Origin of the sequence: Campylobacter concisus, from assembly GCF_003048675.2 — a bacterium.
GTDB classification, from domain to species: Bacteria; Campylobacterota; Campylobacteria; order Campylobacterales; family Campylobacteraceae; genus Campylobacter_A; species Campylobacter_A concisus_F.
In genome coordinates this window covers 1499461-1614803 of sequence record NZ_CP060707.1, presented here as the reverse complement: position 1 = coordinate 1614803, position 115343 = coordinate 1499461, and the positions used below count along the sequence as shown (strand labels likewise).

Annotated in this window: 117 protein-coding genes, 1 tRNA gene and 1 pseudogene (2 of these 119 only partly in view); 81 read left to right on the top strand and 38 right to left on the bottom strand. The window is 39.8% G+C overall.

The genetic code is table 11. From position 1 onward, the window contains the following. A protein-coding gene (gene pyk / locus CVT00_RS08095) for a pyruvate kinase (RefSeq protein WP_103558886.1) crosses the window boundary here: on the top strand, positions 1 to 1201 show its 3' portion. 251 nt of this gene lie to the left of the window's left edge; only the last 1201 of its 1452 coding nucleotides appear in the window; its start codon lies off the left edge, out of view; its stop codon occupies positions 1199 to 1201. Between the two features lie 707 nt (positions 1202 to 1908). Here the strand turns inward: pyk and dnaJ are convergent. After that, positions 1909 to 3051, bottom strand: a complete 1143-nt coding sequence (dnaJ, locus tag CVT00_RS08090; protein ID WP_107914714.1) for a molecular chaperone DnaJ — start codon at positions 3049 to 3051, stop codon at positions 1909 to 1911. A gap of 123 nt (positions 3052 to 3174) precedes the next feature. Here dnaJ and CVT00_RS08085 point away from each other — a divergent pair, with 123 nt between their 5' ends. From CVT00_RS08085 to CVT00_RS08040, 10 genes are all read left to right on the top strand, one after another. After that, a complete protein-coding gene (locus CVT00_RS08085; protein ID WP_009294394.1) occupies positions 3175 to 3846 on the top strand; it encodes a response regulator transcription factor in 672 nt (223 codons plus the stop codon). Next, complete coding sequence (locus CVT00_RS08080) at positions 3843 to 5099, top strand: ArsS family sensor histidine kinase (protein WP_107914712.1); 1257 nt, start codon at positions 3843 to 3845, stop codon at positions 5097 to 5099. Before CVT00_RS08085 ends, CVT00_RS08080 begins: the two co-directional genes overlap by 4 nt. Beyond that, positions 5096 to 5668 (top strand): recombination mediator RecR, encoded by a 573-nt coding sequence (gene recR, locus CVT00_RS08075; RefSeq protein ID WP_103590436.1) that lies wholly within the window; start codon positions 5096 to 5098, stop codon positions 5666 to 5668. Before CVT00_RS08080 ends, recR begins: the two co-directional genes overlap by 4 nt. A gap of 83 nt (positions 5669 to 5751) precedes the next feature. Beyond that, complete coding sequence (gene trpD, locus CVT00_RS08070; protein WP_107914710.1) at positions 5752 to 7356, top strand: anthranilate phosphoribosyltransferase; 1605 nt, start codon at positions 5752 to 5754, stop codon at positions 7354 to 7356. Beyond that, complete coding sequence (locus tag CVT00_RS08065) at positions 7356 to 7970, top strand: phosphoribosylanthranilate isomerase (RefSeq protein WP_107914708.1); 615 nt, start codon at positions 7356 to 7358, stop codon at positions 7968 to 7970. Before trpD ends, CVT00_RS08065 begins: the two co-directional genes overlap by 1 nt. After that, positions 7960 to 9141 carry a tryptophan synthase subunit beta gene (gene trpB, locus CVT00_RS08060; protein ID WP_107914706.1) on the top strand — a complete coding sequence of 394 codons (1182 nt, stop codon included), beginning with the start codon at positions 7960 to 7962 and terminating at the stop codon, positions 9139 to 9141. Before CVT00_RS08065 ends, trpB begins: the two co-directional genes overlap by 11 nt. Beyond that, positions 9134 to 9883 (top strand): tryptophan synthase subunit alpha, encoded by a 750-nt coding sequence (gene trpA / locus CVT00_RS08055; RefSeq protein ID WP_107914704.1) that lies wholly within the window; start codon positions 9134 to 9136, stop codon positions 9881 to 9883. Before trpB ends, trpA begins: the two co-directional genes overlap by 8 nt. A 77-nt stretch (positions 9884 to 9960) precedes the next feature. Beyond that, positions 9961 to 10380, top strand: coding sequence for a chemotaxis protein CheX (locus CVT00_RS08050; RefSeq protein ID WP_002942548.1), 420 nt, complete (start codon positions 9961 to 9963; stop codon positions 10378 to 10380). Then, complete coding sequence (gene fliN / locus CVT00_RS08045; protein WP_002942551.1) at positions 10377 to 10694, top strand: flagellar motor switch protein FliN; 318 nt, start codon at positions 10377 to 10379, stop codon at positions 10692 to 10694. The genes CVT00_RS08050 and fliN overlap by 4 nt, the downstream gene beginning before the upstream one ends. Next, positions 10691 to 11569 carry an excinuclease ABC subunit A gene (locus tag CVT00_RS08040; protein ID WP_103558877.1) on the top strand — a complete coding sequence of 293 codons (879 nt, stop codon included), beginning with the start codon at positions 10691 to 10693 and terminating at the stop codon, positions 11567 to 11569. Before fliN ends, CVT00_RS08040 begins: the two co-directional genes overlap by 4 nt. A 356-nt stretch (positions 11570 to 11925) precedes the next feature. On the opposite strand, the gene CVT00_RS08035 is transcribed toward CVT00_RS08040, so the two are convergent. The 14 genes from CVT00_RS08035 to CVT00_RS07970 form a co-directional block, all read right to left on the bottom strand. Beyond that, the gene (locus CVT00_RS08035; protein WP_107914702.1) at positions 11926 to 13374 is read right to left on the bottom strand and encodes a Ppx/GppA phosphatase family protein; all 1449 of its coding nucleotides are present in this window, start codon (positions 13372 to 13374) and stop codon (positions 11926 to 11928) included. 3 nt (positions 13375 to 13377) lie between these two features. Continuing rightward, the gene (locus tag CVT00_RS08030) at positions 13378 to 14595 is read right to left on the bottom strand and encodes a sensor histidine kinase (RefSeq protein WP_196376902.1); all 1218 of its coding nucleotides are present in this window, start codon (positions 14593 to 14595) and stop codon (positions 13378 to 13380) included. A 38-nt stretch (positions 14596 to 14633) separates the two neighbouring features. Then, positions 14634 to 15305, bottom strand: a complete 672-nt coding sequence (gene hsrA, locus CVT00_RS08025; protein ID WP_002942555.1) for a homeostatic response regulator transcription factor HsrA — start codon at positions 15303 to 15305, stop codon at positions 14634 to 14636. A gap of 76 nt (positions 15306 to 15381) precedes the next feature. Further along, positions 15382 to 15708, bottom strand: coding sequence for a dihydroneopterin aldolase (locus tag CVT00_RS08020; protein ID WP_012001302.1), 327 nt, complete (start codon positions 15706 to 15708; stop codon positions 15382 to 15384). After that, complete coding sequence (plsY, locus tag CVT00_RS08015) at positions 15705 to 16316, bottom strand: glycerol-3-phosphate 1-O-acyltransferase PlsY (protein ID WP_087584083.1); 612 nt, start codon at positions 16314 to 16316, stop codon at positions 15705 to 15707. Before plsY ends, CVT00_RS08020 begins: the two co-directional genes overlap by 4 nt. A gap of 59 nt (positions 16317 to 16375) precedes the next feature. Then, positions 16376 to 18664: an ATP-binding protein gene (locus CVT00_RS08010; protein WP_103558875.1), complete on the bottom strand. Its 2289-nt coding sequence runs from the start codon at positions 18662 to 18664 to the stop codon at positions 16376 to 16378. A gap of 8 nt (positions 18665 to 18672) precedes the next feature. Beyond that, positions 18673 to 19755 (bottom strand): PilZ domain-containing protein, encoded by a 1083-nt coding sequence (locus tag CVT00_RS08005; RefSeq protein WP_103558874.1) that lies wholly within the window; start codon positions 19753 to 19755, stop codon positions 18673 to 18675. Positions 19756 to 19877: 122 nt separating this feature from the next. Then, positions 19878 to 20477, bottom strand: coding sequence for a peroxiredoxin (locus tag CVT00_RS08000; protein ID WP_002942572.1), 600 nt, complete (start codon positions 20475 to 20477; stop codon positions 19878 to 19880). A gap of 197 nt (positions 20478 to 20674) precedes the next feature. Next, positions 20675 to 21679, bottom strand: a complete 1005-nt coding sequence (locus CVT00_RS07995; protein ID WP_103558873.1) for a beta-ketoacyl-ACP synthase III — start codon at positions 21677 to 21679, stop codon at positions 20675 to 20677. Between the two features lie 3 nt (positions 21680 to 21682). Then, the gene (gene plsX / locus CVT00_RS07990; RefSeq protein WP_021084931.1) at positions 21683 to 22672 is read right to left on the bottom strand and encodes a phosphate acyltransferase PlsX; all 990 of its coding nucleotides are present in this window, start codon (positions 22670 to 22672) and stop codon (positions 21683 to 21685) included. A gap of 3 nt (positions 22673 to 22675) precedes the next feature. Beyond that, positions 22676 to 22822, bottom strand: coding sequence for a 50S ribosomal protein L32 (rpmF, locus tag CVT00_RS07985; protein ID WP_002942540.1), 147 nt, complete (start codon positions 22820 to 22822; stop codon positions 22676 to 22678). 11 nt (positions 22823 to 22833) lie between these two features. After that, on the bottom strand, positions 22834 to 23193 hold the full coding sequence (locus CVT00_RS07980; protein WP_002942543.1) for a hypothetical protein: 360 nt from the start codon (positions 23191 to 23193) through the stop codon (positions 22834 to 22836). A gap of 14 nt (positions 23194 to 23207) precedes the next feature. Continuing rightward, positions 23208 to 23621 carry a nucleoside-diphosphate kinase gene (gene ndk, locus CVT00_RS07975; RefSeq protein WP_002942517.1) on the bottom strand — a complete coding sequence of 138 codons (414 nt, stop codon included), beginning with the start codon at positions 23619 to 23621 and terminating at the stop codon, positions 23208 to 23210. A 102-nt stretch (positions 23622 to 23723) separates the two neighbouring features. Next, a complete protein-coding gene (locus CVT00_RS07970) occupies positions 23724 to 24008 on the bottom strand; it encodes an NADH-quinone oxidoreductase subunit I (protein WP_002942606.1) in 285 nt (94 codons plus the stop codon). A 174-nt stretch (positions 24009 to 24182) separates the two neighbouring features. On the opposite strand from CVT00_RS07970, the gene uvrA reads away from it, so the two are divergent. The 4 genes from uvrA to CVT00_RS07950 are packed head-to-tail and all read left to right on the top strand — an operon-like array spanning position 24183 to position 30520. Then, the gene (uvrA, locus tag CVT00_RS07965; protein WP_107914700.1) at positions 24183 to 27011 is read left to right on the top strand and encodes an excinuclease ABC subunit UvrA; all 2829 of its coding nucleotides are present in this window, start codon (positions 24183 to 24185) and stop codon (positions 27009 to 27011) included. Positions 27012 to 27056: 45 nt separating this feature from the next. Continuing rightward, positions 27057 to 28139 (top strand): glycosyltransferase family 4 protein, encoded by a 1083-nt coding sequence (locus CVT00_RS07960; RefSeq protein WP_107914698.1) that lies wholly within the window; start codon positions 27057 to 27059, stop codon positions 28137 to 28139. Then, entirely contained in the window at positions 28136 to 29410 is a 1275-nt protein-coding gene (locus CVT00_RS07955) for an O-antigen ligase family protein (RefSeq protein WP_103558870.1), read from the top strand. Before CVT00_RS07960 ends, CVT00_RS07955 begins: the two co-directional genes overlap by 4 nt. A gap of 3 nt (positions 29411 to 29413) precedes the next feature. After that, on the top strand, positions 29414 to 30520 hold the full coding sequence (locus CVT00_RS07950; RefSeq protein ID WP_103558869.1) for a glycosyltransferase: 1107 nt from the start codon (positions 29414 to 29416) through the stop codon (positions 30518 to 30520). Between the two features lie 46 nt (positions 30521 to 30566). Here the strand turns inward: CVT00_RS07950 and rpmA are convergent, their stop codons facing one another. From rpmA to CVT00_RS07935, 3 genes are all read right to left on the bottom strand, one after another. Further along, a complete protein-coding gene (rpmA, locus tag CVT00_RS07945) occupies positions 30567 to 30824 on the bottom strand; it encodes a 50S ribosomal protein L27 (protein WP_002942569.1) in 258 nt (85 codons plus the stop codon). 11 nt (positions 30825 to 30835) lie between these two features. Next, positions 30836 to 31150 carry a 50S ribosomal protein L21 gene (gene rplU, locus CVT00_RS07940; protein WP_002942523.1) on the bottom strand — a complete coding sequence of 105 codons (315 nt, stop codon included), beginning with the start codon at positions 31148 to 31150 and terminating at the stop codon, positions 30836 to 30838. Positions 31151 to 31255: 105 nt separating this feature from the next. After that, the gene (locus CVT00_RS07935; protein ID WP_103558868.1) at positions 31256 to 32218 is read right to left on the bottom strand and encodes a hypothetical protein; all 963 of its coding nucleotides are present in this window, start codon (positions 32216 to 32218) and stop codon (positions 31256 to 31258) included. Positions 32219 to 32362: 144 nt separating this feature from the next. Between CVT00_RS07935 and flhB the strand changes: the two genes are divergently transcribed. Continuing rightward, a complete protein-coding gene (gene flhB, locus CVT00_RS07930; protein WP_002942594.1) occupies positions 32363 to 33436 on the top strand; it encodes a flagellar biosynthesis protein FlhB in 1074 nt (357 codons plus the stop codon). A gap of 44 nt (positions 33437 to 33480) precedes the next feature. Here the strand turns inward: flhB and CVT00_RS07925 are convergent, their stop codons facing one another. Beyond that, the gene (locus CVT00_RS07925) at positions 33481 to 35148 is read right to left on the bottom strand and encodes an anaerobic C4-dicarboxylate transporter (RefSeq protein WP_103558867.1); all 1668 of its coding nucleotides are present in this window, start codon (positions 35146 to 35148) and stop codon (positions 33481 to 33483) included. 334 nt (positions 35149 to 35482) lie between these two features. Between CVT00_RS07925 and CVT00_RS07920 the strand changes: the two genes are divergently transcribed. Continuing rightward, entirely contained in the window at positions 35483 to 35917 is a 435-nt protein-coding gene (locus CVT00_RS07920) for a DUF2809 domain-containing protein (protein ID WP_230853740.1), read from the top strand. 88 nt (positions 35918 to 36005) lie between these two features. Here the strand turns inward: CVT00_RS07920 and polA are convergent, their stop codons facing one another. Continuing rightward, on the bottom strand, positions 36006 to 38642 hold the full coding sequence (polA, locus tag CVT00_RS07915) for a DNA polymerase I (protein WP_107914696.1): 2637 nt from the start codon (positions 38640 to 38642) through the stop codon (positions 36006 to 36008). 175 nt (positions 38643 to 38817) lie between these two features. Here polA and obgE point away from each other — a divergent pair, with 175 nt between their 5' ends. The 26 genes from obgE (at position 38818) to CVT00_RS07785 (ending at position 58370) form a co-directional block, all read left to right on the top strand. Then, positions 38818 to 39876 carry a GTPase ObgE gene (gene obgE, locus CVT00_RS07910; RefSeq protein ID WP_107914694.1) on the top strand — a complete coding sequence of 353 codons (1059 nt, stop codon included), beginning with the start codon at positions 38818 to 38820 and terminating at the stop codon, positions 39874 to 39876. 46 nt (positions 39877 to 39922) lie between these two features. Next, positions 39923 to 40252 (top strand): GDP-mannose dehydrogenase, encoded by a 330-nt coding sequence (locus CVT00_RS07905; RefSeq protein ID WP_107914691.1) that lies wholly within the window; start codon positions 39923 to 39925, stop codon positions 40250 to 40252. Positions 40253 to 40268: 16 nt separating this feature from the next. Beyond that, on the top strand, positions 40269 to 41174 hold the full coding sequence (fmt, locus tag CVT00_RS07900; protein WP_107914689.1) for a methionyl-tRNA formyltransferase: 906 nt from the start codon (positions 40269 to 40271) through the stop codon (positions 41172 to 41174). A 16-nt stretch (positions 41175 to 41190) separates the two neighbouring features. After that, positions 41191 to 41979, top strand: a complete 789-nt coding sequence (gene thiD / locus CVT00_RS07895) for a bifunctional hydroxymethylpyrimidine kinase/phosphomethylpyrimidine kinase (protein WP_103614763.1) — start codon at positions 41191 to 41193, stop codon at positions 41977 to 41979. Between the two features lies 1 nt (position 41980). Then, entirely contained in the window at positions 41981 to 42616 is a 636-nt protein-coding gene (locus tag CVT00_RS07890; RefSeq protein ID WP_107914687.1) for a biotin--[acetyl-CoA-carboxylase] ligase, read from the top strand. Then, a complete protein-coding gene (locus tag CVT00_RS07885; RefSeq protein WP_103558861.1) occupies positions 42613 to 43395 on the top strand; it encodes a ParA family protein in 783 nt (260 codons plus the stop codon). Before CVT00_RS07890 ends, CVT00_RS07885 begins: the two co-directional genes overlap by 4 nt. 15 nt (positions 43396 to 43410) lie before the next feature. Beyond that, positions 43411 to 44271, top strand: coding sequence for a ParB/RepB/Spo0J family partition protein (locus tag CVT00_RS07880; protein ID WP_103558860.1), 861 nt, complete (start codon positions 43411 to 43413; stop codon positions 44269 to 44271). Positions 44272 to 44366: 95 nt separating this feature from the next. Beyond that, positions 44367 to 44789: a FoF1 ATP synthase subunit B' gene (locus CVT00_RS07875; RefSeq protein WP_002939425.1), complete on the top strand. Its 423-nt coding sequence runs from the start codon at positions 44367 to 44369 to the stop codon at positions 44787 to 44789. 9 nt (positions 44790 to 44798) lie between these two features. Further along, on the top strand, positions 44799 to 45311 hold the full coding sequence (locus CVT00_RS07870) for a F0F1 ATP synthase subunit B (RefSeq protein ID WP_103558859.1): 513 nt from the start codon (positions 44799 to 44801) through the stop codon (positions 45309 to 45311). Beyond that, entirely contained in the window at positions 45311 to 45841 is a 531-nt protein-coding gene (locus CVT00_RS07865; protein ID WP_087582694.1) for a F0F1 ATP synthase subunit delta, read from the top strand. The genes CVT00_RS07870 and CVT00_RS07865 overlap by 1 nt, the downstream gene beginning before the upstream one ends. A gap of 14 nt (positions 45842 to 45855) precedes the next feature. Next, positions 45856 to 47373, top strand: a complete 1518-nt coding sequence (gene atpA / locus CVT00_RS07860) for a F0F1 ATP synthase subunit alpha (protein ID WP_002939385.1) — start codon at positions 45856 to 45858, stop codon at positions 47371 to 47373. A 9-nt stretch (positions 47374 to 47382) separates the two neighbouring features. Then, positions 47383 to 48270: an ATP synthase F1 subunit gamma gene (atpG, locus tag CVT00_RS07855; protein ID WP_103558858.1), complete on the top strand. Its 888-nt coding sequence runs from the start codon at positions 47383 to 47385 to the stop codon at positions 48268 to 48270. Between the two features lie 11 nt (positions 48271 to 48281). Next, the gene (atpD, locus tag CVT00_RS07850) at positions 48282 to 49679 is read left to right on the top strand and encodes a F0F1 ATP synthase subunit beta (protein WP_103558857.1); all 1398 of its coding nucleotides are present in this window, start codon (positions 48282 to 48284) and stop codon (positions 49677 to 49679) included. Positions 49680 to 49697: 18 nt separating this feature from the next. Next, positions 49698 to 50087: an ATP synthase F1 subunit epsilon gene (gene atpC, locus CVT00_RS07845; RefSeq protein ID WP_002939398.1), complete on the top strand. Its 390-nt coding sequence runs from the start codon at positions 49698 to 49700 to the stop codon at positions 50085 to 50087. Further along, entirely contained in the window at positions 50088 to 50672 is a 585-nt protein-coding gene (locus CVT00_RS07840) for a MotA/TolQ/ExbB proton channel family protein (RefSeq protein WP_103558856.1), read from the top strand. Beyond that, positions 50673 to 51071: a biopolymer transporter ExbD gene (locus CVT00_RS07835; protein WP_002939405.1), complete on the top strand. Its 399-nt coding sequence runs from the start codon at positions 50673 to 50675 to the stop codon at positions 51069 to 51071. A gap of 1 nt (position 51072) precedes the next feature. Further along, a complete protein-coding gene (locus tag CVT00_RS07830) occupies positions 51073 to 52020 on the top strand; it encodes a TonB C-terminal domain-containing protein (RefSeq protein ID WP_103558855.1) in 948 nt (315 codons plus the stop codon). Positions 52021 to 52044: 24 nt separating this feature from the next. After that, positions 52045 to 53301, top strand: a complete 1257-nt coding sequence (tolB, locus tag CVT00_RS07825; RefSeq protein ID WP_103558854.1) for a Tol-Pal system protein TolB — start codon at positions 52045 to 52047, stop codon at positions 53299 to 53301. A 63-nt stretch (positions 53302 to 53364) separates the two neighbouring features. After that, entirely contained in the window at positions 53365 to 53871 is a 507-nt protein-coding gene (locus CVT00_RS07820) for an OmpA family protein (RefSeq protein WP_002939415.1), read from the top strand. Between the two features lie 13 nt (positions 53872 to 53884). Beyond that, entirely contained in the window at positions 53885 to 54727 is an 843-nt protein-coding gene (locus CVT00_RS07815; RefSeq protein ID WP_009294338.1) for a tetratricopeptide repeat protein, read from the top strand. Between the two features lie 55 nt (positions 54728 to 54782). Continuing rightward, positions 54783 to 55367, top strand: a complete 585-nt coding sequence (locus tag CVT00_RS07810) for an FKBP-type peptidyl-prolyl cis-trans isomerase (protein WP_223154902.1) — start codon at positions 54783 to 54785, stop codon at positions 55365 to 55367. Positions 55368 to 55376: 9 nt separating this feature from the next. Next, positions 55377 to 56306 (top strand): ACP S-malonyltransferase, encoded by a 930-nt coding sequence (gene fabD / locus CVT00_RS07805; protein WP_103558852.1) that lies wholly within the window; start codon positions 55377 to 55379, stop codon positions 56304 to 56306. Further along, positions 56303 to 56986, top strand: coding sequence for a 5'-methylthioadenosine/adenosylhomocysteine nucleosidase (locus tag CVT00_RS07800; RefSeq protein ID WP_103558851.1), 684 nt, complete (start codon positions 56303 to 56305; stop codon positions 56984 to 56986). Before fabD ends, CVT00_RS07800 begins: the two co-directional genes overlap by 4 nt. Next, on the top strand, positions 56983 to 57741 hold the full coding sequence (locus CVT00_RS07795; protein ID WP_103558850.1) for a tRNA 2-thiocytidine biosynthesis TtcA family protein: 759 nt from the start codon (positions 56983 to 56985) through the stop codon (positions 57739 to 57741). The genes CVT00_RS07800 and CVT00_RS07795 overlap by 4 nt, the downstream gene beginning before the upstream one ends. Positions 57742 to 57877: 136 nt before the next feature. Further along, entirely contained in the window at positions 57878 to 58126 is a 249-nt protein-coding gene (locus tag CVT00_RS07790) for a hypothetical protein (RefSeq protein WP_181000516.1), read from the top strand. Beyond that, the gene (locus CVT00_RS07785; RefSeq protein ID WP_230853739.1) at positions 58095 to 58370 is read left to right on the top strand and encodes a hypothetical protein; all 276 of its coding nucleotides are present in this window, start codon (positions 58095 to 58097) and stop codon (positions 58368 to 58370) included. The genes CVT00_RS07790 and CVT00_RS07785 overlap by 32 nt, the downstream gene beginning before the upstream one ends. Here the strand turns inward: CVT00_RS07785 and recO are convergent. The 7 genes from recO to bamA form a co-directional block, all read right to left on the bottom strand. Further along, positions 58367 to 58981 carry a recombination protein RecO gene (gene recO / locus CVT00_RS07780; RefSeq protein ID WP_021085792.1) on the bottom strand — a complete coding sequence of 205 codons (615 nt, stop codon included), beginning with the start codon at positions 58979 to 58981 and terminating at the stop codon, positions 58367 to 58369. The two genes, CVT00_RS07785 and recO, sit on opposite strands and share 4 nt — an antisense overlap. Further along, positions 58982 to 59905 carry a tRNA dihydrouridine synthase gene (locus tag CVT00_RS07775; protein ID WP_103558849.1) on the bottom strand — a complete coding sequence of 308 codons (924 nt, stop codon included), beginning with the start codon at positions 59903 to 59905 and terminating at the stop codon, positions 58982 to 58984. It abuts the gene before it with no gap. Beyond that, positions 59902 to 60900, bottom strand: coding sequence for a uroporphyrinogen III synthase HEM4 (locus CVT00_RS07770; RefSeq protein WP_103558848.1), 999 nt, complete (start codon positions 60898 to 60900; stop codon positions 59902 to 59904). The genes CVT00_RS07775 and CVT00_RS07770 overlap by 4 nt, the downstream gene beginning before the upstream one ends. A gap of 9 nt (positions 60901 to 60909) precedes the next feature. Beyond that, positions 60910 to 61266 carry an RNA polymerase-binding protein DksA gene (dksA, locus tag CVT00_RS07765; protein ID WP_021085778.1) on the bottom strand — a complete coding sequence of 119 codons (357 nt, stop codon included), beginning with the start codon at positions 61264 to 61266 and terminating at the stop codon, positions 60910 to 60912. Positions 61267 to 61277: 11 nt separating this feature from the next. Beyond that, positions 61278 to 61733: a 23S rRNA (pseudouridine(1915)-N(3))-methyltransferase RlmH gene (locus CVT00_RS07760; RefSeq protein WP_107914685.1), complete on the bottom strand. Its 456-nt coding sequence runs from the start codon at positions 61731 to 61733 to the stop codon at positions 61278 to 61280. Between the two features lie 2 nt (positions 61734 to 61735). Then, entirely contained in the window at positions 61736 to 62653 is a 918-nt protein-coding gene (gene accD, locus CVT00_RS07755) for an acetyl-CoA carboxylase, carboxyltransferase subunit beta (RefSeq protein ID WP_107914858.1), read from the bottom strand. Between the two features lie 129 nt (positions 62654 to 62782). Continuing rightward, positions 62783 to 65038, bottom strand: coding sequence for an outer membrane protein assembly factor BamA (gene bamA / locus CVT00_RS07750; RefSeq protein WP_103558847.1), 2256 nt, complete (start codon positions 65036 to 65038; stop codon positions 62783 to 62785). Between the two features lie 89 nt (positions 65039 to 65127). Between bamA and CVT00_RS07745 the strand changes: the two genes are divergently transcribed. The 11 genes from CVT00_RS07745 (at position 65128) to ribD (ending at position 76122) form a co-directional block, all read left to right on the top strand. After that, positions 65128 to 65958, top strand: coding sequence for a prephenate dehydrogenase (locus CVT00_RS07745; protein WP_009294324.1), 831 nt, complete (start codon positions 65128 to 65130; stop codon positions 65956 to 65958). Positions 65959 to 66019: 61 nt separating this feature from the next. Beyond that, positions 66020 to 67390: a M23 family metallopeptidase gene (locus CVT00_RS07740; RefSeq protein ID WP_103558846.1), complete on the top strand. Its 1371-nt coding sequence runs from the start codon at positions 66020 to 66022 to the stop codon at positions 67388 to 67390. A 60-nt stretch (positions 67391 to 67450) separates the two neighbouring features. Beyond that, complete coding sequence (gene lpxC / locus CVT00_RS07735) at positions 67451 to 68335, top strand: UDP-3-O-acyl-N-acetylglucosamine deacetylase (RefSeq protein WP_103558845.1); 885 nt, start codon at positions 67451 to 67453, stop codon at positions 68333 to 68335. Between the two features lie 110 nt (positions 68336 to 68445). Continuing rightward, positions 68446 to 68778 carry a glycoprotease gene (locus tag CVT00_RS07730; protein ID WP_430516363.1) on the top strand — a complete coding sequence of 111 codons (333 nt, stop codon included), beginning with the start codon at positions 68446 to 68448 and terminating at the stop codon, positions 68776 to 68778. A gap of 8 nt (positions 68779 to 68786) precedes the next feature. After that, positions 68787 to 69671 (top strand): homoserine kinase, encoded by an 885-nt coding sequence (gene thrB, locus CVT00_RS07725; protein ID WP_107914681.1) that lies wholly within the window; start codon positions 68787 to 68789, stop codon positions 69669 to 69671. A gap of 21 nt (positions 69672 to 69692) precedes the next feature. Then, entirely contained in the window at positions 69693 to 69947 is a 255-nt protein-coding gene (locus CVT00_RS07720) for a hypothetical protein (RefSeq protein ID WP_021085774.1), read from the top strand. Next, positions 69934 to 72591, top strand: a complete 2658-nt coding sequence (gene infB, locus CVT00_RS07715; RefSeq protein WP_107914679.1) for a translation initiation factor IF-2 — start codon at positions 69934 to 69936, stop codon at positions 72589 to 72591. Before CVT00_RS07720 ends, infB begins: the two co-directional genes overlap by 14 nt. After that, positions 72588 to 72953: a 30S ribosome-binding factor RbfA gene (gene rbfA, locus CVT00_RS07710; RefSeq protein ID WP_004317240.1), complete on the top strand. Its 366-nt coding sequence runs from the start codon at positions 72588 to 72590 to the stop codon at positions 72951 to 72953. Before infB ends, rbfA begins: the two co-directional genes overlap by 4 nt. Then, complete coding sequence (gene rimP / locus CVT00_RS07705; RefSeq protein ID WP_103558841.1) at positions 72946 to 73362, top strand: ribosome maturation factor RimP; 417 nt, start codon at positions 72946 to 72948, stop codon at positions 73360 to 73362. The genes rbfA and rimP overlap by 8 nt, the downstream gene beginning before the upstream one ends. A gap of 1 nt (position 73363) precedes the next feature. Further along, positions 73364 to 75013, top strand: a complete 1650-nt coding sequence (locus tag CVT00_RS07700; RefSeq protein WP_107914677.1) for a formate--tetrahydrofolate ligase — start codon at positions 73364 to 73366, stop codon at positions 75011 to 75013. 53 nt (positions 75014 to 75066) lie between these two features. Next, positions 75067 to 76122: a bifunctional diaminohydroxyphosphoribosylaminopyrimidine deaminase/5-amino-6-(5-phosphoribosylamino)uracil reductase RibD gene (gene ribD, locus CVT00_RS07695; RefSeq protein WP_107914675.1), complete on the top strand. Its 1056-nt coding sequence runs from the start codon at positions 75067 to 75069 to the stop codon at positions 76120 to 76122. A gap of 1 nt (position 76123) precedes the next feature. On the opposite strand, the gene CVT00_RS07690 is transcribed toward ribD, so the two are convergent. The 3 genes from CVT00_RS07690 to CVT00_RS07680 all read right to left on the bottom strand — a co-directional run bounded on the left by CVT00_RS07690 (position 76124) and on the right by CVT00_RS07680 (position 77482). After that, positions 76124 to 76987 (bottom strand): VIT1/CCC1 transporter family protein, encoded by an 864-nt coding sequence (locus CVT00_RS07690; RefSeq protein WP_107914673.1) that lies wholly within the window; start codon positions 76985 to 76987, stop codon positions 76124 to 76126. 60 nt (positions 76988 to 77047) lie between these two features. Beyond that, a tRNA-Leu gene (locus CVT00_RS07685) sits at positions 77048 to 77132 on the bottom strand. Between the two features lie 47 nt (positions 77133 to 77179). Beyond that, complete coding sequence (locus CVT00_RS07680; RefSeq protein ID WP_004317263.1) at positions 77180 to 77482, bottom strand: F0F1 ATP synthase subunit C; 303 nt, start codon at positions 77480 to 77482, stop codon at positions 77180 to 77182. 206 nt (positions 77483 to 77688) lie between these two features. Here CVT00_RS07680 and CVT00_RS07675 point away from each other — a divergent pair, with 206 nt between their 5' ends. From CVT00_RS07675 to pckA, 7 genes are all read left to right on the top strand, one after another. Then, a complete protein-coding gene (locus CVT00_RS07675; protein WP_107914671.1) occupies positions 77689 to 79035 on the top strand; it encodes a sodium-dependent transporter in 1347 nt (448 codons plus the stop codon). Continuing rightward, positions 79035 to 80366 carry a sodium-dependent transporter gene (locus tag CVT00_RS07670; RefSeq protein WP_103558836.1) on the top strand — a complete coding sequence of 444 codons (1332 nt, stop codon included), beginning with the start codon at positions 79035 to 79037 and terminating at the stop codon, positions 80364 to 80366. The genes CVT00_RS07675 and CVT00_RS07670 overlap by 1 nt, the downstream gene beginning before the upstream one ends. A 1-nt stretch (position 80367) precedes the next feature. Further along, the gene (locus CVT00_RS07665) at positions 80368 to 81720 is read left to right on the top strand and encodes a sodium-dependent transporter (protein ID WP_103558835.1); all 1353 of its coding nucleotides are present in this window, start codon (positions 80368 to 80370) and stop codon (positions 81718 to 81720) included. Further along, the gene (locus CVT00_RS07660) at positions 81713 to 82234 is read left to right on the top strand and encodes a TRAP transporter small permease subunit (protein ID WP_103558834.1); all 522 of its coding nucleotides are present in this window, start codon (positions 81713 to 81715) and stop codon (positions 82232 to 82234) included. Before CVT00_RS07665 ends, CVT00_RS07660 begins: the two co-directional genes overlap by 8 nt. Then, positions 82222 to 83610 carry a TRAP transporter large permease gene (locus tag CVT00_RS07655; protein WP_103558833.1) on the top strand — a complete coding sequence of 463 codons (1389 nt, stop codon included), beginning with the start codon at positions 82222 to 82224 and terminating at the stop codon, positions 83608 to 83610. Before CVT00_RS07660 ends, CVT00_RS07655 begins: the two co-directional genes overlap by 13 nt. Positions 83611 to 83732: 122 nt before the next feature. Then, entirely contained in the window at positions 83733 to 85535 is a 1803-nt protein-coding gene (locus CVT00_RS07650) for a biotin/lipoyl-containing protein (RefSeq protein ID WP_107914669.1), read from the top strand. A 103-nt stretch (positions 85536 to 85638) separates the two neighbouring features. Then, complete coding sequence (pckA, locus tag CVT00_RS07645; protein ID WP_196376901.1) at positions 85639 to 87213, top strand: phosphoenolpyruvate carboxykinase (ATP); 1575 nt, start codon at positions 85639 to 85641, stop codon at positions 87211 to 87213. Positions 87214 to 87743: 530 nt separating this feature from the next. Here the strand turns inward: pckA and CVT00_RS07640 are convergent. The 4 genes from CVT00_RS07640 to CVT00_RS07625 form a co-directional block, all read right to left on the bottom strand. Beyond that, positions 87744 to 88436 carry an aspartate/glutamate racemase family protein gene (locus tag CVT00_RS07640; RefSeq protein WP_103621149.1) on the bottom strand — a complete coding sequence of 231 codons (693 nt, stop codon included), beginning with the start codon at positions 88434 to 88436 and terminating at the stop codon, positions 87744 to 87746. Positions 88437 to 88599: 163 nt separating this feature from the next. Then, positions 88600 to 89955 (bottom strand): cation:dicarboxylate symporter family transporter, encoded by a 1356-nt coding sequence (locus tag CVT00_RS07635; RefSeq protein WP_107914665.1) that lies wholly within the window; start codon positions 89953 to 89955, stop codon positions 88600 to 88602. Between the two features lie 11 nt (positions 89956 to 89966). Further along, positions 89967 to 90461: a peptidylprolyl isomerase gene (locus tag CVT00_RS07630; protein WP_103558829.1), complete on the bottom strand. Its 495-nt coding sequence runs from the start codon at positions 90459 to 90461 to the stop codon at positions 89967 to 89969. Positions 90462 to 90472: 11 nt separating this feature from the next. Next, positions 90473 to 91180: a YebC/PmpR family DNA-binding transcriptional regulator gene (locus tag CVT00_RS07625; protein ID WP_107914663.1), complete on the bottom strand. Its 708-nt coding sequence runs from the start codon at positions 91178 to 91180 to the stop codon at positions 90473 to 90475. Positions 91181 to 91331: 151 nt separating this feature from the next. Between CVT00_RS07625 and CVT00_RS07620 the strand changes: the two genes are divergently transcribed. From CVT00_RS07620 to CVT00_RS07605, 4 genes are read left to right on the top strand one after another with little or no spacing between them, the layout of a single operon-like run. Beyond that, positions 91332 to 91886: a GNAT family N-acetyltransferase gene (locus tag CVT00_RS07620; protein WP_103558827.1), complete on the top strand. Its 555-nt coding sequence runs from the start codon at positions 91332 to 91334 to the stop codon at positions 91884 to 91886. Beyond that, positions 91883 to 92086: a heavy-metal-associated domain-containing protein gene (locus tag CVT00_RS07615; protein WP_004317198.1), complete on the top strand. Its 204-nt coding sequence runs from the start codon at positions 91883 to 91885 to the stop codon at positions 92084 to 92086. The genes CVT00_RS07620 and CVT00_RS07615 overlap by 4 nt, the downstream gene beginning before the upstream one ends. A 1-nt stretch (position 92087) precedes the next feature. Further along, the gene (locus CVT00_RS07610) at positions 92088 to 94265 is read left to right on the top strand and encodes a heavy metal translocating P-type ATPase (RefSeq protein WP_107914661.1); all 2178 of its coding nucleotides are present in this window, start codon (positions 92088 to 92090) and stop codon (positions 94263 to 94265) included. 2 nt (positions 94266 to 94267) lie between these two features. Then, positions 94268 to 94807: an oxidoreductase gene (locus tag CVT00_RS07605; protein ID WP_103558825.1), complete on the top strand. Its 540-nt coding sequence runs from the start codon at positions 94268 to 94270 to the stop codon at positions 94805 to 94807. A 2-nt stretch (positions 94808 to 94809) separates the two neighbouring features. Here CVT00_RS07605 and CVT00_RS07600 read toward each other — a convergent pair whose 3' ends face one another. Continuing rightward, positions 94810 to 95199: a hypothetical protein gene (locus tag CVT00_RS07600; RefSeq protein ID WP_103558824.1), complete on the bottom strand. Its 390-nt coding sequence runs from the start codon at positions 95197 to 95199 to the stop codon at positions 94810 to 94812. Positions 95200 to 95467: 268 nt separating this feature from the next. On the opposite strand from CVT00_RS07600, the gene argH reads away from it, so the two are divergent. The 3 genes and pseudogenes from argH to CVT00_RS10505 all read left to right on the top strand — a co-directional run bounded on the left by argH (position 95468) and on the right by CVT00_RS10505 (position 97997). Beyond that, positions 95468 to 96868 carry an argininosuccinate lyase gene (gene argH, locus CVT00_RS07595; RefSeq protein ID WP_103558823.1) on the top strand — a complete coding sequence of 467 codons (1401 nt, stop codon included), beginning with the start codon at positions 95468 to 95470 and terminating at the stop codon, positions 96866 to 96868. A gap of 457 nt (positions 96869 to 97325) precedes the next feature. Continuing rightward, a pseudogene (locus CVT00_RS10510) lies at positions 97326 to 97634 on the top strand (methyl-accepting chemotaxis protein); the annotation flags it as partial. 54 nt (positions 97635 to 97688) lie between these two features. Further along, positions 97689 to 97997 carry a CZB domain-containing protein gene (locus CVT00_RS10505; RefSeq protein WP_430516362.1) on the top strand — a complete coding sequence of 103 codons (309 nt, stop codon included), beginning with the start codon at positions 97689 to 97691 and terminating at the stop codon, positions 97995 to 97997. Positions 97998 to 98069: 72 nt separating this feature from the next. Here the strand turns inward: CVT00_RS10505 and CVT00_RS07585 are convergent, their stop codons facing one another. Further along, positions 98070 to 98423: a histidine triad nucleotide-binding protein gene (locus CVT00_RS07585; RefSeq protein WP_004317216.1), complete on the bottom strand. Its 354-nt coding sequence runs from the start codon at positions 98421 to 98423 to the stop codon at positions 98070 to 98072. Between the two features lie 118 nt (positions 98424 to 98541). Between CVT00_RS07585 and pheS the strand changes: the two genes are divergently transcribed. From pheS to CVT00_RS07540, 9 genes are all read left to right on the top strand, one after another. Beyond that, positions 98542 to 99537 (top strand): phenylalanine--tRNA ligase subunit alpha, encoded by a 996-nt coding sequence (gene pheS / locus CVT00_RS07580; RefSeq protein ID WP_103558821.1) that lies wholly within the window; start codon positions 98542 to 98544, stop codon positions 99535 to 99537. Further along, complete coding sequence (pheT, locus tag CVT00_RS07575) at positions 99534 to 101870, top strand: phenylalanine--tRNA ligase subunit beta (RefSeq protein ID WP_107914657.1); 2337 nt, start codon at positions 99534 to 99536, stop codon at positions 101868 to 101870. Before pheS ends, pheT begins: the two co-directional genes overlap by 4 nt. Then, positions 101867 to 103153, top strand: coding sequence for a 3-phosphoshikimate 1-carboxyvinyltransferase (aroA, locus tag CVT00_RS07570; protein ID WP_103558819.1), 1287 nt, complete (start codon positions 101867 to 101869; stop codon positions 103151 to 103153). The genes pheT and aroA overlap by 4 nt, the downstream gene beginning before the upstream one ends. Beyond that, complete coding sequence (locus tag CVT00_RS07565; RefSeq protein ID WP_103558818.1) at positions 103134 to 103958, top strand: 4-hydroxy-3-methylbut-2-enyl diphosphate reductase; 825 nt, start codon at positions 103134 to 103136, stop codon at positions 103956 to 103958. Before aroA ends, CVT00_RS07565 begins: the two co-directional genes overlap by 20 nt. An 80-nt stretch (positions 103959 to 104038) precedes the next feature. Next, positions 104039 to 105715: a 30S ribosomal protein S1 gene (locus CVT00_RS07560; RefSeq protein ID WP_107914655.1), complete on the top strand. Its 1677-nt coding sequence runs from the start codon at positions 104039 to 104041 to the stop codon at positions 105713 to 105715. A 47-nt stretch (positions 105716 to 105762) separates the two neighbouring features. Then, positions 105763 to 106203, top strand: a complete 441-nt coding sequence (locus CVT00_RS07555) for a hypothetical protein (protein WP_230853738.1) — start codon at positions 105763 to 105765, stop codon at positions 106201 to 106203. Then, a complete protein-coding gene (gene serA, locus CVT00_RS07550) occupies positions 106197 to 107777 on the top strand; it encodes a phosphoglycerate dehydrogenase (protein ID WP_230853812.1) in 1581 nt (526 codons plus the stop codon). The genes CVT00_RS07555 and serA overlap by 7 nt, the downstream gene beginning before the upstream one ends. A gap of 21 nt (positions 107778 to 107798) precedes the next feature. Beyond that, positions 107799 to 108365, top strand: coding sequence for an elongation factor P (gene efp / locus CVT00_RS07545; protein ID WP_004317246.1), 567 nt, complete (start codon positions 107799 to 107801; stop codon positions 108363 to 108365). 24 nt (positions 108366 to 108389) lie between these two features. Continuing rightward, positions 108390 to 109001: a DUF4304 domain-containing protein gene (locus CVT00_RS07540; RefSeq protein WP_103558814.1), complete on the top strand. Its 612-nt coding sequence runs from the start codon at positions 108390 to 108392 to the stop codon at positions 108999 to 109001. Positions 109002 to 109045: 44 nt separating this feature from the next. Here the strand turns inward: CVT00_RS07540 and CVT00_RS07535 are convergent, their stop codons facing one another. Then, positions 109046 to 109303, bottom strand: coding sequence for a SelT/SelW/SelH family (seleno)protein (locus CVT00_RS07535; protein ID WP_258033520.1), 258 nt, complete (start codon positions 109301 to 109303; stop codon positions 109046 to 109048). Positions 109304 to 109384: 81 nt separating this feature from the next. Between CVT00_RS07535 and CVT00_RS07530 the strand changes: the two genes are divergently transcribed. The 3 genes from CVT00_RS07530 to CVT00_RS07520 all read left to right on the top strand — a co-directional run bounded on the left by CVT00_RS07530 (position 109385) and on the right by CVT00_RS07520 (position 111274). Continuing rightward, positions 109385 to 109936 carry a DJ-1 family glyoxalase III gene (locus CVT00_RS07530; protein ID WP_103558812.1) on the top strand — a complete coding sequence of 184 codons (552 nt, stop codon included), beginning with the start codon at positions 109385 to 109387 and terminating at the stop codon, positions 109934 to 109936. Positions 109937 to 110160: 224 nt separating this feature from the next. Beyond that, complete coding sequence (locus CVT00_RS07525) at positions 110161 to 110406, top strand: RNA recognition motif domain-containing protein (protein ID WP_009294719.1); 246 nt, start codon at positions 110161 to 110163, stop codon at positions 110404 to 110406. Beyond that, positions 110384 to 111274: a glutamate--tRNA ligase family protein gene (locus CVT00_RS07520; protein ID WP_103558811.1), complete on the top strand. Its 891-nt coding sequence runs from the start codon at positions 110384 to 110386 to the stop codon at positions 111272 to 111274. The genes CVT00_RS07525 and CVT00_RS07520 overlap by 23 nt, the downstream gene beginning before the upstream one ends. A 375-nt stretch (positions 111275 to 111649) precedes the next feature. Here CVT00_RS07520 and CVT00_RS10365 read toward each other — a convergent pair whose 3' ends face one another. Then, on the bottom strand, positions 111650 to 111772 hold the full coding sequence (locus tag CVT00_RS10365; protein WP_002939925.1) for a hypothetical protein: 123 nt from the start codon (positions 111770 to 111772) through the stop codon (positions 111650 to 111652). Between the two features lie 82 nt (positions 111773 to 111854). On the opposite strand from CVT00_RS10365, the gene dnaE reads away from it, so the two are divergent. Continuing rightward, positions 111855 to 115343 carry the 5' portion of a DNA polymerase III subunit alpha gene (dnaE, locus tag CVT00_RS07515; RefSeq protein WP_107914649.1) on the top strand. Its footprint extends 123 nt past the window's final position, so 3489 of the gene's 3612 nt are visible here — the first part of the coding sequence; it begins with the start codon at positions 111855 to 111857; the stop codon falls past the right edge of the window.

Here is a 115343-nt window from a genome sequence, read left to right as displayed (position 1 = left end):
AAAAGCTGGCGACGAGCTTAGCATCTACGCAGAGGATATCGTGGGCGAAAAGATCGAAAAGGGCGTTTATAGAGTGAGCCTAAATCAGCCTCAAATTTTACCTATGCTAAAGGCTGGCGAGTACGTCTATCTCTACGATGGCTCGATCAGAGCAAGAGTTATAGGCGAGGGCAAAGATGTGGTAAAAACGATCATCGAAAATGACGGGATTTTAAACTCAAACAAAGGGGTAAATTTCCCAAATACCGCCCTTGGCATCGACATCATCACGCCAAAAGATAAAGAAGATATGGAATTTGGCGCAAAGCAAGGCGTAAATTTCGTTGCCATTAGCTTTGTGCAAGACGCAAATGACGTGATAAAAGCAAGAAATATCTTAAAAGAATTTGGCTCCAAAGCGGCTATCTTATCTAAGATCGAGAAATTTGACGCAGTCGAAAACATAGACGACATCATCGCAAAGAGTGATGGCGTCATGGTAGCTCGTGGCGATCTTGGCATAGAGGTGCCATTTTACAGGGTGCCAACGATACAAAAGCTCATCATCAAAAAGGCAAATGCAGCCAGCAAGCCAGTCATCACAGCAACTCAGATGATGCTAAGCATGGCAGAGCATGAAACTGCTACAAGAGCGGAGATTAGCGACGTGGCAAACGCCGTGCTAGACGGCACTGACGCAGTTATGCTAAGCGAGGAGAGCGCGATCGGCAAAAACCCAGTCGCAGTCGTAGAGGCGATGAGCAAAACAATCATCCAGACGCAAAGCATCTATCCATATAATAAATTTGACGAATTTGACTTTTTTGACGAGACTGACATGGTCGCAAATAGCGCAGCTTCGCTAGCTGTTCGCATCAAGGCAAATGCGATACTCTCTATCACAGGCTCAGGTAAATCAGCCATAAAACTAGCTAGAAACCGCACAAATATCGATATCATCGCTATCGCGCACGACGAGCAGACAGCTCACATGCTTACCCTTGCTTGGGGCGTGACGCCAGCGCTCGTGCTTGAAAAGACAAAGCTAAACGTGCTTCTTGCAAATGTCATCAAAAAGGCTTACGACGCTGGATACGTCGAGCATGACAAGACCTATCTCGTCACAGCTGGCCACCCAACAGGAGTAGAGGGCAGCACAAACCTCATACGTATCATCAGACGCGACCAGCTTGATTATTACTTAGACCTTGCAACCGAGTAAATTTATGGATTTAGTGCCTGATATTTCGGGCACTAAAATTTCTTTTAAATTTATGCGCTTTTATGCACTCGCCTTGAAAATCTACCAAATTTAAATTCTTCATTTTGCCACTAAATTTAGAGCCGTGATATGCTTGATAATAAATTTTAAAATTTGCTTGAACCTTTTTTGTAAAAATTAAATTTTTAGTTGTAGCAACAAATTTCAAAATTCCATTCGCTCGCAAGAATTGACTACTGATTTTAGGTTTCGCAAAGCTCTCCACTAAAATCAGAGCCGAAATTACTCGTTCATGAAATTTTAAAATTTGCGAAAACTTACTTGATAGCAAAACGAATGCGGCACGATAGTGCTATCGCATGCACTTCTAACGTGCGAGGGGTTTGGGGGATTTAAAAAGGGGGATAAGGGGACGGCTTCGTAATTCAAGTCCCCTTGTCTCTCTTTTGGATAAAAGAGTTTTTAAATTTAAAGTCCATTTTTTAAAAAAAAGAGAAACATGCTTTCACGCAAATTTTTAAAATTCCATTCACTCGCAAGAATTGACTACTAAAATTTGGCTTCGCTCATCGCTTAGCTCAAATTTTAGAGCCGAAATTACTCGTTCATGAAATTTTAAAATTTGTGTGAAATTTACTTGTAAAATTAGGATATAAAATTTATTTTAAAGATTTTGTGACACCAAATTTAGCGTCACAAATTTAAATTTATTTTTTCTTTTTGCCTTTTGGCTCGTCGCCTTTAAACCAGCTTTTTATCTTGTCAAAGACGCTCTCATCGGTGCTTGACTTGCCTGAAACTATGCCAAAGCTAGCTTGAAGCTTGTTTAAAAGCTCTTTTTGCTCGTCGCTTAGCTTATCAGGTGTTTGGATAGAAATTTGAGCTACAAGTCTGCCTTTTTTGCGTGAATTTACACCCTTGATACCCTCATTTTCAAAGATAAATTGCTGTTTATCTTTCGCGCCAACTGGTAGTTTTAGCTCGGCTTCACCGCGAAGTGTTGGGATTTTTATACTCTCACCAAGAACAGCTTGGGTAAAAAAGACTGGAATTTCTATATAAACGTCGTCGTTGTGGCGGATGAAATGCTTGTCCTCTTTTACATTTATACTCACGTAAAGATCGCCTTGAACTCCGTTTGCACCGATGTTACCTTTGCCAGCGACCCTCATCCTCATACCACTATCAACGCCCTCTGGGATCGTGATCTTGACGCTTTGTTGCTGGATTTTATAGGCTTTTGCGTTGCAGTCAGGACATGGCTCGCTTATCACTTCGCCAGATCCGTGGCAGTATGGGCACTCTTGAACGATATTCATAAAGCCATTTCCGCGCGTGATCCTGCCGCTTCCGCCGCAGTGCTGGCAAGTTTTGTTTTTGCCATCTTTGCTGCCTGTTGCGTTGCATGTTGGGCAAGGCACTTTTTGATCAAATTTGATCTCTTTTTCGCAGCCAAAAACAGCTTCGTTAAACTCTAAATTTATAGGAATTTCAAGGTCGGCTGAGTACTTTTCAGTTCGTCTTTTTCTCTGCCTAGAACCACCGCCAAAACCGCCTCCAAAAAACGAGTCAAAAATGTCTGAGAGGTCAAAATCAGCGCTAAAGCCACCGCCACTGCCAAATCTACCCTCAAGCCCTTCTTTGCCGTATCTGTCATATATTGAGCGCTTTTGCTCATCGCTTAAGACCTGATAGGCTTCGTTTATCTGTTTAAATTTCTGCTCAGCCTCTTTATCACCAGCGTTTCTGTCTGGGTGGTATTTTAAAGCGAGCTTTCTAAAGGCTTTTTTTATCTCGTCGCCACTTGCATTTCTTGAAATTTCAAGGATCTCGTAATAATCAAACTCCACATTTTTCCTTGTTTATTAAGCTTATTTTAAATGTGAGATTTTATCCAAAAAAGTTTAAATTTAAAAAAGAATTTACATTTTTGCCGTATAATCTCTACTATTTTTCAATGAAAAGGATGATTTATGATTAACGTTTTAATGATAGAAGATGATCCAGAATTTGCACAAATTTTATCTGAATATCTTGATAGTTTTAATATAAAAGTGACTAACTTTGAAGACCCATATCTAGGGCTAAGTGCCGGCATAAAAAACTATGACCTACTCATACTTGACCTTACATTACCTGGCATTGACGGTCTTGAAGTTTGTAAAGAAATTCGCCAAAAATACGACATCCCTATCATCATAAGCTCAGCTCGCAGTGACATCAGTGACAAGGTCGTTGGACTTCAGCTTGGAGCGGATGATTACTTGCCAAAACCATACGATCCAAAAGAGATGTATGCTCGTATCACAAGTCTTATCAGAAGATATAAAAAGACAAACGAAGTGCAAGAAGAGGTCGTTGATAGCGCATTTAGGATAGACGACAAGCGCCATGAAATTTACTTTAATAATGAAGCTCTTGCTCTAACACCTGCTGAGTATGAAATTTTAACCTATCTCATCAAACAGCACAGCTTTTCAGTATCTCGCGAGCAGCTAGTTTATAACTGCAAGAGCCTAAAAGACAAGGACTCAAAGAGCCTAGATGTCATCATCGGACGCCTTAGAACAAAGATCGGCGATAGCTCAAAAGCGCCAAAACATATATTTTCAGTTAGAGGCATAGGATATAAGCTTATCGGATGAAATACTCCATAACCACCAAAATAACTATCATCTTTGCCATCGCTTTCTCGCTGATGTGCTTGCTTTTTGTGACATTTGCAAACATTCAGCAAGAAAGTGCGCTTGAGAAGCTAAAAGATAAGCAAATAAGCGCCATGAACTATCTTGTGGCGCTTTACGAGCGTGGCAATCCCCCAAGAGATTTAGAGCACTACTTTAAAAATTTCAACTTAGAATACGTCGGCAACAAAAATTTAGCCACCTCAGTTACCTCAAGCGGAAACGCCATTTTTACGCAGCACACGCCCCTTGGCATGATGCAGTCGGTTAATTACAAAGGCGATTTGTATCTGCTTATCAAAAATCCATCTTTCATGCTGCTACTTGAGAGTAACGACGCAAGACACGTAAATGACCCACTTTGGGTGGCATTTTTGATCATCTCGGCTCTGCTTATCTCGCTTTATGTCTCGGTGCTTAGAAGCCTTTTGCCGCTTAGAAGACTTAGCAAAGATATCAGAAAATTTGCCAGCGGAAACATGGAGATGGCGATGACTGCTAGGCTAAATGAAAACGAGCAAGACGAGATCGGGCAGGTCGCAGTTGAATTTGACAACGCCGTTTGCAAGATCAGAGAGTTAATTCGCTCAAGGCAGCTATTTTTACGTGCGATCATGCATGAGCTAAAGACGCCTATAGGCAAGGGCAGGATCGTCTCTGAGATGGTGGCAAATGACACTCAAAAGATGAGGCTCATAAACGTTTTTGAGCGCCTTGAGATGCTTATAAATGAATTTAGCAAGGTCGAGCAGCTCCTTTCAAAAAGCTACGCGCTAAACTACCAAGAGTGCCATTTCTCGCTTATTTTAGAGCAGGTGCAAGATATGCTTATGCTTGATAAATTTGAAGAGCGTGTGAGCTGTGACATCAGAGATGACGTCTTATTAAGAGTTGATTTTCAGCTTTTTAGTTTGGCGATTAAAAATTTGATAGATAATGCCCTAAAATACGCGGAGGATAAGAAAGCCATCTTGATCTGCGATAGCGAATTTATAGCGGTTAAAAATTTAGGTAAAAAGCTAAATCACCCGATTGATTACTACAAACAAGCCTTTGTTAGAGGCGACAAGGTGAGTGCGGGAAGTGGCATGGGGCTAGGACTTTACATCATCGAGCAAATTTGCCAGATGCAAAAATTTGAGCTTGTTTATGACTATGAAGACGGCTATCACGTCTTTAAAATTTTACTTCGAGCAAAGGCAAAACGCGCATGAAAAGGGGCTTAGAGAAATTTAATGAGCTAACTGAGTCATTTGCCAAGCTACCAGGTGTCGGTAAAAAATCAGCCGCGAGATTTGCCTACTTTGTCTGCATGCAAGATAGCTTTGCAGGGCTAAGGCTCGCGCAAAATATCGAAGACGCGGTGAGGTTTATCAAGCGCTGTGAGCGTTGCGGTGGGCTAAGCGAAAATGAAATTTGCGACATTTGCAGCGACGAGAGCAGAGACAGCGAGGTCATCTTGTTAGTTGAGAGCCCAAAAGATATCTTGGTTTTTGAGCAAAATGGCATCTACAACGGCCTTTACTTCGTGCTTGACGAGATCGACGAGGACGCCATAGAGAGGCTGCGAAGTGCTATTAGGCAAAATGGCTCAAAAGAGGTCGTCTTTGCCTTTACGCCTGGGCTAAATTCAGACGCGCTCATGCTTTACGTCGAGGATAAGCTTGGCATGAGTGAAATTTCATTTAGCAAGATCGCTCAGGGCGTACCAACTGGGGTAAATTTAGAAAACGTCGATATGCTCTCACTCCTAAAAGCCTACGAGAGCCGCACAAAAGCCTAATTAAAATTTCTTTTAGTTATAATCTCACCTAAATTTATAATATTTAGTCCGCGCAGCCGCCGCTAAATTTAAAAGGATAGAGATTGATTTTACTTATAGATAACTACGATAGTTTTGTCTTCAATGTCGAGCAGTACGTAAAAGAGCTCACAAACGAAGAGGTTAGATGCGTTAGAAACGATAAGATAACGCTTGAAGAGATCAAAAAACTAAACCCAAGTAAGATCATCCTAAGCCCAGGGCCAAAGCACCCAAAAGATAGCGGAGTTTGCCTAGAAATTTTAGAGGCCAACCTTGGCGTGCCGGTGCTTGGAATTTGCCTTGGACACCAAGCCATAGGGCTTAGTTTTGGTGCAAAGATAAAAAGACTAGATGACCCACTTCACGGCAAGACCTCGTTTATCGACGTGAAAAACAAAGAGCCACTCTTTGCAGGGCTGCCTGAGCGCTTTGAAGTTATGCGCTACCATTCGCTCTATGTCGATGAGCTCCCAGCTAGCTTAAGCGCTGATGCAGTGAGCGATGATGGCGTAGTTATGGCACTTAGCGTTAAAGATAAGCCGATCTTTGGCATCCAGTTTCACCCTGAGAGCTACTTCACGCAATACGGCAAAAAGATCGTTGAAAATTTTGTAAATTACAAGGCAAAAGAAGAGGTAAAAGAGCCAAAAATTCGCTCACTTAAGCCATATCTTATCAAGCTTCAAGAAAATATCCCACTTGATGATAGCGACTTTGAGCAAATTTGCGAGATAATAGCCAGCAAAGAGTACGAGATCGTGCAGCTTTCAGCCCTTTTGGTGCTAATTAGCGAAAAGAGCCTCTATCCAAAAAGCCTCGCTGCGCTTGCAAAAAATATCCTAAAATACTCGCAAACTTACCGCGATGATACGCCTATGATCGATCTTTGCGGCACTGGTGGAGATGGCTTTAAGACGATAAATATCTCAACCACGGTTGCTTTTATCCTTGCAAGCCTTGGCATAAAGGTCGCAAAACACGGCAACAAGGCAGTTTCAAGTAAGTCAGGTAGCTCTGATGTGCTTGAAATTTTAGGCGTAAAAAGTGAAAAATCACTGGCAAAACAGCGTGAAAATTTAGCTAGTAAAAATTTAGCCTTTTTCCACGCGCCATTTTTCCATCCGCTAGTTGGTGAGGTGAGAGAAGTGCGCCAAAGACTTGGCATAAGAACCGTATTTAACGTGCTTGGACCGCTTTTAAATCCAAATTTAAACCTTACAAATCAGCTAGTTGGCGTCTATCACAAGCCTGTTCTAAAGCTCTACGCCCAGACGCTTAAAATCCTTGGCAGAAAGCACGCTTTGGTCGTCCGCGGCGATGACGGACTGGACGAGATCACGCTTTGTAGCGAAACAAGCGTTGTGGAGCTAAAAAATGGCGAAATTTTTGAATACAGCATCACGCCAGAGCAGTTTGGCTTTAAAAGAGCGCTTCACAGCGACATCGAGGGCGGCACACCTGAAGAAAATGCCAAAACCTTGATCCGCACGCTAAAAGGCGAGGAGCAGGGGGCAAAATTTGACATCGTAGTCTTTAACGCGATGTTTGCACTTTACGCGGCTGATGGCGCAAAGAGCCCAGACGAGGCTAAAAAAATGGTTTTAGAGGCTATAAATTCTGGTAAGGCGTATAAATTTTATGAAGAGTTTATAAAGGCGCAGGCGTAATGGCGCTAGTTAAAATTTGTGGCATCAAAACGCTAGATGAGGCAAGTGCGGTTTGCGCTTTGGATGTTGATTTTATAGGGCTGATATTTGCTAAAAGCAAAAGAAGGGTTGAGCTAAATTTAGCTAGGCAGATAGCGAAATTTGCTCACAGCAAGGGCAAAAAAGTAGTTGGCGTTTTTGCGGAGCAAAGTGATTGCGAGATAATGGAAATTTGCCAGTTTGCTGGTCTTGACGTGGCTCAGGTGCATGGAGTGGTGAGCGAAAATTTAGGTGCAAATTTAAAAGATATGGGGCTTGAGATTTGGCAGGTTTTTAGCGTGAAAGATAGCTTGCCAGAGGTTGATTTTAAGCACTTTGACATGGCGCTTTTTGACTGCAAGGGCGAAAATGCCGGAGGAAATGGCACCAGCTTTGAGTGGGAAATTTTAAAAGAGGTTAAATTTAAATTTGGCATGGCTGGGGGCATAGGCGAGCACAACATAAAAGAGGCGCTCAAATTTAAGCCATATCTAGTCGATATCAACTCCAAAGTCGAGGACGAAAACGGCATAAAAGATGCACAAAAGATAGAGAGAACTTTAAAGATCATAGGTGAGGTAGAAGATGAATACTAAAGCATATTTTGGAAAATTTGGCGGGCAGTTCGTGCCTGAGACGGTGATGTTTGCCCTTGATGAGCTAGAAAATGCTTATGAGAGCATCGCAAAGACAAAAGAGTTTAAAGACGAGCTTGATGATCTTTTGAAAAACTACGTTGGCAGGCCTAGTCCGCTCTTTTTTGCAAAGCGCCTAAGTGAGCACTACGGACATGAAATTTACCTCAAGCGTGAGGATCTAAACCACACGGGCGCGCATAAGATAAATAACGCTCTTGCTCAAGCTCTGCTTGCTAAAAAGATGGGTAAAAAGAAAATTTTAGCTGAGACTGGAGCTGGCCAGCACGGTGTGGCAACAGCTACTGCAGCGGCACTTCTTGGCTTAGAGTGTGACGTCTATATGGGTGCAACTGACGTGGCTAGACAGCAGCTAAATGCCTTTCGCATGCAGCTTCTTGGCGCAAAGGTGGTGAGCGTAGAAGACGGGCTAAAAACGCTAAAAGAGGCGACTACAGCGGCCATACAAGCGTGGGTAAATGAGATAGAAAGTGCATTTTACGTCATCGGCTCAGCCGTTGGCCCACACCCATATCCAAAGATCGTGCGTGACTTCCAAAGCGTGATTGGCACAGAGGCGAAAGCTCAGCTTGCAGACTACGGCAAAAAGGCCGACTATGTCATCGCCTGCGTTGGCGGCGGTAGTAATGCCATTGGCATTTTTAGTGCGTTTTTAGAGGACGAGAGCGTAAATTTAGTAGGTATAGAAGCTGGCGGCCTTGGCATAGATACGCCTTATCACGCAGCTACGCTTAGCAAAGGCAAAACCGGCATCATCCACGGCATGAAAACGACGGTCTTACAAGATGAATACGGCATGATCTCGCCAGTGCATAGCATCTCAGCAGGCCTTGACTACCCAGGCATCGGCCCAGAGCACGCCCGTCTAAACGACATCAAAAGGGTAAAATACGAAGCCGTGACCGACGATGAGTGCATAAATGCCTTGTATTTTTTAAGTAAGATGGAGGGCATCATCCCAGCTATCGAGAGTGCGCATGCGGTGGCGTATCTGGAGAAGCTTTGCCCAAAACTTGATGAAAAAAGCGTCATCGTCGTAAATATCTCAGGCAGGGGCGATAAGGATATAAATACAGTCATCGGCTACGAAAAAGGAAAAATTTATGGATAAGGTTAGAAGCGCATTTAACGGCAAAAAGGCAAACATTGGCTATATCGTGGCTGGATATCCAAGCTTAGAAAAAACTAAAGAATTTTTAGAAAATTTGGATGAGAGCACGCTTGATCTGCTTGAGATCGGTATCCCTTACTCTGACCCGCTAGCTGATGGCAAACTCATCGCGCAAGCTAGCTTTGAGACAGCTCAAAGTGGCGTAAATACCGACGTTGTCTTTGACATGCTTGAAGGCTGCAAGGCAAAAGTGACAAAGCCACTTGTTTTTCTAGTTTATTACAACATCATCTTTGCTTATGGCGTTGATAAATTTCTAAAAAGATCACGCGAGGCCGGAGTGAGCGGCTTTATCGTGCCAGATCTGCCTTGTGAGGAGTGCGAGGAATTTGCTCTAAAGTGCAAGGAGCTAAATTTATGCCTTGTGCCACTTATCAGCGTCACTTCTGGGGGCAGAGCGGATGAGATATTAAAATTTGGCTCAGGATTTATCTACGTGCTAGGTGCTATCGGCGTTAGCGGTTCAAAAAGAGCTGATGAAGATAGGATAAAAAATTTAGTCTTAGAGCTTAAGAAAAAGAGCGATCTACCAGTGGCTGTGGGTTTTGGCATCAAAAACAAAGATGATGTTAGCGAAGTGAAAAAATATGCTGACGCTGCGATCATAGGCACGCAAATAGTCAAACTTTGCGCCAAATTTAGTGGAAAAGAGCTAGTTAAAGAGGTCGATAAACTCTTTTAAAATGCTTAATAAATTTATAGCTAATTTAGTAAAGCCAAAGTATAATTAACGCGCATTTCAAGTCTTAAGGAAGAGATATGAGAAAAGTTATAGATGAAGCCACAAGCTATCTTTGCAAGGATACTTTGGGGTTGGATTTAGAGTTTGGCAAGAGCCTTGGTAAAGGATTTTACGGGGCTAGCATACCAGTTTATAAGGGCAAAAGCGAGTATCAGTTTTATCTATTTTTTAAAAAAGATACTTTAAAAATTTTCATGAATGCCTTTTTTGGTCACGAAGATGTTGATGGTGGCGATCTGGACGATCTTTGCAAAGAGATAGCCAATCAGATCATCGGCAAGGCTAAAAATCTGCTAAATGAAAAAGAGCCAAATGCTTATAAACTCGGAACGCCTGAATTTTTGGGCGAGGTTGAGAATTTTGGCATAAAGCTAAAAGAGAAATTTATATATAAGATAAAAAATAGAACATTTCAAATAGGCTACAAGATACAATGAACGACGAAGGTGCGATAGAGACACTAGAACAGCTAGGGCTTTTTAAGAGCTATGATGAGCTTATGGATATAAGCGTTGATTTTATAGCTGAGCTAGGAACTACCACAGTTAGCATAAATGAGCTTTTGAAATTTGAAGCTGGCTCGGTCATAGACCTCGAAAAACCAGCTGGCGAGAGCGTGGAGCTATATATAAATAATAGAATTTTTGGAAAAGGCGAAGTAATGGTTTATGAGAAAAATTTAGCCATCAGGATAAATGAAATTTTGGACTCAAAGTCAGTTATTCAGTACTTCAAAAAAGAACTTTTATGAAATTTATACTATTTTTTGTGCTTTTTGCTACGCAGATATTTGCCTCAAACTTGCTAACATACAATATCTATGAGCGCACCGATAGGGTCGATATCATGCTTAGCTTTGATGCGCCTTACGAGGGCAATATCTTTCAAAAGCGTGAAAAAGACACAACCTCTTTGATACTAAATTCTCTAAGCTACGATCAAAGCGCGAGCAAGGATATAAACTCAAAGATCATTCAAGAGCTAGATATTGAGCCAAAACAAAACTCTTTAGTTTTAAATTTACGCTCAAATGACGCTATCATCGTAAATGCATCAAAGACAACTGATAGCTTCGGGCTTCGCATCCGCGTAACACTAAAAAACACAAAAACGCAGGTGCAAAATATGCCACAAGCTAGCGCAAAGATAGAAACTGCTAGCACGCCAAAGGCAGAAAATGAACCTATGGTTAATATTGATTCGAGATACTTCATCGTCCTAAGTGTGCTCATCGCGCTTCTTATATTTTTGTATGTTTTTAAAAGATATATCACTTCAAAAAGTAGTGATTTTAGCGGATTTAAAACGCCACAAAATCAGCCACAAAACGACACAAAGTCGATGAACTGGCTGCTTAAAAATCAAAGTAGTGGCGTCAATATCATCTATGAAAAATATCTTGACCGCACAAACAAGCTAATGCTTCTAAGCTACGAAAATAGGCGCTATCTAGTGATAGTTGGCAGCTCAAATGTCATGCTTGATAGCTTTGGCGAAGAGAAGATACAAAATGAGCAGGACTTTGCTGTTTTCTTTGAAGAAAATAAGAAAAAACTTGGCTCATTTTTACAAGAGCGCCAAAATAGCCTAAATAACTACAAAGATAAAATGAGCGGGGAATTTTAGTCCCACTTCGCTACTAAATTTAAAAATTTAGAAGAGCATTTTCGCAAATTTTAAAATTTGCAATAAATTATCTCATATAAGACTCATGCAGTGTGAAGTACTGAAGCATGCTACCTCTAACGAGCGAGGGGATTGGAGGATTAAAAAGGGGGACAAGGGGACGGATTTCTCGTGTCTGCCACGTAGTTGCGAGCCTACAAATTTTAAAATTCCATTCACTCACAAGAATTGACTACTAAAATTTGGCTTCGCTTACCGCTTAGCTCAAATTTTAGAGCCGAAATTACTCGTTCATGAAATTTTAAAATTTGCCCAAATACACTAGCGTTTTTTTAAAATTGTCAGCTACTTTTGACCTATACAAACGAAATGGCAAAAATTTCAGGTTTTGCGATCTTTTTTATCTCTTCTTTTGCCATGGCAAATTCTTTTGCGCCCTCTATTTTTAGTGTGTGGCCGCTAAACTCAAAGCTTAAATTTAGCTTCTCACAGGTTATATCAAGTGCCTTGGCTAGCGCAAGGATGAAGCTTAGCCACCTTACACACTCAGCCTTTGGTAATAAATTTTTATACCTTTCAAACTCATAAATATTTTTCTTGCCATTTGTGCCGATGACTGCGGCTATTAGTGCCTTTTGCTCGTGTGAGAAGCCGTAGTTTAGGGCATTTAGTATGATATAGGCTGAGTTTTTGTGATCGCCGTAAAAGCCTATCTCTTGACCGACGTTGTGGAGCTTTGCAGCAATTAGCAGCGTCTCAAGATAGCCCTCATTTAGCCCATGAAGCTTTTTAAGCGCCACAAAGATATCCTTTGCATATCTTGCCACGGCTTTGTTGCAAGAGAGGATGAAGCGATCTTGTAGGCTTTTAACGCTTGGGTTAAAATTTTCTGGAAATTTAAGGCTTGGACGCAAAAAGTCTTTTAAAAAGACGCCCTCTCTTACGCCAACGCCACTTGTGATGACGTTTTTGGCATTTAGCGCCTTGGTAAGGGCTAAAAATATATGTGCGCCTTCTCTGATGGTGTCATATCTATCTTTTTTTATAGGGAATTTATTTAGTTCAAGCACGCTAATGTTTGCGATGCTCTCGATGTAGGCTTGCTCGTCGCTAAGCTTGTAGCAAAAGCCATGCAGTGATGAGAGCGGATATAAATTTTTGCTCATTATGGCCGATGATATCGCTCTTAAAGATCCACCAATCGCTATTAAATTTGGGCACTTAAATCGCTCATCTATCTGCGCCGTGATCTGCGCCAGAAATTTTGGTAGTTTGTTTAAATTTTTCTTATCAAAAAATAGCTCTTTTAGCCTCACTGTGCCTATATCAAGCGAGAGGACATCGACTATCTTGCCGTTGCTTATCCTAGCAAGTTCGGTCGAGCCTCCGCCGATGTCGATAGTGACGCACTCGGCTAGATTGTGAAGCAAATTTTTAGCCGCTATCGCTCCAAAAGTAGCCTCTTCTTTGCCGTCAATCACTTTTAAATTTATGCCAAGTTTTTTTCTTAAAAGAGAGATCAAAACGCCTGAGTTTGGAGCATCTCTAAGCGCTGAAGTGCCGACACATAGGACTTTGGAGCATTTGTAGCTTTTTATGATGTTATCAAATTCGCCAAAAGCTTTGATCGCTTTTTGCATTGAAGCTTCTGAAATTTCGTTGTTTGAGCCGTATCCGCCTTCGCCTAGTCGCACTTTGGTTTTGTATTCAGCTAGTATAAAAAATGCTAAGCGTGACGTGCGCTCAAATATCGCCATACGCATAGAATTTGAGCCAAGATCGATCACTGCGGTTCTCTTTGCCATTTTTTATCCTTTTAAATTTAAAACGAGGCTTGCAACTGCTCCGTTTGTGTTCTCTCTATTCTTGATAGATATCTCAGCGCCAAGTGCCTGTGCTGTGCCCTTTGCGAGAAATAGTCCAAGTCCAGCACCACCTTTGTCGCCGTATCTTTTAAATGGAGCAAACAAGTCCTTGCTCTCGTCTATACCCACTCCCTCGTCGGTTACTTCAATGATAAATTTGCTCTTTTCAACCCTTGAGCTAATCGTAATCGTGCTATTTTTTGGAGAAAATTTGATAGCATTTTGGACGAAATTTTGCACGATGTGAGTTAGTAGGCTAGTTTGGATATTTAGGTTAAAAATTTCAGGTTTTAGATTGAGTGCGAGATTTTTTTCTTCACCTTTTGCGAGCACCTCGTAGTTTTTGCCTAGTTTTTTCAAAAATGCGATCACGTCGGTATTTACCGGCTCTTCAAACTGCGCGCCCTCTTGACGACCTATCTCAAGGACCGAGCCTATCATAGCGTTCATGCCGTTGATCGCTTCGTTGTTTGATTTTAGCGCTTCTATGTATTTTTCACTCTCGCGTGGTTTTAAAAGTGTCACTTCGTTTTTGGTTTTCATGACGGCAAGTGGAGTTTTTAGCTCGTGTGCAACGCCTACAAAGAGCTCTTTTTGGTATAAGACAAAAGTTTGTATGCGAGTAATTAGCCTATTTATGCTATTACCAAGTGGTAAAAACTCGTCTGGCAAGCTTTTGATATCGATCTCTTTTAGAAATTTCTCATCTAAATTTGTAAGCTTGTGACTTAAAATTTTTATAGGTATTAAAAGCATTCTTGATAAAAATAGTGCATAAAATAGCACCAAAAGTATCGCTGTGACGTTTACGATTATAATATCTATAAAAATTTCTTCGACTATCTGGCTTTGAAGTGAGGTATCCTTTTCGAGGACTAAGTAGCTGCTTTCATCTAGCCTTGTTGTTAGAGTGGTTATGCTCTTATCTTTTATCTTTTGCATCACAAGGTAGGGCTTCTCACCTTTAAGCTCTCCTGCTTTTACGGTGGCTAGAGTTTTGTTTGGGATTTCTATAGTGAAAGTTTTTAGATTGTTAGGATTGAAATTTTGTGGATTGTTTTTGTAGTCTGCTGCTTGCTGATTTAGTTCATTAACTACGCTTTGAAAAACGGTAACTCTTATGTAGTGATAGAGCATCACCGAAACAACGGCAATTAGCATCATCGCACCAGATGCTAATTGCAGTATAAATCTATTTCTTAAGCTTTTTTGGGAAAGCAAAATCTATATCCGCGTCTTCTAACAGTTTCTATTGTCGAAATATTTAGCGGTTTGTCCATTTTTTGGCGGATTTGGTTGATAGCAACCTCGATAACGTTTGGAGTTACGAGCTCTGGCTCTTCCCAGATAGCGTCAAGTAGTTGCTCTTTAGATACGATTTGATCTGAGTGTCTTGCAAGGTGAGTAAGTACCTCAAATGGCTTGCCTTTTAGCTCGATGTCGCGGCCAAGATATGTGATCTTCTCTTCGTCAGGGTTGATGATAAGCTCGTCTATCTTGATGATATTTGTGCCGCCAAAGCGTAGTCTAGCCTCTAGTCTAGCCACTAAAATGTCAAAATCAAATGGTTTTTTGATGTAGTCATCAGCGCCAGCTCTAAGTGCTTTTATCTCGCTCTCTTTGTCGTCTTTTGCAGAAAGAACTACAACTGAAGTGCGTGGAGATTTATGTTTTATAATGTTTATAAGATCAACGCCGTCACCATCTTGAAGCATCCAGTCAGTTAAAACTAAGTCATAGTTTCTGATGCCGATGTAGTACTCAGCGTCTTTGAAATTTTCAGAGCTATCTGTCTGATAACCAAACTCTTGCAACCCCTCTGCAATCGTCTTATTTAGCGTTACTTCGTCTTCTACTATTAAAATACGCATTTCTTTTCCTTAAACTAAAATTTATGGTCGATTGTATCATAAATTAAGAAATATTTCAAGATACTTTAATAAATTTTTAAAAAATAGTGCTGATTTTTGCACCGACAATTGCATTTGGTAAAATCTCGGTTTTTAAAATCTCCATATCCAAGCTAGTAAGCGAGCTAAACCTCTCTTTTAGCGCTTTGCAGGTTGCTTCCAGTGACTCTTCTACGCTTTGAAATTTCATTTCATTGTAAAATTCTTTTATAAAATCAGCCACCAAAACATAATCAATCAAACTAGTCGAGCGAAATTCTAAGCTTACTTTTACTTCTTGCTTTGCAACTCGCTCAAAGTCAAACATCCCGATGACGGTTTGAAATTTATAATCCTTAATAATCGTTGTTATTTCACTTTTCATACGACTTTTTGCTCCTTGCCTGAAAGCAGGCGAACGATGTTTGGTATGTGCTTATAAACTACCAAAAATGCAATGATAAGGATCGGCGCGTGAGTGTAAATTTCATCAAGCTCTGGGTGGATGATGAAGCTTGATGCGATGAGAGCTATCAGCGCGCATAGCGATGCTAGAGAGCTTATCTTTAAAAATTTACCGACTAAAAACCAAACGACAAGAGCGATTATTATCTCAACTGGTAAGAAAAATGCGAGTACGCCAGCTCCGGTTGCCACGCCTTTGCCGCCTTGAAAGCCTAAAAATATAGAAAAACAATGCCCTGCCACACTTAAAACTGCCATCGTCCAAAGCACGCTTTGGCTAGCTCCAAGAGAAGAGGCTACGATGAGTGGCAAAACGCCCTTTAACACGTCACAAACTACGGTTAAAATGGCTAGCTTTTTGGCGAGTTTTGGGTTAGTTTGCTTTAAAACTCTTAAAACATTTGTCGCACCTATGCTTTTGCTGCCCTCTTTTTTTATATCAACATGTCCGAAAATTTTTGCTAGTATGAGCCCAGATGGGATGCTGCCAAGCAGGTAGCTAATGGCATAAAGTATTAAATTTTGCATATTTTACCTTTTAAATTTAAAGAGAAATGATATTAAAAAAATACTAATTTTTTTATAAATCATCTCCACAAAAGCACGACTTTTTCGTCGTAGATGTCGCTTTTCTTTGGCGAAATTTGCGTTTCATTTATCGTGATGTTTTTAATATCATTTGCCTCTTTTAGTGCATCGCACTCTTGTGCAAATTTCTCTTCAAGCTCGCTTATGGCTAAATTTATATCATTTACGCTTTGCTCGCTAAGCTTGACGTCGCTTCGCTCTTTTAAGACCTTGTTTGCGCTTCTAGCACTTGATGCGATCTTGCCGGCGTTTTGGCGAGATAAGAGCTTGTTGCCAAATATCGCTCCAAATATGCTTGCGCCTATATTTATAGCTGCGTCAAGGCCGCTTGTGGTCATATCTTTTTGCTCTTTATCAAGCTTTGCAAGGGCTTTATTTAGCTTATCTTGCAAGCTCTTTTGCTCTTTTTCAAATTTAGCCGTGAGCTTTGCGGTTTGCTCCTCTAAAATTTCGTTGCACTTATCCTGAAGCCTTATGAAAAACTCCTCTTTTGACTCGTTTTCTTTTGAGTAAATTCCCATCGCCTCAAAGGTGTTAAATTTGAAATTTCTATATAAAAACTCTTTAAATTCTTTTTCTAAAGCGTTAAAATTCTTAGCGCTCATTACGAAATTTGGCACAGCAGCAAAGCTTGCACCGCTTGGCTCATTTTCGCTCGCATCAACGCGCATGCCTTCGCTAGCCTCGCTCCAGTTTGGCTCTTTGTCACTTTCACTAAGCTCGTAAAGATAGCTTACCTCACAAACGCTGTCTATGCCCTTTTTAGCATCATAAATTCTCACCTTTGCGCTTGCTAGTAAATTTGGTGTGAGGCTTTTTGAGTTGGTGTAGAGCTGTGTGATATCGCTTGAAATGATAGGTTTTGCGCTAAATTTCATCTCACTTTTATCTACATTTTGGCTGCTTAAATTTTCTTTTTTATCTTTCATCAAATTTGAAATTTGCTCGCGGCTGAGCGGACCTTTTAGATAGCTAAGTGCCCAGCGTGTGGAGATGACGTTTAAGCCGTCCTCGTTTATATTTTTAAGCAAGAAATTTCTTTTGGCTAAATTTGATATGAGATTTTCAAGCGAGGCTTTGTCCAAGCTTGAGCCTGCGATGCCGCTTAGCCCGTCGATCACGCGGGCTTTGTCCTGCGCTGTTTGGAGGCGGCCGATGAACCAAGTGCCGATGTTGCTTAGGCCTTTGTAGTCAAGATCGACTGGGTTTTGTGTGCTTAAAACGCAGCCTAAACCAAACGCACGGGCTTGTTTTAAGAGCGTGAGCATAGGCGTTTTTGACGGCGGATTTGCGTTTGGCGGAAAAAAGCCAAAAATTTCATCCATATATAGGATCGCTCTAAGTGAGCTAGTGCCCTCTGTGCCGCGCATCCATGCGATGATCTCGTTTAGTAAAAGTGTGACAAAAAACATCCTCTCAGCGTCATTTAGGTGCGAGATCGTAAAGATATTGCACTTTGCTTTGCCGTTTTCATCAAAAAGCATCTTTGAAATTTCTAGTCTAACGCCCTGCGTCCAGCCCTTAAAGCTTGGGCTTGCGATGAGTGCGTTTATCTTCATGGCAAGCTTTAGGCGCTCACTGCTTGGATAGAAGGTATCCACATCAAAAACGCCTATCTTTTTAAACGGCGGATTTGCTATGAAATTTATGAGTTCTTCGATGCTGACGTCTTTTTGCTCTTTAAATTTGCTCTCAAATATAGTGGAGATAAGCAGCTGCTCTTTTGAGCTCATATCCTCTGAACTCATGCCAATAAGCGATAGCACCGACGCTGCGAGTGAGTTTATATAGTTGCTAAAAATTTCTTCGTCACTAATATTTGGGCAGGCAAAGTCGCTAAGTAGCGCCACACCTATGCCAGCTGAGCTTTTTGGCGTGTAGATATTAAAGCTAGCGCTATCTTTTAAAATTTTTACGCGCTCAAGGTCTTGAAAGCTCGACTCTATGCCGTTTCTCCAAAGCTCGGCCTGAGCGGCAGCAAATTCCTCTACGCTTTGACCTTTATTTGCCGCTTCTGCTTCATCGACATAAGGTAAAAAATCCTCCACTCTCATCTGCGGAAAGGTGAGGGCTAAATTTGTGATATCGCCCTTTGGATCGATGATGATAGAGGGGATGTTGTCTATGCAGGCCTCTTCTAAAAGCGTGATACCAAGGCCTGTTTTGCCACTACCTGTCATACCGATAATTGCCGCGTGGGTGGTTAGGTCTTTGTTTTTGTAAAAAAATGGCTCTTTATCTTTTAGTCCGATGTAAAAAAGTTTTAAATTTTCTTGTATGGTTTTCACTAATTGCCTTATTCGTATAAATTTATGCGTGAGCGAAGCTCGTCAAGTGTCTCTTTGACGCGCTTTTGTGTGAAGTCTTTTATCGTTTTGTCATCATCAACTAGCTGCATGCAGTATCTGATGTAGCCCTTGTATGCTAGCTCGGTGACTAGCCTTAGTTTCAAAGAGACGTTTTTTACTTCATCTGGTGAGAGCATGATGTCAAAATTTGCCTCCAACTCTTCGCCGTCTTTAAAATTTGTAGCTTGTGAGCTTAGTATGCTCATGCCACCCTCTGAGATGTCATAAAGGCTACCAACAAGCTCGCCTTGCTCTCCTTTTAGAGAAATTTTGGTAAAGCGGTTTGGCAAGACACGCTGGAATTTTCTCTTGTTTGCATGCATGGTCGCTGTGCGTGAGAAATTTGAAAGGGTGACGCTTTTATCGGCGATATTGTAGTCGATGATGTCGGCGCGAAGTTGCTTTGAGAAGAAGCTGTTTGGCAGGATAAAGCCCTTGCCATCTTGCTTCATGGCTAAAATTTGCATCATATCTACGCGAAAAACGACACTATCTTCTTTAACCTCTAAAATTTCGGCTTCGTATTTTATATTTAGTCCGTCATATAAATTTAAAAACTCAGGGCGGACTTTGGCATTTTTCATGCGTGTAAATGTGTTGATCGGATCTTCATAAAAAAATGAGCCAGTATCGATCATCGTTTTTACCGTGGCTTCTTGGTGATCCTGCGTGTTATATAAAATTTCTTTCATCCTTGAGACGGCATTTACAAAATAGCCCACATATACTGCATCGTCGCAGGTGTGACTAAAATTTAGTGTCAAATTTAAGAGTAAGAAATTTACTAGCTCGTCTTTTGCGTTTAGTTTTGGTATTAGGCTGTTTAAGTCGTCGCGAATTTGTGTGGCATTTGGCTTTTGGATGAGTAGCGCATCAAAGATACTCTCAAGGCAAATTTTCATCTGCTCGTGTGGCACTACAAGGGTTAGTTGTCTGCAAAATTTGATGCCCTCATCTATAAATTTAGCTCTTAAACCAAGTATGCAATCCTCGCAATTTTCGACAAGTTCTTGCCTGCCCTTAAACTCCATGGGGTCTCCAAAAAAGGTTATTTATTAAAACATCGCTATCATATATAAAGTTATATTAAAAAAATATTTAAATTTGTGTAGAGAGGAAATTTCTAGGCAAAACTGCCTAGAAATTTGAATAATTATAGTTTGCTTTCGTTGTGTGAAAGGTAGTCAGCAACACCTTCGGTGCTTGGTTTCATACCAGCGTCACCTTTGTGCCAGCCAGCTGGGCAAACTTCGCCGTGCTCGTTTGTAAATAGCATAGTATCTACCATTCTGATCATCTCGTCAATGTTTCTACCAAGTGGTAGGTCGTTTATAACTGCGTGGCGAACTGTGCCATCTTTGTCAAGCAAGAATGATCCGCGAAGTGCTACGCCAGCGTCTTCTAGAAGTACATCAAAGCCACGAGCGATTGATTTTGTCATGTCAGCTACGATCGGGAAGCGAACTTTGCCGATACCGCCTTTATTTACTGGAGTCTCTTTCCATGCAAAGTGTGAGAACTGGTTGTCGCAAGAAACCGCGATAACTTCGATACCGCGTGACTTGAACTCGTCATATCTTTTATCAAATGCGATGATCTCGCTTGGGCAAACGAATGTAAAGTCCATTGGGTAGAAGAAGACAACAGCGCCCTTTTCGCCGATGTTTTTGTAAAGGTTGAAATCATTTACGATTTGATTGTTTCCTAAAACTGCTGCAGCTGTAAAGTCAGGTGCTTTTTTTGTTACTAACATATTTTCTCCTTAATAATAAATTTTATTGATTGCGAAATTATATCCATAAAAATTTAAATTCTAATTAAATAGATCTGGAAATTTAAAACATTGTAATTTTAATATGCATTTGAAAATGAATGGAAATTTTTAAAAATTTATAGAAGATGTTGTAGAAATTTTATTAAATTTAGAGTTTTGGATGTAGAAGCGGTTAATTATAGATCGCTAAAATTTCTACCGCCAAATTTTAGTATCGCTGAACCCCAAGTAAAGCCACCGCCAAATGCATCAAGAAGCAAAACAGAGCCATTTTTGATGCGCCCATCCTCGTAAGCATCATTTATCGCCATTGGGATCGAAGCAGAGCTTGTGTTGCCATATTTTGCAACCGTCAAAACGCACTGCTCGTCAGTGAAATTTAGCCTATTTTTTACGGCGTCTATTATCCTGATATTTGCTTGATGAGGTATGAAAAAGTCGATATCTTCACTTTGCATTTTGTTTGCGTGTAAAATTTCTATCACGCTTTTGCTAAGCGTTTGAACCGCTATCTTAAAGACCTCATTTCCGCTCATGTGGATGAAATTTAGCCTATTTTTTAGCGTCTCATCGCTAGCTGGAAATGCACTACCACATCCTGGAGTTATCAAAAGCTCAGCCTGTCTGCCATCGCTTGCAGTGTGGATGTCGATGATCTCATTTTCTTCGCTAGCGCTTATCACAGCAGCACCAGCTCCGTCGCCAAAAAGTATGCATGTGCTTCTATCTGTGTAGTCGATTATCGAGCTTAGTTTTTCAGCTCCTATGATCAAGACATTTTTTTTAGCACCACTTACGATAAGAGAATTTGCAAGCTCCAAAAGATAGATAAATCCTGTGCAAGCTGCACTTATATCAAAAGCTGTAATGCCAAAATTTAAGCCTAAATTTGAAGCTATCTTACAAGCAGTTGAAGGCATACAAAGATGATCTGGAGATATCGTAGCGCAGATTACCGCATCGATTTGTGATTTTTCAAGCCCTGAGCGTTTTAAAGCTAGCTCGGCAGCTTTTGTACCAAGATCGCTTGTTATCTCAGTCGTTGCGATATGTCTTTGCTCTATACCGGTTCGCTTCACTATCCACTCATCGCTCGTGTCGACCATTTTTTCAAAATCAAAATTTGTTAAAATTTTTTCTGGGACATATGACGCAATGGAGATCAATGAAGCTTTTGGCATATTTTACCTTGCAAAGTGTGAAAGTTCTTCTTCTATAACTTTATTTATATTCGAGTTAGCAAATTTAATTGCTTGAAAGATTGCATTTTTTATAGCTTTTGAGTTGCTTTTGCCGTGGCTTATGATGACGCAACCATTTACGCCAAGAAGCGGAGCACCGCCGTACTCATCGTAGCTGACCTGTTTTTTTAGAGTTTTAAAGACTTTTCTCATAAGCACTGATCCAGCCATGGCAAGAGGTGATTTTTTGACTTGCTTTTTGATGATCTTGCCTATGGCATCAGCAACGCCTTCGCTCGTTTTTAGTAGGATATTTCCCATAAAACCGTCGCAAACCATGACATCAATGCTGCCATCAAAAATTTGATTGCCCTCTGCATTGCCAACGAAGCTATCAAGTCTAGAAACTAGTTTAAAAGCCTCTTTGCTGACTTCATTGCCTTTACTCTCTTCTTCGCCATTTGACAAAAGACCTACTTTTGGCTCTTTTCTGCCTAAAATTTCTTTTGCATAGGCTTCGCCCATTATGGCAAATTGAAATAAGTGTTCGCTTCTGCAATCAACATTTGCACCAACGTCCAAAACCAAAGTAGCTGTCTCTTTTGAATTAGGCATAAGTGTTGCGATTGCTGGACGAGATACATTTTTTAATCTACCAACTCTTAACGTAGCTAGGCTCATAGTCGCACCGCTGTGACCAGCGGAAACGACAGCATCGACATTTTTATCTTTTAAAAGCTCAACAGCTTTGTAGATCGTGCTATCTTTTCTTTTAAGTGCGTCTGTCGCTCCGTCTGACATCGAGATTACTTCGGTAGCTTCTATAAATTCTATATTTTTTAAATAGGGTTGTGGAATGAGTGGTTTTATGGCATTGCTATCGCCAACTAATACAGCTTTAAATTCTGCCTCTTTCAGTGCTTCGATAACGCCAGATATTATAGGCTCTGCACCAAAATCACCACCCATAGCATCAATAGCAATGCGAATCATATTTTAGTATTCACCTGTTGTTTTGTTTATGCGGTGAGGCATTTTCCAAGAACCATCTTTGTCTTTTACAGGTACTGGAAGTGTAACTTTGTAATGTGTTCTACGTTTTGCTGCACGAGAATGACTCACTCTACGCTTTGGTACTGCCATTTTACTCTCCTTTATAAATTTTTACATTTTTCACAATAAAAATAATCGCTCTTAAAAGCTTCTAACTCACTTTCAAAAACTTCTTTTAAATCAATATTGCCATCAAAAAATTCAACCGTATCGCTAAGCTCATTTTCTCTGTCTTTATAGACACCATCACTTAAATTTAGCTCTACGTCTTGATCGATAGGTAGCATAAATTCATCACCACATCGATCACAAATATATTTTATCTCACCCTTTATAGTGCCTTGGCATTTTACCAAAAAAGGGTCTTTTCTTTTTAAAATTCCACTAAAAACTAGATCATTGTTTCTTACTAGCTCAAAGTTTATCTCTTTGTTTGCTATTTTAGAAAACGGAATAATCAAATTTTAGTCCAAAATTAGCAAATTTCTCTTGAAGCAAAGAAGAAATTTATCTCATTTACAGCGTTTTCTAGGCTGTCGCTTCCGTGAACTGCATTTGCGTCAATGCTATCAGCAAAATCAGCTCTAATAGTGCCAGGAGCTGCTTCTTTTGGGTTAGTTGCGCCCATTAGCTCGCGGTTTTTAGCAACTGCATTTTCGCCTTCTAAAACCATAACTACGACTGGTCCGCTTACCATAAAATCAACTAGATCGTTGAAGAAAGGTCTATCTTTATGAACTGCATAAAATGCTTTTGCATCGCATTTGCTAAGTTTAATTTTCTTTGCAGCTGCGATTCTTAAGCCGTTGCTTTCAAATCTATCTATAATCTTTCCAACAACATTTTTCTTAACAGCGTCAGGCTTAATAATAGAAAGTGTTCTTTGCATAAATTTTCCTTAAAATTTAGGTTATTTAAATGAAGTTGGCAATTATATCAAATAAAGCTTAAAAATAAAATAGGCTCAAATTTGAGCCTAAATTTTGTAAATTTATTGGATAACTGGAGTGCTGCCAGTACGAGCGTCAGCACCGATTTGATCACGTGAAGGTTGTCCTGCTACTACAGCATCCCAAACGATGCAGCCATCAGTTGGACAGGCAGATGCACAGGCTGGCTCATCGTTGTAGCCTACGCACTCAACGCATTTGTTTGAATAAACATAGTATGTATCTGCTCCAGTTGGGTTGTCGCTATCATCTACAATAGCTGAAACTGGGCACTCATCGATGCATGAACCACAGCTTATGCATATATCGGTTATTTTTACAGACATTTTTTCTCCTTAAATAAAATTTTGGCGTAGAATATCAAAAAAAACTGAAAATGATATAAATATACTCTTAAATTTTCATAGCACGCTTAATTTCTCTAAACTACTTTATAAAGTTTTTATCACTTTTAGACTAAATTTACAGATTAAAATTTTAAAAAAGGTCGTATAAATTTAATGAATGATACTATAAAAATAACTGGTGCAAGAGAGCACAATCTTAAAAATTTAAACCTTGAAATTCCTAAGAATAAATTAGTAGTTTTTACCGGTCTTAGCGGCAGTGGCAAGAGCACACTAGCCTTTGACACGCTCTATGCCGAGGGGCAAAGAAGGTACATGGAGAGTCTTAGCAGCTACGCTAGGCAGTTTTTAGACCGCGTGGGCAAGCCTGACGTCGATAAGATCGAGGGTTTAACGCCTGCTATCGCGATCGATCAAAAGACAACCTCTAAAAACCCTCGCTCAACGGTAGGCACGATCACTGAAATTTATGATTATCTAAGGCTTTTATATGCAAGAGTGGGCGTGCAGCACTGCCATAAATGCGGCAAACCTATCTCAAAAATGAGTGCGAGCGACATCATAAATGAAATTTCAAAGCTCCCGCTTGGCGCAAAAGTGATCATCTATGCACCGCTAGTTCGTGAGAAAAAGGGCACATGGGCAGACTTGATCGAAAATTTACGCCAAAAAGGCTTTGTAAGAGCGCAGATAGATGGCGTGGTGGTGAGGCTTGATGAGGAGATCGAGCTTGCAAAAACGAAAAAACATACGATAAAGGTCATCGTTGATAGGATCGCTATCGATGAGCAAAATCACGAACGCCTTGCAAGCGACGTGGAAAAGGCACTAAATGAGAGCTTTGGTGAGGTTGAGATAGAGATCGCAAATGCTGACGAGCTTGGCTTAAAAGAGAGTTTTATACATTACAGCGAGCATATGGCTTGTTTTGACTGCAAAATTTCATTTACTCCGCTTGAGCCGCTAAGCTTTAGCTTTAACTCGCCAAAGGGCGCTTGCGAGCACTGCGACGGACTTGGCATAAGATATAGCCTAGATATGAGTAAGATCATCGATGAGGAAAAGTCGATAGAAAATGGCGCTATCAAACTGCTTTACGGCTACAATATGAGCTATTACTATAAATTTTTACTTGCGTTTTGTGAGCAAAATGAGATCGATATCAAAAAGCCATATTATGAGCTTAGCGAAGATGAAAAAAGGCTCGTTTTATATGGTAACGTCAAGGATGTTGAGTTCTTTTGGAAGCGAAATAAACTACTTAGAAAATTTGATGGTGTGGTTAAAATTTCACACGGGCTTTTGAAGGATTACAAAGACTTTGACGAGTATATGAGTGAGAAAATTTGTGACGCTTGTAACGGCCACAGACTAAAGCCTCAAAGCTTAGCGGTCAAGGTCGCTGGCCTTGGGCTTGGTGAAATTTTAGATATGAGCATAGAAAACTGCACCGCTTTTTTCTCAAACGAGAAAAATTTTACCTATCTTAGCGACTACGACAAGGCGATCGCAAAGCCTATCTTAAAAGAGATCAACGAAAGGCTTTTCTTTTTATATGACGTGGGGCTTGGCTACTTGTCGCTTGGGCGTGATGCTAGGACGATCAGCGGTGGCGAGGCACAGCGTATAAGGATCGCGAGTCAGATAGGAAGTGGGCTAAGTGGCGTCATGTACGTGCTTGATGAGCCAAGTATTGGCCTGCACGAGCGAGATACGATAAAGCTCATAAAAACGCTTAGAAATTTGCAAGCTAAAGGCAACTCCGTGATCGTCGTCGAGCATGATAAAAAGACGATAGAGGAGGCTGACTATATCGTAGATATCGGCCCTGGAGCTGGTAAATTTGGCGGTAGCGTGGTCTTTGCAGGCACGGCAAAAGAGCTTTTAAGCTCAGACACTCAGACTGCACAATACATAAATGGTAAGAAAAAGATCGACTATCAAAAAAATAGAAAAGCTGAGAAGTGGCTTGAAATTTCAAATGTAAATATCAACAATATCTCAAATTTAACCGCTAAATTTCCGCTTAGAAATTTAGTTGGCATCACCGGCGTTTCAGGATCTGGTAAGAGCTCGCTAGTGCTTCAGACCTTGCTACCAGAGGCGCAGGAGCAGCTAAATAGAGCCAAAAAAGTGAAAAAGATAGCTGGGGTAAATTTAAGCGGACTTGAGAATTTGGACAAGGTTATATACCTCGATCAAAGCCCGATCGGTCGCACCCCACGCTCAAATCCAGCGACTTATACTGGCGTAATGGATGAGATAAGAAATTTATTTGCGCAGACCAAGGAAGCAAAGCTTAGAGGCTATAAAATAGGGCGCTTTAGCTTCAACGTCAAAGGTGGGCGCTGCGAGAAGTGTCAAGGCGAGGGCGAGATCACAATCGAGATGCACTTTTTGCCTGATATAAACGTGGTTTGTGACGTTTGTAATGGCGCTAGGTATAACGCTCAGACTTTGGAAATTTTATACAAAGGCAAAAATATCGCCGAGGTGCTAAATATGAGCATAGATGAGGCGGTTGAGTTTTTTAAGGCTGTGCCAAAGATCGCTTCAAAGCTCACCACGCTGCAAGACGTGGGGCTTGGCTACATCACGCTTGGACAAAATGCAGTCACACTTAGCGGCGGTGAGGCGCAGCGCGTAAAGCTAGCAAAAGAGCTTAGTAGAAGTGACACTGGAAATACGCTTTATATCCTTGATGAGCCAACGACGGGACTTCATTTTGCAGATGTTGATAGGCTGGTAAAGGTGCTAAATCACCTAGTTGATCTTGGAAATTCTGTTTTTGTGATCGAGCATAATATGGATGTCATCAAAAACTGCGACTACATCGTTGATATGGGGCCAGAAGGCGGCGCAAAAGGCGGTAAAGTGATAGCGTGCGGCAGCGTCAAAGAGGTAGCTAAAAACTACAAAAAAAGTGGCAGCTACACAGGGGAATTTCTAGCGCAAGAGCTTGAAGAGATGAAGAAAAAATAAGACCAGCTTTTATGCTAATATTATGAAAAAATTAAGGGATAAATTTTGAAAATATTGCTTTATAACGTGACAACTGCGCTAAAAATTGGCGGTGTTGAGACATTTTACTACTCAGTTGCAAAAGAGCTTATTAAAGAACACGAGGTGATCATTTGTACTGGTAGAGGTAAATTTATACCAGCATTTTTAAAAGACAGTAGCATTAACCTAAAGATGTTTGGCTTTTGCCCTAGGGAAAAAGTCATAAAAATAGGCAATAGATTTAGAAAATTTATTGAAAGAGTTAGTTTTTATTTTAATGCCAGAAAATTTTTAGAGTCTGAAAAATTTGATATTTTAGTTGTGCATAAACCATTTGATTTTTTTGTTGCATGGGCTTTAAAGAGGCATGATAAGAATTTAAAAGCAGTCTTTGTAAGCGGTGGCGAGGATTTTTATTTTTTTGATAAATTTTTTATCAAATTTATAGATAAGATCATTAGTGTTAGCGACGCAAATGCAGAGATTTTAAGAGAAAGATATGGTAGAGAGGTTAAAGTCGTTTATAATGGCGTAGATAAAGAGAAGTTTTATCCAGATGCATCACTAAAAGAGAAGACAAGAGAGAAATTTGGTGTAAAAAGTGATGAAATTTTGATAGGAAGCGTTGGTAGAGTAGTTGGCTGGAAAGGCTTTGGCATGATGGTAAAAAATATAGATAAGATCAAAAACGCTAAATTTATGCTGGTTGGCGATGGTGAAAATTTACAAAGTCTAAAAGAGCTAGCAGCTAAGCTTAACTTGGAGCAAAAGGTCATTTTTGTTGGCGCTATCGGGCATGATGAGCTAAATGAGTACTATAACGCTTGTGATGTTTATTTGCAACCAAGTATAGGGCATGAGGCTTTTGGCATAACTGTCATTGAGGCGTTAGCAGCCAATAAACCTTGTGTAGTTAGCATAAATGGCGGCATGAAAGAGATCATAAAAGACGGAGTAAATGGGTATAAATTTAAAATTTCTGATGAAAGTGACATGATAGAAAAGATAAATTTAACGCTAGAAAATATAGAAAATTTAAGACCAAGAGAGAGTATAAAAGGCATGTATGAGTGGTCAAAATTTGCACAGGAGCTAGTTGAGGTATGAAAGGATTTTTCCAAGAAAAGTTAAAAGCTACCAGATATTTAAATATAGCAATTTTAGTTTTTTTATCTTTGTTTCTAATAGGCCAGTATAACGAACACATAACCGCCATTAAAAATTTAGGCATATATTTAGCTCTATTTTTAACATTGATCCTTTTTACAGTTGATACTAAAAATGTTATGCAAAATATAAAGAACAATGCAAAGAACAATAAAGCTATTTTATTGCTATTTTTGCTTTTAAATTTATATGTTTTTGGCATATCATTTTTTCCTTATGATGCTACGCAAAACGCAGCACTTTCAGCGTTTAATGAATTTAAAAGAGCGTTTATATTTATTTTTATCGTTCTTCTTTGGCATGATGGTAGCTATAAAAACTCAAAATGGTTATTTTTTGCCATGGTTGCAGCACTTAGTATAGATAATATACATTTTTTTATAAAAGGGATAGAAGATGGCACTCTTTTAAATTTAAAAAATGAAAAAGACCAATGGGTGCAGCCTATAGATAGGTTTTATGCAGGCTTTTTTGATAGTTTATTTATTTTTTCTTTGGTCTCAATATTTTTTATCAAAAATAATTTTTACAAATTTTTTATCATAGTTTTTAACATTATTGTTAGTTTAATTTTTATTTTGCTTACAGGTGCTAGGGGCTCATGGCTTGCACTTACCCTAAGTTTGATGGTTCTGTTGGCTCTAACTTTTAAAAATGAAAAAATTAATCTTATAAATAAAAAATCCATGATATTCTGCCTATTTTTACTTGCCGCCTCTGTTTGCGTCTACTATAACTCTACGCTTTTACAATTAAAAGTTGCGCAAGGATTTTATACTTCTGGTAGAGGAGATATTTTAACAAAGAGGTTGCCGCTTCTTTTTGACTCTGATAGAGCTTATATAGGTATCGGCTTTGGCGGTAAACAATATGCTAAATTTTTAAATGACAAAAATGTTAACAATGATGACCTTGGTCCAACTGGTGTAGGCGCTGATGGAACTAAGTACCCGCATCATGACGAGCCAGTATTTATCGGTCAGTATTATCATTACGGTGTAGTAGGTACTGCTTTTTTTGTTGCACTTGTTTTTTATATGCTTTTTGTCTCATTTAAAAGGTATTTGTCAAACAACAAATTTTATATAGCAATATTTGGAAGCATACTTTGCTCTTATATATTTAGGGGGCTATTTGAGACCATGTACTTTACTCATCTTTATGTAATGCTTGGTCTTTTTATAGTGTTTTTGTACAAAAACAAGGAGTGATTTATGAAACTATTTTACATATATCCAGAACCAATTCCGCAAGGTAATGCAAGAGAGATAGCAATACTAAATACATTTTTTGAGTTTAGTAATATGTGTGATGCTAAGCTAGTCTTACCGCAGTCTCCTTTAAATTTAAATGAGGTAAATGAGAAATTTGCTTTAAAGCTAAAAGCTAGTGACATATTGTTTGTAAGAAAAAAGATCTTGTTTTTAAAAAGTAATAAAATTTTTAATTTTTTTCTAAAAAAGATAATAAATAACTACTTAAATAAAGATGCAATATTTTATACAAGACATTTGAAGATAGCTAAATTTTTACTAGAAAATAAAATGCCTGATCAAAAGGTTATATTTGAAGCGCATGAGTGTTTTACCTTGGGTAACAAAGCACTTTATGATATAGAAAAAGAGATACTACAAAATGCTGATTTTATCTTTTCGCACAATAGCAGTACGCTAAATGAACTTAGAAAATTTTTTGGCTTACAAATAGCAAATTCAGCGGTTGTTTATAATGGTTGCAAGCAAGATTATGATTTTAAGAAGAAAGATTTTGATTTTTCGAGTATAAACTATTATGGCTCATTCTTGTTATGGAAAGGTCTTGATTTGATGCTAGATTTTGCTTTAAAAACTGACATAAAGCTCGAACTTTATGGTAAAAATAGTGGAAATAGTTTTATAACTTTAAAAAACACTCTTAAAGAAAGAGAGATTGAAAATTTGGTATGTTTTAAAGGACTGTTGCCTCAAAATGAAGTTGTAAAAAGTCTTATTGAAAACAATACTATTTTGATAATACCTAGTGTAAAAAGTGATTATTCGCTTTATAGCACTCCATTAAAGCTTTTTGAATATATGGCAAATTCAAATGTCGTCTTAGCTCCAAATTTCCCACCAGTTGCTGAAATAGTAAAAGATGGCGAAAACGGTTTTTTGTATGAAGCAGGGGATGAAAAAAGTTTAGAAGAAAAATTTAACTACATAAAGACTTTAAGTAATGAAGAGCTAAACAAAATTTCAAAAAATGCCTATGAAAGTATGAGTGAAAATACTTGGAAAAATAGAGCTATAAAAATAATCAAAGAATTAGAAAAGATAAATTAAATTTTTGAGTAGATTTAAAAATAAAAAGGGGCGAACGCCCCTGGGATTATGCAGCTGGATAAACAGATACTTTTTTTCTGTTTTTATCAAGTCTTTCAAATTTTACAAAGCCATCGACTAATGCAAAAATAGTGTGATCTTTACCAAGACCTACGTTGTTTCCAGCGTGAGTTGCTGTTCCTCTTTGGCGGATGATTATATTGCCAGCACGAACAAACTCGCCACCAAATTTCTTAACACCTAATCGGCGTCCGATACTATCACGGTTATTTTGGGTTGAACCTTGACCTTTTTTGTGTGCCATATCTTATCTCCTTAAGCTGCGATACTTACGACTTTTACACGTGTAAATTGTCTTCTAAAGCCGCGTTTTAGTTTTGAGTCTTTACGTCTGCGTTTTTTGTAGATAACTACTTTTTTGTCTTTGCCTTCATTGACGACCTCAAGAACAACTTTTGCACCCTTAACAAATGGCGCACCTACCTTTACTTCGCCGTCGTTTACAGCTAAAACTTCTGTAATCTCAACGGTTGATTTAGCTTCAGCACTAAAGTGATCTAGCTTAAGGAACTCGCCCTCGCTAACACGATATTGCTTACCACCATGCTTAAATATAGCGTATTTTGACATACTCTACCTTTCTAAATTTGGTAAGACCAAAAAGCACTTTTTGCAAAAGATTTATGGAGCTTTGTTGGTTGTAAGGTGTGAATATTAGCTAAAAGTTTATAAATTCTACTTTAATGTCCCTGATCTTATGATCTCGTCGGCTAAATTTCTTATCATAGAGCTATGATCTAAGAAAAATGTTTTGTCGCTTGGCAAATGTGGCTGATATACCAGCGTTTTGGCTACTGGTGCACTTAAGATCACATTTATCAGTTCAAGCTCAGGCGGAAAAGTAAAATAGAGTTTTGGCTTAGGAATTTCATTTTGAAAGAGCCTTTGTGCGTAAAATTTACTGAAATTTTCATTTTTTGGTAGCTTTATCTCTTTAAAGAGTTCAAGCGGTAAAAAGTAGCGCGCTAGTGCGTGAAGTCCATGCGCAAAAATGTAGAGGCGTTTTTCAAATTTAGGCGCATCTGTCCTGCCAAAAGTGGAGCAAAATTTCTGCAAATGCTCGCTCATAGCGGCCGTATCTTTTTCGTGTATGGCAAGCACAAATTTAACAGCCTCTCTTTCGTTTGCTGGCTTTTTGGACTCTGCAAAGGCGTGAGCCTTTTCTAGAGCAGGATCAAGTAAATTTTCATCCTGCCAAAGCATCGCCGTGAGCAGATCATGCATAACGCATAGAAATTTATAGCCGTTTTTGCTAGGTGGCAAGCCTTTTGGAAATATCCTTGCCATACTATCTGTGTCGCCACAAGCGATAGCAAAAAATGCTGGGATTAGCTTCTCACACTGGTCATATCCGCCGCTACATCCTGGGAGTAAATTTAGCTTAGCGTATTGAAAGATGAGATCGTTTAGTGCCTCAGCGTCGCCCTCAGCTAGGCACTTATCAAGGCAAAAGTCGTAGCGTCTAGCTCTTGAAAAAGAGAGTAATCGTATGAGCTCACACAAAAAGTCGTAATCGTTTAAATTTTTCTCTTTTATCTCGGCGTAAATGCTTGCGTACTCGTCTAAAAGTAGCTCTTCATTGCTTTTTGGTGGTTTTTTGGCTTTAAAAATGTTAAATAATCCATCTAAAAATGACATTTTACCTCTCCTTATTTTTGCTAATTTTAGCCAAAAACGCCTAAAATGGCTTAGTTTTTTGGCTCACAAAAAGTTAAATTTAGCGGATATTTTAACCGCATTTTGGCTATAATCGCCCCAAATTTAAGCAACTCTAGGACAAAGATGGCAGGCGAAGATCAGGAAAAAACCGAAGAAGCGACCCCCAAAAAGATAGAAGACGCCAAAAAGGACGGCAACGTCCCCAAAAGTCAGGATCTATCTGGCTTTGTAACCCTAGTCATCGCCATTGGTGTGCTGCTTGCGATGCTAAATTTCATGAAAGATCAGGTCATCTCGCTTTACATCTACTACTCTAAATTTATCGGTCAGCCACTGACATTGCCAACGGTAAAAATGATCGTTGTAAATACCTTTGGCAGGGCTCTTTTGATGATCCTGCCAGTTTGCATCTGTGTCGCGGTTGCCGGCATAATCGCAAATGTAATGCAGTTTGGTTTTATATTTACCACAAAGCCTATAACGCCAAATTTTGGCAAGATAAATCCACTAAAAGGGCTAAAAAATTTATTTTCTATGAAAAAGGCGATCGAGAGCGTCAAAATCGTCGTTAAAGTAAGCATTGTCTTTGGTGTTGGATTTTACTTTTTCTTGCAGTTTATCAAAGAGCTTCCACACACGCTCTTTTTCTCTATGTTTGACCAGCTTGCGTGGCTAAAAGAGAAGCTCATCATTCTAGTTAGCGTCATGCTTTTTATACTTTTTGTGATCGGCCTTGCTGACCTGCTTATCGTGCGTTTTCAGTATTTTAAGGATCTTCGCATGAGCAAGCAAGAGATCAAGGACGAGTATAAGCAGATGGAGGGTGACCCACAGGTAAAAGGCAGGATCCGCCAAGCGCAAATGCGTGCAGCCAAACGACGAATGATGCAAAACATTCCACAAGCTGATGTCGTCATAACAAACCCAACTCACTATGCCGTGGCGATCAGATATGACAAAAGCCGTGACGAAGCGCCGATAATACTTGCTAAAGGGGTTGATTTCTTAGCGCTTCAGATAAAAAAGGTAGCGGTTGAAAACGGAGTGCAAATTTATGAAAATCCACCTCTTGCAAGGGAGCTTTATAGAGTTTGTGAGGTCGATGACACGATACCAGCACACCTTTTTAGGGCTGTGGCTGAAGTGCTAAGCTTTGTTTATATGAGTAATAAGCAGAAATTTCAAGATAAACTTTGATGAAGAAATTTCTTGCCACCAAAGGGCGGCAAGAAATTTATCTATTATAGATAGCCAAACGCAGTAGCGAAGATATAGCCAAATATACAAGAGACTATAACTCCGATAAGGCCTGGGAAGATGAAGCTGTGGTTGATAACAAATTTACCAATATGCGTTGTGCCACTTCTGTCAAACTGAATAGCCGCAAGGTCGCTTGGGTATGTTGGTAGGATGTAGTATCCATAGCAAGCTGGCGCAAAGGCTAGGATTACAGCAGGGTTAACGTCGATGTTTAGTGCTAATGGCACGAACGCAACCAAGGCTGCAGCTTGAGAGTTAACAAATTTAGAGATGATAAGTAGCATAACCGCATAGGTCCAAGGGTGCTCTTTTACGATGCCACCAAGGGCTTCTTTCATCATCGGAGTATGTACTGCAAACATAGTCTCAGCCATCCAAGAGATACCAAATACCGCAACAAGCGCGATCATGCCTGATCTAAAAATCTCGTTTTTACCGATCTTGCTAGCATCTGTTGGAGTAAATATCAAGATGATGGCACCTGTTAAAAGCATGAAAATTTGGATAACATGAACCATGCTTAGGCTCTTTGAAGAGGCTAGTTTGTTGCTTATGTTGATATAAGCGCCTTGAAATTCCTCTTTTGCACCTTTTTCATTTATATATGTTACTGCACCATCAGCTGTGCGAGTAAGAGTTTGATTTGCATCTTTGCCGATGATTTTAACTGATTGAGCTTTTTGGTTTGCATTTAGTTTGTCGTTTGAAACTTTTAACTCAGCAGCTTCTGTTTGGATGCTTGCGTCTTTTATCTTTAAGGTTTTTAAGACTTTTTGCTCAGTTGGAAGGTTTGCTACTATTTGAACGACTGTTGCGTCTTTGTAAGTAGTCCAGCTTGGGCGAAGATCTTTAAAGTATCCAAGAAGTGCGACTACAAGGATAGAGCCTAAAAATATCCACATTGCAGCCCATTGGTGCATTGGAAGTTTTTTGCCTAGAAGTGTTGCGCTATCGCCATAAACGTATTTTTTAAACTCAGGGTCTTGAAGTTTTGCTTGAAAGACTTCGTCTTTATCAAGGTCTTTGCCTCTAAACCAGCTAAAAATTCCTATCGCCAAAACGCCACAAAATGTCGATGGGATAGTGATCTTTAAAAGGTCTAAGTATCCATCAAAGCCAGCTAAGTGAGTTTTAGCGTTGATAAGAAAGCTAGTAAGGGTTACAACAGCAACTGAAACTGGGCTAGCGATGATACCCATTTGTGAAGCTATCGAGCTTGCAGCCATAGGACGCTCTGGGCGGATGCCGTTTTTGATAGCGATGTCATAAACGATAGGAAGCACGGTATAAACAACGTGTCCAGTTCCGCATAGAATAGTAAGTGTACATGTTACAAATGGAGCTAGGATACTTACATATTTTGGATTTTTTCTAAGTATGGTTTCTGCTATTTGAAGCATGACGTCAAGACCGCCACTAGCTTGAAGTGTAGCACTTGCCACAACGACAGCAAGGATGGTTAGCATAACATCGATAGCAGGCTTACCAGGCTCGATGTTAAATCCAAAAACTAGAACTATAAGACCGATACCGCCTAGCATACCAAGCGCTATACCGCCTTTTTTAGCTCCGTAAAACAAACAGATAAGGACGATGAGAAGCTGGATAGCAAACTGCACGCCTTCACTTAAATTCATGAGAAAATCCATGAAACCTCCTAAGTTAAATGTAAATTTAATGTTGATTATATCTCTTATGAATTGAGATTAAACTTATATTTTAAGATTAATTTGACAAAAGTGAGAGTTTTGCATTAGTTGAAAGCTTGTTGATGGGTCATCTTGGTCTAAATTTTTGTATCATCGCCACTCTTTCTAAATTTATAAATTTTACTTTGTATAAACTATAAAATCTAAATTTTTCATTCTTTGTTTTTAAAAATTATTAATATAAAAATTTAAGTTTTATTTTATATACTTGTAAAAAGTTGCGGGGCGCTATCATCTGTGTTAAAATCTACGAGATAAATTTAAAGGGATAAATTTGAGAGAAAAAACAAAAGAAGCGATACCTTTATCTATAAACAAAAGCAAATTTAGCCAAAATAAAAGAGTAATCTGGTCGGTGATAGGCATTATTATTTTGGCGATGGAAATTTATATTGCGATTTTTATTAAAGGTGGTTTTATAAGACATTATATTGGCGATGTGCTAGCTACTGCGATGCTTTATGCGTTTGGGCGAGTTATATTTAGGGTGGCTCCTATAAATTTAGCCATTTGCATCTTTGTCGTTTCGCTTTTTATAGAAGCCGCGCAATACCTCAAAATTCTTGAAATTTTAGGTGTGAAAAGCTCTACATTGCGGATAATTTTTGGTGGGACATTTGACTGGACGGACATTATTTGCTACTTAGCTGGCTGCATTTTAGCTTATTTGTTTGAAAATTTATCTATGCAAAAAAGCAAAGCTTGGTAAATTTATACCTATTTATATATGCCGCTTAAATTACAATAGAAAAATGGACTAGCTCATTTAAATTTAGATAGGCTAGCCAAAATTTGCTCTATTTTAGCTCGCCCCAGTTTTTGGCGATATTTAGCGATGTTTTAAGTGGCACATTTAACGTGTAAATTTCCTCCATCGTCTTTTGCGTCGCTCTGCCAAATTCCTGCGCAAACTCGTCTTTTACTTCAAAGATCAGCTCGTCATGTATCTGAAGCAACATTTTTGCGTTCTCATCTAAATTTGCTCTAACTTTTACCATCGCCATCTTGACAAGGTCTGCTGCGGAGCCTTGAAAGACCGTATTTACCGCTTCGCGCTCAAACATAGCTATTTGCATAGGTGTGGCACTTTTAAAGTCAAAGTAGCGCTTTCTACCAAGTAGTGTCTGCACAAAGCCGTCGTTTTTGGCTGAAATTTTTATGCTCTCTAAAAATTCTTTGATCGTCGCAAATGCCTTAAAATATCGCTCTATATACTCTTTTGCCTCGGCTCTTGTGATATTTACTTGATTTGCCAGCTTGCTTGAGCCCATGCCGTAAATGAGGCCAAAATTTATACTCTTTGCCACGGCTCTATTTTGTCCGTCGCTGCTACCAAATATGCTAATAGCCGTCCTTGCGTGGATATCATCGTCATTTTTAAACGCCTCAAGAAGCGCAGGATCACGGCTAAAGTGAGCTAGCAGTCTAAGCTCGATCTGGCTGTAGTCAAGCGCCACAAAGCTATATCCCTCGCGCGCCTCAAAGCACTCTCTGACATCCTTTGCGAGGCTGCCACGAGCTGGGATATTTTGTAAATTTGGATTTTTACTTGAAAGCCTGCCTGTGCTCGTGCCAGTTTGCAAAAAGCTCGTGTAAATTCGCGAGCCCTCGTCCTTTTTCGCAAGCGCTAAAAGTGGCTCGCAGTAGGTGCTTTGCAGTTTATATAGCTCTCTGTAAGCTAAAATTTTTTCTATCACTGGATGAGCGTCCGTAAGCTCAGCTAGCACGCTCTCATCGGTGCTATATCCTGTTTTTGTCTTCTTTTTGGTTGGAAGTTTTAGATGCTCAAAAAGTATAACACCAAGCTGTTTTACTGAGTTTATATTAAAATTTTCGCCGCTTAGCTCGTAAATTTCACTTGTTAGTGCCTTTAGTTTGGTGTCGTTTTCAAGGATGAGCTTTTGCATCTTAGCTTCGTTTATCTTGATGCCGTTTTGCTCCATGTCAAAGAGCGTAAGGATAAAAGGAAACTCGTGTGCGTCGGCAAGGGCTAGTAAATTTTTATCAAGCGTGTTTAAAAAAGTTTTATAAAATTTAAGCGTTATCCAAGCATCTTCGCTTGCGTATTTAGCGGCATTTTCTAGTGGCACATCGCCAAAAGTCTGCCCCTTTTTGACCACATCTTCAAATTTGATCGTGTCATAGTCATATAGCCTCTTTGCCAGCGCGTCCATGCCAACGCTCGAGTTTGGATCGCTAAGCCACGCAAGTATCATCGTGTCTTTGAAATTTGCGGGCGGGTTTAGCCCAAGGTTGTTTTTAACGATCTCAAAGTCATATTTTAAATTTTGTCCGATCACGCAGCCTTTATAAATTTGTCCTACCGCCCAAGTGGCAAATTTTAGGTCTATTTGCTTTGGCGCGCCAAGATAGTTGTGAGCTACTGGCACGTAGTAGGCGTCCTCGTCGTTAAAGCAAAAGCTAAAACCAACGATCTTTGCGCTCTTGCTATCAACGCCCGTGGTCTCAGTGTCAAAGGCGACGATGGTCTCTGGCGTGACGCTAGAGAGCAGTTTTTCGATGCTTGCCTCATCAAGTAGTAAATTTGCTCTAAAACCAAGCTTAAATTCAGCATTTTCTTCTTTTTGCAAGCTCTTAAGAAGCCTGTTTAGATCGTATTCTTTTAAAATTTCTGAGATATTTATCAAAGGATTTTGCTCTGGAAATTTGGACTGCTCTAGATCAAGCGAAGTGACCGCGTCATCAAAGAGCGTGGCTAGTTTTTTACTCAAAAACGCCTCGTCTCTTGCGGCTGCTAGCATATTTTTGGTGCGCTCGTTTCTAAGAAGGGCTAAATTTTCATAAATTCCCTCTAAGCTACCATACTCAGCCAAAAGCTTCTTAGCCCCCACTGCGCCGATGCCTTTGACGCCTGGGATGTTGTCTGAGCTATCTCCTGCGATGGCTAAAAAGTCCCTTACCTGAGCTGGATAAACTCCATACTTTTCAAAGCAGCTAGCGCTATCGTGGTCGATCTTGCTTTGCGGGCTGTAGATGCTCACTTTGCCGTCTTCTATGAGCTGGTAAAGGTCCTTATCATGCGTGACTATTCGCACAAATATATCTTTATCTTTGCAAATTTTAACCGCACTTGCGATGATATCATCGGCCTCGTAGCCCTCGCGGCTAAGGCTGTAAAGTCCCATTTTGTCTATCATATCTATACAAACTGGTAGCTGCTCTTTTAGCTGTGCTGGCGGCTCGCTTCTGTTTGCCTTGTATTCGCCCAAAATTTCGTGGCGCAGGGTCTTGCCCTTGCTATCAAGTGCGAAGATGAGGTAGTCGCTTTGGTACTCATCTTTTAGGCTCGCTATGAAATTTGCAAAGCCACTTATCATGCCACTTGGTTTGCCATCTCTGTTTTTAAGCCCGCTCATAGCGTAATAAAGCCTAAAAAAGAAGCCAAAAGTATCAATAATCGTAAGTGTTTTCATTCTCTATCCTTTTGCGCCATTTTATGAAATTTAGGCAAAAATTTGGCTGATTTTCTAAAATTATAAGATGCTAAAAACAAAGTGAAATTTTAAACGCAAAACAAATTTTAATCATTTAAAAGATATAATCTCGCCTAAAATTCAAACTAAATAATAGATAAATTTAAGGTAAAAAATGTTTATAGATAGCGTGAAATTAACCCTAAGCTCAGGCCATGGCGGTGCTGGTGCAGTAAGTTTTCGCCGCGAAAAGCACGTCATTTTAGGCGGCCCAGACGGCGGAGATGGCGGTGACGGCGGAGATGTCTATTTTGTCTGCGATAACAACACCCACACACTGGCAAACTACAAGGGCAAAAGGGCGATGAGAGCAAGCGACGGCGAGGCTGGCATGGGCAGACGCATGACTGGCAAAAAAGGGGAGAGCTTGGAGCTCATCGTGCCACCAGGAACGGCGGTCTATGACGCGCAGACAAATGAGCTTCTTTGCGACATGGTAAATGAGGGGCAAAGGACGCTATTTTTAAAAGGCGGCAAGGGCGGACTTGGAAATTTCCACTTTAAAAACTCTATCAACCAAGCCCCAGAGTACGCTCAAAAGGGCATGCCAGAAGAGAGCGTGGAGGTCAGACTCGAGCTAAAGCTGATAGCTGACGTAGGCCTTGTTGGCTTTCCAAATGTTGGCAAATCAACCCTCATTTCAGCCGTCTCAAACGCCAAACCACAGATCGCAAACTACGAATTTACCACCCTTACGCCAAAGCTCGGACTTGTCGAGGTAGATGAGTTTAGCGGCTTTGTTATGGCTGATATCCCTGGCATCATCGAGGGAGCGAGCGACGGACGCGGTCTTGGCGTGCAGTTTTTAAAGCACATCGAGAGAAATAAAATCTTGCTTTTTATGATAGATAGTGCGAACTACAGAAGCATGAGCGAGCAGTTTAGCGTGCTAAAAGAAGAGGTGGCTAAATTTTCAAGTGTGCTTGCTAGCAGGGACTATGCTATCGCGATCACCAGAGTCGATGCGGCTGAAAATTTAGATGAAAATATAAGAGAATTTATGAAAAGCATAAATTTAGAGCCAAATCAAGTTGGTAAATTTGTCTATAAGCAAGATATTTACAGCTTTGACGCGAAAAAACCATACTTTGTTTTGCCAATCTCATCAGCGACAAATGAGAACATCGATGAGCTTAAATTTGCACTGCTTGAGCTACTAAAAAAGGAGCTTTGAGTTGCGAATTTTTGGCAATTTGAGCATAGAAATTTAAGAATATAAAATGAAGAAAATTTTTTGCATTATGCTATTTTGTCTTGGTGCATATAGCTGCGAGCCGGCCGATCCAGCATATATGTTTTTAGATTTTAATGACATAGATCGTGACGGCACGCTAAATTTAGATGAGTGGAAGGCATGTAAAACGCCCGAGATGCTAAAAATAGCACCAGATCTATGCACTAGTGAGGAATTTAAGAGGCTTAGTCACAACGGCAAAATTAGCATTGATGAGCTAAGAGGGTTAGTCTTTCAAAAGATTAGTTGGCAAAAATATCCATGCGCCTCTTGGCCGCCAAGCAGGCAAAAGGCAGATCAAAATAAAAGTCGTTGAAATTTAAAGGAAAGTGATGAATGTAGTTTTTATGGGGACGCCTGATTATGCTGTTAGGATACTTAGGCACCTAAAAGAAGCTGGCTTTAATATAAAAGCGGTCTTTACCCAGCCTGATAAGCCAGTTGGCAGAAAGCAAATTTTAACCCCAAGCGAGGTCAAAATTTACGCGCAAAATGAGCTAGTAGGCGTGCCAGTCTTTACACCAAATACGCTAAAAGATGAGGCGGTGGTTAGTGAGCTAAAGGCATTTGAGCCTAAATTTATAGTAGTGGCAGCGTATGGTAAAATTTTACCCCAAAGCGTTTTAGATGTGGCAACTTGTATAAATTTACACGCCTCGATCTTGCCAAAATATAGAGGTGCAAGCCCCATTCAAAGCGCGATCCTAGCAGGCGAGAAGCAAACCGGCGTCACAGCTATGCTAATGGACGCTGGGCTTGACACTGGTGATATGCTAGACTTCATCTACACGCCTTGCGAGAGTAAGATGTCAAGCGAGCTTTTTAGTGAGCTAGGTGAGCTTGGCGGTGAGCTAATCGTAAAAGTGCTTAAGAATTTTGAAAATTTAAAGCCACAAAAGCAAGACGAGAGCAAGGCCACGCACTGCAAAAAGATAAGCAAGAGCGACGGACTTTTTAGCTTTGATGAAGAGGCGGGACAAATTTATAATAAATTTCGTGCGCTCACACCTTGGCCAGGGCTTTATCTGGCAAGCGGGCTAAAAATTTTATCGCTTGAGCTAAGCGAAAGAAGTGGCAAAAACGGAGAAATTTTAAGCGTAGAAAAAGACCACGTTGTGGTTGCTTGCAAGGGTGGGGCGGTCAAAATTTACGAGCTACAAGAGCCAAGCAAAAAGCCAACAAACGCAAAAGCATATATAAATGGTAGGCGCCTTAGCGTTGGCGATGAATTAAAATAAATTTAAAGGAGCGGTTATGAAAAATGCGCTAAGTATAGCAGGAGTTGATCCAAGTGGCGGAGCTGGAGTTTTAGCTGATATAAAGGTCTTTATAGCACACGGTGTATATGCGATGGGAGCGATCACAGCGGTCACTGCTCAAAATACAAAGGGCATATTTGGCATGCAGCTAGTTGAGCCAAAGCTCATCGAGGATCAGATAAGAGCGATATTTGATGATATAAGAGTTGATGTGATAAAAATAGGCGTTGTCCCAAGCGTTGAGATCATCAAAAGCGTCGCAAAAACGCTAAGAGAGATCAAAAAATTACCGCCAGTCGTGCTTGACCCAGTCATGAGCTGTAAAAATGGCGACATCTGGCTAGAGGGCACTGCAAAAGACGCGATCGTGGAGGAGCTTTTTCCACTTGCAAGCGTGATCACGCCAAATATCTTTGAAGCGCGCGAAATTTTAAAGCGTGAGCTAAAGGGCGAGAGTGAGCTTAAAGAGGCTTGCAAGGAGCTTTTGAAATTTGGCACAAAGAGCGTCTATCTAAAGTGTGGCGAGATAGAAGGCAAGTCGCTTGATATATTTTATGATGGCAAAGAGTATGAAATTTTTAGCGATGAGCGCATAAAGACGACTGCGACACACGGCTCAGGCTGCTCGCTATCAAGCGCGATCGCTTCAAATTTAGCAAATGGCCATAGTTTAAAAGAAAGCGTGAAAAACGCACATGATTATATCTTTAACGCTATCAAAAACGCGGTCATCATTGGCGGCGGACAAAATCCAGTAAATCACTTCTATAAATTTAAGGTGTGATTTGCAAGTAGAGTTTTTTCAAAGTCTGCCTTCGACGCAGGAATTTTTGATAGACGCTATAAAAAACGGCGAGATAAAGCCCCCGCACATGGTCGTAGCGCACAATCAAACCAAGGGGGTCGGCAGCCGTGGCAACAGCTGGGAGGGACTTGGTGGAAATTTATTTATGTCATTTTGCGTAAGCGAAGATGAGCTTCCAAGCGACATACCTCCGCCCTCGATCTCGATATATTTTTCTATGCTGATGCGTGAAGTCTTGAGCGAACTTGGCTCAAAGTGCTGGCTAAAATGGCCAAATGATTTTTACGTAGATGATCGCAAGATAGGCGGCACTTTGACAAATAAAGTGGATGAAATTTACATTTGCGGCATGGGGATAAATTTAGCTAGCGCGCCCGAAAATGCGGGCATTTTAGACATAAAAGCTAGTGTAGATGAGCTAGTTTGGGGCTTTGTTAGCATGCTTGATAAAAAGATTTTATGGAAGCCAATTTTTAGCAAATTTAGGATAGACTTTTGCAAGTCAAAAAGTTTTATTACGCATATTGCAAATAGAGCTGTTTCGCTTCAGGATGCTGAAATTTGCGAGGATGGAGCGATATTATTAAATGGGGAAAAGGTATATTCTTTAAGATGAGCGAGATAATAACAATAGCTAACCAAAAAGGCGGCGTTGGCAAGACCACAACGGCCGTAAATTTAGCCGCATCACTGGCGGTTGCTGAGAAAAAAGTATTATTAATAGACATCGATCCACAGGCAAATGCGACGACAGGACTTGGTTTTAGCAGAAGCGACTACGAGTTTAACATCTATCATGTCTTAACAGATAGAAAAAAGCTCTCACAAATCGTACTAAAAACTGAGATCCCAACGCTTTTTTTAGCTCCGTCAAACATCGGACTTGTCGGCATCGAGCAAGAATTTAACGACCAAAGCAAGGACTATAAACTAATCCTTAAAAACAAAATTTCAGAAGTTGTGGGCGACTATGATTTTATCATCATCGATAGTCCTCCAGCACTTGGCAGCATCACGATAAATGCTCTTAGTGCAAGCGATAGTGTGATCATCCCGATCCAGTGCGAATTTTACGCACTTGAGGGTTTGGCGCAGATTCTAAACACTGTAAAGATCATCAAAAAAACGATAAATCCAAAGCTAAATATAAAGGGCTTTTTGCCAACTATGTTTAGCTCGCAAAACAATCTCTCAAAAGAGACCATTGCAAATTTAAAGCAGCATTTTGAAAATAAGCTCTTCAAGAGCAAGGACGGCAAAGAGGAATTTGTAGTCGTTCCAAGAAACGTAAAACTTGCTGAAAGCCCAAGTTTTGGCAAGCCGGTGATACTTTATGATATAAAATCACCAGGCTCGATCGCGTATCAAAATTTGGCATATTGTATTTTAAACTAAAAAATAAGGAAAAAAATGGCGAAAAAAGGTGGATTGGGGCGCGGACTTAGTGCGATACTTGAAGATGTAGAGCAGGCCTACAGCAAAGAGATCGCAAATTTAAACGACTCTGAGATAGTCGAAGAGATAAATATAGATGAAATTTTACCAAACCCATACCAACCAAGAACGCATTTTGACGAAGAGGCCTTAAAAGAGCTAAGTGCTAGCATCAAAAGGCACGGACTAATACAACCAATAATCGTCATCAAAAAAGATGACGGCTATATGTTAATAGCTGGTGAGCGAAGATACCGCGCTACAAAGATGCTTGGAGCAAGTAAGATAAAGGCGATCATTGCTGATATCAAGTCGCAAAATTTAAGAGAGCTTGCGCTTATCGAAAACATACAACGTGAAAATTTAAATCCAATCGAACTTGCAAAGTCATATAAAGAGCTCATAAACGAGTATAAGATCACACAAGACGGCTTAGCAAATATCATCCACAAGAGCAGAACTCAGATAACAAATACGATGAGACTTTTGCTACTTAGCGACTACACGCAAAAACTTTTGCAAGAAGATAAGCTCACGCAAGGCCACGCTAAAGTCATCGTAGGACTTAGTAGCGAAGAAGAAAGAATGGTTGTTGATACGATCATCGGGCAAAAACTAAGTGTTAGAGATACAGAAATTTTAGTAAAAAAGATAAAAAATAAAGAAGAAGTAAAAGAGCCAAAGCCTCAAATTTCAGAAGAAATGAGCAAAAAGTTATCAAATTTACAAGAAATTTTTAAAAATTTAAAGATAAAGACGAAGGTAAAATCTAAAAATTTAATATTAGAATTTAGCGATATTTCGCAGGTAGAAGAATTTATCGCTAAGCTAAAATAGAATTACAAATTTATTTTTATTTTTAGTATTTTATTGTAAAATCAGACTTTGATTTGAATATTAAATAAAACTTAATAACAAAATAAGGAGAGTGGATGTTAGAAATAGATGTGCCATTGATGCTTTTAACGGCTATCGTTTTCTTTGTCTTGATCGCCATTTTAAATCCTTTGCTATATAAGCCAATGCTTAAATTTATAGATGACAGAAATGCCTCTATAAAAAATGACGAAGAGAGCACTAGCAAAAATGCAAGCGACTTAAGCGTTCATGAAAAAGAGATCGAAGAGATCATACAAAATGCAAGATCTGAGGCTAACAAAATAAGACAAGAGGCCTTAAATTTGGCAAAAGAAGAGTCTTTAAAAGAGATAAATGCGGTAAAAAGTAGTTTAGAGGCTGATTATAATGAGTTTTTAAACGCTTTAAGCTCTCAAAAAGATAGCCTAAAGGCAGATCTATCAGCTAAACTACCTGAGCTTAGAGCAGCTTTAAACGCTAAGCTCTCTAAAATTTAAAGGAAATTTATGAAGATAAAAATTTTATTTTTTCTAGCACTTCCATTTCTAGCATACGCTAGCGAGCATGGTGGAACAAACTACGACATAGTCGAGAGAACACTAAACTTCTTACTTTTTTTTGCTATTTTGGTATATTTTGCTGCTAAGCCACTAAAAGCTCTTTATCAAAGCAGGATAGATAGGATCGCAAATAAGCTTGAGAGCATCCAAGAGAAGCTTCGCGACTCTAAAGCTAAAAAAGATGACGTTCTAAAGCGTGTAGAAGAGGCTAAGCAAAATGCAAATGCTCTAATAGAAACTGCGAAAAAAGAAGCTGTAAATTTAGCTGCAAAAGTTAAAAAAGAGGCTCAAAACGATATCGCAAATATCGAAAAAGGTTACAAAGAGCAAAAAGAATTTGAAGAGCGCAAGATGACAAAAGGCGTTGTAAATGAAATTTTGAGTGACATTTTCTCAAGCGATAGCCTAAAAGTCGATCAAAAAGAGCTTGTAAATATCATACTTAAAAAGGTTAGCTAATGAATGAAGTAGTAGCTAAAAAATACGTAAAGGCGATCTTAAGCGACGTAAAATCCAATGAACTTAATGCATTTGTTGAAAATTTATCAGAGCTAGCTGCTGCTTTTGCTAGCGATAAATTTAAAAGCATTATAAGTTTGCCAACACTAAAGGCTTCACAAAAGGTTGAATTTGTACTATCTTTGGTTAAAAATCAAGATATTAAATTTGCAAATTTTATAAAGCTTCTTGGTGCGAACAAAAGACTAGAGCTTATACCTGCGATACTAGATGAGATGAAGATAGAGCAATCTTTGCTTGAAAATACATATCGCGGCGAGGTTGTTGGAAATTTTGATCTAAGCGCTGAGCAGCTAAAAGCTTTGGAAGAGAATTTCTCCAAGAAATTTAACTCTAAGATCAAGCTTGATGGCTCAAAGAGCGATTACAACGGTGTAAAAGTTGAGTTAGACGATTTAGGTGTCGAGGTAAATTTCTCTATCGACAGACTAAAAAGTCAAATGAGTGAATATATATTAAAAGCAATTTAAAAAGGAGTGAAAGCGTGAGTGCAAAAATTAAAGCTGACGAAATTAGCACGATAATCAAAGAGCGTATTGAAAATTTTGATTTAAGTGTTGATGTAGAAGAGACCGGTAAAGTCATCTCAGTCGCTGATGGCGTTGCTAACGTTTATGGTTTGAAAAACGTTATGGCTGGCGAGATGGTTGAATTTGAAAGCGGCGAAAAAGGTATGGCTCTTAACCTTGAAGAGAGCAGTGTTGGTATAGTTATCCTTGGAAAAACTAGCGGTATCACAGAAGGCAGCTCTGTAAAAAGACTTAAAAAACTTCTACGCGTTCCAGTTGGCGACGCATTGATCGGCCGTGTTGTAAATTCACTCGGTGAGCCAATCGACGCAAAAGGGCCAATCGAAGCTACTGAATCTCGCTTCGTTGAAGAAAAAGCAAAAGGTATCATGGCAAGAAAAAGCGTTCATGAGCCACTTCAAACAGGTATCAAAGCTATCGATGCACTTGTGCCAATTGGTAGAGGTCAAAGAGAGCTAATCATCGGTGACCGCCAAACTGGTAAAACAACAGTTGCTATCGATACTATTATCAACCAAAAAGGTCAAGATGTCATTTGTATCTATGTAGCTATCGGTCAAAAACAATCAACCGTTGCTCAAGTCGTTAAAAAACTTGAAGAGTACGGCGCTATGGACTACACTATAGTTGTAAATGCTGGTGCTAGTGACGCAGCTGCGCTTCAATACCTTGCTCCGTACGCTGGTGTAACAATGGGTGAATACTTTAGAGATAACTCTCGCCACGCGCTAATCATCTATGATGACTTGTCAAAACACGCGGTTGCTTATCGTGAGATGTCTTTGATCCTAAGAAGACCACCGGGTCGTGAAGCTTATCCAGGCGACGTTTTCTACCTTCACTCAAGACTTCTAGAAAGAGCAAGTAAGCTAAATGACGCGCTAGGTGCTGGATCTTTAACAGCTCTACCTATTATCGAGACTCAAGCGGGCGACGTTTCAGCTTATATTCCAACAAACGTTATTTCAATTACAGATGGTCAAATTTTCCTTGAGAGCGACCTATTTAACTCAGGTATCCGCCCAGCGATCAACGTTGGCCTTTCTGTTTCTCGTGTCGGTGGTGCAGCTCAGATCAAAGCTATCAAACAAGTTTCTGGTACGCTAAGACTAGACCTTGCTCAGTACCGCGAACTACAAGCATTTGCTCAGTTTGCAAGTGATCTTGACGAGAGCTCAAGAAAACAACTAGAGCGCGGTCAAAAAATGGTTGAAGTACTAAAACAACCTCCATATTCTCCGCTTCCAGTTGAGAATCAAGTAGTTATCATATTTGCTGGTGCTAAGGGCTATTTAGATGACGTTGCAACTACAAATGTAACAAAATTTGAAGCTGAGCTATATCCATATATCGAGGCAAAATACCCTGAAATTTTTGAGCAGATCAGAACTAAAAAGGTTCTTGATAAAGAAGTAGAAGAAATTTTACATAAAGCGTTGAAAGATTTTAAAGCGACTTTTGCCGCTAACTAGGGCTAAGATATGTCAAATTTAAAAGATATAAAACGAAAGATCAAGAGCGTCCAGAATACTCAAAAGACAACGCGTGCGATGAAGCTTGTCTCTACAGCAAAGCTTCGCAAAGCTGAAGAGGCTGCACGCTACTCTAGAGTTTATGCACTTAAGATCAATGAGGTTTTATCGGAGATAGCTTATAAGATCAATCAATACGCTTCAGTTATGACTGAGAGTAAATTTTTTAACACAACAAAGAGTGTAGAAAAGGTTGATATTATATTTGTTACCGCTGATAAAGGGCTTTGCGGTGGCTTTAATGTCCAGACTATAAAGACAGTTAGGCGCATGATCGATGAGCTAAAAGCCAAAAAGATCAAAGTTAGACTAAGAGCTGTTGGTAAAAAAGGTATAGAATTTTTCAATTTCCAAGGCGTTGAACTACTTGAGACTTATGTCGGAGCTAGCTCTTCTCCTACTTATGAAAAAGCTCAAAAGATCATAAAAGATGCCATTGATGACTTTACAAACGGCATAACAGATAAGGTCGTGCTAATACACAATGGCTATAAAAATATGATTTCTCAAGAGATTAGAGTAAATGATATTGTGCCTATTGAGCCGTCTAAGATAGTTGCGGTTGAGACAAATTCTTTGATGGAATTTGAGCCAGAGGACAACTATATTAAGATTATGGATGAATTGCTCAATAAATATTTTGAGTATAGTATGTATTATGCTTTGGTTGATTCTTTGGCGGCTGAGCACAGCGCTAGAATGCAAGCTATGGATAATGCAACAAACAATGCTAAAGAGCGTGTAAAACAGTTAAATCTTGCTTACAACAAAGCAAGACAAGAGTCTATTACCACTGAGCTTATCGAGATTATCAGTGGTGTTGAATCAATGAAATAAAAGGAGTATGAATGAAGGGTGTTATTAGTCAAGTTATGGGCCCTGTGGTCGATGTTGACTTTAATGACTACTTGCCGAAGATCAATGAAGCTATCGAAGTTTTCTTTGAGGTTGAGGGCAAGAAACATAAACTAATATTAGAAGTTGCTGCTCACCTAGGTGATAATAGAGTTAGAACTATTGCTATGGATATGAGTGAGGGTCTGACTCGTGGCTTAGAGGCTAAAGCACTTGGTGCACCTATAAGCGTGCCGGTTGGCGAAAAAGTTTTGGGTAGAATTTTTAACGTAGTTGGCGATTTGATCGACGAGGGTGAGGGTATAAATTTCGATAAGCACTGGTCTATCCACCGCGATCCTCCTCCATTTGAAGAGCAAAGTACAAAGAGTGAAATTTTTGAAACTGGTATCAAGGTAGTTGATCTTCTAGCTCCTTATGCGAAGGGTGGTAAAGTAGGTCTATTTGGTGGTGCTGGTGTTGGTAAAACGGTTATTATTATGGAGCTTATCCACAACGTTGCGTTTAAACACAGTGGTTATTCTGTATTTGCAGGCGTTGGTGAGAGAACTCGTGAAGGAAATGACCTTTATCACGAAATGAAAGAAAGTAACGTTTTGGATAAAGTTGCCTTGTGCTACGGCCAAATGAACGAGCCACCAGGAGCAAGAAACCGTATCGCACTAACTGGCCTTACAATGGCTGAGTACTTCCGTGATGAGATGGGACTTGACGTTTTGATGTTTATCGATAACATCTTCCGTTTCTCTCAATCAGGTGCAGAGATGTCAGCTCTACTTGGACGTATCCCATCAGCTGTTGGTTATCAGCCAACTCTTGCAAGTGAAATGGGTAAATTCCAAGAGAGGATCACATCAACTAAAAAAGGTTCGATCACATCTGTTCAAGCTGTTTATGTTCCGGCTGACGACCTTACAGACCCAGCCCCTGCGACGGTTTTTGCTCACCTTGACGCTACGACAGTTCTTAACAGATCGATCGCAGAAAAAGGTATCTATCCAGCTGTTGATCCACTTGATTCAACATCAAGAATGCTCGATCCTCAAATTTTAGGAGTAGATCACTATAAGGTAGCTCGCGGCGTTCAAGCTGTGCTTCAAAAATATAAAGACCTTCAAGATATCATCGCTATCCTTGGTATGGACGAGCTTAGCGAAGAAGATAAACTAACAGTTGATAGAGCAAGAAAGATAGAGAGATTTTTATCTCAGCCATTCTTCGTTGCTGAAGTATTTACAGGCAGCCCTGGTAAATATGTAAGTCTTGACGAAAATATCGCTGGCTTTAAGGGAATTTTAGAAGGCAAATATGATCATCTACCAGAAGCAGCATTTTATATGGTCGGAAATATAGATGAGGCTTTAGCTAAAGCTGAAAAACTTAAGGCTTAAATTTAAAAAGGAAGCGTAATGGATAAATTACATTTAGAGATCGTAACTCCTCAAGGTCAGATATTTAATGATGACGTGAGTAGTGTAGTGCTTCCAGGTAGCGAGGGTGAGTTTGGTGTTTTGCCAAACCACGCCTCATTAATATCTCTTTTAAAAGCAGGTATTATAGATATAGAAGATAAGCATAAAAAGCATGATGTAGTTGCTATTAACTGGGGCTATGCAAAGATCGATGAGGGCAAAGTAGTTATACTAGCTGACGGTGCGGTCTATGTCTCTGGCAATAGTGAAAGCGAGCTTGCAAATTCATTAGAAGCTGCTAGAAATTTGATAGAGAGTATGAGCAGTGATACAAATGCTTTTGCAGCAACTATATCAAAAATGGAAAATGTAGTGAGAGCAAGATAAGTGGGCGGAATAGATATATTTTTAAATTACATTCAAAGAAGTAGTTTTATTACAATTATAGTTTTAACTTGGTTGTCAGTATATTTTATAGTTAGTTTTACAATTCTTTTTTCAAGAATGGCTGGTATAGGAGCTTGGCAAAAACGCGAGCAAAATGCGCTTGAAGCACTACTTATGGGCGCTAAAAATATACCAAACGACTCATCTTTAAAGAAGTGTGCAAGTGGTAGAATTTCGAAAGAAAAGCTAAATGTTTGCATAAGTATTGCCGAAAAAAATGCTACAAGCGGGCTTACATGGCTTAGTGTAATAGCTTCTACTTCTCCATTTATTGGTCTTTTTGGAACAGTTGTGTCTATCTTGGAGACATTTTCACAGCTAGGAAATGGTGCAGGTTCATCTCTTGGAGTTATAGCCCCAGCTATTTCAGAAGCGCTTGTTGCGACAGGTTGTGGAATTTTTGTTGCGATCCCAGCATATACATTTAACTTGCTTATAAAAAGAAAAGCTTACGAATTAATGAGCGTTATCGAGCGTCAAGCTGACGTTATGATAGCACTTAAAAAAGATGACGAGACGTTATAGATGGCTCTTAAATTTGACGACGAAACACCAGAGTTAAACATAACGCCTCTTGTTGATATCATGCTTGTTTTGTTGGCTATTTTAATGGTTACAATGCCAACTATAACATATCAAGAAGATATAACATTGCCAGATGGCTCAAAGGCAAAAACATCTACGTCTAAACAAAAAGATCTTATAGTGTCTATAAATGCACAAGGACAAGTTAGAATAGATCAAAGTACAATGAGCCTTGCTGAACTTCCAGATAACATTGCACTAATGAGTGCAAAATATGACAAAACCTCGCCTATATATATAAAGGCTGATAAAAATTTAAAATACGATGATGTTATGTTTGTATTAAAGACTTTAAAAGGTGCTGGTTTTAATAAAGTAGCTTTAGAGACAAACGGTTAAGATGCCTAATAAAGTTAAATTTCCAACGCTTAGTTCATTTTTTGTAGCGTTTTGTATTTACATTATCATTGTGCTTGCTTTGTTTATAAAGCTTACTTTTTTTAGCGAACCTCCTAAAAAATATACTGATGACAAAGATGCTATTATGGATGTAGTTATGGTTGATAGAGAAGTCGATCAAACCATAAAAGCGCCAAAACAAGCAAAAGAGGTCGTAAAAGAGACAAAACCAGAACCTAAAAAAGAGTCAGAAGAAGATAAACAAGAGACTACAAATAAGCCTGTTGTGCCAGATGAGCCATTGCCAACCCCAAGCTTGCCAACTCCTCCAAAAGAAGAGCCAAAGCCTGAGCCTAAAAAACCAGAACCAAAGCCTGAAATCCCAAAACCTAGCGAAGAGCCTAAAGAGGATGTTAAGCCAGAGCCTAAACCTGAGCCTAAACCTACACCAAAGCCAGTTGAAAAGCCAAAACCAAAAGAGCCAAATATAAAAGACCTCTTTAGTGACATAGACTCTACTAAACTTAAAAAAGATGATGGTATAAAAAAGGCTGAAAATAAAGTGCAAAGCCGCAAAAAAAGCGAGGCTTCTAGCTCAAAAGCTGCAAAAGAGGCTAGCGACATAATTAAGAGTTTAAAGATAGATCAAAACCCAACAGCTCCAAAGTCACAAATGACCGGCACTTATGATCCATTGATGGGAGCCATAACAAAACAAATTCAAAGAAGATGGCAAAGCTATAAAGCTGACTCTGCAAATATAGCTAAGGTAAAAGTCATGATAGATCAGAGTGGAAATTTCAACTATGAAATTTTAGAGCTATCATACAATGAAGAGTTTAATGCAAAGGTTAGAGAGTGCCTGGAAAAGCTTACTGCAGAGAAATTTCCATTTAATCCAGATAAAAGTACTACTTTTAATTTAAATTTAGAAGATAAAATAAACTAAAATTTATAAATTTACGGAGTAGAGATGAAGAAAATTTTTCTTTTTTTGTGCGTTGCTCTAGGGCTTTATGCTGCTGATGCGACGATATCTGTTATAAACCAAGGTGTTGCTTTGCCAAAGATAGCTTTGCAAGATGCAACTACAGCTGTTAGTGATGCAGGCTTTAAAGATAAATTCTTTAAGATCATGCTAGGCGACTTGAAAGTTAGTTCTGACTTTGAGGTTATCGAAGATCACGTGCCTTCAACCTATGAGGGAACAGCAGCTACAAATACAATGAGCGACAAAGGTGTTGAGCTTATCTTTAGATATGCTCTTGAGGGTTCTATGGGCTCACCTCTTACTTTAAGAGTAAAACTCATAGATGCAAAGACTGCAACTACAAGGTATGAGAGAGTATATAACATGCCTGATGGTGCGAAGTATCCGTTTTTAGCACACAAAAGTATAGTTGAGCTAACAAATGAGCTAAATTTACCACCAGTTGGTTGGATGGAGAAATTTATCATCCTAGCAAAATACACTTCGGCTCGCCAAAGCTCTATTATAGTGGCTGATTACACACTTACATATCAAAAGACAATCGTAAGCGGTGGTCTAAACATCTTCCCTAAATGGGCAGGCGCTGATCAAAGTAAATTTTACTATACATCTTATGTGAATAACAAACCAACTTTGTTTAGATATGACCTAAATTCAGGCACAAAAACGAAGATAATCGACAGCGTTGGTATGCTTATAGCTTCAGACGTTAGCAAAGATGGAAGCAAAATTTTATTAACTATGGCGCCAAAAGATCAGCCAGATATTTTTATCTACAACACAGGTAGTAAGAATTTAACTCAGATCACAAACTATCCAGGCATCGATGTAAACGGAAATTTTGTAGATAATGACAGCAGAATAGTTTTTGTCTCAGATAGACTTGGATATCCAAACATCTTCGCAACACCTGCAACCTCAGGCGGAAGTGTTGAGCAAATGGTATTTCATGGTAAAAACAACAACTCAGTAAGCACTTTTGAAAACTATGTAGTTTATTCAAGTAGAGAGGCTAGTGGTGGCTTTAATATTTATCTGATCTCAACTCAAACAGATTTTATCCGTCAGCTTACAGCAAATGGTAAAAATAACTATCCAAGATTTTCAAGTGATGGTCAAAGTGTCGTATTTATCAAAGAACTTGGCGGTCAAAGCTCGCTTGGCGTTGTTAGATTAAATGAGAACAGAAGTTTTCAATTTCCACTAAAAGTAGGTAAAATTCAATCTATTGATTGGTAATATTCTGATAATATTTAAAAAAATATGTTATAATTCGACCAAATTTTTCAAAAAGGATAAGGAATGAAAAAAGTAGTTCTAGCAAGTGTTGCAGTTGCAACTTTATTGTTGAGCGGTTGTAGCTCTAAAAACCCTGAAGTTGATATGAATGCAAATTCAAATCAATCTGCAGATAACTCAGGTAGCATGAGCGATGCTGATAGATTAGCAGCTCTTATCGCTAACATCGAGAGCCAAGTTAAAAGTGTATACTTTGACTTTGATAAATTTAACATCAAAGCTGATCAACAAGGTGTTGTTAGCTCAAATGCATCAGTATTCAACCAAGCTGACGCTCAAGCTCTTTCTATAAAAGTAGAAGGTAACTGCGACGAGTGGGGTACAGATGAGTATAACTATGCTCTTGGTCTAAAACGTGCTAAAAGTGCTAAAGACGCTCTTGTAAGAAATGGCGTTAGCGCTGATAGAATCGCTGTAGTAAGCTTTGGCGAAAGCAACCCAGTTTGTACAGACAAAACAAAAGCTTGCGACGCTCAAAACAGACGTGCAGATTTCAAAGTACTTCCTTAATCTGTAAGTAATAATGAATAAAAAAATAATCATTGCGGCTCTTCTTGGAGCCGCTTTCTCTATAAGTTCAGCTCAAGAAGTTTCAGCATTTGATGCAGGTAATATGGATAGCGCAAATCCATACGGACTAACAGATGATGAAAAAGCAACTCTAAGCAATAAAAGAAGCGTTCAAAATATCGAAGAAAACATGGATAATGTTTCAGAACAACTTCAAGGTTTGCAAAGCTTGATTGAGAGTATGAGTGCTAGAATGAACAAGCTTGAGCAAAGAATGAACGATATCGAAACCAAAGTCAATGGTGGTATAAGCGATTCTGGTGTAAGTTTGACATCATTAAAAGCTTATGTTGATGAGACTAGAGATATACAAGATAAAAACTATAAAAATATTACTGCTGCCTTAAATAAATTAGGCGCGATAATGGATAAAAATGCTGCTCAACCAAAGCAAAATGCAAATCCAAAACAACAAAATAAGCCAACATCAAATTTTAGTGGCAAAAGCGACAAGGACATTTTAGCTGATGGCATTAAGCTTTTAAATTCTGGCAATAGCACAGAAGCAGCTGAATATTTTGAATACTTAAATAAAAAAGGCTATAAAACTGGTGCTTCAAATTATTATCTAGGTGAAGTTGCTTATAGTCAAAAATCATACAGCACAGCCATACAATACTATAAAAAAAGTATACAAAGTGAAGATAAGGCTGATTACACTCCAAAACTTTTGTATCACACAGCTATAAGCTTTGATAAGATCGGTGATACTCAAAGTGCCAACAGGTTTTATAAGGCTTTAAAAGTAGGCTATCCAGATAGCAAAGAAGCCAAAGCCGCTCCCAACAGAAACTAAAATTTACTCTTTTTTAGATATAATCTCACATTAATCAAAACTAAATTCCAAGGAGATTATTGTGAGTAAAGATCAAGTTATAACTATGTTTTATGAGCTAAAAGACGCTAATACTGGCGAAATTTTAGAGTCAAATATGCAAGAAGGTGGTCAAATTTCTTTTATTACAGGACATGGCCACATTATAGAAAAGCTTGAAGAAGAAGTTAGTAAACTAAAATCAGGCGACAAAGCTACTATAAATATCAAAGCAGCTGAGGGTTGTGGCGAATACAATAAAGACGCCATCCAATCACTTCCAAAAGAGCAGTTTGCTGGTATAGACCTACATGAAGGCATGGAGCTTTTTGGTCAAAATGAAGATGGCTCAAGTGTTCGCGTCATCGTTAAAGAAATAAAAGATGACGAAGTGACAGTTGATTTTAATCACCCATACGCGGGCAAAGACTTGCTATTTAATGTTGAAATTTTAGAAGTTAGAGACGCAACTGAAGATGAAAAAGCAACTGGCATGGTAGCAGGCGCTCACACTTGCGGTTGTGGCGGACATGATCACGATCACGAGCATGAGTGCTGCGGTGGTCACGGACATGGCGAAGGTGGTTGCGGTTGCGGCGGTCACGGACATCATCACCACTAAGAAGCCAAAATGAAAAAATTTGCTTTTATTTTTGCGGGTCAAGGCTCGCAAAGTGTTGGCATGGGGAAAGATTTTTATGAAAATTTCTCTTCAGCAAAACTTCTATTAAATGACGCTTGCAACGACACAGGTATTGACTTTGAAGAGCTTTTATTTACGCAAAACGACAAGCTAGATAAGACCGAATTTACTCAGCCTGCCATCGTTTTAAACTCGCTTATGAGCTATCTAGCTTTTAGTGAGCGCATAAAGGCTAAGTCAGAGTTTAGCCTAGGCCACTCTCTAGGAGAATTTACAGCCCTTGCAGTTAGTGGTGCGTTTAGCTTTGTTGAAGCGATTAGACTTGTAAATTTACGTGGTAAATTTATGCAAGAAGCCTGCATTGGCAAAGATGCTGGCATGATGGTAGTGCTAGGTCTTAGCGACGAAGTCGTTGAAGGGATTTGTAAAGAAGCACAGAATGAGGGCTTGCAAATTTACGCTGCAAACTACAACTGTGATGGTCAGATAGTTGTAGCTGGTGTGAGAGCAAACCTTGCAAAATACGAGGCAAAATTTAAAGAAGCAGGCGCAAAAAGAGCAATGCTTTTAAATATGTCAGTAGCTAGCCACTGCCCGATACTTGAGCCTGCTAGCGTTAAACTAGCAAACGAGCTTGAGAGCGTTTTGGCTGAGAACTTTGCCCCAGTCGTTTCAAACGTAAATGCAAAAATTTATACTGATAAAAACGAAGCGCTAGTGCTTTTAAAAGAGCAGCTAACGCATCCAGTTCGTTACAAACAAAGTATCAAAAACTACGAAAACGAGATTGATTGCTTTATCGAGCTTGGTGCGGCGACACTAAAAGGCATAAACAAAAAGATCACAGAAAAACCGACATACAGCGTCACAGACATGGCGAGCCTTGAAGAGGTTGTGAAGATTTTGGAGGAGAGATGATAGCGATACTTGGAGCGATGCAAGAGGAGATCACACCTATCCTTGAGATGGTGGGAGAGTATAAAACCACAGAGTACGCAAACAACAAATTTTACGAGGCAAACTACAAAGGCAAGGACCTAGTCATCGCCTACTCGAAGATTGGCAAGGTAAATGCGGCGATCACTGCGACCTTGATGATAGAGAAATTTAAGGCATCAAAGCTGCTTTTTACAGGCGTTGCTGGCTCACTTGATGAGAATTTGAAAATAGGCGATATGCTATATGCCACCAGCCTTGTGCAGCACGACCTTGACATCACAGCTTTTGGTCATCCATACGGCTTTGTGCCAGGGACAAGTATCTTTGTCAAGAGCGATGAGGGTTTAAATGAGCTAGCTAAAAATGTCGCTGGTAAAAAGGGCATGAGGCTAAATTCAGGCATCATCGCAACTGGCGATCAGTTTATCTGTGACAACGAGAAAAAAGAGTGGATAAAAAAGATATTTAACGCTAGTGCTACCGAGATGGAGGGTGCGAGCGTTGCGCTAGTTTGCGAGACACTTGGCGTGCCATTTTTCATCCTTAGAGCCATCAGCGACGGAGCTGGCAACGAGGCTGAGTTTGACTTTGATAAATTCTTGCAAGATTCAGCAAACGTGAGCGCTAAATTTATCCTAGAAATGGTGGAGAGCTTATGATAGAGCTTAGCAAAAGGCTACTAAGGCAGGTTGGTCAGACAAACGCTAGATACAAGATGATAGAGGGCGGAGATAAGATCTTACTCGGTCTTAGTGGCGGTAAAGACAGCCTCGCACTCGCTCATGTGCTAAAACATGTGCAAAATGTCACGCCTGAGAAATTTGAGTTTAAGGCGGTGACGCTAAGCTACGGCATGGGCGAGGACTACGCGTATCTTACCAAGCACTGCAACGAGCATGGCATAGAGCACGAGGTGATCGATAGCTCGATATTTGAGATATCAAAGGAGAAGATCCGTAAAAATTCTAGCTTTTGCAGCTTTTTTTCGCGCATGAGAAGAGGCTATCTCTACACCTATGCGCTAAAGCATGGCTTTAACAAGCTTGCGATCGCTCACCATTTGGACGACGCAGCCGAGAGCTTTTTTATGAATTTCACCTACAATGGCGCGCTAAGGACGCTTGCTCCAAAATACAGAGCTAAAAATGGCATCGTCGTGATCAGGCCATTTATCTTTGTGCGCGAAAGACAGCTTCGCGAAAATGCGATCAAAAATGAGCTAAGAGTTGTTGGCGATGAGGCGTGTCCTGCGATGAGATTTGACGTGAAGATGCCACACGCTAGATATGAGACCAAGCAGCTTCTAGCAAATTTAGAAAAAGAAAATCCAAAGCTCTTTACATCGCTTAAAGCAGCATTTGAAAACATCCACACAGATACATTTTTTGGTATCAACGAAGGCAGTGAAGAGTAAATTTAACTCTTCATCTCTGCCATTAAAGCTAAATTTACAACCAAATTTCTTACAACTACCAAAAAAGCCAAAACTCATTTTTAAGTAGGAACGCTCCTTGCTTACTAAATATAAATTTGATAAGCAAGGATGAAAAATGAGCATTTTTAGTGTTAGCACGCAAAAGTATAGCTCAGTAGCTACTGAGGCAAAAGCAAGGAAACTTCAAAAAGAGCAGTCTGAAAGTGCCAAATTTCAAAACGCTCTTGCAAATAATGAAAAAACAAAAGACATTGCACAAAATTTACAAAGACTTGAGCTTACAAAAGATACACAGCAAAGCATTTATAGCGTGAAGTTTAAAGACAAAAACTGTGCTACAAGGCGGCACAACAAGGATAACTGATGAGGCTCGCAATGTATATAGAGACAAACTCATACTTACAAAGCAAGATAGAAGCGAGATAGGCATACCAAAGGCTTATTATGATGAGATACTGTCTGGCAAGAAAGATATAAAAGATATACTAGCTAGGATTTTAAAGCTTAGAAATTTAGAGCTTAAAAAAGATCAAACGCTTGAGGGGCTAGCAAATAAAATAATGGACGTTTTAAAAGAATTTGATGAGAGGACGAAGGTAAAAGCCTAAAGTCCGTCAAGTAAAATTTTATAAAGGCGGTTTATCTCATCGTCATTTAGCTCGATCGTGCTTTTTGTATCAAACAAATTTTTGATCTTGCTAGCGTCAAATTCGCTCCTATCAAGGCAGTGCTTGTGAGATGGCAAAAAGCCACGAGTGAGGCAAAGCTCGCTTTCTATCTCCTCGTCGCAGATAAAGCACTCAAGCTCGCTGTGAAGCCTGCCTTCATACTCTAAAATTTTGACGTAGCTTTCGATGATAAGGCGCTTTGGGTTTTGTAGCTGCATCTGTTTGGCGCAGCGATCAAGCTCAAAAAAGTAAATTTCATCGAGCTGCTCGACCTCTTTTAGATGATCATAAAGTAGGCGCATAAACTGCTGCCAAATGATGAGTTTGTCGCGCTCTAGCAGCCATTTAAAGCCAAGGTGAAGTATGCTTCTAAGCTTTGGTAGAAATTTCGCCTCTTGCTCGAGCTCAAAGTCGATCTTGTAGCCAGTCATGATGTTTGAGTGGCGAGCGCCAAAAAATCTATATGACTTTACGAGCAAATTTGGCGTTAGCACAAAGACTAAAAGGTCCTCGTCTCTGACCTTTTGCACGCGCAGGATGTAGCCTTGCATCTAGGCAAAAAACTCCCTTATGCGCTCTCTCATCACGTGGGCATCTTTGATGAAATTTATATCGTTTCTAAAGGTTGTTGCGCCGTCGATGCCCTTGCTGTATTGGTGCAAATGCTTTCTAAATATGCAAAGTCCGTGCTCGCCGTAGTGCTCGATCATAGCGTCGAAGTGAGCTAGGATGATCTCTTGTTTTAGCGTCTTATCCACGCTACTTTTGGTCTTTATCTCGTGAAATATCCAAGGGTTGCCGATGCTTGCCCTGCCGATCATTAGGGCGTCGCATTTTGTGAGATTTAAAATTTCATCTGCATTTTGCGCGTTGATATCGCCATTTGCAACGACTGGGATTTTCACGCTCGCCTTTACTCTGGCGATCGCTTCATAATCAACCTTTGCAGTGTATCCACCAGCTCTGGTGCGACCATGTACTGCGATATAGTCTGCGCCAGCTTCTTCGCAGGCTTTTGCTATCCGCTCTTCGTTTTTGTCGTTAAAGCCAAGTCTAAATTTAACGCTTAGGCTCTCTTTGTTTGAGACGCTTTTTATGGCTTCGATTATGCTTTGAAGTTTGTCTAGATCGTTTAGCAAAGCCGATCCTGCGCCTTGTCTAACGACCTTTGGCACGGGGCAGCCACAGTTTAGATCGAGCCCATAAATCCCATCAAATTTATTGATTATCAACACGGCTTTTTTTAGATTTTCTATATCGCTACCAGCTATTTGAACGACGTAAGGCTCTTCGTTTGGGGATTTTTTAAGCATTTCAAGGGTTTTGTCACTGCCCTCATAGACCAGAGCATTTGCGCTGATCATCTCGCTAACAGTGACGTCGCAGCCAAATTTCTTGACGACGCTTCGTAACGGCAGGTCAGAAAAGCCAGCAAGTGGCGCTAAGAAAAGTGGCTTTTTGCTAAAGTCTATCATTTAAAAAATAGCGAGCTAGGCACCATTTTGCCGTTATCTCGCAAAAATAGTAAAACCTTTATCTCTTTAAACTCATCAGGGTCGCTACCCTCGATGGCTTCTCTTACTTTATCAAGCATCTGAAGCTCAAATAGCGCATATACGTAGGCTTCATCAGCGTCAGCATGGATGCTTTTTAGCTTCTCAAAGATGCCGATAAATGCGTCTGGTTTTAGTTTATTTTTAAGCATTATAGCTGCTTTGTCGTATTGTGCTTTTGTCACTTTTGCGTTGTTTAAAAGATCGAAAATTTCATCGCTACTTAGGTCGATCTCATCATCTACAAAACGCGTGATAATGGTCATTATATCTTCACTTGCTAGCTCTGGATCGATTTTTTTAATCTCACTAAATGAAGCTGTTTTTATGAGCTTATCGAAGGCCGCTTTTTTAAGGCTATCGTTTTGCTCTTGATTTTTAAGCACATCAAGATAGTAAGTAGGCATCTGCTCGATCTTATTTAGCTCGTTTAGGATGTTTAGCTTGCTATCTTTTGCTAGTCTAAATTTCTTTAGATCGACGATCTCTTTGTTTTTTATGCTTTTTATGGTTTGTAAGATATTGTTTATCTCGCCGTCATCAACACCAACATCTTTAAGCTCGCCTACTGGTGAGATAGAGCGTGTGAGCTGTGAGGCGATCTTGTAAGTATCGGTTTTGAAGTCTTTGTTGCTCTCAAAGCCAAGAAGCGTCTCTTTTGCAAGGTCTTTGTAGAGCTGACTATCTTTTTTTATCCATTTTTTATATCTATAAAAGGCGTATCCGTGATATGCGATGTGAAGTAGGGCAAGGAGTGCCAAAAGGGCTACTGGAAGTGCTACCCAGACAGCTACTGGCAAGGTTATGGCTTGACCTAAGAGCTCAAAGGTGAAGTCTGAACTATTAAGAGAATAGGTAAGTCCTGCAACAACTGCTGTGTAGATGATGCAGTAGACGAGAAATTTTCTGGTTTTCATATTTTCTCCTTAGTTTTTTGCTGTTTTTTCTATTATCTCACGACAAGCTATACAGTATTTTGCATGCGGTTTTACTTTTAGGCGAGGGACACCGATCTCCTCTTCGCACATGTCACAAATTCCATAAGTCTTGTTTGCTATCTTCTCAAGCGCCTCGTCGATCTCGTGAAGCTCGGCTCTTTGCTGGGTTGATATAGACTGCTCTATAAGTTGGTCGGTATTTACTGAAGCGATGTCAAATTCATCGCTTACGCCACTATCTCTTAGACCGCTTACTTCAACTGATGAGTCATAAATATTTTTTTTGATTTGTAGCTTTCTATCTTCAAGTAGTTTTTTGAAAAAATTTAGCTCGTTTTGAGTCATTTTATATTCCTTTATTTGTGATATGGGTGGTTTGCATTGATACAAAGCCCTCTAAAAATTTGCTCAAAAAGTACGAGCTTGGCGACTTTGTGCGCCATAGTCATCTTGCTTAAGCTTACGACTTTTTGTGCCTTGTCTTTTAAATTTTGGCTAAGCCCATAAGCTCCACCTATGAAAAAATTGATCTGTGAATTTGAGTTTAAAATTTGAGCAAATTCTTGGCTGTCAAGCTGTGAGCCATTTTCATCAAGCATCACGCAAAAGCCTTTTAAATTTGGCTCGTAAATTTCATCATAAGCTCTTAGTGCTTCGCTTCTGCCACTACTTTGAGCCTTTGCTATCTTTTCATTAAATATTATTTTGTCGTTTATCTTGGCAAATTTTGCACTCATTTTTATATATTCTTGTATCTCGTTTTCAAAGTTGTCACGTGATGATTTTTGAATGCTAAAAACCGAAATTTCCAAACTTATCCTTTGGTTTTTAGCTTTAGCTCAAAGCCAGCTTCGTTTCCAGTTGTCACTTCGCTTTTAGAGATCATAGCTTTGTTATTTGTAAGAAATTTAACCATATCGCTTAGATATTTTTTGTGCTCGCTTCTTGGCACGATGTCATCTATAAGGCCATGCTCTAGTAAAAATTCAGCCCTTTGAAAGCCCTCTGGAAGGTCAGCGCCTATGGTTTGTTTGATAACTCTTTGTCCTGCAAAGCCTATTAGTGCGCCAGGTTCAGCGATTATTAGATCTCCAAGCCATGCAAATGATGCACTAACGCCGCCCATCGTAGGATCAGTAAGGATAGAAATATATGGTAGTCTTGCTTCATCAAGAAGTTTTAGGGCTGCTGAAGTCTTTGACATCTGCATCAAAGAAAATGTGCTCTCTTGCATCCTAGCGCCACCAGATGCACTTACGATGATTAAGGCTTGGCGTTTTTCGATCGCGCGTTTTATCGCTCTTACGATCTTTTCGCCCTCAACTGAAGCTAGTGAGCCGCCCATAAAGCCAAAGTCAAAAACAACTAGCTGAATTTCTTGTCCGTTGCATTTGCCTTCGCCGCATATCACTGAGCTTGTGTGTCCTGTTTTTTCTTTATTTTCTGTAATTCTTTTTTTGTATGATTTTTTATCGACAAAATTTAAAGGATCTACTGGTTTTAAATTTGCGTCAAATTCTACAAAGCTACCTTCATCGCAGATCAAATTTATGCGATCATCAGCTTTTAATCTCATGTGGTAGCCGCATTTTGGGCATACATTAAAACAAGCTTCAACTTCTTTGTAATACATCAGTGAGTGGCAGTTGTCGCATTTTACCCAGTGTGTAGGTGCTTCTTCTGGACGAGGTTGAGCTTTTCTTATCTTTGAAAAAATGTCTGAGAAATTCATCTTTTTACCCACTTATATTAAAAATTGTGGGATTATATCTAATGTTAGCCTTGCTTTTTCTTATATGACTTAAAGTTTGTTTGTTTGCGGGGGATTTAAGGGGCAAACTAGCCCCTTAAAAGTATCTTATTAGAAGCGTCTTCCTATAGTAAATTCAAATGTATTTGTATCATCGCCCTCTTTAGGTTTAAGAGCTTTTGCGAAGATTAGTTGAAGTGGTCCGATAGGTGTTATCCACTCGATACCTGTGCCAACTGATGATCTTTTTATCTCGTTTAGACTATTTTCACCGATCATGCCATAGTCGTAAAATACAACACCACGCATTTTAACACGCTCTATGATAGGGAAGCTCATCTCGACTGAGTTGTTAAATGAAGTCTCGCCGCCGTATTCATAGTAGTCGCCATTATATTTTACTTTTGGAGATACGGTTCTGCTTTCGTAGCCACGTAAGCTTCTTATGCCACCAAGGTAAAGCCTTTCGTTGATAGGAGTATAGCCTCTCTCCCAAATTTTGCCAAAGCTTGCTTTATATCTTAAGATAAGATCGTAGTCGATATACTCTCTAAGGCCTAGATAGTAGTTGAAATTTGTGCGGTTTTTAACAAAATCCATATCACCACCAAGTCCTGCTATCTCAAATGATGTACTGGCTATGATACCGCGTCTTGGCAAGTAGTAATCATCAGTGCTGTTATATGTTAAAGCTGGAGTTATAGCGCTTTTTATAGCCTTGCCTTCTCTATAAATCTCTTTGCCTGTGTATCTATTTATGTCTCTAAGCTCATCGTCTTTTAGAGTAACTTTACTTTGCTCGATATTATAAGTAAGTGATGCACTTAAATTTCTAGTTAATTTTCTACCAAGTGTTGTGCTAAAGCCGTAACTTCTCTCTTTATATGTTCTCCAGTCGTAGTCGTTTGCATAGAGCGTTCCGCCAAGGCTATACTCTGAGTCAAAAATTCTTGGATTTGTAAGACTTATCTGACCTGAAAGCTCTCTATCACTCTTATCAACGCTTACTTGTCCTTGAAGACCAGAGCCAAAGATGTTTGTGTCAGAAAGTGCAGCGTTTAGTAGCAAGCCATCGCTACTTCCGTATCCGATACCGCCGCTTATTGAGCCAGTTGAAGCCTCTTTTACTTTTACTTTTAGATCGACTGTGTTTTTATCAACTGGATCTTCTTCTATCTCGACATCGTCAAAGTAGCTTGTTCTTTTTAATGCATCTTTTGAGTCTTGAAGGTCGGTTCTACTATATAAATTTCCCTCAGTTAGATATAGCTCACGTCTTACGACACGATCAACTGTTCTGTCGTTTCCTGAAATTTGAACATTTCTTATATATACTTTTTCGCCAGGATCTACTTCGTAGTCGATATCAACTGTTTTATTTTCATCAAATTTGTCAGTCTTTGGATAGACTTTGACAAATGCATAACCCTTGTCAGCTACCATATCGTCAAGCTTTTTCATATCTTGGCGAAGTCTTGCCGAGTTCATCGTATCGCCAGCTTCTAGTCTAAAGTCATCTATGATCTTTTTAGTATCAAGTCCTAGCTCTTCAGGTGCTGTGATGCTTACATTTGAAACCTTATAAGGCTCGCCCTCGTGGATGTAGTATGTAAGATCAGCCGTGTAGTTATCAAATGACGCATTTAGATAAGGTGACGAAACCGTCGCATCTAGATAACCCTTTTGAAAATATTTATCTTGAATCCTTGCTGGGTCATTTTCAAGCTCGAAAAGTTTAACTTTACCGTCGTTTCTGCCCCAAAGCCAGCCCATAAATTCTCTACTTTTGTTTGCAACTACTGGCTCGATATCATCATAGTCAAACTCTTTTGCACCGACTAAATTTACCTTTTTGATTATCATATTTTCGCCACGGTTTATATTTAGAGTGATGAAAAGTGAGCTGTCGTTGTCTGCAACTGGCTGTTTTTCTACATCAACAACTGTGTCAAAGTAGCCTTTTGACTCGTAATACTGGCGAATTCTCTCTTTTGTTTTTTCGATAGTTAGCTCATCATACATATTGCCAGGTTTTATGTTGATTAGCGATTCGATCGCAGTTTTGTCGTTTGTCACAACACCCTTTAGATCGACTCTAGCGACACTTGGCTTCTCTTTTACTTTTACTAAAAGATTGCCATTACCTGTATCTTCTATATAGATATCATCAAAATAACTTTGCTTGTATAAATTTGTGATGGCCTTATCGCTAAGCTTTGGAGTTAGCTCTTGACCGACTTTTAGCCCCATTATCTGAGTGGCTACATCAGGTGAAAGGTGGATTAGACCTTTGAAATTTATTGACTGAATCGTTTGCGCATTTAGACTGCTTAAAGCTAGTGCTAGTAAAAATAATTTCTTTTTCATTAAATTTAACCTAGAGTTTTAGTATAAGTGCGTATAATATCATATTTTATTTTTAAAAAATTTAAATTTTATAATTTTAAAGGTTTTTTATGAAAATAGGTATCATCGGACTTGGTCTTATGGGTGGCTCGCTTGGTCTTGCATTAAAAGATGAAAAATTGATCTCGTGTGTCAGCGGATATGACAAAGATGAAAATCACAGTAAAAAAGCACTCGAGCTTGGACTGGTGCATGAAATTTTAAGCATTGATGAGATGAAAAAGAAGTGTGACATCATCTTTTTGGCCGTTCCAGTTGAGGCTATCGTAAGCATCGTGCAAAATTTAACTGACATTAGTGAAGATACGACGATCATCGACTTTGGCTCGACAAAGCAAAAGATCATCGAGGCCGTTCCAGAGAAAATTCGTAAAAATTTCATCCCAGCTCACCCGATGGCAGGTACTGAGTACTCTGGTCCAGAAGCTGCCTTTAAGTCACTTTACACAGGCGCAACTGTTATAGTTTGCGACTTTGCTGAGAGCGCAGAAAAGCACGTAAAAAGAAGCGTTGAGCTATTTTCTTGTCTTGGCATGAAGATCATTTTCATGAGTGCAAAAGAGCATGATCATCACGTGGGTCTCATCTCGCATCTGCCTCACGCTATTGCATTTTCGCTTGCTAGTGGGATCTTGAAAGAAGAGGATAAAAGGCATATCGTTGCACTTGGCGGACCGACATTTAAGGGTATGATACGTGTTGCAAAGAGCTCGCCATTTATGTGGAGCGATATCTTTAAGCAAAATAAAAATAATGTCGTTGCCGCGATAAATATGTTTGAAAAAGAGCTAAATTTATGCAAAGATCTTATAAAAGACGAGCGCTGGGATGAACTTTTTGATTGGATGAGCGAAGCTAGAGCTGTAAGAGAAATTTTGTAATTAACTAAAAATTTATTGATTATATGTAAAATTTCGCAAATAAAATTTAAGGTAATAATATATGTATAGACGTGGAATAGGTGGTTTTGGTATTGTTGTGGTTTTACTTGTTTTGATATTAGCTGGTGGCTTTGGTTATGCTTTGATGTCGAAAGACTTTGAGCGAAACGAGCCAATCATCGGCGTTGCTGATAAGGTTTATTGGAACCTTCGCTCGCCTATGAATATCAAATTTAAAGATGACAGCGGCATAAAATTTGTGCGCATTAGCATAAATGACGGCAAAAATGACCTAAATTTACTAAATCAAATCATACAAAACCCAAGCACCGAGCTTGATGTAAATTTGACCTTCCCAAAGACTGGATTTTTTGCTCAAAAAGACACTTATGAGATGAGTATAGAAGCGGTCGATACTAGCAAATGGGGCTTTTTTACTGGCAATAAAGCAAGCAAAAAAGTTGAAGTCGTACTTGATACATCAAAGCCTGATCTTTACGTGCTTTCTCAGTCTTACTCTATCTCAAAAGGCGGTAGCGCTGTTGTCGTCTTTAGAGCGACTGATAATCAGCTAAAAGAGGTTTATGTCCAGACAAATTTTGGTAAGAAATTTAAGGCTGTGCCATTTTACAAAGAGGGCTTTTATGCAGCACTTGTTGCTTGGCCAGTACAGGTTGAAAACTTTAGCGCTGAGGTCATCGCAAGAGACTTTGCGGGCAATGAGAGCAAATCTCACGTGAGATATTTTTATGAAAATGTAAAATACAAGACTTCAACCATTGCTTTAAATGATAGATTTTTAGACGGAAAGATCGTTGATCTAACAGATCAATACGCCAAAGATCCAAACGCTCTTTCTAGGCTTGATAAGATGAAATTTGTCAATGAAACACTAAGAAACTTAAATGAAGAGAAGATAACAGCACTCACTTCAAACGTCGATACTGACATCACAAACGGCTTTAATATCATCCCATTTTATCCACTTAGAAATGGCAAGAAAGTAGCTGATTTTGCCGACCACCGCTTCTATACATATAATAATGAGCAAGTAAGTGAATCGTGGCACATGGGTATAGATTTTGCAAGCGTGGCATCAGCTCCGATAATAGCTAGCAATGCGGGCCGCGTCGTGTTAGCATCTGAGAATGGAATTTATGGTTTAAACATTGTGATAGATCATGGATTTGGACTTTATTCACTTTACGGACACTGCTCAAGTGCGAAGGTAAAAGAGGGCGATATGGTTGCTGCTGGCGATCAAATAGGTACAACTGGAACTAGCGGCCTTGCACTTGGAGATCACCTTCACTTTGGAATTTTAGTCCAAGGCGAAGAGGTAAGACCTCAACAATGGATGGATAAAAAGTGGATAAAAGACAATGTGACAAGTGTCTTAGATGCCGCAAAGGCGATGATAGATAAGAATTAAATTTGCAAATTTGATTTTTTAGTGCTATCATAAGCGAACAAAAAAATATAAGGAAAATTTTTGAAACAAACTACTATCGCAAGACGCGTTGAGACCGTTGGTATAGGGCTTCATAAGGGTGAGCCGATAAGACTTATACTAGAACCTCTTGATGCAAATTCAGGTATTATTTTGCACCGCGAAGATCTTGGTATTAGTTTTAAAGCTGAGCCTAAAAACGTTATAAATACGCAAATGGCAACCGTCGTTGGCAACGAAAAGGGCTTTATCAGCACGATAGAACACCTAATGGCAGCTGTAAATGGATACGGCATTGATAATATTAGAATTTCAGTTGATGCAAATGAAATTCCTGTCATGGACGGCAGTGCGATAAGCTTTTGTATGTTGCTTGATGAAGCTGGTATAAGATATCTTGATGCTGGTAAAAAAGTCATCCTTGTCCGCCGCGAAGTCGAGGTGATTGAGGGGTCAAAATTTGTGCGAACTTCGCCTTCAAGAAATCCAAAATTTGACTATACGATCAAATTTGACCACCCAGTTATCGGCGAACAAAGATATGTTTTTGAATTTAGCAAGAGCTCATTTGTAAAAAATATCGCTCGTGCTAGAACTTTTGGCTTTTTAAAAGACTTGCAACGCTTGCAAGCTCAAAATTTAGCACTTGGTGCATCGCTTGATAATGCCGTGGCTATCGATGATACTCATATTTTAAACCCAGAGGGTTTGAGATTTGAAAATGAGTTTGTAAGACATAAAATTTTAGACGCGGTTGGCGATTTGAGCTTGCTTGGAGCACCTTTGCTAGGGGATTACACAGCATTTGCGGGCAGCCACGATCTAAACCACAAACTAACACTTGCTTTAATGGCAGATGAGAAAAATTATGAGATCGCAACACTTAGTGGCGAGCTTTTAAAAGAGTATCAAAAGGTATTTGCATAAAAAATATTGAAATTTTAGTAGTCTCTTTATCGACTCCACTTTTAGTTGGAGTCTATAAAGATGGCGTAAAATTTGATGAGATCACAACTGACGAGCACGTCAGCGAAGCTCTGATAAAAATCCTAGAAAATTTATCCTCTAAATTTAACATCACAAAGATCATCTACGCAAACACGCCAGGTGGCTTCATGGGGCTAAAGGTGGCCTACGTCATCTTAAAGACTTTTTCTTTGGCAAAGGGCTGTGAATTTTACGCAGTAAGTGGCTTTAGTCTAAATGGCGGCCAAGCGATCAGGGCAAATAAAAATTTAAGCTTTGTGCTAAAAAATGGTGAAATTTTACTTGAAAAAGTTGAGCCTGTGAGATTTGTGTTGCCTTTAAATTTAGATGAATTAAAACTAAATTCAGATACACTTCCAAATTATATCATCCAAGCTGTTTAGGAGAAATTTTGAATATCTTAATCCCTGCCACAAGTGCAAATTTAGGACCTGGTTTTGACGCTTTAGGACTTAGTTTAAAGCTTTTTAATAGCGTAAAGATCGAACCATCTAAATTTAGCTCTGTCTCGATAAATGGCGAGGGGAGTGATAGCACAAATTTAAAAAGAAACAACATTTTTCTAAGCATTTTTAATGAAATTTTTTTAGAGCTAACCGGTAAAAATGAAAACTTCAGAATAGTTTTTGAAAACAATATCCCATTTTCAAGAGGCCTTGGCAGCAGCTCTGCAGTGATTGTCGGAGCCATAGCTTCAGCTTACGAGATGGCTGGATTTAAGGCTAGCAAAAGCGTCGTTTTAAATAAAGCTATCATCTATGAAACCCATCCAGACAATATCTCGCCAGCAGTTCACGGAGGATTTATTAGCGCGGTCGTAAAAAACGGCAATGTTTATGCAAATAAAATAAAATTAAGCGATGATATAAAAGCAGTCGTCGTCATCCCAAATAAGCCGATGAGCACTGCATCATCAAGGCAAATTTTGCCAAAAAATTACACTATGAAAGAGTGTGTAAATAACCTCTCTCACGCTGCATTTTTGACCTCTTGTTTTTATGAAAAAAGATATGATCTTTTAAGGGTAGCAAGTGAAGATATGATGCACGAAGAGCGCAGAATGAGCGCTTTAAAAGAGCTTTTTGAGGTGCGAAAGGTAGCTTATGAAAATGGAGCGCTAATGAGCACACTTTCAGGCTCAGGCTCAAGCTTTTTAAACATCGCTTACAAAGATGACGCTAAAAATTTACAAGATGTTTTAAAGAGTAAATTTAATGATTTTAGAGTTGAAATTTTTTCATTTGATAACGATGGATACGAAATCACGCAAAGCTAGAAACAAGTTTAAAAAGGTATAATGAATAAAAATAATCCAGTAAGGACATGCGTCGCTTGCAAAGTTAAATTTTCTCAAAACTTGCTAAAAAGATACCGCTTGGTAGGCAAGAATTTAGAGTGTGGCAAAGGAAACGGCCGCAGTTTCTATCTATGTGATGGCTGTTTGCAAAAAGACGACAAAATTTTAAAAAAAATAATTGATAAACAAACTAAAGGTGCCCTCGGACTTGACGCACCGAAGTTAAAGGAGATACTCTTAAATGAGCAATGTTAGGATTTCAGAGATCGCAAATGAGCTTGGCTACCCAAGTAAAGAGATAGTAGAAAAAGCTCAAGAACTAGGCCTAAAGGTCAAAACTCACTCAAATGCTGTGAGCCTTGAAGAGGCTGAAGCAATATATGAATACGTTCAAACTGGCGTAATACCAGATAAATTTAAAAAGAAAAAGAGCGAGCCAAAAGCAAAAAAAGAGCCTAAAAAAGAGGCAGAAAAAGAGCCAGCAAAAAAAGAAGAAAAACCTAAAACTGAGCCTAAAAAGGCAGCTGCTAAGGCCGAGCCAAAGTCTGAAAAGGTAAAAGCAGAGCCTAAAAAAGAGGTGCAAATTTCAGAGGAAAAACCTAAAACTGAGCCTAAAAAAGAAGAGCCTGTAAAGGTCGAGCAAAAGCCAGCAGAAGCGCCAAAACCAAAAGAGAGCTTGGCTGATGTCACTCAAAAAAGACGCGGCCTTGTGATAGTTAAAAAGAAAAAAGATTACGAGGCGCCAGCTCCTGTAAAAGAGGAGAAAAAGGCTGAGGCGGCTGTTACTAACATTAGCGACTTTAAGAGTATGTTTTCTGCTAGCGATGAAAATTTGGCTAGAAAAAAGAAAAAAGAGAAAAAAGTAACAGTTGTAAGCAAAAAAGATAGCGCTGAGAAGATGGACTTGCTCGGTGGAAGCGACTTTGGTGACATCGTGCTTGAAGATGAAGATGTGGTGGTGCTACCTGATTTTAGCTTTAAAACCCCAGCTCCAGCTCCGATGCAAAGGACAAAACAGCCAAGTGCGATGAAGACAACCGTCAATAACACGATAAATTCGTTTGGCGAGGGTGGCATACAAAGAAGAGCTAGAAAAAAACACAAAAAGCCTGAAAATAAACAAAATAGCGAAGCTGTAACTTCGATAAATATCCCAAAAGAAATTCGTGTTTATGAATTTGCTGAAAAGCTAAACAAACAGCCAAGCGAGGTCATAGGTAAGCTATTTATGCTTGGCATGATGACAACTAAAAACGACTTTTTGGATGAAGATGCGATAGAAATTTTGGCTGATGAGTTTAATGTCGAGGTAAATATCATCGACGATCAAAAAGAGTTTGACTACGTAGCAGCCTATGAGGAGGAGATAAAAGACGATGAAAATCTCCAGCCAAGAGCGCCAGTTATAACCATCATGGGTCACGTTGACCACGGTAAAACCTCGCTACTTGACTACATAAGAAAGTCTCGCGTAGCAGCAGGCGAGGCTGGCGGTATCACTCAGCACGTGGGTGCTTATATGGTAAATAAAAATGGCAGAAACATCACATTTATCGACACTCCAGGCCACGAGGCATTTACAGCTATGCGTGCAAGGGGTGCTGGTGTAACTGATATAGTTATCATAGTTGTTGCAGCAGATGACGGCGTAAAACCACAGACAAAAGAGGCAGTTAGCCATGCAAAAGCTGCAGGCGTGCCAATAATCATCGCGATAAACAAAATGGATAAAGAGTCAGCAAATCCTGATCTAGTAAAAACTGGTCTTGCTGAGCTTGACATCATGCCAACAGAGTGGGGTGGCAAGTATGAATTTGTACCGATCTCTGCAAAAACAGGCATGGGCATAGATGATCTACTTGAGATCGTGCTTTTGCAAGCTGATCTTTTGGAGCTAAAGGCAAATCCAAAGGCAAACGCAAAGGCTACTGTCATCGAGAGCTCACTTCAAAAAGGACGTGGTCCAGTAGCTACCATCATCGTTGAAAACGGCACGCTTCATGTCGGAGACACTGTCGTAGCTGGCGTTGCATACGGTAAGATAAGAAGCTTGCTTGATGATCAGGGCAGGCCATTAAAAGAGATAAAACCAGGCGAATGTGGCGTGATAGTAGGCCTTAGCGAGATAGCAGAGGCTGGCGAGACATTAATAGGCGTAAAAACTGATAAAGAGGCTCGTGAATACGCACAGAAAAAGGCTGAATATATCCGTCAAAAAGAGCTTAGCAAGAGCACAAAAGTTAGTATCGATGAGCTTAGTGCTAAGATCGCTGAGGGCGAGCTAAAGACACTTCCAGTCATCATCAAAGCTGACGTTGGCGGCTCACTTGAAGCGCTAAAAGCAAGCCTAGAAAAACTAGCAAATGACGAGATCAGAGTAAATGTGATCCACTCAGGCGTTGGCGGTATCACGCAAAGCGACGTTGCACTTGCAAGCGCAAGCAACGACTGTATCATCCTTGGCTTTAATATAAGGCCAACTGGTGAGATAAAAGAGAAGGCAAAAGAGAGTGGCGTCGAGATAAAAACTTACAACGTTATTTATAACCTAATCGACGATGTGAAGGCGATTTTGGGCGGACTAATGTCACCTATCATCAGAGAAGAGCAGCTTGGTCAAGCTCAGGTTCGCCAAGTGATCCATGTGCCAAAAGTAGGCGCAATCGCTGGATGTATCGTCACTGAGGGTACGATAAACAGAGGGGCAAAAATTCGTCTTATTAGAGAAGGTGTGGTCGTTTATGAGGGCTCGGTAAGCTCACTAAAACGCTTCAAAGATGACGTCAAAGAGGTTGCTAAAGGCTATGAGTGTGGTGTTGGTATCGAAAATTTCAACGACATTAGAGAAAATGACTACATCGAAAGCTTCAAAGAAGTCAAGGAGAAAGCTACTCTATGAACGCTAACGAAATAAAGCGTATGAGAACAGAGAGCGTGCTAAAAGAGCTCATACCAGAGGCTTTAGCCACTCTTGAAGATAGCATTTTAAAAGGTCTTTGCGTCACTGACGTCGAGTGCAAAAAGGGCAGATATGACGCCTTTGTCTATCTTGACAAGATGATGTTTGACGAGCGTGAGCAAGAGTATATTTTGGGGCATTTAAAGCGCGTTTGCAGGCACTTGCAAAACCACTGCATGGCGGCTGAGGGCTGGTATAGATGTCCAAATTTTCACTTTAAATTTGACGATAGATTAGAGTATCAAAACCATATGGATAAGTTGTTTGATAAAATTTCAAAGGATTTAAACAAAAATGGATAATTTAGACAAATTAGTACGCGAATGCGGTGTAGAGCTTTACGACAGCGAGATTGCAAATGAAAATGGCAGGGCTATTTTTAGAGTTTATATCACAAAAAATGGCGGAGTAAGCCTTGATGACTGCGAAAAAGTGAGCCGTCTACTCTCGCCTATCTTTGACGTGACACCGCCAGTTAGCGGGGATTATAACCTTGAGGTTAGCTCGCCTGGCCTTGAGAGAAAGCTTAGCAAGCCATCTCATTTTAAATCGAGCGTTGGTGAGCTAGTTAAAGTTCAAACCGAGGCTGAGAAATTTGCAGGAAGGCTTGTAAAAGCGGACGAAGAGAGCGTCGCAGTAGAAAACGAAGAGGGAATTTTTGAGATCAATATCAGTGAGATAAAAAAAGCAAAAACATATTTGGAGTGGTAAAATGCTAAGCGACATCGAGATAACTCACCAAACGAAACTTGAACACATCAGTAAGGTTGCCGCAAAACTAGGCTTAAACGAAGATGAGCTTGAGCTTTACGGCAAATTTAAGGCTAAAATTTCCCCTAGGCTTGAGTCATCAAACTCAAAACTCATCTTAGTCACCGCGACTAATCCAACCCCATATGGCGAGGGCAAAACGACTATGTCAATAGGTCTAGCCGACGCACTAAATTTACTTAATAAAAAGGTCTGCCTAGCACTTCGCGAGCCATCTCTTGGACCAGTTTTTGGCATAAAGGGTGGAGCAGCAGGTGGCGGCTACTCACAGCTTGCGCCGATGGAGGATCTAAATTTACACTTCACTGGCGATTTTCACGCGATAACATCGGCAAATAACCTCATTTCAGCGATGATAGATAATAGCCTCTATCAAGAAAACCCACTAAAAATAGAGAAAATTTTATGGAAGCGCTGTATGGATATGAACGACCGCGCGCTAAGATTTGTCACCGTTGGTCAGGGCGGCAGGACTGATGGCGTGCCAAGAGAAGATGGCTTTAACATCACCGCTGCAAGCGAGATCATGGCTGTGCTTTGTCTAGCAACAAGCCTTTCTGATCTAAAAGAGCGCGTGGCAAACATCATGGTCGCCTATGATAGCGATAAAAAGCCTATCTACGTGCGTGATCTAGGCTGCGAGGACGCTGTTTGCATACTTTTAAAAGATGCGATCAAGCCAAATTTATTTCAAACACTTGAGCACACACCTACGCTCGTGCATGGTGGCCCATTTGCAAACATCGCACACGGCTGCAACTCCGTCATCGCAACAAAAACAGCTCTAAATTTAGCTGACTACGTCATCACTGAAGCTGGCTTTGGCTCGGAGCTTGGCGCGGAGAAATTTTTAGATATAAAGTGCAGGGTTGCTGAGATCAAACCAAGAGCTGTGGTGCTTGTAAGTACGATTAGATCGCTAAAATATAACGGCGAAGCAAATAAAGATGAGATCACAAAACCAGATATGAATGCCCTTAAAAAAGGTATCGAAAACCTTGGCGGACACATCGAAAATTTAAAAGTCAAATTTGGTCAAAACGTGGTTGTAGCGCTTAATAAATTTGGCTTTGACACTGATGAAGAGATAAATTTTGTAAAAGAGTACTGCCAAAAGCTTGGCGTAGAAGTAGCAGTTTGCGAGAATTTTGTAAAAGGTGGCAAAGGTGCGCTTGAGCTTGCCCAGCTAGTTTTAAAGGCGTGCGATAAGCCAAGCAAGATAAATTTCACCTACGAGATGAGCGATGATACAAAAACCAAAATAGAAAAGGTCGCTAAGGAAATTTATGGAGCTAGCGAGGTGGTCTTTGAAGAGGCTGCTCTTAAAAAGATCGAGATGATAAAAGAGCTAAATTTGAGCCATTTGCCAGTTTGTATCGCAAAAACACAGTACTCATTTAGCGACGATGCGAAGCTTTTGGGCAGAGCAAAGGGCTTTACATTTAGCGTAAAAGACCTTGACATTAGAACGGGAGCCGGCTTTATCGTCGCTGTTTGCGGTAAGATCATGCTAATGCCTGGACTTCCAAAAGTGCCAGCTGCGGTCAATATGAAGATAGACGCAGAGGGTAAGATTGACGGCTTGTCGTAAATTTATGAAAACACACTGGCAAACGCTGGTGTGTTTAAATTTAAAGGGCATGGATGAACGACGAATTTTACATGGATCTTGCTTTAAGTGAGGCTTGGAAATTTCAGATCCTGACCTATCCAAATCCAGCCGTTGGATGCCTTATCCTTGATGAAAATGGGAAAATTTTATCTTGCAAAGCCCATGAAAAGGCTGGGTATTTACACGCTGAGCCAACAGCGATACTCTTTGCGCTTTGCAAAAAAAGTGAAAAATTTAAAGATGATTTTATAAAGGCATATAATACTAATTTTGGCTCTAAGATAAAAGAGGGTGAATTTGGCCTTTTAGAGCCAAAATTTACCTATGAATTTATACTAAATAATCACTCAAATTTACTAAAAGATGCAAAAGCTTATGTCACTCTTGAGCCTTGCTCGCACCATGGCAAAACGCCACCTTGTGCAAATTTGCTAAAAGAGCTTGGCTTTAGCGAGGTCATAATTGGCAGCCACGATGAAAATAAAATAGCAAGTGGTGGCGCTAATTTGCTTCAGAGTGCGGGAGTGAATGTTAAATTTGGCGTTTTAAAAGAGCGCTGCGATAAGCTGCTTGAGCCATTTTTGGCATATCAAAATGGTGGATTTAGCTTTTTAAAAATCGCCATTAGTAAAAACGGCGTGGCAAGTGGGGGCATCATCACAAATGAGCTTAGCCGCACGCATGTGCATAAACTAAGAAGCGTCATAGATACGTTGGTGATCGGTGGTAACACAGTGCGGACAGACCGACCAAGGCTCGATACCAGACTTATAAAAAATGGCAAAAACCCAGATGTCATAATCTACTCAAGAAGCGATAAATTTGATGAAACATTGCCACTTTTTAGCGTGCCAGATCGCAAAGTTAGCATTCAAAAAGAGCTTGATCTAAAAGGACTTTGCATGTTTGAAGGAGCTGGCGAGTTTTTAAAACTTGCAAAAGAGGGCAAGCTAGCAAATGTAAAATGGCTACTTATCTATCAAAGCTCAAATTTCAAAATTGGTGAAAATTTAAGGCTTGATCTAAATTTAAAACCACTTTTTAGTGGGAATTTTGGGGACGATAGTTACACTTGGTATGAAATTTAGGTTAGACATCAAGTCCAAAATAGTGTTTGACTAAAAAGCCGATGCCAAAAGAAATGATCGCAACACCAAAAGTTATCACGCACATCTCAATCACTCTTGGTAAAAATTTAAGCTCCTTTGCCACACTTATATAAAAGTTGTAAGTGATGATGGCAACTAAAGCAAAGAAAAACATCGACAAGACGGCGTAAAGACTGCTTGAAAAAATAAAAAATGGAAGTATCAAAAATGCCGTTGTTATAATGTATGAACCGCCTGTGTAGAGTGAGTAGGTAAGCGGTTTGATCTCGTCGCTTGGATTTTCTTTTGACTCGAGATATGCTGAGCCAGCCATAGAGAGTGCAGCTGCCACGCCCATGATAAGGCCTGTTGCGCCAACTGATTTTGTATTTGAAAAGGCAAGCGCGATGCCGCTAAGTGTGCCTGTTAGCTCAACTAAAGCATCATTCATACCAAGCACGATGCCACCAGCATTTACGAGTTTTGTGTCTTTTAACATGGAGATTAGACTATTTTCGTGGTTCATCTCCTCTTCGTAAATATCACGAGCTTCAGGATATTCATCTACGATGTCAAGATAAAATTTCTCTGCATTTTCTTCGCGTGACTCCATAAATTTTAGAGTAAAAGATGTGCCAAAAATTTTAACAAGTATCGTATAGAAGATGACTTTGAATAAATTTGCACTTCTGCTTTCACCAGTTATCTTTTGACAAAAAGCATAGTGGCGCCTCTCTTCGGTGATTAATTTGCGAAGTATTTTTTTATTTTCTTCGACTTTTTCGCTAGCTTCAAGAAGTGAGTATATAGCAACATCGTCTGCTTCGTTTTGTAATTGTTTTAAGGCACGTTTTTTATCTAACATAAAATTTTCCTTTTTTATAGCTTAGAAATTTAAGATTTTGATTTAAAAAGAGAGATAAGATGGTGCGATCAGCGAGACTCGAACTCGCACACCTAGCGGCACTACCCCCTCAAGATAGCGTGTCTACCAATTCCACCATGATCGCAGAAAGAACAAAAGCCCCAAAAGAGGGGCTAAATTTAAGCTTTACGCTTAGCCAAGCATTGGGTTTGCGTAAAGAACGATAAGTGTAATAACAAGTGCGTAGATAACTTGTGCTTCGATCATCGCAAGAGCGATAAACATTGTAGTCATAAGTTTGCTACCAACACCTGGGTTTCTAGCTGTTCCACTGATAGTTGCAGCAGCTGTGTTACCCATACCTATAGCACCGCCAAGAGCTGCAAGGCCAAGGCCGATACCGCCAGCGATAACTGAATATGATCTGATCATCTCGCCGTCAGCGCCAAATGCGAATGCAGCAAGACCAAGAATTAAAAACACGATCTTTTTCATCGTTGCTCCTTTAAAATTTTAAAGCTCTTTCGGATCCGTCCCCTACTTAAACTTTATGAGCCGTAATATTACAAAAACAAAACTTTGTTTCAAATAAAAACACTAAAAATTTAAATTGCCTATAAAAAATTCTTGGCTTAGAAAAATGAAAGTTTTTTTATGCTATCTTTGAAAGAATTTAATTTGTTCTTAATCTTAGGTTTTCAATGATAAACGAGAAATTTTCAAAGATAGGCTTTGTCCTTGCGATGGCTGGTTCTGCTGTGGGTCTTGGCAATGCCTGGAAATTTCCTACGATGGTGGGAAATAACGGCGGTTCGGCATTTATAATTTTATACTTGCTTCTTACATTTGCTATCGCGTTTGTGGCGTTTTTAGCGGAGCTTAGCATCGGCAAACTTGGCGAAAGCGACATCGTAAGCTCTCTTTACAAACTCGCTCCAAAAAATAAAAAAGCTTGGTCTCTCTCTGGCTTTTTCATGATCGGCGCGATACTTATAGCTTCATTTTATATGGTTGTTATTGGCTGGATTTTAAAGTATATCTATCTTAGTTTTTCGCCACTTTTATCTGATACAAAAGCTGCAGGCGAGCAGTTTAACACGCTTTTATCAAATGATCTAAGCAGTGCCGTGCTTTGCTTTAGCCTAGTCTTTTTGATGGTCTTTTTTGCCGTTTCAAAAGGCGTAAAAAGTGGCATAGAAAAGCTAAATATATGGATGATGCCAAGCCTTTTTGTCTTGCTAGTTTGTATGCTTTTTTACGCGCTTAGCATGGGAGATGGCTTTGTGAAGGCGGCTAAATTTTTATTTGTGCCAAATTTTAGTGCGATCACGCCAGATGTTATCTTGCAGGCTCTAGGCCTTGCGTTTTTCTCGCTATCTATGGGCGTTGGCGTCATACCGACATACGCTGCAAATTTACCTGAGAAGACAAATTTAATAAAATCAACGCTCTCTATCATCTTTATAAACATCTTAATAGGCATTATGATGGGGCTTGTCGTATTTACCTTTATATTTGCTTATGGGGCTGATAGCACGGCAAGTGGCCCAGGCCTTATCTTTATCTCGCTTGTCACGCTTTTTGCAAAGCTTGGCGTCGTTGGCAACGTTATGGCGGTCGCATTTTTCGTATCGTTATTGTTTGCTGGCATTACGAGCGCGGTTTCGATGATCGAGCCTTTTGCTTATTATTTGGTTAGGAAATTTGAAATTTCAAGAAAGATGGCGCTTCTTTACATAGGTGTCTTTGTTTATATCTTGGGCATCTTTTGCATACTTTCATATTATTCAGACACATCAAGTGCTTTTAGTGTTTGCGGTAAGCCATTTTTTGACGCGCTTGACTTTCTCACATCAAATATCATGATGCCAATAGGCGCTATCGTATTTAGCTTTTTTGTTGGCTATAAGCTTAAAAAAGAGAGTTTGTATCTGCTTTTTGGCGATTTTATGGGAAGAGCATTTTTTGAAATTTGGTACTTTTTCTTAAGGTATGTCGTGCCAGTTGCCATTTGTGCGATAATGATCTACCAGATGGCAGGTAAATAATGGTAGAGAGATTTAGTAAAATTGGCTTTATCCTTTCTATAATAGGAGCGGCTATCGGCCTTGGTAATGCTTGGAAATTTCCATACATGGTCGGCAGTAACGGCGGTTCGGCATTTATCCTTATATATCTATTTTTTGCCTTTGCTGTTGGTCTTAGCATATTTTTTGCTGAGATGGCGATGGGTAAAATTTCACGCCTTGATACGGTTGGAGCGTTTAAAAGCCTAGCTACAAAAGGGGCAAGCTCTTGGAAATTTGCCGGTATTATCATGGTGACTGGGCTATTTATCGCTTCTTTTTATACGCTCATCATTGGCTGGGTTTTAAAATACGTCATTTTAAGTCTTAGTGAGCTACCTAAAGATATGGCAAGCTCAGAGACGCTTTTTGTAAATTTCACCTCAAATGGCATAGGCGAGCAAATTTTATACTTTAGCATCGCATTTTTTGCCTACTTTTTCATCCTTACAAAGGGCGTAAAAAGCGGCATAGAGCGCATAAATGTCTATCTCATACCAGCTCTTTTTATCTTGCTTTTGCTTATGCTTGGTTACTCTTTTGGCATGGAGGGCTTTGATAAAGCGGCTAAATTTCTACTAGTGCCTGACTTTTCAAAGATAGATCAAGCAGCCGTTTTAAACGCTCTTGGACTTGCTTTTTTTACGATGTGCGTTGGTATCGGCTGCATCCTTACCTACTCATCAAGTCTAAGCGATGATACAAATTTATTTACCTCATCGCTCTATGTAGTCTTTGCAAATATCATAATAAGCGTCATCATCGGCCTTATCGTCTTTACATTTACATTTGAGTTTGGCTCAGAGCCATCAAAAGGCGCAGGGCTTGCTTTCATCTCGCTACCGACGCTATTTGCTAAGCTTGGATTGCTTGGAAATTTCTTGGCATTTACATTTTTTATATCACTATTTTTTGCTGGCATTACCTCGGTTATATCGATGGTTGAGCCATTTATATTTTTCTTAAGCAAGAGTCTAAATTTTAGTAGAAACAAATCGATCTTTATCGTTGCTTGCGTGGTTTATATTTTAGGAATTTTATGTGCATTAAGTGGCACAAGCGAATTTAAAGATGCGCTTACATTTTTTGGTAAGAGCTTTTTTGACCTGCTTGATTATCTCAGCTCAAACATCATGCTCCCACTTGGTGGCATCTTGTTTGCTATCTTTGTTGGCTACTTTATGAAATTTGAGCTTTTAAAAGAGCTATTTGTGCCTTATATGGGCAAGGTTATATTTAAAATTTGGTATTTTTTAATTAGATTTGTGGCTCCACTTTTAGTTCTGGTGGTGTTAATAAGGGAGATCTCATAATATGGCAAAAGAACAATTTTCTAAAATAGGCTATGTCCTAGCAGTCGCTGGATCGGCTGTCGGACTTGGCAATGCATGGAAATTTCCATACATGGTTGGTGAAAACGGCGGTTCGGCGTTTATTATCCTATATCTTTTGATAACTTTTCTAGTTGGTGTGCCTATATTTATGGCAGAGCTTAGTATCGGCAAGCTTAGCGAGAGCGACAGTGTAAATGCTTTTAGAAAGCTAGCAGCTAAAAATAAAAATTTATGGCAACTAGTTGGAATTTTAGCTATGGTCACGGCAGCTATCATATCATCTTACTATATCGTGATCATCGGCTGGGTCTTTAAATATTTCACGCTCTCATTTACTGGCCTCCCAAGCGATATAGATAGCTCAAAGGCGATATTTAACGATCTTTTGACGCATGGCCTTGGTGAGCAGACACTTTACTTTGTTATAGCTTTTGCAGCTTGCTTTTTCATCCTGTCAAAAGGCGTAAAAAGCGGCATAGAGAAGCTAAATGTTTGGATGATGCCAAGCTTATTTATCATGGTTTTGATCATGCTTTTTTACTCTATAACGATGGATGGCTTTGCAAAATCAGCCGAGTTTTTACTCATTCCTGACTTTAGCAAAATTTCATTTAACTCACTCTTGCTTGCTCTTGGCCTTGCATTTTGGACGCTATCTCTTGGTATGGCAGCGATCATTACTTATTCAGCTAGCCTAAGCGATGATACAAATTTAGCCACTTCAACGCTTAGTATCGTCTTCATAAATATCGCGCTTGCTATTATGATAGGTCTTGTTATTTTTACCTTTATATTTGAATTTGGCGCTACTCCATCTCAAGGACCAGGTCTTGTCTTTATCTCGCTGCCAACGCTATTTGCAAAGCTTGGCGCGATCGGTCAAATTTTGGCTGTAGCATTTTTTGCTGCACTTATCTTTGCTGGTATCACTTCAGCCATCTCCATCGTTGAGCCATTTGTCTTTTTCTTGATCAGAGAGTATGGCATGAGTAGGAAAAAAGCGCTTTGCATAGTTTGCGCAGGGATATTTGTATTGGGATTTTTATGTCTTTTATCAAATATAGAAAACGTTGGTGATAAATTTATGCTCTTTGGCAAGAATTTCTTTGACTTCCTTGACTTTACCGCTTCAAATATCTTGCTACCAATTAGCGGTATCGGCGGAGCGATATTTGTTGGATATTTTATGAAAAAAGATGCTTTATATGTGCTATTTAGCCCGTATATGAGCGATTTTGTATTTAATGCATGGTATTTTTTACTAAGATATGTGGCGCCAGTTTGTGTGCTCATCATCATGATAAATGAACTATTAAAGGTTTTTAATGGATAAGATTGAGAGATTTTTTGACAAAACTGGTGATATAGTCGGCTACATTTGTATGTTTATTATGGCTTTGATGATAATAGACGTATTTTTTAACGTTGTGGCAAGATACTTTTTCTCTTACGGCAACGTTGCATTTCAGGAGCTTGAGTGGCACTTTTTTGCTGTGATATTTCTACTTGGCATGAGCTATGCTCTAAAAGAGGACGCACATGTTAGAGTTGATATCTTTTATGCTAAATTTTCAGAAAGAAATAAAGCTCTTGTAAATATGCTTGGCACTGTATTTTTTGTCATACCATTTGCGCTTTTGGTTTCAAATTTATCATTTGGATTTGTAGGAGATGCTTACAGCTCAGCAGAGGCCAGCGCAGATCCAGGCGGTCTTACCCATAGATGGATCATAAAAGCGATGATCCCTTTTTCATTTTATGTGCTTGTATTTTTTGCGATCGGCTTTTTTATAAAAAATTTAAATCGCTATAAGAAAGCTAGTAAGGAGAAAATATGGCGGGATTAATAATGTTTATAGCCGCGCTATTGATGCTTGGCATTGGCTTTCCAGTGGCATTTACCTTTGGTGCAGTTGCGATGATATTTGGCATGGTTGGTAGTGTTGTAGAAAGTCTTAGCGATGGCGATGGACTACTTGGCAGTATAGAAGTATTTAAAGATATGTTTAACTTCATGCCTTATAGGATTTTCTCTATCATGGAGAGTAGAATTTTCATAGCAGTTCCACTCTTTGTCTTTATGGGCGTCGTGCTTCAAAAGTCAAAGCTAGCCGAGAGACTACTTGAGAGCATGGGTATGCTATTTGGTGAAATTCGTGGCGGTATCGCGATAAGCACTATCTTAGTTGGCGCGCTTTTGGCTGCTTCAACTGGCGTCGTAGGTGCAAGTGTTGTTGCTATGGGCGTTATAAGCTTGCCTGTAATGCTAAAGTACAAATACGACCAATCCCTAGGATGTGGCACGATATGCGCTGCTGGCACTCTTGGTCAGATCATCCCGCCTTCTATCGTGCTTATCATCTTGGGCGACATCTTCTCAGTGCCAGTTGGCGAGCTTTTTCACCAAGCCATTGTGCCAGGATTCACGCTAGTTGGAGTTTATATAGTTTATATTTTGATAGTTGCTTATCTTAAGCCAGAAGTTGCTCCTATCGTAAAAGATGAGAGCGGCGTTAGTAAATTTAAGCAGATTGTTAGAGCGCTAATTGCGATCTTCCCTCCACTTTTGCTAGTTATTTGTGTGCTAGGATCCATTTTTGCAGGTATCGCTACACCGACTGAAAGTTCAGCATTTGGCTGCGTTGGCGCTATCATCTTGGCAATATTTTATAGGACATTTTCATTTTCTATGATGAAAGAGGCTTTGGCTGAGAGCGTAAAAACTACAGCTCTAGTCTTTGCTATACTTGTTGGTGCGACTGCCTTTTCTATGGTCTTTAGTTACACTGGAGGCGATGAGATAGTTGAAAATTTCATGACAAATTTACCAGGCGAGAAGTGGGGCTTTATCATCTTTAGTATGGCTGTTATTTTTGTGCTTGGCTTTTTTATAGATTTTGTTGAAATTTCATATATCGTGCTTCCTATCTTGGTGCCAATCGCCGCAAAACTAGGCATAAACCCAGTCTATCTAGCGATCTTAGTTGCTATGAATTTACAAACTTCATTCTTGACGCCGCCTTTTGGTTTTAGTCTATTTTTCTTAAGATCAGTCGCACCTGCTGAGATAAAAACAGCTGCTATTTATAAAGGCGTGGTGCCTTACATCATCATCCAAGTGGCAGTTTTAGTCTTTTTCTGCGTATTTTTAATGGAGATAAAGCCGATGCTTGATGCGAGCCACGGCGGATTATTTAACTTCTTACTCTCACTTTTTAAATGATATAAAAGTTTTTGGTTGTAAAATACCAAAAGCAAGCAAAATGGCTAATTTGAGTTTCTGCCCAACTTAGCCATTTTTTATGACCGCTTTTTAGTAAATTTATAAATTTAATGAGGTGAAATATGGCAAAGAAATTTATCGATGTTATGGATACGACCTTTAGAGATGGCTTTCAGTCGGTTTATGGCGCTAGAGTGCTTATGAACGACTTTTTGCCCGCGCTTGAAGCAGCCAAAGAGGCTGGCATAGAGCATTTTGAATTTGGCGGAGGAGCGAGATTTCAAAGCCTTTATTTTTACCTAAATGAAGACGCTTTTGCGATGATGGATAAATTTAGAAGCATCGTAGGACCAAAAGCAAACCTTCAAACCCTAAGCAGGGGCGTAAATACCGTTACACTTGATACTGGTAGCCGCGAGCTAATCGACCTTCACGCAAAACTTTTCAAAAAACATGGAACCACTACCATTAGAAATTTTGACGCGCTAAATGATGTTGAAAATTTAAAATATTCAGGCGAGAGGATCGCTCATCATGGGCTAAAACACGAAGTCGTCGTTACTATGATGGATCTGCCTAGTGGCTGTGTGGGAGCTCATGACGTTAAATTTTATGAGAAAATTTTAAGAGAAATTTTAGATGCAAATATCCCTTATCACAGCGTTTGCTTTAAAGATGCGAGTGGTACAAGCAGCCCACAAAAGGTCTATGAAACCGTAAAAATGGCTAGAAAGCTACTCCCAGAAAAAACTCACATCAGACTTCACACACATGAAACCGCTGGCGTAAGTGTCGCTTGCTACCTTGCAGCGCTTGAAGCTGGCGTTGATGGCATAGATCTAGCTGCAAGCCCAGTAAGTGGCGGCACAAGTCAGCCAGATATCCTAACCATGCTTCACGCAGTAAAAGGCAAAAACTACGATCTTGGCGGACTTGACGTGGAGAAAATTTTAAAATACGAGAGCGTTTTGAATGATTGTTTAAAAGAGTATTTCTTACCGCCTGAAGCTGTGCAAGTAAGCCCTCTAATACCATTTTCACCGATGCCTGGTGGCGCACTCACTGCAAATACCCAGATGATGAGAGATAACAATATATTAGATAAATTCCCAGAGGTCATCCTTGCGATGCGCGAGGTGGTGCAAAAGGGCGGATACGGCACTTCAGTAACCCCTGTTAGCCAGTTTTACTTCCAACAAGCATTTAACAACGTGATGTTTGGCAAGTGGAAAAAGATCGCTGAGGGATACGGCAAAATGGTGCTTGGCTACTTTGGCAAGACTCCAGTTACACCTGATAAAGAGATCATTAAGCTTGCTAGCGAGCAGCTAGGGCTAAAACCAACTACAAAACACGCAGTTGATATAGCTGATAAAGATGAGAGTAAGTCACTTGCACATGTAAAAGAAATTTTAAAACAAAATAAGATCAAGGTTACCGAAGAAAACGTCTTTATCGCTGCAGCTTGTAAAGAAAAAGGCATCGCGTTCTTAAAAGGCGAAGCCAAAGTAAATGTAAGAAAGATCGATCCAAACGCTAAGGCAAATGAGGGCAGACAAACTCAAAGCGGCAGATATAGCGTCGTCGTAAATGGTAGCCGCTACAATGTCGAAGTAAGCGAAGGTTTTAACGACAGCATCCAAGTAAAATCAATCACCGAAGTTGAAGGCAAGAGCGTAAAAAATGCCAAAAGTGCAGCAGCAGGCGCAACAGAAAATGACATCGTTGCAAGCTTGCCAGGCGCTGTGCATAAAATTTTAGTTAGCGTAGGAGATCATGTCAAAAAAGGTCAGGCCATAGTAGTGCTTGAAGCGATGAAGATGGAGATAGAGGTCAAAGCCCCAAAAGATGGCATCATAGGCTCTATAGAGGTTAGTAAAGGTCAAAGCGTTGCAAACAATCAAGTGGTGGCTAGATTTAAATAAATTTGCCACTTTTAAAAAGATAGTGTTAAGCGAAATTTGATTAACATTTTGATGACTTTTAGGTCAAATTTATAAAGAAACGAAATTTAAAGGAAACAACATGATAAATAAGCTAGACGAGCTAGGTCTAAAAGAGATCAAAAAGATAAATCACAATCTAAGCTACGACGAGCTTTTTGAGCTTGAAAAGGCGAACAACGAAGGCAGAGTCTCTAGTAACGGCACATTTATGGTTGATACTGGAATTTTTACTGGCAGAAGCCCAAAAGATAAGTACTTTGTCAAGCAAGATCCAAGCCAAAAATACATCGCTTGGGGCAAGATAAATCAGCCTATCACAAAAGAGCTTTTTGACAAGCTTCTTAAAAAAGCAAAAGATCAGCTAAGTGGTAAAGAAATTTTTATCCAAGATGCATTTTGTGGAGCTAGCAAAAAGAGCCAAAAATCAGTCCGCTTCGTCACTGAAGTAGCGTGGCAAGCGCACTTTGTAAAAAATATGTTTATCCGTCCAAGTGAAGCAGAGCTGGCTAAATTTGAGCCTGATTTTGTAGTATATAACGCTTGCAAGACAAAAAATGAGGAGTACAAGGCTGACGGACTACATTCAGAGGTCTTTGTCATATTTAATGTCGAGGAAAATGTCGCAGTGATCGGTGGCACATGGTATGGCGGCGAGATGAAAAAGGGCATTTTTTCTATGATGAACTACTGGTTGCCACTTGAAGGCAAGCTAAGCATGCACTGCTCTGCAAATGTAGGCGAAAAGGGCGATACGGCGCTATTTTTTGGCCTATCTGGCACTGGTAAAACGACACTTTCAACCGATCCAAAACGCAAACTAATAGGCGATGATGAGCACGGCTGGGACGATGATGGCGTGTTTAACTTTGAGGGCGGCTGCTACGCAAAATGTATCAACCTTGATCCAAGTAGCGAGCCAGAAATTTACGCAGCGATCAGGCGTGACGCGCTACTTGAAAACGTAGTGGCTGACGAAAACGGAGTGGTTGATTACAAAGATGGCTCAAAGACTGAAAACACACGCGTGAGCTATCCGATCTATCACATCGACAACTACGAGCCAAGCTCAAGCGCTGGCCATCCAAAAAATATCATCTTTTTAAGTGCTGATGCTTTTGGCGTGCTTCCTCCAGTTGCAAAGCTGACAAAAGAGCAGGCGATGTATTATTTTCTAAGTGGCTATACAGCAAAAGTTGCTGGCACAGAGCGCGGTATCACTGAGCCAGTTGCTACTTTTAGCGCTTGCTTTGGCGAGCCATTTATGCCACTTCACCCAACCGTCTATGCAAAGCTACTTGGCGAGAAGATCGATAAACACGGCGTTAATGTCTATCTAGTAAATACAGGCTGGAGTGGCGGTGCTTACGGCGTTGGTAAGCGTATGAGCATAAAAGCGACACGTGCTTGCATAAATGCGATCCTTGATGGTAGCATCACAAAATGCGAATTTGAAAATTTTGATAAATTTAACTTCTCTATCCCAAAAGAGCTTGATGGTGTAGAGACAAAACTGCTAAATCCTATAAACACATGGACACACCCAGCTGAGTACAATATTTCACGCGACAAGCTTGCTAAAATGTTTGTTGAAAATTTCAAACGCTACGAAGATGTAAAAGAGGGCGTTGAGTACGCAAAAGCTGGTCCAACAGCTTAAATTTATAGCCTTGTGGGAAGATCCTGCAAGGCTTTTAAATTTAAACTATCAAATAGTAAAAAATTTAGAGCTATAAAATATAGCTCTTTTTCAAATTTCTAATATAAAATTTAAAACATTTTGCGAAACAGCTCGGTCAAATTTAAATAGATTTTTTAAAATTTCTAACCAAAAGCCACTCTTTCTAAGTCTGAAAAATTTAATCGCCTGACATCAGAAATTTTAATATAAGTGATCTTTGCAGTTAGAACTAAAATTTACCCAAAACACTCCAGCTAAATTTAAATCAAAATACTAAATTTCACTAGACTTTCTAAAGCTTCTCGCTATAAAACCACACTTATTAAGCTCTAAAAATCACCCATCAGATATCAAAAAAATTAATACAAACGATCTGCAGTTAGAACAAAAATTTAGCCAGAACACTCCAACTAAATTTGATCTCAAATTTCTACTATAAAAGTCGCTGTTGTATTTAGTGTAAGTTGCAGTTAAAACAAAAATTTAGCCAGGTATCTGGCTAAATTTAATCAAAATACTCTCTTTTCTAGTCCAAATTCTACGCCAGCTTTTGCTAGCTCAAATGTCGCATCTATAAATTTATACTCGCTGCTGATAAATGGCAAAAACATCGGTATCTCGGTGCAGCCTGCGATATAAACGTCAGCTTCAATGTTTGAAAGCACTTCATAAAATACCGGCACATACTCTTCTAGTTTGCCAGCTTTGACGCCCTTGTAGATGCACTCCATGATGACATCTTGCGTCTCTTTGCTAAAATCCACGCTTTTTAGCCCGCGCTCTTTTAAAATTTGATCATAAACGCCTGCTTTTTTTGTGCCACTTGTTGCGATAACAGCGATATTTTTAGCGTGTGGATATCTCTTTTGCAAGGCATCTATGGTAACTTTTGCAATGTGCAAAATTTTCACTCCAGCCTCTTTTTCGATACTTGGAGCAAAGTAGTGAGCCGTGTTGCAAGCCATTAGCATCGCTTCGCATCCTGCATTTTTTAAAAGTTTTGCACTTTGAATCAGCTTTGGAAGCGGACTTTCTCCCTCGCCCATGATAAATTTTGTCCTATCTTCTATCTGCGCGTATGAGTCGATAACGATGTGTAGGTGCTCTTGATCGCAAGTTGCTGGGGTTATATCGATGATCTTTTTGTATAAATCAGCCGTGGCAAGTGGTCCCATGCCGCCTATGATGCCTAATGTCTTCATAGCTCCTCCAAATTAAAATTTTCAATAATTATAATATTAGTTTCTATATTTAAAAATAAAATTTATAAATTTTCATTTGGTATTGTAAAAATAGGGAGTAAGCGCTTTAAGTTTTGAAGTAAATTTAAGATAAAAAGGGGCGATTGCCCCTTAAAAAACTCTATTATGAGTGGAAGTGAAATTCGTCTGGATGATCTAGTGCGTATCTAAATTTCTCCATATCAACCTTTTTGTCCCAGATAGATACGATCATGCAGCCAACGGCATTGCCGCAAAGGTTACCAACAGCACGCATCTCTGACATAAATTTATCAACGCCAAGTAGCACAGCTACGGTTACGACTGGTATGCCAGTGCTTGGAAGTGCGCTTAGTGTGCCAGCAAGGACGACAAAGCCTGAGCCTGTAACGCCAACAGCGCCTTTACTTGTGATCATTAGCACGATTAGTATGCTTATTAGATGTTCAAAAGTTAGTGGGATATTAAATGCTTGCGCTAAGAAGATAACGCTTAGGCTTAGGTAGATGTTGGTGCAGTCAAGGTTAAATGAGTAGCCAGTTGGGATTATAAGGCCAACTGCGCCTCTATTTATACCAGCTGCTTCTAGCTTTTGCATAAGTGGCGCAAGAGCTGTTTCGCTCGAGCTTGTCGCAAAAACGACCAAGACCTCTTTTGAGATAAAGCGCATAAATTTAAAGACATTAACTTTGGCAAAGTAGCAAATGACGCCAAGCACGACAAAGATGAAAAAGCAGCTTGCAAGCGCCATAACGACAAGAAGCTCCATCATACCAAGAAGCGTTCCGATGCCAAATTTACCGATCAAGTAAGCCATCGCTGAAAAGGCCGCCACTGGGCTAAATAACATAAGCCAAGTAAGAAGCTTTAAGACGTAGTGTTGGATAAATTCAAGCGGTTTTAGACAAGCTTGCTTTTTATCATGAGCAAGTAGCGAAAGCATGATGGCAACGACAATCGCCATGAAAAGCACTTGAAGTGTGTTTGATTTTATAAATGGATCAAGTATATGCACGTAAGGGAAGATGTCATCTACTGGCACAGCGCCTCTTAAAAGATGAAGCGTGTGTGCTAAAAAGCCACTATTTGCGTCCATATTTCCAGCTTGAGATGTAAATTTAGCCACACTTGAGGCGTCAAGCTGGGTATAGTCAAGGTTCATGCCATGTCCTGGACGAAGCGTCTCGCCAAAGATGATACCAACAGCAAGAGCAAGCGTGCTAACTATCTCAAAGTAGATAAACGCCTTAAGTCCGATGGTGCCAAGATCTTTTAGGCTCTCAAGTCCGACGATGCCTGAAACGATCGTTAAAAAGATGATAGGGCCGATTAAAATTTTAAGGGCTTTTATAAAATAATCAATGCCTGGCTTGCTCGCTATGCCAAGCTCAGGTGCGACCATACCGACGATAACACCGCCAACTATACCTATCACAACCCAAATGGCGAGATTGGTAAATAGCCTCACAAAGAGACTTTTTTGCGTTTTTGCACTCTCCATAAATTCCCCTTTTATAGGCTCTGCTTGATCTCTGCTGAGAGGATCTTGTCGCCTTGTCTGATAGCATCAAGTACCTTTAAGCTCTCATCGTCAGCGCACTTTCCAAAGACTGTATGCACGCCGTCAAGATGAGGTTGCTTGCTGTGGCAGATGAAAAACTGCGATCCGCCAGTGTCGCGACCTGCGTGAGCCATGCTAAGGCTGCCACGCTCATGCTTTACCTTTTGATTATCGCATTCGCATTTTATCCTCCAGCCAGGACCGCCTGTGCCTGTGCCATTTGGGCAGCCACCTTGAATGACGAAATTTGGTATAACTCTGTGAAAATTTAGGCCATTATAAAAGCCTGTTTTTATCAAATGGACAAAATTTGCAACAGCTTGCGGTGCATCCTCGGCAAAAAGCTCAAGTTTGATATCGCCTTTTTCTGTCTTTAAAACTGCAAATTTATCTTTTTTTAGCTCATCTAAATTTATATCATAAACTTTTAACTCATCAAAACGCATGTTGCTCCTTTTTACTCGATATTTGTATAAACTGCTTGGACGTCATCGTCGTCTTCTAGCTTGTCAAGAAGCCTCTCAACCTCAAGCATTTGCTCTTCATCTAGGCTCACGGTTTGATTTGGTAAGTACTGAAGTGAAGCTTTTTTAACTACTAAATTTAGCTTCTCTATGCCCTCATGAAGTGTGCCAAAATTTGCGTAATCGCCATAAACAAATAGTGCGTTTTCATCTTCTTCGATGTCGCTTAGTCCGTAATCAATGAGCTCAAGCTCGATCTCTTCGATATCTGCACTTGGTTTTTCAAGCTCAAAAACGCTCTTTCTTGTAAACATAAAGCTAAGGCTGCCACTTGGCAAAATTTCTCCGCCATTTTTGCTAAATATCGCTTTTACATTTGCAACTGTTCTTGTTGGGTTGTCAGTAGCGCACTCAACGATGATTTGCACGCCGTGAGCTGATTTGCCGTCATAAAAGATAGTCTTGATATCAGCGCTATCTTTGCCATTTGCTCTTTTTATAGCCGCATCGATGTTATCTTTTGGCATATTTTCAGCTTTTGCTGCTGCGATGGCTGCGCGAAGTTTTGGGTTCATATCTGGATCACATCCACCATCTTTTGCCGCTACTGTTATAGCCTTTGCAAGTTTTGGAAATACCTTGCTCATCTTATCCCATCTAGCTTCTTTTGCCGCTCTTCGGTACTCAAATGCTCGTCCCATAAATATCCTTAAATAAATTTTTTACGGATTATAACTAAAAAAATTTTATACTTTTTTAAAACATTTTTAGTTTGCCTGCTAAAGCGCTTAATTTGTAAATTTGAAAATAATATTTGGTAAAAATTTAAGCTAAAGGCATATAATCATACTCATGATAAAAAATGCTCAAAAACAAGATGCAAAAATCTGCATCAAACTACTAAATTTAGCGATGGAGGACATCGCCTACAAGCTAAGTGGCTACGACGATCCTGCAAAAAGCGACGAAATTTTAGAGAAATTTTTTCAAAGCGAGACAAACAGACTTAGCTATAAAAATGTTTATGTCTATAGGCGTGACGAGCAGATAATCGCTGCTATGTGTGCTTACTTTGGCGGCGACGTAGAGCAGCTTGATAGAGAAATTTCTCAGCATCTAAAGGCGCTTGGCAAAGACGCCAAGGTAGAAAAAGAGTGCTTTGACGATGAGTTTTATATAGATAGCATCGCTGTGGATGAGAAATTTAGAGGCCAAGGGCTTGCAAAAGAGCTTATCTTGCACTCATTTGCCAAAGCAAAAGAGCTAGGACATAAAAAGGTCTCGCTGATAGTTGATGTAAATAAGCCAAAAGTTCGTAAATTTTACGAGAGCCTTGGCTTTAAATTTAACACCAAAAAGATCATAAATTTACACGAATACGACCACATGATAAAGGAGATAATATGAAAACATTTGAGGTAAATAACGTGCATTGCCAAAACTGCGCAAATACTATAAAAAACGCACTTGAAGATGACTTTGGCGAGATAAAAGTCGATCTTAGCAAAGAGCCAAGACAAGTAAGCCTTGATATAAAAGATGGCGATGTAGAGAAATTTAAATCAGAAATGGCTGATCTGGGATTTGACGTTATAAAGGAGCTTTGATATGCCTTTAAAAGTCAAGCTAAATATAGCGGGAATGAGCTGCGTAAATTGCTCAAACGCTATCGAGAAGGTTTCTAAAAAGATAGATGGGGTGCTTGAAGCAAATGTAAATTTCGCAAACGCAAGCGGCGAATTTGTCCTAAAAGACGCTAGCGTGCGTGAAGTTTTAGAGCAAAAGATAAAGAAGCTTGGCTACTTTGTGGCGACAAATATTGATGAATTTGAAGCCAAAAGAGACGAGCATATAACCTCGATAAGAAATAAATTTATATTTGCATTTATAGCAAGCATCGTGATAATGGCGCTTGAGATGTTCGCGCCTCATAACTTGCTAATAAATTTACTCATGCTAGTTTTAGCATTTTTGGTGCTAGCTTTTAGTGGCAAAGACTTCTTTGCTCACGCCATAGAGGCTGTTAAAAACAAAAACTACGATATGAACGTGCTTGTAGCTCTTGGAAGCGGTAGTGCATTTTTATACTCGCTTTTTGTTGTGATCTTTTCAAATTTCATCCCAGATGATCTAAAAAATGTCTATATCTCGGGCGCAGCGATGATAATAACCTTTGTGCTGCTTGGCAAGTATCTTGAAGAGCGCTCAAAGGCAAAGGCAGGTGACTACCTAAAGACGCTACTTAAAATTTCGCCAAAGACCGCCTTTTTGGTCATGCCAGATGGACAGAGCAAAGAGGTAAATGTAAATGAGCTAAAAGTAGGCGACATCGTCATCGTAAAAAATGGCTACAACATCCCAAGTGATGGCGTGATAGTTCAAGGTGGCGCTGAGATAGATGCTTCTATGCTTACAGGAGAGAGCTTGCCAGTTTATAAAGAGGTGGGAGATAGCGTGTTTGCCGGCACTCTAAACACAAATGGCTACATAAGCGTAAAAGTGACGAAGAGCTCTTACGAGAGCTTGCTATCTCAAATTTTAAACCTACTAAGCGACGCTAGCTCCAAAAAGATGCCTATCGGACGGCTGGCTGATAAGATAGCAAACATCTTTGTACCAAGTGTGGTGGCGATCTCAGTTCTTACATTTTTAATATGGATAATTTTTAGTGGAAATTTCGCCTATGCGATCTCTAGCGCGATCTGCGTGCTTATCATCTCATGCCCATGCGCACTAGGACTTGCTACGCCAATAGCAATCGTAAGCTCTCTTGCTCGCGGCGCAAAAGCTGGGATTTTGGTGAAAAATCCAGAGGTTTTGGAGCTTATAAAAGATGCTAAATTTGTAGCATTTGACAAAACTGGCACGCTAAGTAAGGGGCTAATTAGCGTCAAAAGTTCAAATTTGAGCGAAAAAGAGCTAGAGCTAGTGGCATCTGCTGAAAATTTAAGCGAGCATCCGATCTCAAAAGCGATCGTAAGATACGCAAAACAAAATTACATAAATTTACAAAAGCTAAATGGTAAATTCCAAAACGTAGTTGGTCAAGGCATCGTCTATGAAGATGAGAGCAACAAGATAATAATAGGTAACGAAAAGCTGCTTGCGGCAAACGATATCTTGCTAAATGAAGCTGATAGTGAAGCGATAAAAGAGGCTGCAAATGATGGAAGCGGCGTCATACTTTGTGCGCTAAATCAAAAATTTAGCGGCTTTTTAACGCTAAGTGATGAGCTAAAAAATGAAGCAAATGACGTTATAAACGAGCTTTCAAGGCTAAATTTACAAAGCGTGATCCTCTCAGGTGATGATAAAAAAGTAGTGGCAAATATCGCTAGCAAGCTAAATGTGAGCGAATATTATGCAAATATGCTGCCTGAGGATAAATTTAACAAGGTAAAAGAGCTCATGAGCCGAGGTGGCGTGATCTTTGTAGGGGACGGCATAAACGACTCGCCATCGCTTAAAGAAGCAAGCGTTGGCATCGCTATGAACTCAGGCTCAGACATCGCTAAAGGCGCTGGCGATATCGTGCTTGTAAAAAACGATCTGCGTGGCGTAAGTGGGCTTGTAAAGCTTGCAAATGCGACTATTGCTAACATAAAAGAGAATTTGTTTTGGGCATTTATGTATAACGCCATTTGCATACCAGTGGCTGCTGGCGTGCTCTATCCAGTATTTGGACTACTTCTAAGCCCAGTTTATGGCTCTATGGCGATGTGCTTAAGCTCGGTCACTGTCGTGCTAAATGCGCTTAGACTTAGATATTTGAAGCTTAAGGACTAAATTTGAGACTTGGAGAGCTTTACAGCGTCGTAGCTGCTGCACTTGCTACAAATTTTAATGGCATCTTGGGCGTCTCATCTTTTATGCGTATCAAAAAGACAAGTGCGTGGATAACGCAGACAAAGAGTGATGCGAACGTAAAAGGAAATGAGCTTTACGCTAAATTTATCAAAGATGAGAGCAGTGCAGCTCTGTGTGATGATTTTGTCATTTTAAAGGCAAAATTTGAAGCAAGCTACTATTTTTCAAGTGCAAAAGATGATTTGGCACAATTTTATAAGGCTATAAATTTTGAGCCAAAAATGGGCGAGGTTGATAGCATCTCAAATCAGCTCATTTTGATAGCAAATATCTTAAAAAAAGAGGCGACAAAAGAGTCTATGCAGCTTCTTGCTGCTTTTAGCCTCTCTTTTTTCTTGCCATATGCCGAGCAACTTGCAAAAGAGCTTGAACAAAATGCTAACAGTAACTTCTATAAGTCAATGGGATACTTTTTAGAGGATTTTTGTTTAGTTCTAAGAACTATTATCGGTAAGGCTTAGTCTTAAGCCTGTACCATTTCTGTCATTTGAGTTTTAATACTTAAAATGTTATTCTGAATGCTTGATTGTTCTAAATTTAGATGATGAAGCATCTGCATAGAATCACGATCTTTCAGGTGCTGGATGCTTGAAATTTGATCAGCTATATCGCTTCTTTGATCTTGTAATTTTTCTAAATTTTTTTGTAACTCTGTGACATCTTCTTTTCTAATAATTGTAGGTTTTTGTCTAACTTCTTCTCTTTGTTCGACATGCACATCATTACTTCTAACGATATCTTTTGTGCCATAACCAGAAGATACTAATATGCTGATTTTAGCGCTACTTGATGATATAGATGTGTAGCCGTTATGATAGAAAACATTTGAGTTCATATTTGCATCTATTTGCATATCGTCCTTCCTTTTTAGTTTATTTCTCCATTTAAAACTATATCGGCAATAAATCAAAAAACTTGAAATAGTTTTTAAAAAGTTGCTGGGCGAATTATATTTTAATAACCTTAAATGTAAATTATATATATAACTTTTTTACTACTCTAGCATAATTTTTATATTACATTTCACTTTTTTGACCAAAAATTTATTTTTAAAATGCTCGTAAAAGCCTAGTTAAGCACCTTTTTGTTAAAATCACGCAAAACTAATCAAAGGCAAAGCTATGAAAAAAGATGAAAACGCACATAAAAAGATGTGGGAGGGCAGATTTAGCGAGGCTAGCTCGAAGTTGCTTGAGGAATTTAACGCTTCTATAAATTTTGATAAAAATCTTTTTGAAGAGGACATCGCTGGCAGTAAGGCGCACGCTAAAATGCTAGGAATTTGCGGAATTTTGAAAAAAGATGAGTCAGAGGCGATCATCAAGGGGCTTGATGAGGTTTTAGCTGAGATAAGGGCTGGTAAATTTGCTTTTAAGATAGAGGATGAGGATATCCACATGGCGGTTGAAAAGCGCCTTAGCGAGATCATCGGAGCTGAGCTTGGCGGCAGACTACACACAGCTAGAAGTAGAAATGATCAGGTCGCGCTTGATTTTAAATTTTACGTTTTGAAGAAAAATTTAGAAATTTCATCTCTCATTAAAGAGCTCATCGCCACGCTTACAAATTTAGCCAAAAACCACAAAGATACGCTAATGCCAGGCTACACGCACCTTCAGCATGCCCAGCCAGTAAGCCTTAGCTACCATTTGCTAGCCTACGCGTTTATGTTTAAGAGGGATTTTGAGCGATTTGTCAGCTCGTATGAGCGAAACAACCTAAGCCCGCTTGGCTCAGCAGCCCTTGCAGGCACGCCGCACAAGATAGATAGGAGCATCGTTGCAAGCGAGCTTGGCTTTGCAGGTTGCACGCAAAATGCGATGGATAGCGTGAGCGACCGCGACTTTGCGCTTGAAATTTTATTTAACATTAGCGTTTTTATGACGCACGCTTCTAGGCTTTGTGAGGAGCTCATACTTTGGAGCTCGCAAGAATTTGGCTTTGTAAGCATTAGTGACGCTTACAGCACGGGCAGCTCCATCATGCCTCAAAAGAAAAATCCAGACGTCGCTGAGCTCATACGCGGCAAAACTGGGCGTGTAAATGGAAATTTAGTAGCGCTGCTAACGACTATGAAAGGCTTGCCGCTTGCTTACAACAAAGATATGCAAGAAGATAAAGAGGGTGTTTTTGATAGTGTTGCAACCATTTTAAGCTCGGCTACCATCCTAAATGAGATGATAAAAACAGCTAAATTTAATGAAAAAAATATGCTGAAAGCGACAAAAACAGGGCATCTAAGTGCCACTGATCTAGCGGACTATCTAGTGCGTGAGAAAAATATCCCATTTAGAACAGCGCATTTTATCACCGGCAAGGCTGTCGCAAAGGCTGAAAGCTTGGGGCTTGATCTAAGCGAGCTAAACAAAGAGCAGCTAAAAAGTGTTGATGAAAATTTAGATGAAAATGCCATTAAATTTCTAGATCTGCACGCTTCAAAAGAGGCCCGCACTTCAAAAGGTGGCACGGCAAATAAAAGTATTGAAGAGCAAATTAAAATTTTAGACGACTGGCTTAAGTAAAAAGAGTTATAATTACGCGTAATTTACAAATTTTAAAGGATGAAAAATGTTTTTTGACAGCAAAAATAAAGAGCTTGGTAGTAAAAATGAAGCTTTAGAAAGAGAAAATGAAGCTTTAAAGGCTGAAATTTTAGCACTTAAAAATGAGCTAAAAAATGCCAAAACTTGCGAGCCAAAAGAGCAAGCTAAGGATAAGCAAGAGGCTATAAATTTGCTGCTAACTAGCTATCAAGATGGTATGAACTTCTTGCAATCAACCATCGAAGAAAATTTAAAAATGCTTGAAAATATAAACCATTTAAATGAAAAAACCTTCAAAGAAACAGGCGAGTTAAAGTCTCAAACGGCTGAAATTTTAAGCTCGATCGAGCAAGTGAGCCAGATGAGCGGCGACCTCTCAAACGACGCCTCTTCGCTTGATGGAAGCGTAAATTCTATCGTTGAGATCATAAATCTCATAAAAGACATCTCAGATCAGACAAATTTGCTAGCGCTAAATGCTGCTATCGAGGCGGCTCGTGCGGGCGAGCATGGACGAGGCTTTGCAGTTGTTGCAGATGAGGTTAGAAAGCTTGCAGAACGCACGCAAAAGGCGACACTTGAGGTTGAAGTAAATATAAATGGCCTTAAACAAAGTGCAAACACAATGATCGAAATGAGCGAGAATTTCTCTAAAATTTCAGCAAATGCGATGCAAATTTTAGGTGGCTTTGAGGGCAACATCTCAAGCGTAAATGCCAATACTCAAAACATCCTAAATCAAGCCCTAAACGTAACAAATGAGGTCAATGTCAGTAACGGCAAGATAGATCACATCAATATGAAGCTAAATGGCTACCGAGGCGTCTTGATTGGCGAGATAAATAAAATTCAAGACGTGCATGAGTGTAGATTTGGCAAGTGGTATGAAAAAGATGTGAAAAATACCATCATAAAAGATCCAAGAACCCTCTCAAGTATAGCTGCGCACCACGAAAATGTCCATCACGGACTAGATAAGGCTATGGCGATTTTTGCTGATAAAGATAAGGGACATTTAGCAGGTGTCGAGATACTAAAAGATGTTGAGCATTCAAGTAAAGCTGGCTTTGAAGAGCTACTTGAAGCGGTAAAAGCTGCTAGGAAATAAATTTATTTAAATTTAGATGTTTGAAGTAAAATTTTAAAGAATTTAGACTCAAAAAGAGTCTAAATTTTGTTTTTAAAATGTGCTTTGTGGATCAGCTACGCCTTCGCTCCAGCCAAGTTTTGCGCCAGCAAGTAGGTGAAAGTGTAGGTGCATGACCTCTTGACCGCCGTTTTCACCGCAGTTTGTTATGAGACGGTATCCGCTCTTATCAACGCCCATTAAGCTCGCCACTTCTTGGATAAATTTAGTCATCTCACCCATCAAAACTGGGTCCATCTCTTGGAAGTTTTTGTAGTGTTTTTTAGGGATGATGAGGATGTGGATCGGCGCTTTTGGGTTGATGTCGTTAAAAGCTAGAAATTTCTCGCTCTCAAGCACTTTGTTACAAGGAATTTCACCAGCAACGATCTTTTCAAATATGGTCATTTTATCTCCTTTGAAAGTTTGAGAAATTATATCAAAGTGTGCTTAAATTTCGCGCTTTTTATCTTGATTTTAACTCTTTTTCTATAAAATCGACTAAAAAATTTCTAAAGGTAAAAAATTGCAAGATTTCATTAATAAAATCAAAAATGAAATTTCAACTCTTGATGATCTGGAGAAGGTCAGGGTAGAAATTTTTGGCAAAAAGGGCATCTTGGCGCAAGGTTTTGCAAAGCTAAAAGAGCTTGGCGAGGATGAAAAAAAGGAATTTGCAGCAAATTTAAACAAGCAAAGAGATGAGCTAAGCGCGCTTATAGAAGCTAAAAAAGCCGAGCTTAGCGAGCAAGAGATAGATAACAAGATGAAAAAAGAGGCCGCTGATATCACGCTTTTTAACGAGCCTGTTGCTAGCGGGGCGCTGCACCCTGTGATGGCCACGATGGATAAGATAATTGAGTATTTTTTAGCTCTAAATTTTTCGCTCGAGACTGGGCCGCTTATAGAAGATGATTTTCACAACTTTGAGGCGCTAAATTTACCAAAATACCACCCAGCAAGGGATATGCAAGATACATTTTACCTAGATGATTTTAGACTTTTAAGGACGCATACGAGCCCAGTTCAGGTGCGAACTATGTTAAATCAAAAGCCACCTATCCGCATGATAGCGCCAGGCACCGTCTTTAGACGCGATATGGACTTAACGCATACACCGATGTTTCATCAAGTCGAGGGCCTTGTGGTGGAGGATGCAGACAAAGTTAGCTTTGCAAATTTAAAATCAATGCTAGAGGGCTTTTTAAAGCACATGTTTGGCGACGTTGAAGTGCGTTTTCGCCCTAGCTTCTTTCCCTTTACGGAGCCTAGCGCAGAGGTTGATATTAGTTGTATATTCTGCCACGGCAAGGGTTGCAGGGTGTGCAAGCAGACTACTTGGCTCGAGGTGCTTGGATGCGGCGTCGTGGATCCAAATGTATTTAAGGCAGTTGGCTATAAAAATGTGAGCGGATATGCCTTTGGCCTTGGGGTTGAGAGATTTGCGATGTTGCTTCATAGAGTGCCTGATCTAAGGTCACTTTTTGAGGGAGATTTAAGATTGTTGGAGCAGTTTAAATGATAATTTCAAAGCATTGGTTAAACGAGTGGATCGACCTTAGCGAGGTTAGCGGCGAGACACTTTCAAAGACATTAAACTCTATCGGCTTAGAAGTTGATAGCTATAAAGAGATAAATTTACCAAAAAGCGTTGTGGTGGGCTACGTAAAAAGTAGAGAAAAACACCCAGACGCCGATAAACTAAGCGTTTGTCAAGTTGATGTTGGCAGCGAAACGCTTCAGATCGTGTGCGGAGCCAAAAACGTCGAGGCTGGTCAGTTTGTTCCAGTTGCGCTCATTGGTACGACGATGCCAAATGGTCTTGAGATCAAAAAGGCAAAGCTAAGAGGCATCGAGTCATGTGGTATGATCTGCTCTTCAACTGAGCTAGGACTGCCTAAGACAAATGACGGTATCTTGCCACTTGATGAGAGTATCGGCAAGCTAAAACTTGGCACAAGTCTTGGCGAATTTGAAGCGTTTAAAGATGTGATCATCGAGGTCGATGTCACAGCAAACAGAGGTGACTGCCAAAATTTACACGGCATCGCAAGAGAAATTTGCACCGCACTTGATCTAAATATGAAAGATAGCCACGAAAATGAAGATAGCGAAAATTTACTAGGCATCGGCAGGATCGCGTCTGTGCGAACTGAAGATAAGGTAAATGGCTCGTTTTTGTATAAAGCATTTGAGCTAAAAAATGCATTAAGTGAAAATTTATTAACTCGCTTGAGACTAGCTCTAATTGATTGCCAAAAGACAAATTTAGTAGAAAGGCTACTTGAATACGCGACATTTTGCACTGGCGTCTTGTTTAGAGCTTATGATCACGCTAAGCTTGTGGGCGAGGGTGAAAAAGCAGTTTTTGACATCAAAAATGGCGAAAATGGCGAGTGCGTGGTCTTTTGCGAGGATAAAAATTTAGGCGTTGCTGGAATTTACCAAAGCGATGAGGCTAGGGTCGATGAGGGCTCAAAGGTGATCTTGGTAGAGGCTAGCTACGTAAAACCAGATGTTGTCTCAAAGGCCATTTTTGAAAATAAAAATTTACCAAAAGGCGATCAAGTTTATCGCTCAAGCCGTGGTAGCGAGCCAAATTTAGCTTACGGGGCGGACTATCTTTTTAAAATGCTAGCTGGCTTTAAAGATAGCCTAAGCCTTTTTGCTGGCTCACAGCAATCACTTCTAAACACCGAGCCTATCACGCTTAGCATCTCACTTGGCGAGCTTAAAAATATGATCGGTCAAGAGGTTGCAAGAAACGATGTCGTTAAAATTTTAAAGAAACTTGGCTTTGAGATCGCGGTAAATGTTGAGCAAGAGAGCTTTAACGTAAAAGTGCCGTTATTTCGCCATGATATCGTAAATTCGCATGATATTTGCGAGGAGATCGTAAGGATAATAGGCATCGACAATATCGCCTCAACGCCGTTAAATTTCTCTGAGAAAAATAGGCTAAATAAGACATATTTTGACTATAAAAATGCTTTAAATTTAAGACACCGTGCGGCACAAAGTGGATTTTTCGAGAGCGTGCACTACGTATTTGACAGCCTTGATGAGCTAAGTGAGCTAAATTTCAAACCTTGCAAGATCAAGATACTAAATCCTATAAACAACGAACTAAACACGCTTAGACCAGCACTTGTTAATCACCTTCTAAGCTCAAGCGAGAAAAATATCAAAAACTCAAAGCGCTCAGTTAGGCTTTTTGAGTTTGGCGAAGTTTTTGACGAAAATGCAAATCAAGGTTTAAATTTAGGCTTTGTAGTATCAGGGCTTTTAAAAGAGCCAACACTGATAAACGGCGCAAAGGGCGAGGAGGCAAATTTCTACGCATTTGCAGCGATGGTGCAAAATGTAATAGGTAAATTTGAGCTAAAACCTTGCCAAGAGATCTCATATTTTAGCCCTTATGAGCAGGCACACATCTATCAAAATGGCGAAAAGATCGGCTATATCGGCAGAGTTGATGCGAGGGTAGAGGCAAAAAGAGATCTGCCAAAAACTTATGTTTGTGAGATTAATTTTGCAAAGCTTAAATTTGAGCCAATCCTTGCAGTGCCATACTCTAAATTTCAAAGCACGACAAGAGATCTTAGCCTCATCGTGCCTGAAAATTTCGAGGCTGGACGAATTTATGAGTGCATAAGAGGGCTAAATTTAAAAGAGCTAAAAGAGTTCTTGCCGGTTGATATCTATAAAGACGCGAAACTAAATGGCGCGATCAGCCTTAGCCTTAAATTTACATTCCAAGATATGGAAAAAACGCTCGAAGATGACGATATAAACGCGCTTATGGATAAAATTTTAAGCGAGCTAAAAGAGAAACTAAATATCGGAATAAGATGAGAATTTATCCATTAGAAAAAAGTCTAAATTTAACTATCGACGACATCGCGGCTGATAAGTCTATCTCGCATAGATGTGCGATGTTTTCGCTTTTAAGCGACAAACCATCTCGCGTTAGAAACTATCTAAGAGCAGGCGATACGCTAAATACTCTAAAAATAGTCAAGCTCCTTGGCGCAAAAGTAGAGGATAACGGAGCTGAGATAACGATCACTCCTCCACAAAAGATAAAAGAGCCAAATGAAATTTTAGAGTGTGGCAACTCGGGCACGGCGATGAGGCTTTTTATGGGACTATTAGCTGCACAAGATGGCTTTTTTGTGCTAAGTGGCGATAAATATTTAAATTCTCGCCCGATGGCAAGGATAGCAAAGCCTCTAAATGAGATGGGGGCAAAGATAGATGGCGCAAACGACGCAAATAACGCTCCACTTTGTATAAGAGGGACGAAATTTGAAAGGTTTAGTTTTGATAGTAAGATTGCCTCAGCTCAGGTAAAAAGTGCACTTTTGCTGGCGGCTCTTTACTCAAATGGCTGCAAATTTAGCGAGCCAGAGCTAAGCAGAGACCATACTGAGCGCATGCTTGCTGGTATGGGAGCTGATATAAAGTGTGACGGTTTAGATATCACTTTAGAGCCGATGAAATCGCCACTTTTGCCACTTGATATAGACGTGCCAAATGATCCAAGTTCGGCATTTTTCTTTGCGGTCGCAGCTCTAATCATTCCAAATTCGCATATTATTTTAAAAAATATCTTGCTAAATAAAACTCGCATCGAAGCTTATAGGGTTTTAGAAAAAATGGGCGCTGAGATAAAATTTCACAATACCTCAAGTAAATATGAAGATATCGGCGACATCGAGGTTAAGTACTCGCCAAATTTAAAAGGCGTAGAGGTTAGCGAAAATATCTCGTGGCTCATCGACGAAGCCCCAGCTTTAGCCATCGCATTTGCCTGCGCTAAGGGTCAAAGTAAGCTAACAAACGCAAAAGAGCTTCGTGTAAAAGAGAGTGACAGGATAGCTGTCACGGTAAATGCGCTAAAGCAGTGTGGTGTCGATGCTAGCGAGCTTGAAGATGGCTTTATCATAAATGGCTCTGAGGCTAAATTTGCCACTATTGATAGCCACGGAGATCACAGAATCGCCATGAGCTTTGCCATACTTGGACTAAAATGTGGCATGCGGATAGAAAAGAGCAAATTTATCGCCACTTCGTTTCCAAATTTTGCTGAAATTTTAAAGAAAATGGGAGCTAAGGTTGAAGATCGAGCTTGCTAGTAGTTATGGATTTTGCTTTGGTGTAAAAAGGGCGATAAAGATAGCTGAAAACGCTGGAGATGCTGCAACTATCGGTCCGCTCATCCATAACAATGAAGAGATAAACAGGCTAGAGAAAAACTACAATGTAAAGACGCTTGAAGGCATAAGTGAGCTAAAAGATGAGAAAAAGGCGATCATCCGCACTCATGGCATCACTAAAAACGACCTTGCAGAGCTAAAAAAAACCGATATAAAAGTGATCGATGCAACTTGTCCGTTTGTGACAAAGCCACAACAAATTTGCGAAAAAATGAGCGAAGAGGGCTATGATGTGGTGATCTTTGGTGACGTGCACCACCCAGAGGTAAAAGGGGTGAAGTCGTATGCTAAGGGCAATGTCTATGTCGTGCTTGAAGAGAGTGAGTTAGAGGGCATTAAATTTAAACAAAAGGTCGCGCTTGTTAGCCAAACTACTAGAAAAGTTGAGAAATTTATGCAGATCGCAAACTATCTCATGCTTCATGTAAAAGAGCTGCGCGTTTTTAACACGATCTGCAACGCGACATTTGAAAACCAAGAGGCCGCTAAAAATTTAGCAAAAAGAGCTGACGTGATGATAATAATCGGCGGAAAAAACAGCTCAAATACAAAACAACTCTACCTAATATCTAAAAATTTCTGCGAAGACAGTTACCTCATTGAAAGTGAAGAAGAGCTTGAGGGATCATGGTTTGATGGCAAAAATTTGTGTGGCATAAGTGCAGGGGCTAGCACACCTGACTGGATCATACAAAAAGTCGTTGATAGAATCAAAAAAGTATAAAATTTATCCTAGCTAAAGCCACAATTAACTATAATAAGCCAATTTGCCTCTACTGGCATAATAAAATTTAAAGGATCAAGATGGCTGTGAACAAAAGTGTTCAATTAGGAAAAGCAAAAGACGAAGATATCGAAGATATCGATTTTGCTGCGATGTTAGAGGAGTCTTTTAAAAAGACTGAAGAAGATAGTGACGCAAAGATCGTCAGTATCAATGGTGATGAGGTTTTAATCGACGTTGGCAAGAAGTCAGAAGGCATTTTAAATGTTTCTGAGATCACTGACGCAAACGGCAACCTGACGCATAAAGTTGGCGATACGATCAAAGTTGTAATAACTGGATCAAGAAATGGAAGACCTATAGTGTCGCACAAAAAAGCACTTAGAAAAGAGAAAGTTAAAGCTTTCATTGAAGCTTACGATCCTGAAAATTCTGGCGAAATAGACGTAAAAGTAGTTGGAAAAAATAAAGGTGGTTTTATCACTCAAGACGCAAATGGTGTAGAATTTTTCTTACCAAGAACGCACAGTGGATTTAAAAATGCTGAGGGCGTAGTTGGAAAATCATACAAAGTAAGAGTTATAAAAGTTGATAAAGAAGAGAACAGCATCGTTGTCTCAAGAAAGAAAATTTTAGATGACGACCGCAAAAAACGCAAAGAAGCCCTATCAAGTATAGTAGAAAACGATAGCGTTATAGAGGGCACAGTTAAAAAGATCACAACTTATGGTATGTTTGTTGATGTTGGCGGTGTAGACGGACTTGTGCATTACAGCGAGATAAGCTATAAAGGCCCAGTAAATCCTAGCTCTTTATACAAAGAAGGCGATAAAGTTTTAGTTAAAGTTATCAGTTATGACAACGAAAAACGCCACCTATCTCTATCTATCAAGGCAGCTACTCCAGATCCTTGGGAAGAGATCATAAGCGACGGCCTAGAAGTTGGCGACACTATAAAAGTAACAGTTAGCAATATAGAGCCTTATGGCGCATTTGTCGATCTTGGAAATGATATTGAAGGATTTTTACATATATCTGAAATTTCATGGGACAAAAATATCAAAAATCCAAAAGATCACATCAGCGAAGGCCAAGAGATCGATGTTGAGGTTATCGAAATAGACGCAAAAGGACACCGTTTAAGAGTGAGCCTTAAAAATTTACTTCCAAAGCCATTTGATGAATTCAAATCTAAATTTAAAGAGGGCGACGTAGTAAAAGGCGTTGTGACAACTATTACAAATTTTGGTGCATTTGTTAGAGTAGGCTGCGTTGAGGGCTTGCTACACAATGAAGATGCATCTTGGGATAGAAACGACAAATGCAAAGATATGTTCAAAGCTGGCGATGAGCTAGAAGTAAAGATCATCAAAATCGACAGCGCTGAGCAAAAAATTTCTCTAAGCTTAAAAGATCTAAAACAAAGCCCAGTTCAAGCATTTGCTAATAAATTTAGTGTAGGCGACATTGTAAAAGGAACGATCCGTGATATTAAAGAGTTTGGCGTATTTGTTGAGCTTGGCGATAATGTCGATGCGCTAATCCGCAAAGAAGATCTAGGTAGTGTAGATGCAAGCAGGCTAAAGATCGGTGATGAGATCGAAGCTGCTATCGCATTTATCGATGAGAAGAAAAATAGAATTCGCCTAAGCATACGCCGTTTAGCAAAACAAAAAGAGCGTGAAGTGTTAAATGAGATCAACGACAACGACGACAAAGTAACACTTGGCGACATTATAAAAGAACAATTACGCTAGTATAAATGGGCAGACGCACACTTTTATTAGTAGTTGTTCTGCTCTTTGTGATATTAGATTTGGTTGGAGTTTATCTTGTTAAATTTGCAAGCGTAAATTTCAGCCAAACTACCGAAAAAAATATTACAAATGAGCAAAATATAACCAAAAATACAGCCGGCAGTGAAAACTGGATCAACGAGCTGGCAACTATTAAGAAAAAAGATTACGTATTGCCCGTAAATGAAATTTTTATAGAATACAACCGACCTAAGATAGAAAAGCCAAAGATCACAGCATACGAACTTTTGATAGATAAAAACGATATCTACTCTATGTTCTGTTTGATGCAGACTTTAAGAAATAGCGAGGTTGATTTCACTGTTGTAAAGGACGGCGCCAAAAGCCAGATCTTTTTAAATACTCAAGACTCAAAGTTGCTTCAAAATATCATACTGCAGCTAAGAGTTTACGACATCCACTCAAGTGTAAGAGAGGTAAAATTATGAAAACTATCATTGTTTGCGACGCGATACACCCAGTAGGTTTTGAGCTTTTAAAAAAAGAGCAAGATATAAATGTAATAGACGCAGTTAATACTCCAAAAGACGAGCTTTTAAAAATTTTAGGCGAGGCTGATGTAGCGATCACTAGAAGCTCGACTGAGGTAAATGAGGCGTTTTTAGAAGCTGGTAAGAAATTAAAAGCTATCGTTAGAGCTGGTGTTGGCGTGGATAATGTTGATATAGATGGCTGTTCAAGAAGAGGCATCATCGCTATGAACGTCCCAACCGCAAATACTATCGCAGCAGTTGAGCTAACTATGGCTCACATGCTAGCAGCTGCAAGATCACTAGAGTACGCTCACAACGATCTAAAGCTAGATAGAATTTGGAAGCGTGAGAAGTGGTACGGAGTTGAGCTGTTTAAGAAAAAACTAGGCGTGATCGGCTTTGGCAACATCGGCTCAAGAGTAGCAGCTCGCGCAAAAGCTTTTGGCATGGATATCATTGCCTACGATCCATACATCGATCCATCTAAGGTCATCGATATGGGCGGCACTTATACTAAAAATTTTGATGACATCTTGGCATGTGACTTCATCACGATCCATACTCCAAAGACCAAAGAGACAACCGATATGATCGGCGCTAAAGAGATAGCAAAGATGAAAGATGGCGTAAGACTTATAAACTGCGCTAGGGGCGGCCTTTATAACGAAGAGGCGCTTTATGAGGGGCTAAAAAGCGGCAAGGTAGCTTTTGCTGGTATTGATGTCTTTACAAAAGAGCCAGCAACAAGCCATCCGCTTCTTGATCTAAATAATGTAAGTGTCACGCCACACCTTGGGGCAAATACCCTTGAGTCGCAGCGCAACATCGCAGTAGAGGCAGTTGAGCAAGCCATCTTGGCAGCACGTGGTATAAGCTATCCAAACGCTTTAAATTTACCTATAAAAACAGAAGATCTACCACCGTTTGTTGAGCCTTATATTGATCTTACAAGCAAGATGGCATTTCTTGCAGCTCAGATAAACAAAAGTGCCATCAAGGCTATTCGTATAGAGACTCACGGGCAGATTAGCGAATATGCAAATTCAATGCTAACATTTGCCATAGTTGGTGCTTTAAAAGAGAGTTTAGGTGATGCAATAAACTATGTAAATGCTAAATTTTTATGCGATGAAAAAGGCATAACTACTGAAACTAGCACAGGTGGAGATAGTATCTTTAAAAATAAGATCACGGTTCGAATTACTACTGAAAATGGCATCGTAAGCGTTGGTGGCACGGTCTTTGGTGAAAATCAACAACGCATCGTAACCGTAAATGGCTTTAAGACTGACTTTAAACCAAAAGGTAAGATGATCATCTTCAAAAACCACGACGTACCAGGCGTTATCGCTCAGATCAGTAAAATTTTAGCTGACGAGAAGATAAACATCGCAGACTTCCGTCTTGGTAGAGATGAGCACGGCATGGCGCTTGCGGTCATCTTGGTTGATGAACATATAAAAACAGAAACGCTAGAGAGATTAAACGCACTTGAAGCTTGTGTTTGGGCTCAATACGCAGTTATATAACAAATTACGAAAGGATAAAAAATGGCTTCATATTCAATGGGCGATCTAAAAAAGGGACTAAAGATCGAGATCGACGGCGTTCCTTATAAAATCGTAGAATATCAACACGTTAAACCGGGCAAGGGTGCAGCTTTTGTTCGTGCAAAGATCAAATCTTTTGTTGATGGAAAGGTTCTTGAAAAAACTTTTCACGCAGGTGACAAGTGCGAGCAACCGCATCTTGAAGAAAAAGAGATGCAGTACCTCTATGATGATGGTGAGTTTTGCCAGTTTATGGACACGACTACTTACGAGCAAGTTGCGATCAGCGACGAGGATGTGGGTGATGTTAAAAAATGGATGATCGATGGTATGATGGTTGAAATTTTATTTCACAACGGCAATGCTATCGGCGTTGAAGTGCCACAAGTAGTCGAGCTCAAGATAGTTGAAACTCCACCAAATTTCAAGGGCGACACACAAGGCGGCAAAAAGCCAGCTACTCTTGAGAGTGGAGCGGTAGTTCAGATACCATTTCACGTACTAGAAGGCGAGGTCATCCGCGTCGATACCGTTCGTGGCGAGTACATCGAGCGCGCAAATAAATAACCATACATCTGGCACGTTAAATTTATGAAAGAGAAATTTGACGAGCTTATCGCTCTGCTAAAGCCGCTATTTAAGGATAATGGCTTTAGCAAGAGCGCTTTAAATTTCTACAAAAATACTCCAAATTTTATCTGCGTTATAAATTTTCAAAAAAGCAGTGGCAATAGCTCAGAGCGCACAAGATTTTATATAAATTGCGGCATTTACGCCCCTTTTATAGAGGCTACTCTTGGCAAAGAAGCGCTTAGCAAGCCAAAAGAGTATGAGTGCCATTACAGAGCTAGAGCACATGAAATCACTCGCACAGCTGCTGCATACTACGAGCTAGAGCCAGATAGTGATGTGGCTAAAATTTATGAAAATGTAGTAAACGACCTTGGCTTTGTCTTTAAATTTTTTGAGCAAAATAGCTCTGAAGAAAATTTAATAGAGCTAATGCTCGAACAAAACGACCTTGCAGCGATAAATCAGCTCTACGAATATCTTTTGATAAAAGGTAAAAGTGAAATTTTGATCTCTCATGCCAAAAAGCTCTTCGCAAAGCATGGCAGCGAAGCAAGATGGGGCAAATTTCAAAACCAGATAAATGAGCTACTTAGAAAATATAAAAAAGATGAGATAAATTTTAAAGAGTAAATTTGATGGAAGAACGAGGCAGTCACCTGCCCCGCTAGTTAGCATTAAGCCGACTTTTCTTTGAGATATTTGTTTATAAGAGTTGTGATCTCTTCGCCGTGTGGGAACCTTGACTCATCGTTTCCGATGCGATCCTTTTTAGAAAAGATAACGTTTCCATCAACCTCGACGATGAAATTTCCACCATCTCCTATAACCAATTCGACTCTTGCATCACTAAAGTTCGCTTTTATTTCATCTTCTACACGAGAAGCTACCGGACGATAGTTTCAAGAGTTGCAGTAAATAATTTTTACTTGCATGCTCTGTCCTTTCTTGTGAAATAAGCTTTGATTATATAAAATTTATCCTAACGAACAGATAACACGAGAAAGGATGATTTTATGAAAAAGGTAGCCGTAATCCTAGCTAATGGTTTTGAGGAGATCGAGGCGCTAACCTCTGTTGATGTTTTACGCAGAGCAGGTGCGATAGCATCTATCGCTAGCTTAAAGGATGCGCAGATCAGAGGTGCTCACAATATAAGTGTAAAAGCTGATGTCACACTTCGTGAGGTGGAGGAGCTAGGCTATGATGCGATCGTGCTTCCAGGAGGTCTGCCTGGTGCAGAAAACCTTGCAAATGACGCCAAACTAAGAGAAATTTTGCAAGAATTTGATAAAGAGAGCAAGCTAATTTGTGCCATTTGTGCCGCTCCTATGGTGCTTGAGCGAGCTCGTGTGCTAAAAGAGCATTTTGTCTGCTATCCTGGCTTTGAAGAAAATGTAAGAAGCGATAAAAGAGGCTACGTAAGCGATAAAAACGTGCTAAAAGATCAAAACATCATCACTGGCAAGGGGCCTGCTTTTTCTATGGAATTTGCACTTTTTATAGTGAAAAATTTGCTTGGCGAAGAGGCTTACCATAAAGTAAAAAATGATTTACTTTATAAATAGTTTATAAAAAAATTGTAATTTTTTATTTAATTATTCTACTTAAACTTAAGGATAAATTTTGTTTAGTGATAGATATTATAATACCTTGCTGTTGCGATTTGTTGCATTTAAGGATATTTTTTAAAAATTTGTAATATTTTTCTTGATTTTTACATCTTTTTGACGGAAATAAGCTATTATTTCTCTAATCGATCAGATCGATAATTTTTTTAAGGAATAATCCTGTGAATATTTATGTAGGAAATTTGTCGTATAGAACGACAGAGGCAGAGTTGAAGGAAGCTTTTGCACAATTTGGTGAAGTAAGGCGCGCAAAGATCGTAAAAGATAGAGAAACAGACCGCTCAAAGGGCTTTGGCTTTGTTGAAATGGACGACGCGAACGAGGGCCAAAAGGCTATCGACGCACTAAATGAAAAAGAACTCGGCGGACGCACTTTAAGAGTAAATGAGGCTAGACCAAGGGATTAATGACTATTTGCCACCATCTGGTGGCATAGTCTCTCGCATAGCTCCAACGCCAAGCGGCTATCTACACGCTGGCAACGCCTACAACTTCATCTTGACTTATCTTTTGACGCGCTCATTGGGTGGCGTTTTGCACTTAAGGATTGATGATTATGACCTTGGCAGATACCGGCGTGAATTTGTTCAAAATATCTTTGATGTGTTAGAATTTCTGGGGCTTTGCTACGACAAAGGCGCTACAAGTGTTAGTGACTTTGAGCGTAATTTTAGCTTTAAAACAAGAGCTAAAAGATATGAAAACGCACTTGAAAAGCTAGGCGAAATTTACATTTGTGAGTGCACAAGAGCCACGAAAGATGCCTATAAAAACGGCATTTACACTAAAATTTGCAAAGATAAAAAGCTAAAATTTATAAAAGATAAAACCGCTATTAGACTAAGCGTGGATGAAAACGACGAACTTGGCAGGATCGTGGCAGCACAGATGGGCGATTTTGTCATTTATAAAAAGGATTTTACCCCGGCTTATAACTTTGCAAGTGTCATTGACGATGAGGATATGGGGGTAAATTTGGTCGTTAGAGGCGAGGATTTGCTGCCTTGCACGCTAGCTCAAAGATACCTTGCAAAAAGGCTAAATTTTAGCTTTTTAAATGCTAAAATTATTCACCACAAGCTACTTTTAGACGGAGCCAAAAAGCTTTCTAAAAGCTCCAAGTCACCACCTATTGATCTAAGCCAAAATCCTCAAATTTATTACAAAATGTTAGCAAATGATCTTGGACTAAATTTAAACTCAGCAGATAAAATTTCAAACCTGCTTTATGAATTTAGGCTTAAAAATATGGCCGAGAAGTTGATGAGCTCTTAAATTTTGCTAGAAAATTTAGATATGTGGTGTGTTGCATGCGTTTTTTTGCAAATTTTTAAAATTCCGTTCACTCGCAAGAATTGACTACTAAAATTTGGCTTCGCTTATCGCTTAGCTCAAATTTTAGAGCCGAAATTACTCGTTCATGAAATTTTAAAATTTGCTAGAAATTTCTTAAAAATAAATTGCATGCAGTGCAAAGCACTAAAGCATGCTACCTCTAACGTCGTCGGGGTTAGGGGATTGTTAAGGGGGAAGGGAGCGACTTCGTAATTCAAGCCTCTTCCTCCTTAACAAAGAAACAAACATTTAAATTTATTAGGTTGCCTTGCAAATTTTAAAATCTTACTCACTCGCCTTAGCAACTTACTAAATTTAGGGCTCATAGTCATTCGCCACTAAATTTAGAAGCGTGATATGCTCGTTCATAAATTTTAAAATTTGAGAAAACTTTTTTAGACAAATAAATTTGAAAATTTGATCAAGCTGTTTTTGCAAATTTTAAAGCTCCCATTAAGCTTTCATCAAGCGCCTTATTAGCCAAAATTTTGTAAAATCCATTCATTAAAAAGGATAAAAAATGAGTGAAAATTCTGGCTTTACACACCTACATTTACACACCGAATACTCCCTACTAGACGGAGCTAACAAGATAGAAGAGCTAGCTCATACGCTCCATGACAGAGGCGACACAGCAGCAGCGATCACGGATCACGGCAACATGTTTGGCGCGATTGATTTTTACAAAAAGATGAAAAAAAATGGGATAAAACCGCTAATTGGCATCGAGGCTTACGTGCATAACGGCGAACAGCTCGATGACAAGAGCACCAAACAGCGCTTTCACCTCATCCTAATCGCCAAAAATGAGACTGGCTATAAAAATTTGATGTATCTAAGCTCTATGAGCTACATCGAGGGCTTTTACTACTATCCTCGTATCAATAAAAAAATCTTAAAAGAGCACAGCGAGGGCCTAGTTTGCAGCTCTGCTTGCTTGCAGGGCGAGGTGAGTTGGCATCTAAATTTAAGCGAGCGTAACGTTAAATTTGGCGCTAAAGGCTACGAGCGGGCAAAAGAGGTTGCGCTTGAGTATAAAGAAATTTTTGGCGATGATTTTTACCTTGAGATCATGCGTCACGGCATCGGCGATCAAAGGCGCATAGACGATGACATCTTGCGTATCGCAAAAGAGACTGGCATCAAGGTCATCGCCACAAACGACACCCACTACACTTTTAAAGAAAGAGCCGCTGCGCACGAGGTTTTCATGTGCATTGCGATGAACAAAACATTAGACGATCCAAACCGACTTCGTCACAGCGTCCATGAGTTTTTTGTTAAAAGCAAAGAGCAGATGAATGAGCTATTTTTAGACATCCCTGAAGCGATAGAAAACACCCAAGAGATCGTGGATAAGTGCAATCTTGAGATCAAGCTTGGCAACCCAACCCCGCCAAATTTTAAATTTACTCTTGAGTGCGCCAAAGAGAGAAATTTAACCCTCCCAGAGCCAGAAAACAGATACAGCTTCAAAAATGACGCTGTATTTTTCGAGCACGAGTGCAGAAAGGGTCTTGAAGAGAGACTGAAATTTGTCCCAGAAAATTTACACGAAGAGTATAGAAAACGCCTTGAGATAGAGATCGGCATCATCAATAAGATGAATTTCCCAGGATATATGATGATCGTTTGGGACTTCATCAACGAAGCCAAGCGCAGAGGTGTGCCAGTTGGCCCAGGACGTGGCTCCGCGGCTGGTAGCTTGGTCGCTTACTCGCTAAAGATCACCGACCTTGATCCTATCCCATACAACCTGCTTTTTGAGAGATTTCTAAACCCAGAGCGCGTTAGCATGCCAGATATCGACGTGGATTTTTGCCAAAGCAGACGTGGCGAGATCATCGACTATGTCACGCAAAAATACGGCAAATTTAACGTTGCTGGCGTTATTACATTTGGTAAATTGCTCGCAAAAGGTGTCATTAGAGATGTCGCTAGAGTCTGCGATATGCCTTATGCTGAGGCTGATGCGATGGCAAAGCTTATCCCTGATGAGCTTAACATCACGCTAAAAGATGCCTACGACAAAGAGCCAAAGATAGCTGAGCTAATAAGCCAAAACCCAAAGGCGGCTAAAATTTGGAAATTTGCCCTTGATCTTGAGGGGCTAAATAGAAACGCCGGCCAGCACGCAGCGGGTGTCGTCATCTCAAACGAAGAGCTTTGGAACAAAACCCCGCTATTTCGCCAACCAAACAGCCCAGAAGATCGCTTTGTCACTCAGTATAGCCTCAAATACCTTGAAGACGTTGATTTAATAAAATTTGACTTTCTTGGCCTTAAGACGCTAACGGTTATCGACAATGCGATAAAGCTCGTTAAACAGCGCACCGGCAAGGACATCATCTGGGAGCGGGTCGATAAAAACGACTCTGGCGTTTATAAGATGATACAAAGTGGTCAAGCCATCGGCATCTTTCAGATAGAGGGTGAGGGCATGAGAAAGCTAGGAACTAGCCTGCGCCCAGACTGCTTTGAGGATATCGTCGCGATGCTAGCGCTCTACCGCCCAGGACCGATGGAGAGTGGCATGCTTGATGACTTCGTCAAAAGAAAACATGGCGAGGCGGAGATAACATACGCATTTAAGGAGCTTGAGCCGATCCTTGCGCCAACATATGGTGTCATCGTCTATCAAGAGCAAGTCATGCAGATCGTGCAAGCCATAGGCGGCTTTAGCTTAGGCGGTGCGGACCTTGTGCGCCGTGCGATGGGTAAAAAGATCAAAGAGGAGATGGACAGGCTAAAGGGCGAGTTTGTAAAAGGTGCTGAGGCAAAGGGGCTAAATGGTCAAAAAGCGGATGATCTTTTCGAGCTGATCGTTAAATTTGCAGGATATGGCTTTAACAAGTCTCACTCCGCAGCCTACGCTTATGTCACATTTCAGACGGCTTATCTGAAGGCTTACTATCCGGCTGAATTTATGGCGGCACTTCTAACAAGCGAGGAGAGCAACGTCGATAAGATCGTTCGCTACATCGATGAGATAAAACGCATAAACATCGATACTTTGCCACCATCTATCAACAAATCAACCAAAGAATTTAGCGTCGTTAAAAATGAGGGTCACGATGGCATTATCTTTGGGCTTGGAGCGATTAAGGGCGTTGGTGGAGCGGCAATTGAGAACATTATCGCTGAGCGCGACGCAAAGGGCGAATTTAAAAGCATGGATGACTTTGTCTCAAGGATCGATCCATTTAAGGTCAATAAAAAGGTCTTTGAAAGCCTCATAAAAGCTGGCTGCTTCGATGAGTTTGGCTTTAGCCGCAAGATGCTTTTGCAAAATGTAGAAAATATCGTAGAAGCTTGCAAAAATGCAGCCCAGATACGTAAAAACGCGGCTGAGAGCCTCTTTGGCGAAGATGATAGCATGAATGATGTGAAGATAAATTTCGTCACGATAAATGACGAATTTGACGTTAAGCAGATACTAAAATTTGAGCAAGAGAGCGTTGGTATCTACCTCTCAGGCCATCCGCTAGATGACTATAAAGATGAGATAAATAAGATCAAATACACGCTAAGCTCGGAGTTTGAAACCTTGCCACAAAGCGCTGAAATTTTGGTGGTTGGCAAGATCGAGGACTTTGCTACTAGGATCACAAAAAGCGGCAAAAAAATGGGCACTATAAATGTGCTTGACTTTCACGGTAATATCGAGATCGCTGTCTTTGAAAGGGAGCTTGGCAACATCGAAGATATCGTAAAAGACGAGGCAAAGCGCGATCTGCCTTATGCTTTTAGGATAAATATCTCGCGCGACGATCAGTTTGTAAGGACAAATTTAAATGAGGTTTATAGCCTAGAAGATGCGCAAAATTTAGACTTTAAGACTAGAAAGCTAAAGCAAAACACTAAATTTAGCAAAAATGAAGAGGCGAGCGCCCCTCAAAAAGTAAGAGAGTATGCCGAGCTAGAGGTGATTTTAAGCCTTAGCGAGCTTAGCAGGCAAAAGCTGGAGCAAATTTATTCGCTAGTTTTTAGTAAAAATGCGCCAAATAAT

Coding starts and splice junctions, on each gene's coding strand:
- CVT00_RS08085 (WP_009294394.1), top strand. CDS start 3,175: ATGATTAACGTTTTAATGATAGAAGATGATCCAGAATTTGCACAAATT.
- CVT00_RS08080 (WP_107914712.1), top strand. CDS start 3,843: ATGAAATACTCCATAACCACCAAAATAACTATCATCTTTGCCATCGCT.
- recR (WP_103590436.1), top strand. CDS start 5,096: ATGAAAAGGGGCTTAGAGAAATTTAATGAGCTAACTGAGTCATTTGCC.
- CVT00_RS08065 (WP_107914708.1), top strand. CDS start 7,356: ATGGCGCTAGTTAAAATTTGTGGCATCAAAACGCTAGATGAGGCAAGT.
- trpB (WP_107914706.1), top strand. CDS start 7,960: ATGAATACTAAAGCATATTTTGGAAAATTTGGCGGGCAGTTCGTGCCT.
- trpA (WP_107914704.1), top strand. CDS start 9,134: ATGGATAAGGTTAGAAGCGCATTTAACGGCAAAAAGGCAAACATTGGC.
- CVT00_RS08050 (WP_002942548.1), top strand. CDS start 9,961: ATGAGAAAAGTTATAGATGAAGCCACAAGCTATCTTTGCAAGGATACT.
- fliN (WP_002942551.1), top strand. CDS start 10,377: ATGAACGACGAAGGTGCGATAGAGACACTAGAACAGCTAGGGCTTTTT.
- CVT00_RS08040 (WP_103558877.1), top strand. CDS start 10,691: ATGAAATTTATACTATTTTTTGTGCTTTTTGCTACGCAGATATTTGCC.
- CVT00_RS08035 (WP_107914702.1), bottom strand. CDS start 13,374: ATGGCAAAGAGAACCGCAGTGATCGATCTTGGCTCAAATTCTATGCGT.
- CVT00_RS08030 (WP_196376902.1), bottom strand. CDS start 14,595: ATGCTAATTGCCGTTGTTTCGGTGATGCTCTATCACTACATAAGAGTT.
- hsrA (WP_002942555.1), bottom strand. CDS start 15,305: ATGCGTATTTTAATAGTAGAAGACGAAGTAACGCTAAATAAGACGATT.
- CVT00_RS08020 (WP_012001302.1), bottom strand. CDS start 15,708: ATGAAAAGTGAAATAACAACGATTATTAAGGATTATAAATTTCAAACC.
- plsY (WP_087584083.1), bottom strand. CDS start 16,316: ATGCAAAATTTAATACTTTATGCCATTAGCTACCTGCTTGGCAGCATC.
- CVT00_RS08005 (WP_103558874.1), bottom strand. CDS start 19,755: ATGGAGTTTAAGGGCAGGCAAGAACTTGTCGAAAATTGCGAGGATTGC.
- CVT00_RS08000 (WP_002942572.1), bottom strand. CDS start 20,477: ATGTTAGTAACAAAAAAAGCACCTGACTTTACAGCTGCAGCAGTTTTA.
- CVT00_RS07995 (WP_103558873.1), bottom strand. CDS start 21,679: ATGCCAAAAGCTTCATTGATCTCCATTGCGTCATATGTCCCAGAAAAA.
- plsX (WP_021084931.1), bottom strand. CDS start 22,672: ATGATTCGCATTGCTATTGATGCTATGGGTGGTGATTTTGGTGCAGAG.
- rpmF (WP_002942540.1), bottom strand. CDS start 22,822: ATGGCAGTACCAAAGCGTAGAGTGAGTCATTCTCGTGCAGCAAAACGT.
- ndk (WP_002942517.1), bottom strand. CDS start 23,621: ATGCAAAGAACACTTTCTATTATTAAGCCTGACGCTGTTAAGAAAAAT.
- CVT00_RS07970 (WP_002942606.1), bottom strand. CDS start 24,008: ATGTCTGTAAAAATAACCGATATATGCATAAGCTGTGGTTCATGCATC.
- uvrA (WP_107914700.1), top strand. CDS start 24,183: ATGAATGATACTATAAAAATAACTGGTGCAAGAGAGCACAATCTTAAA.
- CVT00_RS07955 (WP_103558870.1), top strand. CDS start 28,136: ATGAAAGGATTTTTCCAAGAAAAGTTAAAAGCTACCAGATATTTAAAT.
- CVT00_RS07950 (WP_103558869.1), top strand. CDS start 29,414: ATGAAACTATTTTACATATATCCAGAACCAATTCCGCAAGGTAATGCA.
- rpmA (WP_002942569.1), bottom strand. CDS start 30,824: ATGGCACACAAAAAAGGTCAAGGTTCAACCCAAAATAACCGTGATAGT.
- rplU (WP_002942523.1), bottom strand. CDS start 31,150: ATGTCAAAATACGCTATATTTAAGCATGGTGGTAAGCAATATCGTGTT.
- CVT00_RS07935 (WP_103558868.1), bottom strand. CDS start 32,218: ATGTCATTTTTAGATGGATTATTTAACATTTTTAAAGCCAAAAAACCA.
- flhB (WP_002942594.1), top strand. CDS start 32,363: ATGGCAGGCGAAGATCAGGAAAAAACCGAAGAAGCGACCCCCAAAAAG.
- CVT00_RS07925 (WP_103558867.1), bottom strand. CDS start 35,148: ATGGATTTTCTCATGAATTTAAGTGAAGGCGTGCAGTTTGCTATCCAG.
- polA (WP_107914696.1), bottom strand. CDS start 38,642: ATGAAAACACTTACGATTATTGATACTTTTGGCTTCTTTTTTAGGCTT.
- obgE (WP_107914694.1), top strand. CDS start 38,818: ATGTTTATAGATAGCGTGAAATTAACCCTAAGCTCAGGCCATGGCGGT.
- CVT00_RS07905 (WP_107914691.1), top strand. CDS start 39,923: ATGAAGAAAATTTTTTGCATTATGCTATTTTGTCTTGGTGCATATAGC.
- fmt (WP_107914689.1), top strand. CDS start 40,269: ATGAATGTAGTTTTTATGGGGACGCCTGATTATGCTGTTAGGATACTT.
- thiD (WP_103614763.1), top strand. CDS start 41,191: ATGAAAAATGCGCTAAGTATAGCAGGAGTTGATCCAAGTGGCGGAGCT.
- CVT00_RS07885 (WP_103558861.1), top strand. CDS start 42,613: ATGAGCGAGATAATAACAATAGCTAACCAAAAAGGCGGCGTTGGCAAG.
- CVT00_RS07880 (WP_103558860.1), top strand. CDS start 43,411: ATGGCGAAAAAAGGTGGATTGGGGCGCGGACTTAGTGCGATACTTGAA.
- CVT00_RS07875 (WP_002939425.1), top strand. CDS start 44,367: ATGTTAGAAATAGATGTGCCATTGATGCTTTTAACGGCTATCGTTTTC.
- CVT00_RS07870 (WP_103558859.1), top strand. CDS start 44,799: ATGAAGATAAAAATTTTATTTTTTCTAGCACTTCCATTTCTAGCATAC.
- CVT00_RS07865 (WP_087582694.1), top strand. CDS start 45,311: ATGAATGAAGTAGTAGCTAAAAAATACGTAAAGGCGATCTTAAGCGAC.
- atpG (WP_103558858.1), top strand. CDS start 47,383: ATGTCAAATTTAAAAGATATAAAACGAAAGATCAAGAGCGTCCAGAAT.
- atpD (WP_103558857.1), top strand. CDS start 48,282: ATGAAGGGTGTTATTAGTCAAGTTATGGGCCCTGTGGTCGATGTTGAC.
- atpC (WP_002939398.1), top strand. CDS start 49,698: ATGGATAAATTACATTTAGAGATCGTAACTCCTCAAGGTCAGATATTT.
- CVT00_RS07835 (WP_002939405.1), top strand. CDS start 50,673: ATGGCTCTTAAATTTGACGACGAAACACCAGAGTTAAACATAACGCCT.
- CVT00_RS07830 (WP_103558855.1), top strand. CDS start 51,073: ATGCCTAATAAAGTTAAATTTCCAACGCTTAGTTCATTTTTTGTAGCG.
- tolB (WP_103558854.1), top strand. CDS start 52,045: ATGAAGAAAATTTTTCTTTTTTTGTGCGTTGCTCTAGGGCTTTATGCT.
- CVT00_RS07820 (WP_002939415.1), top strand. CDS start 53,365: ATGAAAAAAGTAGTTCTAGCAAGTGTTGCAGTTGCAACTTTATTGTTG.
- CVT00_RS07815 (WP_009294338.1), top strand. CDS start 53,885: ATGAATAAAAAAATAATCATTGCGGCTCTTCTTGGAGCCGCTTTCTCT.
- fabD (WP_103558852.1), top strand. CDS start 55,377: ATGAAAAAATTTGCTTTTATTTTTGCGGGTCAAGGCTCGCAAAGTGTT.
- CVT00_RS07800 (WP_103558851.1), top strand. CDS start 56,303: ATGATAGCGATACTTGGAGCGATGCAAGAGGAGATCACACCTATCCTT.
- CVT00_RS07795 (WP_103558850.1), top strand. CDS start 56,983: ATGATAGAGCTTAGCAAAAGGCTACTAAGGCAGGTTGGTCAGACAAAC.
- CVT00_RS07790 (WP_181000516.1), top strand. CDS start 57,878: ATGAGCATTTTTAGTGTTAGCACGCAAAAGTATAGCTCAGTAGCTACT.
- recO (WP_021085792.1), bottom strand. CDS start 58,981: ATGCAAGGCTACATCCTGCGCGTGCAAAAGGTCAGAGACGAGGACCTT.
- CVT00_RS07775 (WP_103558849.1), bottom strand. CDS start 59,905: ATGATAGACTTTAGCAAAAAGCCACTTTTCTTAGCGCCACTTGCTGGC.
- CVT00_RS07770 (WP_103558848.1), bottom strand. CDS start 60,900: ATGAAAACCAGAAAATTTCTCGTCTACTGCATCATCTACACAGCAGTT.
- dksA (WP_021085778.1), bottom strand. CDS start 61,266: ATGACTCAAAACGAGCTAAATTTTTTCAAAAAACTACTTGAAGATAGA.
- accD (WP_107914858.1), bottom strand. CDS start 62,653: ATGAATTTCTCAGACATTTTTTCAAAGATAAGAAAAGCTCAACCTCGT.
- bamA (WP_103558847.1), bottom strand. CDS start 65,038: ATGAAAAAGAAATTATTTTTACTAGCACTAGCTTTAAGCAGTCTAAAT.
- CVT00_RS07745 (WP_009294324.1), top strand. CDS start 65,128: ATGAAAATAGGTATCATCGGACTTGGTCTTATGGGTGGCTCGCTTGGT.
- CVT00_RS07740 (WP_103558846.1), top strand. CDS start 66,020: ATGTATAGACGTGGAATAGGTGGTTTTGGTATTGTTGTGGTTTTACTT.
- CVT00_RS07720 (WP_021085774.1), top strand. CDS start 69,693: ATGAATAAAAATAATCCAGTAAGGACATGCGTCGCTTGCAAAGTTAAA.
- infB (WP_107914679.1), top strand. CDS start 69,934: ATGAGCAATGTTAGGATTTCAGAGATCGCAAATGAGCTTGGCTACCCA.
- rbfA (WP_004317240.1), top strand. CDS start 72,588: ATGAACGCTAACGAAATAAAGCGTATGAGAACAGAGAGCGTGCTAAAA.
- rimP (WP_103558841.1), top strand. CDS start 72,946: ATGGATAATTTAGACAAATTAGTACGCGAATGCGGTGTAGAGCTTTAC.
- CVT00_RS07700 (WP_107914677.1), top strand. CDS start 73,364: ATGCTAAGCGACATCGAGATAACTCACCAAACGAAACTTGAACACATC.
- ribD (WP_107914675.1), top strand. CDS start 75,067: ATGAACGACGAATTTTACATGGATCTTGCTTTAAGTGAGGCTTGGAAA.
- CVT00_RS07690 (WP_107914673.1), bottom strand. CDS start 76,987: ATGTTAGATAAAAAACGTGCCTTAAAACAATTACAAAACGAAGCAGAC.
- CVT00_RS07680 (WP_004317263.1), bottom strand. CDS start 77,482: ATGAAAAAGATCGTGTTTTTAATTCTTGGTCTTGCTGCATTCGCATTT.
- CVT00_RS07675 (WP_107914671.1), top strand. CDS start 77,689: ATGATAAACGAGAAATTTTCAAAGATAGGCTTTGTCCTTGCGATGGCT.
- CVT00_RS07670 (WP_103558836.1), top strand. CDS start 79,035: ATGGTAGAGAGATTTAGTAAAATTGGCTTTATCCTTTCTATAATAGGA.
- CVT00_RS07665 (WP_103558835.1), top strand. CDS start 80,368: ATGGCAAAAGAACAATTTTCTAAAATAGGCTATGTCCTAGCAGTCGCT.
- CVT00_RS07660 (WP_103558834.1), top strand. CDS start 81,713: ATGGATAAGATTGAGAGATTTTTTGACAAAACTGGTGATATAGTCGGC.
- CVT00_RS07655 (WP_103558833.1), top strand. CDS start 82,222: ATGGCGGGATTAATAATGTTTATAGCCGCGCTATTGATGCTTGGCATT.
- CVT00_RS07650 (WP_107914669.1), top strand. CDS start 83,733: ATGGCAAAGAAATTTATCGATGTTATGGATACGACCTTTAGAGATGGC.
- CVT00_RS07640 (WP_103621149.1), bottom strand. CDS start 88,436: ATGAAGACATTAGGCATCATAGGCGGCATGGGACCACTTGCCACGGCT.
- CVT00_RS07635 (WP_107914665.1), bottom strand. CDS start 89,955: ATGGAGAGTGCAAAAACGCAAAAAAGTCTCTTTGTGAGGCTATTTACC.
- CVT00_RS07630 (WP_103558829.1), bottom strand. CDS start 90,461: ATGCGTTTTGATGAGTTAAAAGTTTATGATATAAATTTAGATGAGCTA.
- CVT00_RS07625 (WP_107914663.1), bottom strand. CDS start 91,180: ATGGGACGAGCATTTGAGTACCGAAGAGCGGCAAAAGAAGCTAGATGG.
- CVT00_RS07620 (WP_103558827.1), top strand. CDS start 91,332: ATGATAAAAAATGCTCAAAAACAAGATGCAAAAATCTGCATCAAACTA.
- CVT00_RS07615 (WP_004317198.1), top strand. CDS start 91,883: ATGAAAACATTTGAGGTAAATAACGTGCATTGCCAAAACTGCGCAAAT.
- CVT00_RS07610 (WP_107914661.1), top strand. CDS start 92,088: ATGCCTTTAAAAGTCAAGCTAAATATAGCGGGAATGAGCTGCGTAAAT.
- CVT00_RS07600 (WP_103558824.1), bottom strand. CDS start 95,199: ATGCAAATAGATGCAAATATGAACTCAAATGTTTTCTATCATAACGGC.
- argH (WP_103558823.1), top strand. CDS start 95,468: ATGAAAAAAGATGAAAACGCACATAAAAAGATGTGGGAGGGCAGATTT.
- CVT00_RS10505 (WP_430516362.1), top strand. CDS start 97,689: ATGAAGCTAAATGGCTACCGAGGCGTCTTGATTGGCGAGATAAATAAA.
- CVT00_RS07585 (WP_004317216.1), bottom strand. CDS start 98,423: ATGACCATATTTGAAAAGATCGTTGCTGGTGAAATTCCTTGTAACAAA.
- pheT (WP_107914657.1), top strand. CDS start 99,534: ATGATAATTTCAAAGCATTGGTTAAACGAGTGGATCGACCTTAGCGAG.
- aroA (WP_103558819.1), top strand. CDS start 101,867: ATGAGAATTTATCCATTAGAAAAAAGTCTAAATTTAACTATCGACGAC.
- CVT00_RS07560 (WP_107914655.1), top strand. CDS start 104,039: ATGGCTGTGAACAAAAGTGTTCAATTAGGAAAAGCAAAAGACGAAGAT.
- efp (WP_004317246.1), top strand. CDS start 107,799: ATGGCTTCATATTCAATGGGCGATCTAAAAAAGGGACTAAAGATCGAG.
- CVT00_RS07540 (WP_103558814.1), top strand. CDS start 108,390: ATGAAAGAGAAATTTGACGAGCTTATCGCTCTGCTAAAGCCGCTATTT.
- CVT00_RS07530 (WP_103558812.1), top strand. CDS start 109,385: ATGAAAAAGGTAGCCGTAATCCTAGCTAATGGTTTTGAGGAGATCGAG.
- CVT00_RS07520 (WP_103558811.1), top strand. CDS start 110,384: ATGAGGCTAGACCAAGGGATTAATGACTATTTGCCACCATCTGGTGGC.